Raw genomic sequence first — 110,243 nt, forward strand, 5'->3', positions numbered from 1 at the left:
GACCCCCCGCGTGCCAGCGCGGCGGGGTGTTCCCTGAACGCCGGCACGAGCCAGTCGTCGTCCCCGAGCGCGCCCGCGCTGCCGACCTGGGCGGCCTCCTGACCGATCGCCGGCGCGAACGTCCCGAGTTCGCCGCGCCGCTGGAGGGCGATGGCCCGCTCGTCGAGCCGTCGGGAGAGCTTCATCGTCCGGTACCACTCCCGGAGGCGCTCCTCGTCGAGGTCGGGTTCGAGGGACTCGTCTACGGCTCCGTCCTGATCGAGGACCTGGAGGCGCTCGATGGAGAACTCGGCGATCCGCGAGCGTGGCATAGACCCCCTACGACAGCTATCGACTTAGTGGCCCCACGCGGTCGTGCCGGCTTCGAAGACGACGGGCGGAGGCAACAGCGGGCAGCGACGACCCAACTGTTCAGATTTAAAATCAATAGGAAGACATAATTACCCCTCCGTTGTTATCGGTGATTACCAAATGCCAGCGAAACAATCGGCGCGTTTCCTCGCACACTCCGACGCGCGACCGGAGTTGCCGTGGCTTCTCCGGGATGAACCGCGCCGCGTCTGCGAACTGACCGAGCACGTGGATCTTGGGGTGCTGGTCCGTCGAGGATAGCAGTCTCGGTGGCTGCTGACGCCGTTTCCCGGGCCAACTCCCGACCGTTGGCTTTGGGTCGATAAGGATCAATATTTCAACCAGTAGCCGTAGTCGTTAGCATACCTACTCACTGATCACAATGTGGACTGCCCTGGCAACACACGAACTCCGTCGCTTTCGGTACGCTCGAGGAACGTGGCTGTACGTCGGCCTTTGTGCGGCGTACACCGTCGTCTGGCTCCTCGAACCGCGGAGCGAGCCCGAAGCGATCGCCGCGATCGGATCGAGCGTCGCGGTCGGGAGCCTCCAGGCGTCCCTCGGCGTCCTCGCGATGCTCGGCGGGCTCGTCGTGGGCTTCAGAGCCGTCGTCGGGGACCGCGAGTCCGGAACGATGACGCTCGTCGCCGGCATGCCCCACACGCGCCGGGACGTCGTCGTCGGCAAACTCGCCGGTCGAACGGCCGTCGTCGGGGCTGGAATCGCGGTCGCCGTCGGCTGTGCGATCCTGGGCGAACTCCTGCTCTACGGCTCGGTTTCGGTCGTACAGCTCGCCGCCGTCGCCGCGGTGACCGGCTGGTACGCGCTCTGCTGGGTCGCGATCGGGGTCGCCATCTCGACGCTCGCCCGGAGTAGCACCGAAGCGCTCGCCGGCGCGATCGGGACCGCGCTGCTCGCGTTGCAGTGGGGGTCGGTCACCTGGATCGCCTACGAGCGGCTCGGGTCGGCCGGGTCGATTTCGGAGACGTACCTCTTCGTTCGCCGGCTCGCACCGCGGGAAGCGTACCACGTCGTCACAAACTGGATCCTGGGAGTCGGAAACGGCGACGACGTCTTCCTGCCGATGCTCACCCAGCGGGAGACCGACGTGGACGTCATCGGCGTCTTCGTCGTCGACGCGAGCGGGTCGGCTCCGGCGTACCTCTCGGAGTGGCTCTCGCTGCTCGTCCTCGGACTGTGGACGATCGTCCCGCTCGCAGTCACGATACTGCGCGTGCGAACGACCGATCTCGTCTGATACCATGACACGACCCGATATCACGACGCGCCCCCGAACCCGGTCGACCGAGCGTCCGATCGTCGTCGACGGACTCGAGAAGCGCTACGGCGAGACGGTGGCCGTCTCGGCGCTCGACCTCGAGGTCCGCGAGAACGAGATCTACGGCCTGCTCGGCCCGAACGGCGCGGGGAAGTCGACCCTGTTGAACGTGCTCGCCGGATCGGTCCGGCCGGACGCGGGCGAGGCTCGACTGTTCGGTGCCGATCCGATCGCGGACACCGCCGACGTGCACCGACGCGTCGGGACCCTCCCCGACCGGTACGGCGTCTACGAGACGCTCTCGGCTGTCGATCACGTTCGCTACGCGCTCGAGGCCAGAGGTGCCGACGGGGAGCCGCTCGCTCTCCTCGAACGCGTCGGGCTCGGTTCGGTCGGGTCGAAGCCCGCAGGCTCCTTCTCGAAAGGGATGCAACAGCGACTCGTCCTCGCGATCGCCCTCGCCGGTTCACCCGACGTGCTCTTGCTAGACGAACCCTTCAGCGGACTCGATCCCGTCGGCGTTCGACGCGTCTTCGACGTCGTTCACGAGCGACGCCGCGAGGGGGCGACCGTCCTCCTCTCGAGTCACGACGTGGCGCGCGTCAAGCGGTTGTGCGATCGAATCGGCATCGTCGTCGGGGGACGGGTTCGGGTGGAAGGCACGCCGATGCAGGTGCTAGAACGGTGTCCTATCGACGCCGTCCTCGAGATCTGCCTCGAAGCACCCGTAACGAACGCGACCGTCAGCTCCCTCTCGCGGATCGACGGCGTCGACGTCACCGGTTCCGATCGTCGCCTCTCGGTCCAGGTTCGATCGGCTGGCGCCCGGGAGGCAGTCGAGAGGCGGCTGGCGTCGCTCGACGTCGGCGTCGACTCCGTCGTCGCGTCGGAGCCGACGCTGGAGGACGCCTTCGTCCAGTACGTCGCCGGTACGACTGCGACCGAGACCCGTTCGACTGGTGGTGGATAGCGGCGTGACGGGCCGGACGCCCTCGACCCGCGACGCGAACTCGGCCGAGCGAAAATCGAGCGCGGGCCGTTACTTCGCGCGGCCCTGACCGCCGTTGTTCGACGGGCGGACCTTCTCGGCGCCCTTGCCGCGGGTGTGCAGGCCGCGGTTGGACGTGCCCGCGTTGGTGAGCCCGCGGAAGGCGCGGTTCTCGTGGGCGTCGTCGCAGATCCAGTTGAGGTCGTCGTCGTTTTCGATCGCGGGGTGGTTCGGATCGACGAGGATCACTTCGAACCACTTCTGGCTGCCGTCCTCGCCCACCCAGTAGCTGTTCAGCACCCGCAGGTTGGGGTACTTCCGCGAGACGCGCTCCTCGCCGATGCGCTGGATGTTCTTGCGGCGGCCGATCCGGTTGACGCCCTGGCGCTTGGTGCGCCGGCCAGCCGTGAAGCGCTGCTTCCGGGCGGTCCCCTTGCGGACGGAGACGCGCGTGACCACGATGCCCTGTTTGGCCTTGTAGCCGAGTTCGCGCGCCTTGTCGAGGCGGGTCGGGCGCTCGATGCGCTCGATGGCGCCTTGCTTGCGCCACTCCTGTTTGCGTTGCCACTGCAGTTCCCCGAGCTTCCCGTCGTCGGGGTCCTTCCAGGCCTCCTTGATGTGAGAGTAGAAGCTTCGTGCCATGGTTTCACCTGCGGGCGTTTCCTGGTTCAGTCCGCCTCGTCCGAGGCGTTCCACATCCCGACCTGCGGCGCGAGGCCGTGCAGGTGCCCGCCGTCGCCCGCGGACCAGCGAGTCTGTCGACACGTATCCGACTCCGAACTATAAGGGCTTCGAACCCGCCCGCATCCTAGCGATATCGCGGCGGTCTGCCGGAGAGGCCCCCGTCGTCGGCCCCGTCGAGCAGCCAGAGCAGCGTGGCGACCGGGAGGCCGAACAGCACCACGACGAACGTCGTCGTCGCGACCCACTCGTGGCGGCGGGCGGCCAGCGCGACCGTCGCGAGGACGGCCGCGCCCGCGAGCGCGAGCCGGTTCGCGACGATCGCCCGGACGAAATCGACCGCGTCCGACGCCGAGACCGACCGCTCGGCCCCGATGACGGGGAGCGCGAACGCGAGCAGCGCCGCCAGCGCGAGCGCCACCGGGGCGACCGCCTGCCAGCGCTCGCTCGGCGGCGCGACGGTCCCGAGCCCGTACATCGCGCCCGCGGCGACGCCGACGCCGACGAGGCCGGCGACGACGCTCCCGGTCGCGTGCACGAGTTCGACCTCCCGGGTGTCGACCGTCGCCCCCACCCGATCGCGCAGCGACCGCACCGTTTCGCCGAGGTCGACGACGAGGAGCGACGCGGCGACGCCGCCGAAGACGGCGACCGGCTCGGCGCCGCGTTCGGCGCCCGCGAGGGCGGTCGCGAAGAGGGCCACACAGCCGATCCGGAGGAAGCGTCGTCGCCACCGCCACCCGCCGCCGTCGGGAGCGACCACCCACCTGGAGAACTGGCCGAGGGCGACCGCGGCCGCGAGGACGCCGACGACGGCCCACGGGGCGTAACGCGGCGCGACCGGGCCGGCGACGGCGGCGCCGACGGTCGCGCCGGCGGCGACGACCGCGCCGCCGGCGGCGAACGCGACGGTCCGGAGCGGGCAGGGGTCCAGCCACGCGAGCGCCACGGGGCCGACGAAACGGCCGAGAGCGGCGACGCCGGCGGCGAGCGCGCCGCCGCCGACGACGCCGTGGACGAGCCCGCTCGTCAGCGCGAACGCGACGGCCGTCCCCGGCGGCCCCACCGCGGCGAGCGCGGCGTCGAATGCGGCGCCTGTCGCCGGCGACAGCACCGCGAGCGCGACGACGGCGAGGAGGTAGTAGGCCGCGGTCGGCAGGCCGACCGCCCGCTCGTACAGCGTCCGGAGCCGCGGCGGCGTCGCCCGCTCGGGGAGGAGCGGTTCGAGGGCCGGCGCGGCGACCGCGGCCAGGAGGACGGCGACGCCGGCGAGCAACAGCGCCGAGACGAAGCCGGCGAACGGCGTCACGGTCGCGGCGACGAGTCCCGTCCGGGCGGCGGCGAGGACGGCGCCCGCGTGGCCCGCGAGGACGACCGAGACGGCGACGGCGACGACCGCGGCGGCGACGGCCGAGTCGTCGACCGTCCGGACGACCGACTGGCGGTGGTCGTCGACGCCGTCGCCGGCGTCCGGAACCTGCGAGTAGGTCGTCGCGGCGGTTCCGACCGCCGCCAGCCCGGCGACGACGGCGTCGGCGGGGCTCGTGGCCGCCGTCGCGGCGACGACGCCGGCCGCGAGGACGGCCCCGGCGACGAGTCCGACGCTCCCGAGCGCCCGTCGCGACAGCCGCTTCGAGGCCGCGAACGCGACGCTCGCACCCGCGGCGACGCCCGCGAGCACCGCCCCGGCCGTCGGAACCGCCGCGCCGGCCCGCCAGCCGAGCGCCGCGAACGCGGCCGCCGCGAGCGCGACGACGGCGGGCCCGAGGTCAGTCCCGCGGTCGTCGGCCTCGCGGTCCCCGCCGGCGCCGGTCACCGCGACCACCTCCGGGTCCCGCGGTCGACGGCGGCGTGGAGCGGTTCGTCCGGCGCCCACTCGACGACGCGGACGCCGCGGTCCCGCAGGCTGCTGATCCGCCGGGCCCGGTCGAGCCGTTCGACCGTCCCGCCGGCACCGTCGTCGTCGGCGACCGCCGGCGAGACGACCGTCACCTCGTGGCCGTACGCGCGGAACCGGCGGGCGGAGTCGGCGGGGTCGTCGTCGAGCAGCGGCGTGACGAAGACGAGCTGTTTCTCGTCGGCGAGGTGGCGACAGAAGCGGTCGACGCTCCGGTGGGCGTCCGCCAGCCACCCCTCGCGGCCGAACGAGCCACACCACTCGCCCGCGAGCAGCCGTTCGACGCGGGCCGTCTGGTCGCGGCCGCTGCGCGGGAGGAGGTAGTCCCCCCGGCCGCCGTAGAGGGCGACCCCGACCCGGTTGTTCTCGTCCAGCAGGGCCGTCGCGAGCCGCTCGGCGGCGTGGCGCGTCAGTTCGCGGGCGTCGAGTTCGCCCGGCCGGCGGACGACGGCGGTCGCCTCGCGGCGGTCGACGACGACGGCGACGGCCGCCGCGCGCTCCTCGCGGAACTCGATCGTCGTCAGTTCGCCCGTCCGGGCCAGCCGGTTCCAGTCGACGCGGCTCATCGGGTCCGACGGCTGGAACGCCCGGATCGAGTGGAACTCGATCCCCTCGCCGCCGGCGTCGGTCTCGACCCGGCCGGCGTGCTGGATCGTCTCGCCGGCGAGGGGGAGCCGTTCGACGAGGTCGTCACACTCGACGCGGTCGGCGAGCGGGAACCGTTCCGTCTCCCGCTCGCTCCCGCTGACGTTCCGGACGACGGCCGTCGCGTCGCCGAAGTCGTACTCGCCGCGGCGGGCGCGGACGGCGTACTCGACGGTCACCGACTCGCCGGGCGCGAGCGACGCCGCGGCCCGGGGGGTCCCCTCGACCGCGAGGTCCGCCGGGGGCGCGTCGGCGACGCGCACGTCCGGGACCGGGACGTCGCCGTCGTTCGTGACCGTCAGCCGGACGTCGACGCGCTCGCCCGGTGCCGGCCCGGTCGGGTCGACCGCGCGCTCGGCCGAGAGGGCCGTCGGCGGCGGCCCCGTCGCGTGGCCGTAGGCGGCGTACGTCAGGCCGACCACCGACGAGAGGAATATCGCGGCGTTCTCGACGAGGACGCCGACGCCGACCGCGACGAGCGCGACGGCCAGCCCGACCCGCCAGCGGTCCATCGCCGTCATCGCCCGCCCTCCGCGTCGTTCGCGAGCGCGTCTATCTCGGCGATCGCCGCCTCGAACTGGCGGCGGTCGCGGGCCCCGTGGACCCAGTCCTCGACCCTGATCCGCAGTGGCACCTCGACGTCCTCGGCGAGGCAGGCCGCCGCCCGCGGGTCGTCCGTCCACGTCCCGTCCCGGACGCTGGCCGCGGCCTCCTCGGTGCTCAGGTCGTCCCGGTCCGCGAGGACGTCGATGGCCGTCTCGCGAACCCGCCTGCGGGCGAGCAGGCTCCGGCGGACCCGGCGGCGCAGCGACGCCCCGTCGAGGCCGGGTCGCTCGACGAGGTAGTCGATCGTCGCGCCGACGCGTCTCGACTCGGCCGGGGGACCGTCCGACGGTACGGGGAGGCGGTCGTCGGCCGCGCCGCCGGCCGTCCGGAGCGTCGCCGCCCCGACCGCGACGGCCAGCAGGCCGGTCCCGACGACCAGCGAGTCCCGTCCGAGCGCGGCGAGTGCCGCCGGGAGCGCGCCGAACGCGGCCGCGAGCGCGACGGCCAGCGCGGCCCCGCCGACGGCGACGAGGAGCGGGCGCTTCACGCCCGCTCACCCCCGGCTCCGTCGTCCCCGTCGCGGCTCGCCGCGCGCTCGATGCGCTCGTAGGCGTCGCGGGCGCGCCGCGTCCGGTCCGGCGTCGGCGGGTAGTCGCCGTACCGGACCTCGCGGAACGCCTCGGTGAGCCGCGAGACGGCGTCGGCGGGCAGTCCCCGCTCGACGGCGGCGCGGGCGTACTCGCCGGGCGTACGCGAGCGACGGCGACGCACGGGGACGAGCGAGCGCAACTCTTCCCACATCTCCTCGATCGTCTCCGGTTCGGGCTCGGGTTCGGGGTCCGGATCGGCGGCCGGCCCCGACGCCCTCGCGTCCCGCGACGGCCGCGACCGGCGCCGGCGCCGCGAGCGGATGCCCGCGAACAGCGACGACAGGCCCGTCGACAGCGAGAGGCCGCGTCCGAGCCCGCCGACAGCGAACGCGAGCCCGGAGGGGACGGCGGCGAGCGCCGCGACGACCCCGCCGCCGACGTCGCGGCTCAGGGCGCCCAGACCGGCCCCGACGCCGCGGGCGACGCGCGAGAGGCCGTCGACGGCCGCGGGCAGCGCCCGGGAGGCGCCGATGGTCGCCAGCATGGTCGCCTGCGGGATGCGCCGGAGCCGCAGTCGGAGCCGGGGGAGGCGCCCGTCCGGGAGGTCCGCGAGGTCCTCGTCCGAGACGCCGGGGTCGCGGGTCGGGTCGGCGAACCGCCACAGGGTCGAGACGACGGCGCCGACCGCGACGAGGAGGGTCCCGAGGACGAGGATCGACCCGACCGCGGGCGAGTCGCTCGCGGTGCTCTCGGGTCCGTCGGCGGGGTCGTCGCTGGCGTTCTCGTCGCCGTCGTCGGCTCGCGCGTCGTCGTCTCCGTCGCTGACGTTCTCGTCGTCTTGCGTATCGTCCCCGTCGGCGGCGCTCTCGTCGTCCCCTTCGTCGGCGCTTCCCTCGTCGTCCGCGTCGGGGAGGTCGCCCCCGCTCGTCCCGCCGGGGCCCGTCGCGCCGTCGACGTAGTACCCCTCGTCGACGGCCTCCCGGTCGGGGTAGTCGCCGTAGCCGGCCGCGGGGAAGAAGGCGGCGCCGACGACGACCGCGAGGATGCACGAGGCGATCAGGGCGGCGTTTCGGCGGTCGTGTGGCACACGGTGTGCACGTCCGTCGGGGATCAAATCTGTTACTGTTCGGTCACTACCCGACCCGCCGGCCCCGGCCGGTCCGGGACGAAACTGTTTTCGTCCGACACGTTCCAGCGGGCGTACGGATGGCCGACGACCTGTCCCGCCGGATGGCCGCGACGCTCGCCCTGGTCCTCGCGATCGACGCCGCGCTCGCGCTCCTCGCGGCCGCGCTGCTCGACCCGTGGCTGGGGTCGCTCCTCGCGGCCGCCGGCGTCGCCTCGTCGCTCGCCCGCCACGTCGCCCTCTCGGTCGCGGTCCTCGCGGTCCTCGTGGCGGCCCAGTTGCGGTACGCGCGGCGGGAACTGCTCGCCGAGGCCGACGCCGCGCCGACCACCGCGGAGGCCCACCCCGACCTCCACGCCCGCGTCACCCGCCTCGCCGCGCTGGCCGACGCGCCCGTCCCGGCGGTGGCCGTCGCCGACGCGGACGTCCCGAACAGCTTCGCCGTCGGCGGCCTGCGCTCGGGCACCGTCGTCGTCAGCCGGGGGCTGCTCGACCGCCTCGATCCGGCGGAACTCGACGCCGTCCTCGCCCACGAACTCGCCCACCTCACGAACCGGGACGCGCTCGTGATGACGCTCGCGTCGTTTCTCCCCGCGCTGGTCTCGGACGAGTACGCCCTCCTCGAAGACGACCTGCCGGACGGGGCGCGACCGCTCGTCCTCGGCGGCCTGTTCGTCGCCGGCTACGTCCTCGCGTCGTCGTTCGTCGAGGCGCCGCTGCTCAGCGCGACGGCCGTCGTCCAGTACCTCGTCGCCGCCGGTGTCACCGTCCTCGTCGGCGGCGTCGCCCTCGGCCTGCTGGCGACGCCGGTGGTCTACCTCGCCCGCTCGCTCTCGCGCCAGCGCGAGTTCGTCGCCGACCGGGGCAGCGCCCGGTTGACCGGCGACCCCGCCGCGCTGGCGAGCGCCCTGTCGACGCTCGACGACGCCGTCTCGCCGCCGACGGCCGACGCTCGCGGCCGGTACGAGTACGCCGGCCTCGACGGGATGTGCCTGCTGCCCCACGGGTTCGACGAGGGCGGCGACGCCGACGACGCCTTCCGCGTCGAGACGCGAGCCCACCCGCCGACCGCCGAGCGGATCGATCGGCTGCGCGAACTGGCCGCCGAAATCGCGACGGGCGGGTGAGTCGGCCGCCGGCCGATTCGCGACGGCTCTCTCGAACGTTCATCACGGAGTGATTGTCACGGAAAATTTCATTAATTCGCGGTCCGCGGGCCTGCACATGGTGGACGAACCCGAACGATCCGCCGACGAACCGACGTCGATCGGCCGCCGACGACTGCTCTCAGCGACCGCCGGCGGACTCGCGGCCGGGGCGCTGGGCCTCCCCGCCGGGACGGTCGCGGCGGAGACGGGGGAGACGGTGACCATCCTCCACGACACCCACCTCCACGGCCGCTTCGGCGACCCCGACGACGCGGGCGCGATGGACCTCGCCCGGTACCACGCGCTCGTGGCCCAGCGGCGGGCGGCCCGCGAGGACGCCCTGTTCCTCGGGATCGGCGACGACATCGCCCCCTCGATCATGGGGCTTGCCTACCAGGGCGAGCACATGATCGAGGCGCTGAACGACGTGCGACCGGACGTCGTCGGCGTCGGCAACCACGAGTTCGACTTCGGGATCGACGTCGCGACCGACCGGTTCGCCGAGAGCGAGTTCCCGTGGGTCGTCGCCAACCTGCTCACGCCCGAGGGCGACCCGATCCCCGGCACCCAGCGGTGGACCACCCGCGAGGTCGGCGACCTCACCGTCGGAATCTTCGGCTGTGGCGTGGGCAACTTCCACTCGATCACGGACTACCCCGACGACTACCGCGTCCTCGACCCCGTCGAGGCCAGCGCGGAGGCGACCGCCGCGCTGGAAGCCGAGGGTGCGGACGTCGTCGTCCTCGCCTCGCACGCCAACCACCGCACCCACTACGAGATCGCCGAGGCCGTCGACGGACTGGACGCCATCGTCGGCTCGCACTCCGAGGTCGTCTTCGACGAACCCGAGGTCCACCACGGGACGATCATCAGCGAGTTCGGCGACGAGTTCGACCACCTCGGCGAACTCACGCTCGACGCCGACGGGACCCTCGTCCGGTGGGAGCGCCACGACCCCGACCCGCGCGCGATCGACCCGGACGCGGGGATGGCCGACATCGTGAGCCGGTGGCGAGACTCCCTCGTCGCGGACTACGGCCGCGAGTACTTCCGGAGCGAGGTCGAACTCGACGCCCGCTTCGACACGAACTACGCCCGCGAGAGCCGACTGGGCAACCTGATCTGTGACCTGCTGGTCGAGTACGCCGAGGCGGAAGCGGGCGTCGGCGAGGTCGACGTCGCGCTCACGAACGCCGGCGGCATCCGCTCGAACTCGGTCTACGGGCCGGGCGGTATCACCGGCCTCGAGTGGCTCGACGTGTTCCCGTTCCCCAACACCATCGTCACGCTGGCGATCGACGGCGCGACCCTCGAAACGCTGCTGGAGAGTCAGGTGGCCGCGCTGCCGTGGTCGGCGTTCGGCGCCCAGCAGTCGGTACAGGTCGCCGGCGTCCAGTACGAGTGGTCGGGCCACTTCGGCGACCCCGCCGTCGACACCGTCTTCGTCGGGGGCGACCCCCTCGACCGCGAGGCGACGTACACCTTCGTCACGAACGACTACGTCGCCGGCTGGGACCTGTTCGAGGACGCCGCGGTGCTCCACGAGTCCGACGAGTTCGTGGGCTTTATCACGCTCGACATGCTCGAAGGCCGGACCGTCGCGCCCGAAATCGAGGGCCGAATCCTGCGCGTCGACGCCGACGCCGGCGCCCCGACCGAGGTCGTCCGCCGCCGCGGGGAGACGCGCCTGCGGTACGACGCGCCCGGAGCGATCGACGCGCTCGCCGAGGACACCGTCTACGGCCTCACCCGGGCGGGCGAGCGCCTCGACCCCGAGCGCGTGACCCTCGACGGCGACGCTCTCCGGGTCGTCTTCCGGACCGGCGACCTCCAGTCGTTCCTGCGGGGCGACCCCGACCGCGACCTGCGGGTCTTCGGCGCGTTCGACCCCGACGAGTCGTACTACGGCTACGAGGACGGCGACGGCAACCTCCTCGACCTGCCGGTCGCCGCGGCGTGGGACCGCTTCGTGGCGAAGGCGAGCGTCCCCGGCGACGCCGTCCGCGGCGGGTAGCGGCCGGCCGCCCGACGGGATCGGCCACGAGACTGAAAGTATATACGTTCCCGCCGACACGTCGCGGTATGAACGCCCTCCGCCAGCCCCGCCGTCGCGTACTCGGCGCGGGCGCCGCGGCCGTCGCCGCCCTCCTCGCCGGCTGTTCGGACGTCTCGACCCGCGACCCGCCCGAGGACGAGGGGCGGGGGCCGCCCGACGACGCGATCACCGATCCGGCGATCGAGACCCTCCGCGCGGACGGCGACGAGCCCATCGTCCGCCCGCCAGACGAGGAGGCCCCGCGGAGTCCGTTCTTTCTCACCGACGCGGAGTCCGCCGCGGCCGTCGAGTTCGACCGCGAACCCGCGGGGACCGACGACGCCCGCGCGTTCCTCGAAGAAGCCGACTACGACGACGAGACGGTCGTCGTCTACCAGGGTCCCGTCGACGAGTGCTTCGAGCGCCGCGTCGACTATCTGGTGGCGACGGAGGACGACTTCGACCTCGAGTTCTGTTGGGTGATGCGCCCGGCGACCGTCGCGTGCGAGGCCGGCCGCCAAGAGACGCAGTCGACGTTCGTTCGGGTGCCGTACCCCTACGACCAGCCGCCGACCACGGCGTCCGTCGGCGAGGGCTCGTCCTGTCGGAGCGCCGTCCCCGACGAGGACGCGGAGGGGCGCGAATGAGCCGCTTCGAACGCCGCTCGCTGCTCGTGTCGCTGGGAACGGGCCTCGCGACGGCCGTCGCCGGTTGTAGCGAGATCATCGGCTCGGACGACTCGCGCCCCAGCTTCGATCCCGACGAGTTGGCGGCGATCGTCGCGACCGACGCCCCCGACGTCGAGCGGCCCGCGCCCGTCCAGCCGAGCGAGGCGGCCGTCGAAGCTTCCCTCGACCGCCTCGACGACCTGATAGCGTCCGTCCCGGACCCTCTAACGGCCGAGCACGTCCCGAACGAAGCCGCCCGACGCGAGATCGCACGCACCCGCGAGCGCGCGGCCGACAGACGCGACGACCTCGACGACGCGCCCGACCGCTTCCGCGCCGCCCGCGGGACGGCCTCGGCCCGGCGGTACGCCGGCGAGGCCGCCGGCGCCTACCGCGCGGTGGAAGGCGCGTTGAGCCGCGAGGACGTCGAGCGCGAGCGCGAGGAAATCGGGTCCCGCGTCGAGGAGCGAGCCGCGTCGATCGAGTACGTCGGCGAGGACCGACAGCGGACGCTCCTGTTGACCCACCACTTCGAGAGCGACCTCGCCGCCGCGGGGCGGTGGCTCTCGAACCGGCCGCGGGAGGAGACGGCGCCCGAACTCGAAGTCGGGGAAGTCGTCGGCGGCGTCGAGCACGCCGACGCGACGGTCGCGCTCGTCGACGACCTCGCGGCGCGACACGCGGCCCGAGTCGACGACGGGCGATCGTTCGCCCCGGCCTTCGACGCCGCGTTCGCCCGGTCGCTGGAGGCGATCGAGGACGCCGACGTCCCCGACTGGGAGGCCGATCCGTCGACCCACGTCGACGCCGACATCGCGGACACGCCGGCGGCGCGTCTCGTCGTCGAGGGCAAGGCGTCGATCCACCGTACGAGGAACCGGGCGACGGACGCCGCGGCGGACGACTGGACGGCGACCGCCCTGCGGGCCGCCTGCGAGTTCGAGCGCGACCTGCGCGCCTTCGAGGCGGTCCGCGCGGCGGTCGAGGACGGCGCTCACCGACGCATCGAGGCGGTCGACGACGTCCGGGAGGTCAGGAAGACCGCGCTCGACCGGGCGGCCGACGCACCGTTCGACCCCGGCGCGCCGTCGCTCGGCGGCGACCTGCTCGCGGACGCGTACGATCGAATCGAACGCGAGGACGGGGGGATCGAGCGCGAGATCGAACACGGATACGGCTTGAACGTACAGAGTGTGTACGTCGAGTACGCCTGGATCGCCGCGCGGGTCGAGGCGTTACCCGACGCGGTGGCCGTCCTCGAGGAGCGACTGGAGTGAGCCACACGGTCGGCCCGGCCCCGCGACCCGAGATGTAGATATCGTTACAGTCGTTGCCCTCCCAGCCACGGACGGACGCTCATGCGCGAGTTCACCGAGGACCAACGCGAGCAGGTTCGCACCCTCCTGGGCCGCAACGAGAGACGGATCGAACGGAAGAAAGAGCTCCAGCGGGAGGGTCAGGTGGCAGACGAGAAGATTTCGACGTTCTACTCCGGTCTCGCACGAAAATACCGGACGGTCGGTATCCTCTCGATCCCCGAGGGGCGTGTCTCCGACGCCCGGCGCAACTTCTCGGCAGCGGCGGCGGCGTACCTGCGGAGTGCGCGAGAAAGCAGCGTCGACGTCTTCGCCTCGTTGTCGCTCGCACGCGGCATCTACGCTGCGGCGCTGGCCGGCGACGACGCGACGTTGCGGGCGTGTGCCGAGCGCGTTCGCGAGTTACACCGCGAGTACGATCCGGACGCGACCGACCCGCACGCCGATCGGTTCTACTTCGCCGGGTGTCTTGCGGGTGCGGTCGTCGACGAGGTGACGGACGACGAACTCGCGACCCTCGAGGAAGTCAACGAGCGCAAGCCGGAGACCGAGGCGCTCTACGGCCGGGCGATCATCGACTTCACGACGGGCGTTCGTGACGACGATCGGGACCTGATCGAGACGGCCGTTCGAACGATGCTCGAGTATCACGAGCGGCGATGCGACGACGTCGTCGACCTGATTATGGCGCCGGAAGCGACGGCGCTACTGCTCGTCGCTCGCAGCGGGGGCTACGACGTCGACGTCACCGCCGAGTTCCTCCCGGCGGAGTTGATCGATCCGCCGGAATGACGTCCGACGGGTGCTAAACCGGGACCTCGACGCGACGTCCGGCGCCGGCGTCGTGGAGCGACTGCAACACAACTCCGAGAGACACTGCCGCGGGTCGTCCCGGCCCCCTCGACGTCGACGGACCACGGGATTTCGTATACCGAAATGCGGTTTACTAGTGCGACGCGCGACCGACGACACAGGACGAAATCGGGCTCGACGACGGCCAAAAGCGTCGAAAACGACCGCTCGGGCCGCGAGGTCAGTCCGCGTGCGCCTCGACCGACTCGAACGTCCCCGCCTCGATCGACGCCGCGACCGCGTCGGCGTCGAGGTCGTCGGGCACCGCGCGGGGGTACTTCCGCCGGAAGTAGCCAAGCAGGTTCCGCACGTCGCGCCGGAGGAACTCCGCGGCGTTGGCGTGGTCGGTCGGGACCGCCTGGGGCCAGTCGAAGATCGTCACGCCCTCCTCGGCGACGAAGACGTTGTACTCGCTCATGTCCGCGTGGACGTACCCCGCCTCGCGGGCGCGAGCGATCTCGCCCAACAGCAGTTCGAGGACCCCGACCACCTGCTCGTCTTCGAGTTTCGCCCGCGAGAGTTCGACGCCGGGCATCTTCTCCATGACGATGGCGTGGCGGTTCTGGTCGATCGGCCGCGGGACGGAGACGTCGGGGTAGAGCGCCTCGAGGGTCTCGTACTCGCGCTCGGCGGCCTTCCGGGCGGTGTACATCCACGAGACGTGGCGGTTCTCGGAGGTGTAGTCGCGCTCGCGGTTGACCTCGCGGAAGTTGGTGTACCCCTCGCGGTGGTACTTCAACGCGAGGGGCTTGTAGGATTTCACCTCGTAGACGTCGCTCTCCTTGCCGACGCCCAGCGGCGAGCCGAACCCGGAAATCGTGTCGCGCTCGACGAGCGCCCGCAGCGCCAGGACGTCGTACCCCTCGAACTGGAGAGTATACCCCTCGTACTGGATCGTCTTCTTCTCGACCAGCCCCCGCTTGAGACAGCGTTCGAGCCGGTAGTCGACCTCCTCTTCGGTGAGCCCGGAGAACTTCGGGAGCTTCTCGCGTTGGACCCACTCGGAGAAGCGCATCCCCTGTTCGACCCCCGAGAGGAGGTAGAAGTCCTCTGGCTCGAGTTCCGGCAGGAGGCCGGCGACGTTCCGCACCATAGCACGGAGTAACCGGCGGGTGCGTAAAAACGTCGTGACCCGCGAGAAGCCGCGAACGGCGCTCGGAAATCGGGTCCAGTGGGCTCAGCTCTCGAAGATTTCCGCGAGTTGCTCCCGCATGAACTCCCGTCGGTACTGCCGGCGTTCTTCCTCCGAGAGGTAGTTCTTCAGGACGACCGAGGAGTCGGAACTGCCCTGTTCGGCGGCGATCACGTCCAGGTTCTCACGGAGGTTCTTGATCGCCTGGTTGTAGGTGGTATACCAGAACCGCCGGCCCATTTTCGAGGTCGGCACCTCGCCCCGGACGTGGACGTCGGCCTTCTCGGCGAGACGCTGGAACCGGGCCTGGACCGTCTCGCCCGTAATGTGGCCGCTCGAGGAGCGACTCGACGGGAACAGGTACCCCGACCACCCGGGGTCGTCGTCCCCGAGCCGATCGATCCGCTCGCCTAGATCCGGTACGCCGTAGATCAGCGCGACCGTCCCCGGTCCGTTCTTTCGCTCGTCGCCGAAGGCGATGTGTGGATCGTCGCCTTCGAGAACGAGTTGCGAGGTGTGCAACGCCGCGACCTCGTTGCGCCGCAGGCCCCACGCACAGAGCGCGAGGACGACCAGTTCCTCGCTTTGAGATTCCGCGGCGTCGTAGAGCCGACTCACCTGTCGGCCGGTGAGTGCGGCGTTGTCCGGCTCTTCGCGGGACCAGTTGTACTCCTCGTCGATGTGTTCGACGGGGTTGAACGCGGCCTTGGCGCGCCGTCCGAGGTGCTCGTAGAACTGGCTGACGTCGCTCAAGTACCGGAGTTTCGAGGCGTCGGTCCCCAGTTCGTAGTTGAGTTCGTCGAACACCACCAGGGAACGTCGAATCTCGTCGCTCTCGTCGGCGGCGTCGGCCACGCGGTCGACGAGGTCGGCCTGCCCGTGAACCTCTCGGTAGATCCGAGCGTAGGTCGCGAGTCGCGACTGCTTGGTCCGGACCGTCGACGTGGCGAGTTGTCGTCGGCGCTCGAGGGTCTCCAGGTACGACTCGAGTTCGTCGACGGTGGTTTCGTCGTCGATCCCCCACTGGTAGGCCCCCGACGAATCGGATTCCTCGTAGCCGACCGTCGCCAGGAAGTCGGTCAACGTCATCTCGTGGTGTTCCCGCAGGGCGTAGGCGATCCCGGAGTAGCCCGCGTCGGCGACCTGCTGGTAGGACGGCCGTTCCTCGAGGTCGACGCCGGCACGTTCGAGCGCGGGTTCGATCTCGTCGCTCCAGAACGACTGGAGTTCCTCGAGGGACATCCGCGACCAGCGGACCTGCGTCTCGCCGCTGCTCATCGGTCCCCCTTGCCGTCGCTCTCGACGTGCCCGTTCGTCGGTCGTCGCTGGTCGGACGTTCGATCACCGTTCGCCCGCTCGCTCGCTCGCCCGGACTCGATCCTGTCGGCTACGAAGAACGTTCGCCCCGGGAACGGAGCCCCGTCTTCATCGGTTCGACCCCGGGGGTCGCGTCCGCATTCGCCGGTTCCCGATGCAGGTCTTCCGACCCCGACTGACTCGATGATCGTCATCTCCTCTCTTCACGTTCCCGTGACAGTCACGTAAAACTACTGCTTAATCGGTTGTCGTGTAGTGGACAAACGACTTTAGCAACTGTGACGGCGGCCCCACGATAAATTTTGCCGCCGAAATAACAGAAACATATTGTTTCTATAACGGGGCGGAATATACGCACCGGCGGGCGCGAAACGGTGGAGTCGTGGACGGAATTCCACCGCGACCTCGCCCGTCCTGCGCCGGTCGAGTGCGAGCGGTGGTCGAGGACAGGGACGGCGGCGTTCCGAGGGGGGACCGATCACGGCTGTCACCAAACTACTGATTCGAGGCGTGGGTAGTACTCAGGCGGCGTACGGGGGACCGGACCAGCGCTCTCGTCGTCGCGCGTTCGGTCGTCCCCCAACCACCTCGGGAAGTATCGCTCTCCGTTCGCCGACGGCGTGCCACCGAACGGATCGAACCCCCCTCGAAACGAGGGATCGATCAGTTTCGAGTCCCGTAGCACTCGGTGCGTCCGTCGCCGTGGGGCCACTCGCCGTGACCTCCCGTGTGTCGACGTCTCCGCGAGGACCTCGGGAGAACGTCGTCACGTCGTCCGGGACGCGACCTCGGAACGGACTTCTCGCACTCTACTTCCGGATTTCGGCTGTTTCGGGCGGTCGATCTGCAGAACCCGTTCGTGGACTCGTGCCAGCAAATAAACCGAATAACGCTATATCTTTTCGAGGTGGTACGGACACGAGTTCGGAGGGCGGAGACCGACGAACCCGCGTGCTATTTCACCCTGTCAGGGGAGCTAGCGCCACTTCTGGCCACTCTACGAAGAAACGGCCTCGTTGAAGCCTCTGCGGTCGATACAGACTGCGTGCTGCATAGAGAGGGTGAGTGCAGCAGTTCGCACAGGACAGATAGCCGTCTACCTGACGTGCTTCTCCATAGTGATCTCGTCGTAATCGCGGTATTCGAGCGGGTAGTGCCCGGTCGTTTCGTAGCCGCGGTCGCGATAGAACCCGGGGAGATGGGGGTGATCCTCAGGCGTAGTCAACCATACGATCGCGTAGCCGGCGTCCCGTGCCCACTCCTCAGCGAAGTCCATTAATTCGCTCCCGATGCCCTGGCTTTTCCACTCCTCGTGAACGCCGAGTCGGCTGAGTTTGACCGTGTCCGAATCGGTCGCTTGGAGGCGCACTCCGCCGACGATCTCTCCTCTAACAGTGGCGACGAGCACGTGAGCGGTTCGAATCCATTCGGCAACCGTCCCCGCCGTGACGGATTCCGCTTTGGCCGGAAATCCGAGGCGGCGGTTTTCTCGATACGCGTTCCGGTAAACCGCGGCGAGTCGTTCAGCATCCTCGACAGACGCCTGTCGGATGCTCGGCTTCGACATGCATTCAATACTACCAATGTCGGTATTCAACGCTGTGATTGTGTGGATCCTGTGTGCTACTCTCCGGGACAGACAACGCTGGGTTCGGCGGGGGCAGCGTGCAATATACGCGCCCTCTATTCTTCGACCGGGGTCGCCGCTGTGGTGCGATCGCGTCTCGGAGAAACCATCGAAAAGGCAACTCGATCGCGCTCCCGATCGATGGAGGGGTCCGTCCCGAGCCCCATCGGAATCGATTTGCACGTTGCTCGCGTGCACCGTACTATGACCGACCTCGCCGACCGGAAGTGGCGGTTGATCCGGGACGACCCCCGCGAGGGGCCCCTCCAGATGGCCCTCGAGGAGGTGGCCGCGCGGACGGCGCTCGAAGACGACCTCCGGACGGTCCGGGTCTACTCGTGGGAGCCGAGCACGCTGTCGCTGGGCTACCGACAGGACGCCGAGACGGTCGACTGGGCGTACTGCGAGCGGGAGGGAATCGACGTCACCCGCCGCCAGACCGGCGGCGGCGGAATCTACCACGACCGGTACGCGGACATCTCCTACACGATCGTCGCCCCGACGGCCGAGGTCCCGGGCGACCTGATGGACTGTTACGACCTGTTCTGCGAACCGGTGCTCGGGGGGCTGGGGCGGATGGGCGTCGACGCCGACTTCGCGGCCGCCGAACGGGACGCGATCTACCAGCCCGCCTGTTACCTGCGCGACATCAATCCGGCCCACGACGTGGTCGCGCCGGCGAGCGCCGGCGCGGACGCGCGGAAGGTCAGCGGCAACGCCCAGTACCGCCGGCGCGACGTCGTCATCCAGCACGGTTCGATCAGCTACGACCTCGAACCCGAGCGCCACGTCGGCGTCTTCGAGACCGACGTCTCGGCCGAGACGTTCGCCGACCGGGTGACGAGCGTCCGCGAGCAGGCCGGCATCGACCGCGCGGCGGCGGTCGACGCGCTCGCCGACGTGTTAGGCGAGTGGTGCGACGCCGACGAGGGCGACTGGCGGCCCGAGGAGGTCGCGGCCGCCCGCGAACTGGCCGAGCGCAAGTTCGGCAACGAGGCGTGGATCCGCGAGCGGGAGGTCCCCGCGGCCGCCGGCGACTGAACCGTCGTTTGCGAAACCCGGCCGCGGCGGTCGTCTCCGTTATACCTATCACGAACCGGTACTGACGGGGTTCCATGACCATGCACGTCGGCGCGCACGTGTCGATCTCCGGGTCGCGGGTCTCCTCGGACGAGGAGACGCCGCCGTACGACGACGTCCGCAACGCCGTCCACCGGCAGGTCGCCTTCGGCGGCAACTGCGGACAGATCTTCACCACCTCGCCGCAGGTCTGGGCCCAGCCCGAAATCGACGACGAGGCCGCCGCGGGCTTTCGCGAGGCGACCGCGGAGAAACTCGACGGCCCGTGGGTGATCCACTCGGCGTACCTCGTCAACCTCTGTACGCCCAAGGAGGACCTCCGCCGGAAGTCCCGTGAGAGCCTGCAGGCGGAACTCGACGCCGCCGAGAAGCTCGGCGTGCCGTACGTCAACGTCCACCTCGGCGCCCACACGGGCGCCGGCGTCGAGGGTGGTCTCGACAACGCCGCCGAAGTCATCGACTCGCTCGCGATCCCCGACGGCGTCCAGTTGCTCGTCGAGTCCGACGCGGGCAGCGGCACCAAACTCGGCGGCGAGTTCGAACACCTCGCGGGGATCATCGACCGCACCGAGACCGACGTCGGCATCTGCATCGACACGGCTCACACCCTCGTGGCGGGCAACGACCTCACCACTCCCGGGGCGGTCGACGAGACGATCGGCCGGTTCGACGACGTCGTCGGCCTCGAACACCTCGAGTACATCCACCTCAACGACTCGAAACACGACGTCGGCACCCACAAGGACGAACACGCCCACATCGGCGAGGGCTACATCGGCGAGGACGGGATGCGCGCGATCGTCAACCACCCCGACCTGCGCGACCTGCCGTTCGCGCTCGAAACGCCCACCGAGGACGGCCGCGGCTTCGAGTGGAATATCGAGAAGACGAGGGAACTGCGGGACGCGTAGCCTCGCGGGACGGAACGGCGAAACCGGAAGCTGCGGGACACCGCGTCCCGCGGTCGCGACCGAGGAGAAACGACCCGCGAGCCACGCGACCCGTCGGGTATCGGCACCGCGAACGACGAACGCGGATCGCCGGACGCCCCTAATCCGCTTCGGCGGGAACGCCGCCGCGGCGCACCCCCATCGAGGCGTCGTCGGCGTCGAAGAACGCCTCGAAGACCTTCCGCTGGCCGGCCCGGAGGTGCTGGAGGAACGTCGACTGGCAGACGCCCATGCGGTCGGCGAGTTCCTCGCCGCTCGTCTCGCGGGGCCACTCGTAGAAGCCGCTGAAGTGGGCCATCTCGACGGCTTCGAGTTGGCGGTCGGTGAACCGATCCTCGACGGTCGCCCGGAAGCGCCCGCGGGTCTCCGGCGCCCGGTCGCGCTCGCGCCGGCCGACGAGGTCCGCGCCCGGGTGGTTGGCGGAGACGGCCTCGACGACGCTGCGGACGTCGGTCGTCTCCGGGAGTTCGGCGCTCAGCCGGCTCTCGGCGCCGTCGGCCGACAGCGACCGGACGACGGCGCCGTACTCCGCCAGAGTGGTGACGATCGACGGCTCCCGGACGTCGAACCGGAACAGCGCGCCGTCGTCGGACTCACAGACGAGGCGCGCGGCGTCGATGACGTCGGCGCCGGCCGCGTACTCCAGCACGGCGTCGGCGTCGACCCCCTCGACGTCGACGAACTCGACGGGCGTCCCGTCGTCGCTGGCGGAGACGCGCTTCAGGTCGAGCGAGCAGTCGAGCGCCGCCGCGAGCGCCGGCAGCGGGTCGTCCTCGGGGGTCAGCCGGAAGGTCAGCGCCGTGACGCGGTCGGTCACCAGCGAGCGCTTGCTCTCGGCGGCGTTGATCGCGTAGGCGATGGTCTCGCCGAGTTCGTCGAGCACCTCGACGTCCAGCGCGTCGGTGGCGTCGGCGTCGTTCGCGTGGAGGACGAGCGCGCCGTAGTGGGCGTCCCGGTACGACAGCGGGATGGCGACCGTCGCGGCGGCGTCGGCGTGGACGTAACACGTACAGTCGCCGTCGCCGGCGCAGCTCCCGTCGGGGCGTGCGATCTGGGTCGCGTCGGTTTCGAGCGCGAGGTCGACGACGGTCTCCCGGCCGGCGTCGTTGACGGTCGCGACGATTTCGTCCATCGCCGCGTCGTCGATGCCGGTGTGGGCTCTCGCCCGGACGGTGTCGTTGACCGCGTTCCGGGTGGCGAGCCACGCCGACTCGTAGGGGGAGGCGGCGGCGAACCGCTCGCAGGCCGCGGCCTCGACCTCCTCGCGCGAGTCGGCCCGGACGAGTTCGCGGTTGACGTCGCGGACGACCTCGTTCGTCGTGTTGAGCAGGTCGAGCCGCGCGTGCTGCTCGCGGATGCGCAGTTCCCGCTCCTTGCGCTCGGTGACGTCGGTGTCGACGGCGACGAACTGCTCGACGGCGCCGTCCTCGTCGGTGATCGGCGCGATGGTCATGTCGACCCAGCAGAGGTCGCCGTCCTTCCGCCGGTTGACGATCTCGCCGTCCCAGATCTCGCCGTCGGTGATCGTCTCCCAGAGCTCCGCGTAGAACGCCTCGTCGTGCTCGCCGGACTTCCAGAGACGCGGCGTCTCCCCGACGACCTCCACCGGCTCGTACCCCGTGACGTCCGCCGTCGCCGGGTTGGCGTACTCGATCCGGCCGTCCGGGTCGGTGAGGAAGATCGCGTGCCCGGCGTGTTCGACGGCCTTGCGGAAACTGCGCAGCCGGTCGTTGGCGGCGGCCAACTCGTCTTTGATCCGGTTTTCCTCCTCGACGTACTGCGCGAGGTAGTGGACCGTCGCGACGGCGAGGACGCTCACGACGAAACCGGGGAGTTCGTCGAAGTTGGTGCCGACGCTCGTCCGGGCCGTCCAGAGCTGTCGCGACGCCATCAGCCCGAGCATCACGGTCAGGAAGGCAAACCGGCGGTCCCGGCTGTAGTACAGCAACAGGACCGAGTACACGATGCCGACGAGCCGAAGCAGGATGGAGGCCCCGAGGATGCTCACCAGCCCCACCCCCCGCGTGGACCCGGCCGCGGGGACCGTACCCGGGACCCGAGCGCGTTCATACCCGTATCTTGGCACGTTCGGGACATATACTCCCGCGCCGGTTCCAACATTTCAGGAATTCCCCCCTCGCTCCGCCCGCGCGGCCGGCGCTCGACGGCGAATTCGGCCCGCCCCAACAGTATCGGTACCGGCTAGAAGGGGGGTCCGCGCCGGTCGCGGCCACACCCAAGAGTATCGGAAGAACGCTCAGCCCCCTGTAGCCCCTTTGTTTACTCGTATGGCACAGAGACAGACGCGATCGTCCCGGCGGTCGGCCGGTGGTTCGTCGTGAGCCGCTCGGACGAGCCGCTGCCGACCGTGCCGGAGCCGTCCGACGGGGGATCGACCGACGCCGCGATGGACGTCGAAGCGACGGACCCGCGGGAGGAACTCGCGAAGACGACCTACTCGACCGACCTCGGCCTCGCGATGGCCGAGGACGCGCGCCGCGTGGGTCGCGGCGAACTCTCGAGCGACGCGTACTGGGAGAAGTACGACCGCGACGCGACCGCGGAGTTCGGCGAGGCCTACCGCGAGACGCCGAACCCCGCGGTCGACTACGACGACGGAACGATCGACGACGAGACGGCCGAGTCGCTCGCCTGTTCGGTGGGGCCGATGGCGAGCGTCGCCGCGGCCCTCGGCGACGCCGACGAGGCCGCCGACGGCGAGGGCGACGGCGAGACGACGTGGGGCATGGTCATCGACCTGCAGAAGTGCGTCGGCTGTGAGTCCTGTACGGTCGCGTGCAAGGCCGAGAACCGGACGCCGCCGGGCGTCTCGTACAACGTCGTTCTGGAACGGGAGACGGGGACGTACCCGAACGTCACCCGGACGAACGTCCCCCGGCCGTGCATGCAGTGTGAGAATCCGCCCTGCGTGCAGGTGTGTCCGGTCAGCGCGACCTACAAGATGGACAACGGCGTCGTGAACATCGACTACGACCGCTGTATCGGCTGCCGGTACTGCATGGTCGCGTGCCCGTACGACGCGCGCTACTTCGACTTCGGGGAGAACTACGACGACGAGGTCGAGGGCAGCGGCGAGATCACGAGCCCCGAGTACGGGGTCGACCGGGGGCCACGCGAGGACGGCGAGTCCCCGATCGGGAACGTCCGCAAGTGTACCTTCTGTCACCACCGCCTCGAACGCGGCGAGGAGCCGGCCTGCGTCGAGACCTGCGTCGGCGACGCCCGCTACATGGGGAACCTCGACGACCCCGACAGCGAGGTGTCCGAACTCGCCTCGTCCTCGCGTGCGACCCAGCTAAAAGAGAAGGAGGGCACCGACCCGAACGTCTACTACCTCAAGTGACCATGGCAACCGAAACACGCACACGGACGGTCGGGCTGGCGGGGAATCGACTCCGGATCGGCTGGTACGCGCTGCTGGTCGTGGCGCTCGCGATCGGCGCGTACGGCGGCTACCTGCGGCTCACCGAGGGACTCGCCGCGACCAACCTCACGAGCACGGTGCCGTGGGGCGCGTGGGTCGCCTTCTACATCTACTTCGTCGGCCTCTCGGCGGGGGCGTTCCTCGTGAGCACGCTCTCGAACGTCTTCGACGTCGAGGGGATGCACGAGATCGAACGCGAGGCGCTGTTCGTCGCCATCGTCTCGATGGTGGTCGCGCTGACGTTCGTCCTCGTCGACCTCGGCCGGATGGACCGGCTCTGGCACCCGTTCGCGTGGCGCCAGCCGCTGTCGGTCCTCTCGTGGGAGGTCCACGCCTACGTCCTCTACGTGGCGGTCCTGATGGGCGAACTGTACTTCTCGATGCGCCGCGACCTCGTCGCGACGAGCGAGGACGACGACGGCATTCGGGGACGGCTCGCCGGCCTGCTCACGCTCGGCCGGACGGACACGAGCGCCGACGCGCTCGAAACCGACCGGACGTGGCTGAAACGGCTCGGCATCGTCGGCATCCCGCTGGCGATCGTCTTCGTCCACGGCGGCACCGGCAACCTGTTCGCCGTCGCCGCCGCGCGCAGCTACTGGTTCAGCGCGCTGTTCCCGGTGATCTTCATCACCTCGGCGGTCGTCAGCGGCATGGCGCTCGTCGCCCTGCTGTACGTCCTCCGGGGCGCGCTCGGGGGGCGGTCGATCGATACGCCCCTGCTCGAACGGATGGCCGCGCTGCTGGCGGGCTTTATCCTCGTCGACGCGTCGCTGAAGGTCCTCGAGGCGTTCGTCGGACTCTACAGCCTCCACCCCGGCCACGTGGAGTCGTGGCTGACGATCATGACCGGCGAGATGTGGTGGTCGTTCTGGATCGTGATGGTCGGGATGGGATGGATTCTCCCGCTCGTACTGTTGTCCCGGCGCGACTGGCGCCGCCGGCCGGGGGTCGTCGCCGCCGCGGGGGCGAGCGTCGTCCTCGGCGTGATCGGCACGCGCTTCAACATCGTCGTGCCGGCCCAGATCGAACCCGCGCTGTACGGCCTCCCGACGGGCTACTACGTCCCGTCGACGCCGGAGTGGCTGCTCTCGCTCGGCGTCGTCGCGCTCGGCGTGCTCGTCTACACGGTCGGCGCGGAACTGCTGCCCCTCGTCCCGCGGGGTGAGACACATGACTGACTCGAACACGATGGATACGGACACGAACGCGGACACGACTGACGGCGGAATCGAACGCCGCGACTTCGTCAAGGCGGTCGGCGGCCTCGGCGCGCTCTCGATCGGCGGCGGCCTCGCGAGCGCGGGCGCGCCGGTCGACCTCGACGAGGCCTTCGGCGACGACCCACACGGCGTCGGCACCGACTACGGCGACTACGAGGCATCGGACGTCCTCTACACGACCTGCGGGCAGTGTAACACGTTCTGCCCGATCAAGGTTCGGCTGGCCGACGAGAGCGGCACCGGCGAGTACAGTTCGCTCGTACGCAAACTCGCGGGCAACCCGTACTCGTTTCTCAACACCCAGCCGTTCTCCCAGGTGCCGTACGCCAGCGACCCCGAAGCCGTCGCCACCGGCGATCTGGAGGGCACCGGCGACGTGGACACGTCGCGGTGGTCGCTGTCGGGCGGCCGGATGTGCCTGAAAGGGCAGGCCGGCATCCAGACGGCCTTCGACAGCTACCGGGTGCGCAAGCCCATGAAGCGCGTCGGCCCGCGCGGGAGCGGCGAGTGGAAGACCATCTCCTGGGAGCAGGCGATCGAGGAGATCGTCGAGGGCGACGACGAACTCGGCCACCCCGGCATCCGCGACCTGTGGGCCTACGCCCCCGAAGACGAGGTCATGGCCGACTGGGAGGCCGTCCAGAACGGCGACCTGTCCAGATCCGAGTTCGACGCGAAGTACGAGGACGTCCTCATCGACACCGACTACCCCGAACTGGGTCCGGAGGCAAACCGGATCGTCGACGTCGGCGGGTTCCGCCGCAACTTCATCCGGGCGCGGCTCTGGTCGCAGGGGCTCGGCTCGATCAACAGCATGCACCACGCCGGGACCTGTGGCTTCTCCAGCGTGCTCGGCAACGTCCGCTCGTACGACGCCACCAAGAAGCGCCAGTACCCCGACGTCGAGAACTGCGAGTACCTCCTCGTGTGGGGGACCAACCCGATGGTCGCGAACAAGGGGCCGACGTGGCTCGCCCCGAAGCTGACGAACGCGATCGAGGACGGGATGCGGATGGACGTCGTCGACCCGCGGCTGTCGAAGACCGCCGAGAAGGCCGACAAGTGGGTGCCGGTCGATCCCGGCGCCGACGCCGCGCTCGCGATGGGCATGGCCCGGTGGATCGTCGAGCACAACCGCCACGACCTGGAGTACCTCCGGAACCCCTCGGAGGCGGCCGCCGGCGACGACGACGAGCCGACGTGGACCGACGCAACCCACCTCGTCCTGGTCGACGAGGAGGCCGGTCCGAAGGCCCGCGCCGCGGACCTCGGCCTCGCGGAGGGCGAAGACGGCGACGAGTTCGCCGTGATCGACGCGGCCACGGGCGAGCCCGCCCTCGCCAGCGAGACCGACGAGGCCGTCCTCGACGTCGACACGACGGTCGACGGGAGCCGGGTCAAGAGCGCGTGGGCGCTGTACAGAGAGCGGGTGTTCGAGTACAGCCTCGAGGAGTACGCCGACATGGCCGGCGTCGAGGTCGACCACGTCGTCGACCTCGCCGACGAGTTCACCAGCCACGGCAAGCGGGCGGCGATCATGCAGTACCGCGGCCCGTCGAAGCACTCGAACGGCTTCTACAACACCCGCGCGATCGCCACCCTCCAGCACCTGATCGGCAACTACGACTGGAAGGGCGGCCAGATCACCCCCTACGCCGGCTTCGCGACGATGAGCGGGCGCTACGAACTGGGCGCCGTCCCCGACGGCTACCAGCCGTGGGGGCTGCCGCTGGTCCGGGCGGGCACCAACTACGAGGACACCCCGCTGTTCGAGCGCGACGACGGGTACCCCGCCAAGCGGCCGTGGTTCCCCGTCGCGCCGCCGTACGCGGTCCAGGAGATCTACGCCAGCGCGCAAGACGAGTACCCCTACTCGATCGGCGCGCTGTTCATCCGGCCGTACTCGGAGAACCACGTCATGGCGGCTTCGGGCGGCGACAAGATCCCGGAGGCGCTGACCGACGAGGACGCAATCGAGCTGCTGGTCGCCTCCGACACCGTCATCGGGGAGACGAGCAAGTACGCCGACTACCTCCTGCCCGAGCCGACGTACCTCGAACGCTGGGAGAACTTCGGCACCTACCCGAACAAGCGGCTGGCCGACGAGAAGGTCAGCCAGCCGACGGTGAAGGTGGTGCCCGACGCCAGGCCGTTCGAGGACGTGCTGATCGACATGTGGAAGCGCATGGACCTGCCCGGCGTCGGCGAGGACGCCATCGTGGACGCGGAGGGGGAGACCTGGCCGCTGCACGCCGCCGAGGACTTCTACCTCAAGCTGGTGGCGAACATCGCCTACGACCGCGATCCGGTGCCCGACGCCGACGACGAGGAACTGGCGGTGTTCCGGCAGGCCCACGAGAAGGGGCTGGGCGAGCACTTCGACCTCGATCGCTGGAGGTCCGCCGTCGGAGACGAGGAGTGGCCGAAGGTGGTCACCGTGCTCAACCGCGGCGGGCGCTTCGAGGAGCCGGTCGCGGACTACGAGGAGGCGTTCGCCGAGCACGGCCACGACTACGACTACGCCGAGCGGTACGGTGAGCGCTCGAACGCCTACGACGGCGAGCACATGCGGTACAAGCTGGGTTCGCGGGTCGACTTCTACAGCGAGGTCGTTCCCAAGGGGAAACACTCCTACACGGGCGAGCGGTTCGATCCGCTGCCGAAGGTCGACGACGTGCGCCACTACGACGACTCCGTGCAGGTGCCCGTCGTCTCCGACGAGGAGCCCGAGCGGCCGCTCCAGCTCATAAACTGGAAGCCGCGCACTCAGGGGATGACCCGGACGCACAACAGCCCGTGGCTGCGCGAGACCCGCCCCCAGAACCCGCTGTGGATCAACCCGGCGGACGCCGAACCGCGGGGCATCGAGAACGGCGACGCGATAGCGATCGACGCCGGCCGCCGCACCGTCGAGGCGACCGCGATGGTGACCCAGGGCATCCGCCCGGGCGTCGTCGGCACCATGTGGGGCTGGGGTCGTGCCGGTGACGGCGCGACGACCGAGACGATCGACGGGTCGACCCGCGAGCCGGCGGACCGCGACGGCCACACCCCGTACGAGTTCGACACGCCGATGCGCGAGAAGGCCGGCTACGCGAAGGGACGCGACGCCGGGTTCGCCGTCAACCACCTCCAGCCGCTCGACGCGGCGCTGGGCGACATCGGCATGAGCGACCTCGTGGGCGGCAGCAACGCCCAGTACGACGCCTACGTCGAGGTCGAACCGGTGAGCGAGCGATGAGCGCGACCGGGCGGAACTCGGCGGAACCCGCGGACGGCGACGTCGCCCGCGCCCGCTCGGACCTGTACGGACTGCTCGCGGCCGCGTTCGACGGCGATATCGACGTGCTCGCGGCCGCGCTACGGGACGGTTCGCTCGTCGACGTCGCGGCGGCGCTGCCGGTCGACCTCGACGCGAGCGCGCTCGACTGCGAGGACGTCGACGAGGAGGCCCTGTCGATCGCCTACGACAACCGCTTCGTCGTCCCGGGGTCGCGGTACGTCCCGCCGTTCGCGTCCGCCCACCGCGGGGCGCCGTCGGCGTCGTTCGAGTCCGACTCCCGGTTCCGCGACGGGAACGAGGCCGGCGAGTTGCTCGGCGACCCCGCCGCGAGGATGTCCGCCCTGTACGAGCGGGCGGGCTTTCGCCCGGAGCACGGCGACTTCCCCGACCACGTCGCCGCCCAGTTCGAGTTCCTCGCGGCGACCGCGGCCGAGGAGGCGCGACGGGCCGCACGCGGCGACGAGGAGGGCGCCGCGACCCTCCGGGACCTCCAGCGCGAGACGCTGTCACAGCTCGGCTGGCTCGACGCGTTCCACGAGGCCGTCGAAGACGTCGACGACGAGGGCGTCTTCGCCGCGCTGGTCGCCCTCGCGCGCACCGCGGCGGCCTGGCACGCCCGCGACGTCGGGGCGTCCACGCGGTAGCCGTCGGCGACCGAACCGACCCGTTTTTACGCGGGATGGCCGTAGACCGGCCCGTGCGCCGGTTCTCCGCCGACTACCTGACGCGAACCCGCGAGGGGATGTGGGCCGACTCCCGCGAGGCGCTGGCCCCGCTCGCGCTCGACTCCCGCGAGCGGGTGCTCGACGTCGGCTGCGGGACGGGCGAGTTGAGCCGCGTGCTCGCCGCGGAGTCGCCGGGCGAGGTCGTCGGCTGCGACGCCGACCCGGCCCTGCTCGCCAGCGCCCGCGAGGCCGTCCCGGTCGTCGCGGGCGACGCGACGCGCCTGCCGTTCGCCGACGACGCGTTCGACCTCGTCGTCTGTCAGGCGCTGCTGATCAACCTGCCCGACCCGGCCGCCGCGGTCCGGGAGTTCGCCCGCGTCTCCGCGGACCTCGTCGCGGCGATCGAACCGGACAACGGCGCCGTCCGGGTCGATTCGACCGTCGCCCGCGAGGCCGCCCTCGAACGGCGGGCGCGGCGGGCCTACCTCGACGGCGTCGAGACGGACGTCACCCTCGGCGCCGACGCCCGCGAGGCGTTCGCCGCGGCGGGCGTCGACCTCGTCGGGACGCGACGGTACGACCACGACCGGACGGTCGAACCGCCGTACGACGAGCGCGCGCTGGCGGCCGCCCGCCGGAAGGCGACGGGCGCGGGGCTTGCCGACGACCGCGAGACGATGCTCCGGGGCGAGTTGACCGAGGATGGGTACGACGACCTCCGGAGTGCCTGGCGCGAGATGGGCCGGGCGGTGATCGACCAGATGGGCGACCGCGAGTACCGCCGCCGGGAGGTGGTGCCGTTCTACGTGACGGCCGGGCGCGTTCCGGAGTGAACTCAGACCACGTCCCCGCGGACCGTCGTGCCCTCCCGGCCGTCGCGCCAGGCGCGGAACTCCTCGGCGGCGGTCTCGGCCTCGTCGGCGTCCATCCCGAGCATCTCGAGGGCCGCCGGCAGCGTCGGCAGGGCGAACGCGCCCTCGCGGAGCTTTCGGAACGCCTCGTCGCTGCGGGTGCCGTCGACCCAGAGACAGACGCCCCGGGGGTCGAGCAGTCGGGTGTAGTCCTCGCGCAGTCGCGCGCCGCGCAGGCGCTGGCCGACGTTGTCCTCGAAGGAGGCGTTGCAGACCTCGAGGTGGACCGGCTCGTCCCCTTCGAGGAGGTGGGCGGCCAGACACCGCTCGGGGGCGGCGTGGCCGTTCGCGTTCGCGCGCAGGTACTCGGGGTGTTCGTCGGCCCAGTCGGCCCGGACGGACTTGCCGACGCCTTTCACGCCGTGGGAGTCGACGAACTCCGCCTCGCGGTCGGGCGCGTCGCGCAACAGCACGTCCTTGGTGAGGTAGACGTCGAGGCGCTCGACGGGGTCGAGTCCGAGGGCGACGTCGCCGTAGGTCCACACCTCGCGGACGGGGACGGGAAGCTGCTCTGCCGCGACCGTCTCGACGATCGCTTCGAGCCGGTCGACGGCCGCCTCGCGGTCGAATCCGCTCATCGCCGTCGTTTGGGCCGGCGGGCGGAAAACGGTTTCTCGTCGGCTGGCCCGGCGCGCTCGCGTAGGCGGCGTATACGTGGGCGTACGTGGGCATCGGTCGGTCTTCGGGTCCCGTTCGACCGCTTCTTCCTCGGGTCCGTCCTCCTCTGTTCCCTCTCGCCGTTTACGCTCGTGGACGGCACCGTCACGGTCGACGCGGACGGTTCGCCGCGCTCGCCGGGCGCCTCTCGGAGCGCGTTTACGGCGGCTTCCCGGTCGTAACCGTGCTCGGCCCGGCGAGCCACGGGGTCGCCGAACTCGTCCCCGCGACGCGAGTCGGTGACGCCGTGTACCGGCCGCCCCCCGCGGTTGACATTCTCCGGAATCGGGAACTACCTGCTGCGGATATACTCTCGGCCGACGTAGAGACTGCGTGAACACCGTACTCAAGATCGTCGGGAGTCTGTTCGTCGGCGTCCTCGGCTTCGTCGTGGCCGCGGTCGCCGTGACCGAAGCGCTCGCCCCGCACGTCTGGCCGTCCGCGATGGTGGGACTCCCCGTCGGCCTCGTGATCGGGGTCGCCCTGATCCCGCTTACGTACCTGGGGCTCACCTACCGGGCGGAGCGCGCCGCCGGCGGGCCCACCGAGCGGACGGCGCGTCGCTTCCGGGCGACGGCGGCGGCGTTCGTCGGGTTCGTCGTCGGCGGCGGACTCGCGACGGCCGTCCTCGCGACGCAGGCGGTCGGTCTCGCCACGGCGATGCTCTTCGGCGGTTTCCCCGTCGGAGTCGTCGCGGCGGCGGTGGCCGCGTACCTCGTCTCCCGTCGCCGGCCGAGCGACGGATCGTCCGGCTCACCCCCGGCCAACGCGTCGTGACTCCGCTTTCTCGTCCTCGTTCTTCCGGCGCCGATTCCCGTCACGAAGCGAGAGCCCACAGCCGAATCCAGCGGCCGCTTCGCGGGGAACGACGATCGGTCGATCGAAACCGCCGACAGTTATCACGGCCGCGCGCCCACCGTCAGCCATGACGACGGCCGTCGACGGTCGGAAGGTGGGGCTGTTTCTCGCTCTCGCGTTCGGCATCTCGTGGACGAGCGCGGTCGGACTGTATCTCTCCGGGACGGCCCTCGCGTCGATTCGGGGGACCGTCCTCGTCGTCCTCGCGTTCATGTGGGCGCCGGCGATCGCCGCGATCGTCGTCCAGCGGGGGTACGGGGACGGGGGGTCCGTCCGCGCCGGGTGCGGCCTCGCGCGCGGCCGCCTCCGGTGGGTCGCCCTCGCGTGGGTGGCCCCCGTGGGACTGCTCGCGGCGACGATCGGCGTCGGCCTCGCCGTCCCCGGCGTCTCGCTGACGACCGATTACGCGGGGTTCCTCGTCGACCTCGGCCTCCCGCCCGAGCAGATCGAGGAGTCGATGGCCCTCCTCGACTCGCTGCCGGTTCCGCCGGTCGTCCTCTTCGTCGCGCAAGGGCTCGTGGCGGGGCTGACGATCAACGCGCTTGCGGCCCTCGGGGAGGAACTCGGCTGGCGGGGGCTGTTGCTGACGGAACTCGCTCCCCTCGGATTCTGGCGGCTCTCGGGGCTTACGGGCCTCGTCTGGGGCATCTGGCACGCGCCGATCATCCTCCAGGGGCACAACTTCCCCGAGGCGCCTGTCGCCGGCGTCGTCGCCATGACCGTCTGGACCGTCGCCGCCTCGCCCGTCTTCACCTACCTGACCGTCCGCGCCCGGTCGGTCCTCGCGGCGACGTTCTTCCACGGGACGTTCAACGCCGTCGGCTGGTTCTCGCTGCTCTACCTCGCCGGCGCCGGCAGCCTCCTGGTCGCGCCCGTCGGCGCCGCCGGCGTCGGCGCCGCGGTCCTCGCGACCGCCGTCTGCGTCGCCCACGACAGGTACGTCGCCGCCGACCCGATCACGACCGGCGAACCGCTCTCGCCGTGGGCGCGGGACTGATCGGGGCGCGACCCGACGCGGGGCCTCTCGGCGGCCGGGAACCGCACTCGTCGTTTATCCTGACTCACGACCTACAGTGAGCGATGACGACGATTTCAGTAGCATCTCGACCGATCGCGACCGCCATCCCGACCGCCGCCGGCGCCCCGCGGAGGCGTCCGTGACCCCAACCGCGGGCTCGCTCCCGCGTCCGTACGTGCTCGCTTCCCTCGCGACGCTCGTCCTCGCGACGATCGCGACGACCGTCGGCCTGTTCGTCCCCGGGTTCTACCGCGACGCGCCGGTGCTCCTGCCGCAGGTCTACGGTCAGGACCTGCTGACGCTGGTCGTCGCGCTCCCGGTCTTCGCCGTCGCGCTGTATTACGCCGCCCGCGGGTCGCTTCGGGGGTACGTCGTCTGGCTCGGCGTCGACGGCTACCTGCTGTACACCTACGCCTCCTACGCGTTCATGACGGCGTTCAACGAGCTGTACCTGGTCTACACGACGCTGCTGTGGCTCACGCTGGCCGCGTTCGTCGGCGGGATGGTCGGGCTCGACGCCGCCGAGGTGAAACGGGCCGCCGGCAGGCTGTCCGTCCGGCCGTACGTCGTCTTCCAGGCGGCGCTCGCTGTCCTCGTCACGTTCCTCTGGCTGTCGGAGGTCGTCCCGGCGATCGTCGCCGGGACGGTGCCGCCGAGCGTCGCCGCGGCGGACCTCCCGACGTCGGTCATCTTCTCGCTCGACCTCGGGATCGTCGTCCCGGCGTTCCTGCTCTCGGCGTACTGGCTTCGAAAGCGCCGGGCGTGGGGCTACGCGTTTACGGCCGTCCTCCTCGTGAAGGCGGCGACCCTCAGCCTCGCCGTGCTGGCGATGGCCGCGTTCCAACTGCGCGACGGGCAGATCGTCCCCGTCCCGGCTCTCGCCATCTTCGGCTTCCTGTCGCTGTCGAGCCTCGCGTTGCTGGCCCGCCTCCTGCGCTCGATGGGGTCGGCAGACGGACTGCGACGGTCCGCGGCCGACGACGTCCCGGTCGCCGCGGATCGCCGGCCGAGGCGGGGCGCGTGACGTCCGGCCCCGTTCGGGATCGAGACGGAACGGCGCAGGTTAACGGTGCCGCGGTCCTACGTCCGCCGATGAACGTTCACGAAACCGTCGACGTAGCGACGGTCGAACTCGGTAGCCTGCTCCTCCGGGACGCGAAACTCTTCGCGCGAAGCGCCGAGTCGCCGCCGCTCGTCGAAGTCGCCGCCGACGCCACCGCCGCCGGGGTCGGCCGCGTCGACCGCGCCGGCCGTCACGACGTGACCGTCGAGACTCCGGTCGGGGAGTTCGAGGCCGCCTACATGCCGTGGGAGTGGCGCGGCCCGGAGTACCCGACGCTCGTCTACCACCACGGGAGCGGCGAGCGGCCGTTCGACGTCGGGCGGTTCAGTTCGAACTCCTTCCGGCGGCTGTTCGTCGGGCACGAGGCGGCGGTGCCGGCGAACCTCGTCGCCGTCCGGGCGCCGTTTCACGACCGGTCGAGCCGGGCGTACGCCCGGGCGATGGGTGACCTCGAAAACTTCGTCGGGATGGTCGCCGCCTCGGCGGCGCTCGTCGAGGCCGTCGCGGCCGACGCCCGGGAGCGAACCGACGCCCCCGTCGTGGCGTCGGGGATCAGCCTCGGCGGCTGGGCCGTGAACCTCCACCGCGTCTGCTTCGACTCGGTCGACCGGTACGTACCGATCTTCGCCGGCGCCGCGCTCGGCGACCTGTTCGTCTCGTCGATCTACCGGAAGATGGCCGCCGAACGGGTCCGGGAACGGCCGGAACGGCTGCGGGAAGTGCTCGACTTCGCGGAACCGTTCCGGGCCGTCGACGCGGCCGACTGCGAGCCGCTGCTGGCCCGTTACGACCGCATCATCGAGTTCGACCGCCAGCGGCCGAGCTACGCGGGGCTGGCGCTGTCGGTCCTCGAGAAGGGCCACGTGACGGGGTCGCTCGCGTCGGGGGCGCTGCGCGAGCACGTCGTCGACGCGCTTCCGGCGCCCGACGTCGACCCGGCGACCCGGTGACTGTCGACGGGGAGACGGAGCGCCGTCGACGACGATCAGTACGGCGGCAGCGGGCGCTCCTCCCCCCGACGGAGGTTCGCCGGCCCCCACCAGAGCAGGACGACGAGGACGAGCACGGTCGTGACCGCCGTCTGGTAGCGGTCCGCCGCCGGCGAGAGTTCGAGGAGCTGGCCGGTGGCGTTGCCGAGGAAGTGAAACAGGATCGCCGCGAGGACGCTCCGGTTCGTGTTGTTGAACAGCCACGTGTAGAGGACCGCGCCGACGAGGACGTTGAAGGCGAACCACGCCGGGTCCGGCGCGAAGTCCCAGCTGCTGTAGTAGCCGACCATCAGGAACAGCGGCGCGTGCCAGGCCGCCCACGCGACGCCGAGGATCAGGCTCGCGGTCAGCGCGCTCCACCGTCGCTGGAGCCGATCGAGCCAGTAGCCCCGCCAGCCGATCTCCTCGTGGAACGGGCCGAGCAGGAAGATCGCAAGCAGCGTCCCGAGGAGCGCGACCGGCTCGCCGAGCAGTTCCAGCAGGGGCGCCGCGCTCAGCGGCCGGCTCGCGCCGTCGACGACGACCGCGACGCCGGCGCCGGCCAGCGCGAGCGCCGGCCAGAGCGCCAGCATCACCGCGGCCCAGCGGCCCGGGATCAACCGCACGTCGACGAGTCGCCGTTTCAGGTCCGCGAGACCGGCCCGGCCGCCGACCCGCCAGGCCATGACCACGCCGCCGATCGTGACGCCGAGACCGCCGACCAGCAGGAAGACGATTCCCGGAAACCGGAAGACGTGCCAGCCGGCGGCGATCGGGACGCTCCACCAGAGCCACGTCCAGCCGTGGGAGAACAGGAGGTACCCCCAGACGTCGAATCCCCGGCGGTTCTCGAGCGCAGTTCCCACGCCCGTCTCGCTCCCGCGTCCGGCCGCCGACCGCGAGGCGTCGCTCCGTTCCGTCATGCTAGATGCATTCTCCTCCTCGTATATCGAGATATCGGCCCGCGAGGGGATCCGCGGCGGCCGCTCCGGGGCTGACCGTCACTCCGCGTGGCGGGAATCACCGACGAGGCTATGTCCGGCCGTCGCCCCGGAGAGGGCGTGAGCCGACTCGCCGTCCGTGAACGGGCCGTCCGCCGTCCGATCGTCGCGTTCTTCGTCCTGGCCTACGCCATCTCGTGGCTCGGGTTCCTCCCGTCCGTGCTGGGAGTCGACGGGGGTCTCGGGGGGATGAACCTGCTTGTCGCCCAGTTCGGCCCCGCGCTCGCCGCGCTGATCGTTCTGCGGTACACCGGCGGCTCCGTCCGGGAGTGGGCCGGCCGCGTCGTCCGCTGGCGCGTCCCGCTGCGGTGGTGGGCCGCGACGCTCGCGATCCCGGTCGCCGTCTTCGGCGCGACGGGCGTCGGCTTCGCGCTGCTGGGCTACGAACCCGACCTCTCGCGGCTGCCCGACCCCCTGACGACGTTCCTCCCTACCCTCGTCGGCCTCTCGCTGCTCGCCGGTCTCGGCGAGGAACCCGGGTGGCGCGGCTTCGCCCTGCCCGGCCTGCAGGAGCGACACGGCCCCCTCGGCGCGACGCTCCTGCTGGGGACCGTCTGGGCGTTCTGGCACCTCCCGGTGTTCTTCGTCGATCCCCGGTCCGCCCACGGGATCACCGACCCGGTCGTCCTCTTCGGACTCGTGTCGCTGACGGCGCTGGGGATCGTCCTCTACTCGTTCTACTACACCTGGATCTACAACCGGACCGGGAGCGTCCTCGTGATGATGCTGCTCCACGGCGGGTTCAACGCCGGCACGGTCCACCTGATCCCGTTCGCCGACGAGATCGTCTTCGGCCCGACGTACGCGACGCTCCTGACGGTGCAGGTGACCGTCCTCCTCGTCGGCGCGCTCGCCCTCGTGGCCCTCACCGGGGGACGGCTCGGGTACGACGGCGACCGGCGGGTGGCGGCGCCCGCGGCTCCGACGCGATCCGCCCCCCGGAGAGGTGAGCCGGGCCGATGACGCCGCTCTCGCGCCGGGAGGTCCTCGCCGGCCTCGCGGTCGGCGCCGCCGTCGCCTCGGCTCCCGCGGTCGTCGGCGGTACGAGCGACCCGCTCGCCCGGACCGACGACGCCGAGCGGCCGCTCGCCGACCCGGCCGCGTTCGAGGCGTTCCTCGACGACCTCGTCCGGGCGCAACTGGATGCACACGGGATTCCGGGGGCGACGGTGGCCGTCGTCGACGGCGAGTCGACGTTCACGAAGGGGTACGGCGTCGCCGACGTCGAGGCGGGAGCGCCCGTCAGCGCGGACAGGACGCTCTTTCGCGTCGGCTCCGTCTCGAAGCTGTTCGCGTGGACAGCCGTGATGCAGGGCGTCGAACGCGGGGCGCTCGACCTCGACGCGGACGTAAACCGGTACCTCGACGGGCTCGCGATTCCCGAGACGTACGACGACCCGATCACGCTGGAGCACCTCGCGACGCACGCGGCCGGCTTCGAGGACCGAGTTCGGGGCACCTACGTCACCGACGCCGACGCCGTGCGGCCGCTGGCGCAAACCCTGGCCGCGGAGCGGCCCGAACGCGTCCGCCCGCCGGGGCAGTTCACCGCGTACTCGAACTTCGGCGCCGCGCTCGCGGCCCACGTTGCGGCGACGGCGGGTGGGACGTCGTTCGAGCGGCTCGTGGCCGACGAGATATTCGATCCGCTCGCGATGGACCGGAGCACGTTCGCCCAGCCGGTTCCGGCGGCGCTCCGGGACGACCTCGCGACCGGCTACGCGGTCGAAGACGGCGAGTTCCGGGCGGGGGAGTTCGAGTACGTCGGCCTGCCGCCGACGGGCGCGATGAGCGCCACCGCGACCGACGTGGCGTCGTTCCTCCGGGCGCACCTCCGGGGCGGCGCGGTCGACGGGAACCGGATCCTCGACCCGGGGACGATCACCGAGATGCACCGCCGGCGGTTCGCGAACGACGAGCGGCTCAACGGGATGGCCTTCGGCTTCTACGAGTTGAGCCGCCGCGGCGTCCGCGTGATCGGTCACGAGGGGGACACGCCGCTGTTTCACAGCCTCCTCTGTCTCCTGCCCGACCGCGACGCCGGCGTCTTCGTCTCGTACAACGCTCCGGGCGGCGTGGCCGCCCGCGAGGAGTTCCTCGACGCGTTCGTCGACCGGTACTTCGCCGCGGGGGAGCCGCCCGTCTCGGCTCCCGACGGGAGGCCGACGCGCGCGGCCGACGTCGAGGGGACCTACCGGGCGCTCCGGGTCCCGTACACCACCGCCGAGAAGTTCGTCGGCGTCGCGGAGACGGTGTCGGTCTCGGTCGACGACCGCGGACGGCTGGTGACGACGAGCGGCGGCGAGACGCGGCGGTGGGTCGAGGCGGAACCGCTCCTCTTCGCGGAGGTCGGCGGAACCGACCGCCTCGCGTTTCGCGACGGCGGCGGGGAGATCACCCACCTGTTCCTCGGGAGCCGTCCGGCCTCGGCGTACGAACGGCTCTCGGTGTTGGAGCAGCCCCGGGTCCACGCGGTGCTCCTCGCGCTCTCGCTGCTGGTCTTCGCGACCGCCCTCGTCGGCTGGCCGGCCGAGGTGGCGTGGCGGCGGTACCGCGGCGCGACGCGCCCCCGGCCCGACGCCCTCCCTCGACTGCCGCTGCTGGTGGGCGGGACGGCCGCGACGTGTTTCCTCCTGTTCGCCGTCGGCTTCGCCGCCGCCCTCGTGCTCGATCCGTTCGGCTTCCTGTACGGGGACCGGTTCGGGTTGCGACTCCTCTCGCTGCTGGCGGCGGTCGGGGCCGTCGCGACCGTCCTCGCGCTGGTCGTCGCCGGCCGCGCCGTCCGCGACCGGGCGTGGAGCCGCCGACTGCGAGCCCACTACGCGCTGGTCGCGGTCGCCGGGGTCGTCTTCGCGGCCCTCCTCTGGTACTGGAACTTCCTCCCGTACCACACGTAAACGCGCACCTCGATGGCTCTCGGTCCCGATTTCCGGGAATAACGGCGAACGGTTATGTCGTCGTCTCGCGTATCGGTATCATGATCACTACCCACGAGAGCCGTCCGGCGGCCGCGCGGTCGCCGCCGCTCGCGCTCCGGGCGTACGTCCTCGGCGCGGTCGCACTCGGACTGAGCGCGCTCTACGGCGGTCTCGCGTTGATGCTCCGCCGCGCGAGCGACCCGCTCGGGATGCCCCTTGAGTGGCTCGACCGGACGCCGTTTCGCGATTACTTCGTGCCCGGACTCACCCTGTTTACCGTCTTCGGCGTCGGGTCGGCCGCGGTCCTGTTCGGAATCGCCCGCCGGCGGCCGTGGGCGTGGCCCGCCGCCGTCGGCCTCGGTCTCGCACAGGTGTGCTGGATCGCCGTCGAGGTGACGCTCCTCCGGCTGTTCCAGCCGCTGCACCTGGCCTACGGCGGCCTCGGCGCGGCGCTGGTCGCGCTCGCGACGCGTCCGTCCGTCCGGGAGTTCCTGACCGACGACGGCGAGGGGGCGGGTCGCCGTGCTTAGGCTCCTCTTCGGGGTCTTCCTCGTCCTCCACGGCGTCGTCCACGTCTGGTACGTGGTGCTGAGTCAGGGGTGGATCGAAGTCGAGGAGGGGATGGGCTGGAACGGCCACTCCTGGCTCCTCTCGTCGCTTCTCCCGGAGGGGACGATCCTGTCGCTGGCCAGCGTCCTCTACGTCGTCGTCACGCTGGGGTTCGTCCTCGGCGGTCTCGGCTACGTCCTCCGGCAGGGCTGGTGGGGGCCGGCCGTCGCCGGGGCCGCGCTCCTCTCGACTGTCGTCCTCGTCGCGATGTGGGACGGCAGGTTCGACCTGCTGGTGGAGAAGGGCGTAGTCGGCGTGCTCATCAACGCCGTCCTGCTTGCGTCCGTCCTCTCGCTCGAGTAGGGGCACGCCCGGCGGGCACGTTTTTGTCGTCTCGCGGTGAACGTACGCGCATGAGACACCGGGTATTCAACCCCGACGGCGACGCGGAACTCGTCTTCGTGATGGGCTGGGGCAACCGCTGGACCCACGAGAATATCGGCTGGCTGATCGGTCAGCTCACCGACGCCGGCTACCGCGTCCACGCGTTCGAGATCCCGACGAACGTCGACGACTTCAAAGCCGACTGGCTGGAGCCGATCGCCGAGTACGTCGTCGACCTCGATGGCTACCAGTTGCTCGCCCACAGCGCCGGCGCGCTGATCGCGCCGGCGCTAGACGGCGCCGAGAACCACGTCTACCTCAGCCCGTGGTGGGGCTACAGCGAGCGCCTGCCGCGGCCCCTCCTCGACCTCGTCGCGGAAATTCCGACGGCGTTCCCGTTCGTCCCGACCGGCGGGATGGACCGGGCGGACCTCGGCGAACTGGCGACCGACCACCAGCTGGCGACGGGGCCGAAGTGGGTCTCGCCGGCGTTCGTCCGCGAGACGCGCCACGCCCAGCAGGAACTGCTCGCCATCGACCACGACGCGGTCGTCTTCTGCTCGCTGCGCGACCCCGTGGTCAGCCTGCGACCGATCGGCGAGCGCGTCCCGCCCGAGCACGTCGTGCTGTACGACGGCGGCCACGAACTGTTCTCCTCGGCGGTCCGCGAGGAGTACGTCGACCCCCTGCTCGCGGCCCTCGAAGAGGGCGCCGCCGCCGTCGAGGACCGGCCGACGGTCACCGTCTGACGGCCGCCGGCCGGAGCGAAACCGGTTTCCCCGCGAGGGCGTTACCCCGAATCGATGGAGTGCAACCGGTGTGACGCGGAGGCGGTGATGCACGCCGCCTACTCGGGGGCGCACCTCTGTGAGACTCACTTCCGTGAGTCCGTCGAGAAGCGGGTCCGGCGCCGGGTCCGCCGGGACGACCTCGTCCCCCGGGAGGCGAGCCCCGAGAACCCCCGGACGTGGGTGATCGGCCTCTCGGGCGGCAAGGACAGCGTCGTCCTCACGAAGATCCTCCACGAGACGTTCGCCGAGGACCCCCGCATCGAACTCGTCGGCCTGACGATCCACGAGGGGATCGCGGGCTACCGCGACGAGAGCCTCGACGCCTGCGTCGACCTCACCGCGGACCTCGGGATCCGCCACGAGGTCGTCAGCTACGAGGAGGAGTTCGGCGTCCGGATGGACGAGGTCGTCGAGGACGACCCCGAGAACATGGCCGCCTGCGCCTACTGCGGGGTCTTCCGCCGGGACGTCCTCTCGCGGTACGCCGAGGAACTCGACGCCGACCTCCTGCTGACGGGCCACAATCTGGACGACGAGGCCCAGACTGCCCTGATGAACGTCCTCGAGGGCGACGTCTCACAGATCGCCAAGCACTTCGACGCCAGCCTCGGGCCGCTCTCCGAGCGCGAGGAGCAAGCCGAGTTCGTCCCGCGGGCGAAACCCCTCCGGGACGTCCCCGAGAAGGAGGTCGCCCTCTACGCCCACCTGCGGGAGTTGCCGGCGCACATCGCCGAGTGTCCCCACTCCAGCGAGGCCTACCGCGGCGAGATCCAGCAGTTGCTGTACGGCCTCGAGGAGAACCACCCCGGCACGCGCCACTCGATCCTCTCGGGGTACGAGGAACTCGCGAGCATCGTCGCCGAGCGCTACCGCGACGACGGCGACGGCGCCGACCTCCGGGAGTGCGTCGAGTGTGGATCGACGACGACGCGCGAGCGCTGCCGAAAGTGCTCGCTGCTGGAGGCGCTGGCCTAGGGCGTACTCCGCTGTCGTCCGTTTACGGCGTTTCAGGCCCCACCTCGTGACGGTCGGTGCGGCGTACGACGCGAAGAGAACGGGACCGACGAGGCGACCGAGCGGGTCGGGTTGGGGGAGACGGGTGCCGGTCGCTTCGTCGCGAATCGCCGCGACGCCGAGCGCTTACCGGATGACGTCCACGCCGTTGTTCTTCTCGAGGCGGTTGCGGCCGCCGTCGCTCTGGGCGCCGACGCTCTCGACGTTCTGGCTGGCGTCGAATTCGCCCTCCGAGACGCCCTCGATGCTGGCGCGGGACCTGTCGGCCTGCTTCTGGGTCGTCGGGCCGAGCACCTGCGCGCTCTGGACGCCGGTCATGATCGCCATGACGCGGACCTTCCCCTTGTAGTTCTCCTGGATGCGTGCGCCCCAGATGACGTTCGCCGAGGCGTCGAGGCGTTCGGTGATGTTGTCCGCGATGCCCTCGGCCTCCTTCAGCGTGAGGTCGGGGCCGCCCGTGATGTGGACGAGGCCGCCCGACGCACCGCGGTAGTCGACGTCGAGCAGCGGGTGGTTCATCGCGTCGTGTACCACCTCCTCGGTCTTGTTCTTGTCCTGGGTTTCGCCGACGAGCATCACCGCGACGCCACCCTGATTCATGATCGTGGACATGTCGGCGTAGTCCAGATTGATCAGCGAGGGCTGGGTGATCGTCTCGGAGATGCCCTTGACGGTCTCGGCGATGATCTGGTCCATCACCGAGAACGCCTTGCCGATCGGGAGGTTCGGGACGTAGTCGAGCAGGCGGTTGTTGTCGAGGACGATGATCGAGTCGGCCTGTTCGCGAAGCTTCTCCAGACCCTCCTCGGCTTTCACCGTCCGCGCGCGCTCGACGTTGAACGGCGTCGAGACCATGCCGACGACGATGGCACCCTGCTCTTTGGCGATCTTCGCGGCGATGGGGGCGGCACCGGTGCCGGTGCCACCGCCCATCCCCGCGGTCACGAACACGAGGTCCGCATCCCCGAGGACTTCCTTGATCGTGCTCTGGGCCATCTCGGTCGCGCGTTCGCCCATCGACGGATCACCGCCCGCACCCAGTCCGTTCGTGAGCGACTTGCCGACGAGGATCTTCGTGTCGGCCTCGATCATCTTGAGGTGCTGTTTGTCCGTGTTGATCGCGACCGTGTCGGCGCCTTCGACGCCGATGTTGTACAGCCGGTTGATGGTGTTGTTGCCCGCGCCGCCACAGCCGATGATGACGATCCGCGGGTCGCCGAACTCGTCGTCGTCGAACGACGCGTCCATCTCGCGGGACTCCTCCTCGGCGTTGTCGAGGGCGTCCTGAACGATGTCCTGCATGGTTACACCTTCGCCCAGCTGCGCTTGCCGGTGCTGGCGCTCTCGCGGCGGCCGTCCTGCTGTTCGTTGATCATCTCGCGGACGGCCGACCGGATCGCCTCGCTCCGGTTCGGGAACTCGCCCGTCTCGACCAGCTGTTCGACCTCCTCGATCTGCTGTTTCGGAATCCGCAGTGTCACACGCTCCATGGTTGTATTCCCCGTGGGGTAAGACGGCGCGCGCCCCTGTCAGACACGCGGTGTCTTACACTCGTTATCGCCCGATGTCGGGCAGTTTTCCGGTGTAACCCGGCCGTGTAAGACAACCGTCTTACGCGACTGTAGCCAACTTTGTCACGAGTAATAAAACTTCCGGCGAGAACGACGTTCTCTGTCTTACGACGGTTCCGGCCGGTTCGAGTCGAGAACGTCCGCTGCGGGCGTCCTGCGGCCACAGCCTGGGCAGAACGACCAGTCAGAGCGGATCTCGTCGCCGCACTCGCAGAAGAGCCGCCGCGAGGCCTTCTCGCCGCAGTTCGGGCAGTATACGTGGTCGTCGTCGACGCGTTCGCCGCACTGTTTACACTGTCGTCCTCCCTCGTTCGGCGCTCTCGCGGTCGATTCCGGGGCGGAACGGCCCGCCGTCCGCTCGGCGCGGTCGGCGCGTGTCTTACGCTGGCGGTCGTCGACGCCGTCGAGGGCGACGGTCACGTTGACCTCCCCCCGGTCCCCGCGGCGCTCGGCGAGTCGCGACTCCAGCAGCGCGTCGACGCGCTCGCGGAGCAACTCGTCGATGCTCTCCACGAGCGCGTCGGTCGACGACTCGGCGGCCCCGGACTCGGCGGCCGTCTCACGCGCGCCTCGGCGGCGCGCGCTGGCGCCGTCGGACACGTCGAGGTACGCGCGCAGCGCCTCGCGCATGACCTCGCTCTTCGAGGCGTCGAAGGCCTCGAGTTCGTCCACGAGGTCGTCGTCCGCGCGAAACGTGATCTTTCCCATGACGGATACCGTGTCTTTCACACCCAACCATATCAATCATTCTCCCGCGTCCGACAGTCGTCACACGCGAACCGTCGAACGGAATAATAACCCTTATGTCTCCCTCGTCTGCTACGTAGGAGTGACCGCCCTTAGCTCAGACTGGTAGAGCAGCCGACTGTAGATCGGCTTGCCCCCCGTTCAAATCGGGGAGGGCGGACTCCGCGACCAACCCCGTGAGCGGAAAGCAGGTCCTGCCGAGCCGGTTCGAACGCGGAAGTCACACGCCCACGCAGCCGAGCGACCGCCCCGGGCCGCTGTCCCCACGTGGCATCCGAATAGGGGCCGCTATCGCTCACGTCCGGGCCGTGGGACGTAGAACGGCGTCCGCTCCCGGTACTCCCGATAGGCCCCGCCGAAGCGGTCTTCGAGCTCCCGTTCCTCGACGCGCTTGATATACGCTACCTGAGAAGCCGTGAAGAGGCCGGTCAGACACACCGCCGAGGGCGAACCGGCCCGGAGGCTCACGCCCAGGTAGTAGAGGGTCGTCCCGAACGACATCGGGTTCCGCGAGTAGCGGTACGGCCCGTCAGCGACTAGCTCCTGTGTCGGTATCCTGGGGACCGGCGTCCCCTCGCCGCGGACGAACTGGACCGCGATGGACCACGTCGCGAACGTCAACCCGAGGGCGGCGACCGGCGAGCCGAGGGCTCCGACCGGCCCGCGGTCGAATCGGGGGAGTCCGAGCGCCTCGTCGGCGCGTCGCCCGCCGGTAACGAGAGCCACGGGGACGGCGAGCGCGAAGAAGAGCGTCTGGGGAACCAGCGCGAAGAGCCGAACCGCCGCCGTGTACTCCTGGTCGGCCCACCGGTCGAACGGCTCCATGTGGGCGGCTACGTCGGCCCCGGTAATAGCTCCTGCAGGGTGACGGCGGCCGGCCGCGCCCGACAACGACGGCTCCGTCCGCGACGAGCAGTTCACAGGGGAACGTACCGACGGCGGCGGTAGAGGTAGTACGCGATGGCGGGAACCGACACCGCGTAGAGGAACGGAAGGTCCGCCCCGGCGGCGACGTAAACGACCCCGACGCCGCCCGCCAGAAACCGACTCGGCGCGTCCCGCTCGTGTCGGGCGATCGCCCGGGCGTCGAGGTACAGCGACGCGGCGACGGCCGCCGACAGAACGACCGCGGACCACGAACCGAGTACGATCAGCGCGAAGGCGACGATGCCGACGAGGACGCCCCCCTCCGATCCCGTGGTCGAGGTGAAATCGACCGAGGCGAACGTCGTCAGGCCGGCGCTGGCGACGAGTTGCAAAAGCGGCGGGAGAGGAAAGAGGGCGACGCCGTACCGCCAGCGGGGATCGGACGATTCTGGCACGGCCCGACGTTCACAACCGGTAGTGATAAGCGTTCGTTACCACGTCGCCGGCTGGCGTGTCCCGCCGACACGAGACGACGTTTCGGGCGGCCGGTCTTCCGAGCGACGGCCACGCCCTCCCGACGCGTACTTACGTACTGTCGTATCGCATTCGGAAACTACTTCGTCTCGAACGATATATGATCTGTCGTATGCCGTTGAAATTACCGCCGGGGAAAGTGATTGATCCGGAACAGCGGGTCGGAATTACGCCGGACGGGGACCGCTTTCACGCCATGCGAACGGCCGACGTCTCGTACTGTGGCATCCCGCACGAGGCGGATCGGGGGAGTCGCCGCGGCCGCGAGCGGGTGATCCACGACGTGGTCCCCCTGATCCGCCTGTTCGGGAGCCACCGGTGGGACTGCGAGCGCTGTCGGGAACGGGACGGCTTTCGGATCGTCGACGCGGACGCGGTCGACTACGATCGGATCTTCGACGAGTACGACCTCTGACCGGGGAGCGACTCGTCCCGCCGGTCGTCACGGCCCGCCGGAGCGCGTAGGCGAGACAGACGAGGCCGGTGAACTGGATCGCGTGGGCCGCGGTCCAGAAGCGTCCTGCTGGGGGAGCGAGAGCACGTCGCCGGGGGACTCCCCCGGCGGTCCGTATCTTCTCACGTCCGACGCGACGGACCCGCGTACGAAGCATCGTGAATACGGTCTGGGGAGCCGACAGGTCGACGAAACAGGTATCTCCCGTCGTCAGTCCACGACGACGTCCGCGCCCTTCTCGACCGCCCGCGCCTGCCGCTCCACCGCTTCGAGGTCCACCGCGACCTCTTCGTCGATCTCGCCGACGATCTCGGCGATGTCGTCGAGGCCGATCAGTTCGCGGGTCTCGGCGTCGAACGACCGGCTCTCCAGACGCGCACCGTCCTCCTTGACGTCGCTGCCGGTGAGGTGCTTGCCGTAGCGGCCGACCAGCGACGACAGTTCCTGCGGGAGGACGAACGTCGTCGACTCGCTCCGGCCGATCTCCGCGAGCGCGTCCAGTCCCCTGTCGATGACCGCGCGCTCGCCCATCGACTCGGCCGACCGCGCCCGGAGGACCGTCGAGATGGCGTCACCCTGCGCTTCGAGGATCTGGCTCTGCTTCTCGCCTTGCGCGCGGATGATGTTCGACTGCTTGTCACCCTGGGCCTTCTCGACGGCGCTGCGGCGTTCGCCCTGCGCTTCGAGGATCATCGCGCGGCGCCGGCGTTCGGCGGAGGTCTGTTGCTCCATCGCCCCCTTGACGTCCCGCGAGGGCGTGACCTCGCGGACCTCGACGGCCTCGATGCGAATCCCCCACTCGTCGGTGGGTTCGTCGAGTTCCTCGCGGATGCGCACGTTGATCCGGTCGCGCCTGCTGAGCGTGTCGTCGAGTTCCATGTCGCCGAGCACCGCCCGCAGCGTCGTCTGCGCGAGGTTCGAGACCGCGCGCCGGTAGTCGTCGACTTCGAGGAACGCCCGTTTGGCGTCCATGATCCGGATGTAGACGACGGCGTCGGCCGTGACCGGCGAGTTGTCGCGCGTGATCGCCTCCTGGCTCGGGACGTCGAGCGTCTGCGTCCGGACGTCGAACCGGTGGACCCGGGAGACGAACGGCGGCACGACGTTCAGCCCGGGCTGGAGGAGCGTGCGGTACTCGCCGAAGACGGTGAGCGCGCCCCGGTCGTAGGCGTCGACGAACGTCACCGACTGCCAGAGGACGACGACGGCGACGACGAGCACGAGCGCCCCGACCGCGAGGGTCGCGTCGGCGACCTGCAGTGGCTGCGTGAAAATCTCACTCATGCGTACGCTCGGGGCCCCGCCCGAATAACGTGTTCGGTGCCGGTGGTCGCGATTCGCGGCGAAAGAAACCCGTCGGTCGCTCCGCCGCTCCCGGGCGCGCTAGTCGCTCACCGCGGCCAGCGTGTCGAGGTAGCCGCCTTTCCCGTAGTACTCGTCCGGGTACTCGTCGGGTACCTCGGCAACGCGCGTGAGCGCGTTGGCCACCTGATTCGCGTTGTAGCCGGGGTTCGCGCTCGCGACGAGCGCGGCGGCCCCCGCGACCTGCGGCGCGGCCATCGACGTACCGGCCAGGCACGCGTACCCGTACTCGGCGCCACGAACGTTCGACGGCTCGAAAACATGGGTCGATGGTCGCAGCGGTCGTCAGCGGTACGGTGCGGTCGACGCGCCGTACAGCGGCGTGTCGAAGTAGGTCTCGACGTCGTACTCGCCGAGATCGGGGTCCTCGGCGAGCGCGTCGAACGATTCGAGGAAGCTGACGCGGGTCAGTTCCAGCATCCGGCCGAACGCCTTCTGGCCGAGGTGGTCGGTCTGGTAGGCCACCTCGTAGAGCATCCCCGCGACGGGGTCGCCGCCGTTTGCGACGTTCGGACACAGCCCGTCGAGGTACGACCCCCACAGGGGGTAGTAGCCGTAGCGGGTGACGCTGTCGAAGACGCTGTTCCCGCGCTCCCCGAGCGCGTCGATCACCAGCGAGTTCAGCTTGATCGAGCGGTCGCTGGTCTCGGCGTCGATGAACGGGTTGACCGCCTCCGAGACGGGTTCGTGACCGGCCGGGAAGAACGGCGAGCGGTCGAGGTACGCCTCGCCGTACTGGGCCATCACGCTCAGCAGAGTCTGTTTCGGCGGCTGGTTGCCGTCGCCGGAGCCCGGGTAGAGGTTGCCGCCCTTGTGGTGGTGGGTGATCGCGTAGTCGGGGTCGGCCTCGACGAACGACTCCGTGACGGCCCGTACCTCCGGCGTCAGCCGGAGGCCGCTCGAGTAGAGCGTGTGGCCCTCGTAGGGCATGTCGAGGTAGTCGTCGGTCCACCACGCCTCCTCGTCGTCGGTCCGCGGGTCGAACTCCGCGGACGGCCGGACGTTGAAGTCCCGGTTCATGTCGTAGCCGCCGTCGTAGTGGTAGTACGGGCGGTACCGGGACTCGCCGTCCCACGGCTGGGTGTTCTGTCGGCGGGCGACCCACTCCTCGTCGCCGTCGCCGTCGAAGTCGTAGCGGTACATCGCGCCGTCGGGGTTGACCCGCGGCACGATGGTAAACGAGAGGTTGTCGAGGATGCGGTCGACCTGCCGCGAGTTGCTCTGTGCGAGTTTCTTGATCACTTCGAGGGCCACTTCGGTGCCGATCGGTTCGTCGCCGTGGATCTGCGTGATCAGGTGGATCTTCGTGTCGCCGCCGCCGACCTCGACCTCCCAGATGGGGTCGTTACGGCCGGCGGAGCGGCCGATCTCGCGCAGGTCGATCCGCCCGCTCCGGTCTTCGATCTTCGCGAGTTCCGTCGCGAGTTCCTCGTTGGTGTGGAAGGCGTTCAGGTTGATCGATCGCTCGTTGCCGAGTCGCGGGCCGCCCGGGCGATACCGCTGGTCGTCGTCGTATCTCGCGCTGGCCGTACCGGTCGCGGCCAGCCCGAGCGTCGTCACACCGGCAGCTTTCACGAACGTTCTTCGTCTCATGAGTTCTCTCCCCCGGGGGCGAAGCGGCGTTGGGACTCGTCGTCGTCCGGTCCGTACCGCTCCGTCCCACGAGTAACACACTCTTTCGTCACAGAAAAAGCGTTCTCCTGAATAGTTTGGTTACCTAAGTAAGTCGCTCGTGGCCGACTGTCCGGAGTACCTGAAGACATACGAAGTGTCCGTCGGGCGACTATCGACCGAACGTCCGATGACCGAGCGACCCGACCCCGCGCCCCTCTGTGAGTACGACCCCGATCCGGAGACGCCGGTCAGCGTCGCCGTCCTCGAAGCCGTCGCCGCCGCGAGGGGGCTTGACTCCACGGAACTCCTGCCGACGTACGGCTACACCCTCTTCGACCGCGTCGATCCGGGCGCGCTCGACTCGCTCGTCGCCGACCGCGACGCCGTCGACTTCGCGGTCGAGTTCGAACTCTACGGCTCGCGCGTCCGGATCGAGGGGGCAAACCGGATCCTCGTCTACGAGGCCGACTGAGCGCACCTCTGGAGCCGCGGCTCGTCGTCTCGGTCGTCGGGAGAACTCGCCGTTTCGCCCGTCGCGTATCAGTCGATGTGGCCTTCGCGCCGGAGCTGGTCCGCGTCCTGACCGGTGTAGCGCCACTCGATGGTGGCCTTCTCGTCCTGCCAGTCCCACGGCTCGGCGAGGACGACGTCGTCCTCGTTGATCCAGGTGCGGTACTTCATGCGGCCGGGGATGCGGCCGAGTCGGGTCTTGCCGTCCTGGCAGTGCAGTCGAACGTGGTTGCCACCGAGGTGCTCGGTGACGACGGCGAACAGCTCGTTGTCGTTGGGCATTCGGAGATTCCGGCGCCCGGTTTCTTCGCTCACACCCCCACTACGACGGGCACACGGTTAAGTGGTCGGAGAGACACGCTAACTCATCACACGGCACGGCCCGCGAGCGATCCGGTAGGCTCTCGCGGCGACAGCGCCAGGAGGGATGGTACACCCGTGCGGTAGCGCCGGCAGGTGGTGGTGGTGGTCTCTCACTACCGCAGGGTAGCGGGAGTACGACACGAATCCCCCTAAGGGCCACCGGCAGAGGCAAAGCGTACGCGAGCGGGTTCGAAGTCGAAGGTTCCCGCCGACCGACGGCCCCCGTCGACCGGGGAAGACGCGTCGGCGGGGCGAGGCGTCGCCCTCTCGACAGCGGGGAACGGTGGATGGCACGGAACTGTCGCGGACGCGCCGTCGAGGCGTCGATTCGGGGCCGTAAAAATGCTGTATATGTGTGCGATAGAGGGCTATAGAGCGCTCTGGCCCGCCGGACACGCGGTAGCCGGCCGGCCGCTTTTGTGCGGGGTCGGCGTACCGCGGCGCATGAGCGAGGAACCAGACCCCGAGCGAGTACAGCGCGGCGCGCGGGAGCGCCAGTCGGCCCGGGCGGACCACTCCGAGTCGATCCTCGAGGCGGTCGGCCGGCACCTCGGCGAGATCGAGTACCCCGTCACGGGCGAGGAGCTGTCGGCGCAGTACTCGATCGACGAGATGGACCTGCCGAACGAGACGGAGTCGCTGGGCGACGTCTTCGACCGCCTGACGAACGAGGAGTTCGCCTCCGAGGCGGAGGCCCGCGAGCGCATCTACGGCGAACTCACCGGGGAGGCCGGCGGCCCGAGCGAGGCGAACCCCGAGCGCGCCGTCCAGGACCTCGACGAGGAGGCCCAGAGCGGGCCGACCGAGAGCGGCGCCGAGGACCGCTGAACCCCCGCGTGGGGCCCCGGAACCCGATAGCAGAACGGCTTTACGTCGCGGCGCACTTCCCACGCGTATGGATTACGAGTCGAGTCTCGACCGGGCGATGGAGAACGTCCCGGACATCGGTGGCGACGAACAGCGACTGCAGATCCCCGACGCCGAGGCCCAGAAGGACGGCGCGTTCACCCGCTTTACGAACCTCGGGGAGATCGCGGACGTCCTCTCGCGGGAGGACGAGCACCTCCACCGGTTCGTCCAGCGCGAACTGGGGACCAGCGGCAAACTCGCGGACGGCCGCGGACGGTACAACGGCTCGTTCTCCGGGCAGGACTTCGACGCGGCGATCGACGCCTACGTCGACGAGTACGTCCTCTGTTCGGAGTGTGGCCTGCCGGACACCCGTCTCGTCCGCGAGGACCGCACGCCGATGCTGCGCTGTGACGCCTGTGGCGCGTTCCGGCCCGTCACGAAGCGCTCCTCGGGCGGCCAGCAGCAACAGCAGCGCGAGGCCGTCGAGGAGGGCGAGACCTACACCGTCGAGATCACCGGCACCGGCCGCAAGGGCGACGGCGTCGCCGAGAAAGGCGAGTACACGATCTTCGTCCCGGGCGCCAGCGAGGGCGACGTCGTCGAGGTCTACATCAAGAACATCTCCGGCAACCTCGCGTTCGCGCGACTGGCCTGAACGCTCTCTCCTTCGATTTCTCGCGGCGCGAGCGACGGCCGGTCGATTTCGCGCCAACCTCAACGTCTTTCATGACGGTTGGCGTACGCCCGCTCATGGAACGGCCGCTGCTGGTGACCGACTTCCTGGACCGCGCGCGGACCCACTACGGGGACTGTGAAGCCATCGTCGCGACGACGGGCGAGCGCTACACCTACGAGGAGTTCGGCGAACGCGTCGACCGACTCTCGCGGGCCCTGCGCGAGCGGGGGATCGAGAAGGGCGACCGCGTCGCCGTCCTCGACCCGAACACCCACTACCACCTCGAGGCCGCCTACGCGGCGATGCAACTCGGGGCGATCCACACGCCGCTGAACTACCGGCTGACGCCCGACGACTTCGCGTACATCCTCGAAGACGCGGGCGTCTCCGCCGTCGTCGCCGACTACGAGTACGGCGAGAAGATCGACGCGATCCGCGACTCGGTGCCGACGGAGACCTTCCTCGCGAACGACCCCGAGGCGCTGGACGGCGAGTGGGAGGGCGTCGACGCGGCCATCGAGGCCGCCGACCCGCTCACGAAAGCGGAGCGCCCCGAACTCGCGGAGGACGAGACGATCACGATCAACTACACCTCGGGGACGACCGGCGACCCGAAGGGGGTCTGTCGGACCCACCGGACGGAGACGATCCACGCCTACCTCGTGTCGATCCACCAGGAACTGCGCGACGACGACGTCTACCTGTGGACGCTGCCGATGTTCCACGTCAACGGCTGGGGACACATCTACGCGGTCACGGGGATGGGCGCGAAACACGTCTGCACCCGCGGGATCGACGCCGACGGGATCTTCGAGGCGATCCGCGAGGAGGACGTCTCGTACTTCTGTGCGGCGCCGACGGTGCTCAACATGCTCGGCGACTACTACGACGAGCACGCCCCCGAGACGACCGGGGCGCGGCCGGTCCGGGTCGCCACCGCGGGGGCGGCCCCGCCGGAGGCGACCATCCGCCTCGTCGAGGACGAGTTCGGCTGGTACCTCAAGCACGTCTACGGCGCGACCGAGACGGGGCCGCTGATCACCACCTCGGACGCGCGCCGCCACCTCGATGCCGCCGACGACGAAGGGACCCGGTTCGCGATCAAGAAGCGCCAGGGTCTGGGCTACCTCGGCACCGAGGTCAGGGTCGTCGACGAGGACGGCGAGGACGTCCCGGCCGACGACGAGACCCTCGGCGAGGTGGTCGTCCGCGGCAACCAGGTGATGGACCGCTACTGGAACCAGCCCGAAGCCACCGAGGAGGCCTTCTCCGACCGGATCGAGGGCTACTACCACACGGGCGACCTCGCGACGGTCGACGAGCGCGGGATGATCTCGATCCAGGACCGCAAGAAGGACATCATCGTCTCCGGCGGCGAGAACATCTCCAGCATCGAACTCGAGGACGCCCTGTTCGAGCACCCCGAGGTGGCCGACGTCGCGGTGATCCCGGCGCCCAGCGATGAGTGGGGCGAGACCCCGCAGGCGTTCGTCGTCCCCGCCAGCGGCGACCCCGACGACCCCGGCGTCACGAGCGACGAACTGACCGCGTTCACCCGCGAGCACCTCGCGGGCTACAAGGCGGTTCGCCGGATCGAGTTCGTCGCGGAACTGCCGACGACCGCGACCGGGAAGGTCCAGAAGTACGAACTCCGCGAGAAGGTCTGGTCCGACGAGGAGCGGATGATCGGCGAGGGATAGTCGGCGCGACCGCGGCCTGAACCCTTTTGTCCCCGTCCGGCGAGGGTCGGGTATGGCGACGCGACTGCCCGACGGCGAGTTCGAGGCCCGCCTCGAACGCGTCCGCGACCGGATCGCCGAGACCGACGCCGACGCGGGCGTCTGGTTCGGCGCGACGAGTATCGAGTACCTGACCGGCTTCGACCACATCCGGACCGAGCGGCCGGTCGCGCTCGCGGTCACCGACGAGCGGGTCGAACTGACGGTGCCGCGTCTCGAAGTCGAGCGCGCGAGCGAGATCCCGCGGATCGACGCGTTCCACCACTACGCCGACTATCCCGGCGGCGACCCGATGGCAACCGTCGCCGAGATGCTCGACGGCCTCGGCGCCGACGCCGTCGCGGCCGACGCCGAGAGTGCGCCGGGGACGATGGGCTACCAGGGGCCGCCGCTCTCCGTGTTCGTCGACGTCGAGACGCAGGCCTGGGTGCGCCGGATGCGCTGGGAGAAGTCCGACGCGGAGGTGGACCTGATCCGCGAGTCCGCCCGCTGGGCCAACCTCGGCCACCGCTACCTCGCCGACTACACCGCGGTCGGCGCCCACCCCGCGACCGCGAGCCAGCGCGCTTCGACGGACGCCTCGCGGGCGATGCTCGACGCGCTCGGCGACCGGTACGCCACCCGCACCCGGGGGACGGGCCCGGTCACGGCGGGGTACATCACCGGCGAGCAGACCAGACTGCCACACGGTCACACGGCCAACCGCCGCCTCGAAGCGGGCGACGTGCTGATCACGGGCGCGACGGCGAACGTCGACGGCTACCACTCCGAACTCGAACGGACGATGTTCCTCGGGGAACCGACCGACGAGCAGGTCCACTACTTCGAACTCGTGCTCGAAGCGCAGACCATCGCCATCGACGCGCTCGGCCCGGGCGTTCCGATCGCCGCCGTCGACGAGGCGGTGTGGTCGTACTTCGAGGAGCAGGGCGTGACCGACCTCGCCCAGCACCACGTCGGCCACAACATCGGGATGGAGGGCCACGAACCGCCGTACATCGACCGCGGCTGGGGCGACCACTGCGAGTCCGACCACACGAACTACGACGCCGACGACGCCGCGATGCGCCCGGGCCACGTCTACACGATCGAACCCGGCATCTACACCGACGCGTACGGCTACCGCCACTCGGATACGGTCGCGATCACCGAGGACGGCACCGAGCGGCTCACCTACTTCCCGCGGGACCTCGACGGGAACGTGATCCCGGTCGAGTAGTCAGCGGTCGGTCGCCGGTTCGCGCTCCCGCGGCCGTTCCCGCTCTCGCCGCCCGCCAGCCCGCTCCGGCACCCCGTCTTCCGTCTCCAGCAGGCGCTCGAGACCGCGCTCGAACTCCGCCTCGCCGATCTCGCCCCGGGCGTAGCGCTCGCGCAGGGTCTCCAGCGGGTCCGCGGTCCGCTTCCCGTCGCCGTCCTCGATGCCGAGCATCTCCTCGGTCACGACCCCGGCGAGGGGCAACAGCCCGATCCAGCAGAACGCGAGGGCGAAGGCCGCGGCGCCCGCGGCCGCGGCGGGCCCGAACGTGAGCCAGACGACGGCGCCGACCAGCATCGCGAGCGGGAGCGCCCCGACGGCGATGAGCGCGAGAACCGTCGATCGAAACCGACGACGACCGTTCCTATCCATGCGCCGAGATGTTCGACGAACCGAAAAAGCGTTACGGGGGACGGCGCCCGCGCGACCGCGGGAGTAAAGTAAACTTGTGCTAGTCACACGAACGTGGCAGTATCGTTCGACCTCTTCGGCACGCTCGTCGACGTCGACCGGCCGGTAGAGCCCGCGGCGGCGGTCGCCGACGAACTCGCGGCCCGCGGCGTCGCGGTCCCGGACGGCTGGGCGGACCTGTACGCGTCCGCCCACGTCGACGCCCCCGCGGGCGCCGAGGTGCCGCTCCCCGCACACGTCGGCCGGGCGCTCGCGAGCGCCGGCGTCGACTACGAGGCCAACGCCGTCAGGCGCGCGGTCGTCGCGGCGTTCGACCCCGACGTCGGGACCCGGGACGGCGCGCCCGCGGCGGTCGCCGCCGCCCGCGAGCGCGGCCCCGTCGCCGTCTGTTCGAACTGCAGCGTTCCGGAACTCGTCTCGCGGACGCTGATCCGCTCGGCCCTCGACCGCGACGCGTTCGACGCCGTCGTCACGAGCGTCGCCTGCGGCTGGCGCAAGCCCGCGCCCGAGATATTCGAGACGACGGCGGACCGACTCGGCGTCGACCCCGCCGACCTCGTCCACGTCGGCGACGACCCGGAGACCGACGGCGGGGTCGAGGCGGTCGGCGGGACCGCGGTGCTCCTCGACGAGACGCCGCTGGCCGACGTGCCCGCCGCACTCGAGGTGATCTCGGCGTGAGACGGACCCCTTCCGGGCCGGGACGGAGGGCCCCGTGACGGCGACGACGCTCGCGGTCCTCGGGCTGGCGTTCAGCCTCGACCTCCTGCTCGGGGAACCGCCGAACGCCCTCCACCCGGTCGCGTGGTTCGGACGGCTCGTCGCCGCCGTCGACCGCGAGCGGCCCGCCGGCGGGCGGCGACGGCGGCTGGCCGGCGTCGCGGTCGCCGCGGTCCTCCCGCTGGTCGCCGCGGCGGTCGCCGGTGGATTCGTCCTCGCGGCCGGCCTCGTCGGCCCGCTGGCCGGCTCGGCCGCCGCCGCGCTCGTGCTCTTTTCGACGACCAGCCTGCGGCTGCTGCTCGACCTGACGGGCGAGGTGGTCGACGCGAGCGACGCGGACCCGGCGTCGGCCCGCGAGGCGGTCCGCGGGCTCGTCGGCCGCGACGCCGCGACGCTCTCGCCCGCCGAGATCCGGAGCGCGGCGGTCGAGAGCGCGGCCGAGAACCTCGCCGACGGGCTGGCCTCGACGCTGCTCCCGTTCGCCGTCCTCGCGCCGCTCTCGCTACCGCTCGCGGCGGCCGCGGCCGCGTGGGTGAAGGCGGTCAACACCCTCGACTCGATGCTCGGCTACCCCGACGAGCCACTCGGGACCGCGAGCGCGCGGCTGGACGACCTCGCGATGTGGCTCCCCGCCCGGCTCTCGGCGGGTGCGATCGCGCTCGCGGCGCTCGACCCGGCCGCGGCCCGGCGGGCCCGCCGGTGGGCGCGCGTCCCCGCCTCCCCGAACTCGGGGTGGCCGATGGCGACGCTGGCCTGCGCGCTCGACGTCCGCCTCGAGAAGGCCGGCGCGTACGTCCTCCACCCGGAGGCCGCGCTCCCGACCGCGGCCGACGGCGAGCGCGCCGTCGCGGTCGTCGGCCGGGCGGCCGTCCTCTCGGTGGCGCTCGCGGCCGCCCTCTCGCTGGCCGCGCCGGCGCTCGCGCGACTCGCGGGGGTGAGTCCGTGATCGTGCTCTCGCCGGCCGCGCTGCGCGGGGCGTTCGCCTTCCTGACGCGACTGCCCGCCGGCGGCCGCGACGCCGAGGCCGACTGGGCGGCGTTCCGGGCGACGCCGGCGACGTTCCCCGTCGTCGGCTGGGTCGTCGGCGCCCTCGCCGCGCTCCCGCTGGTCGCCGCGGGGACGCTCCCGGCGCCGACGGTCGCACTCGGCTACCTGCTCGCGGTCTACCTCCTCACCGGGATCCACCACCTCGACGGCGTCGCCGACTGCGGCGACGCGCTGGTCGTCCACGGCGGCGCCGACCGTCGACTGGCGATGTTGAAGGATACGACGACCGGCGTCGGCGCGCTGCTCGCCGTCTCCGTCGTCGTCGCCGGCGTCGCCCTCGGCGGCCTCGGCCTCGCGGGGCTCCCCGTCGCGGCCGCGGTCGGAATCGCGGTCGCCGCGGAGGTCGGCGCCAAGGTCGGCATGGCCGCGCTGGCCTGCCTCGGGCGCGCGGCCCGCGAGGGCCTCGGCTCGCGGCTGACCGCCGCGGCCGACCCCGCCGCGGTCGTCGCGCCCGTCGCGCTCGGCCTGCCGGCCGCCGCCCTCGGGTGGCCCCACCCCGCCCCGGCCGTCGCAGCCGGCGGCGCCCTCGCGGGCGCGGCCCTCCCGTGGGCGTGGGCGCGTCGGCGCCTCGGCGGCGTGACGGGCGACGTCTTCGGGGCGGCCAACGAGGTCGGTCGCGTCGTCGGCCTCCACGCGGGGGTGATCGCGTGGACGCTCTGGTGATGTGCGGCGGCCGCGGCACCCGCCTCGAAAGCGCCCGCGAGAAACCCCTGCACCCCGTCGCCGGCGTCCCGATGGTCGACCGCGTCCGCCGGGCGCTGGCGGCGAGTGCGGTCGAGACCGTCCGCGCGGTCGTCTCGCCGAACGCCCCCGAGACGCGCGCGCACCTCGAAGCCGCCGGCGTCCGGACGGTCGAGACGCCCGGCGAGGGGTACGTGACCGACCTCGGCGTCGCGCTCGACGCGCCCGGCGTCGAGACGCCCGCGCTGACCGTCGCGGCGGACCTGCCGCTGCTCGACGGCCCCGCGGTCGACGCGGTCCTCGCGCGCCACCGCGGCGACGCCTCGCTCGCCGCCTGCGTCCCGACGGCGCTGAAACGCCGGCTGGGCGCCGGCGGCGAGACGACGCTCGACGACGCCCCCCACCTCGCGCCGACCGGGGTCAACGTGGTCGGCGGTTCCGATCGACGAATGACACACACGAGCTACGACCCACGACTCGCGATCAACGTGAACCGACTCGAAGACGCCCGCGTCGCGGCGGCGCTGCTCGAACGCGACGGCCCGGAGACGAGGGGGGAGGACCCGTGCGAGTGATCCTCGCCGCGGGGACGACCGAGACCGCGCTGATCGACGGCATCAGCGCCGCCGGCGCCGCGCCGGCGCTGACGGGCCACACCCCCGCGGCCGACGCCGAGATCCTCGTCTACGGCGAGCCGACGGCGGCGCCCGTGACGCCCGTCAGCCCGACCGGCTGTCCGACGCCCGCGGCGATCACGCGCGCGGTCCGCGAGGTCGTCGGCTTCGACGCGACGGTCCTCGACGCCGGCCTCTCGGAGCCGACCGCGGCGCCGACGGTCGACCTCGACGCCGCGCCCGGCCGCGACGTCCGCGAACCGGCGGCCGTCCCCGGCGCGGCGACGATATTCGAGCGTGCCCGCGCGTTCGGCGCCGGACTCCCGGACGACGAGGTGCTGGTCGGCGAGACGATTCCCGGCGGGACGACGACCGCGCTCGGCGTCCTCGCGGCGCTCGGGGAGCCGACCGGCGTCTCCTCCTCGCTCCCGGAGAACCCCCTCGAACGCAAGCGACGGATCGTCGCGGAGGGACTGGCCGCGAGCGGCGTCGACCGCGGCGACTGCGCCGACGAGCCGTTCGAAGCGGTTCGGCTGATGGGCGACCCCGTCCAGACCGCGGTCGCCGGCGTCGCCGCCGGCGCGCTCGCGGCCGGGACCGACGTGACCCTCGCCGGCGGCACCCAACTGGTCGCCGTCGCGGCCCTCCTCCGTCGCGCCGGCGTCGACGCGCCGCTGCGGCTGGCGACCACCTCGTTCGTCGCCGCCGACCGGGGCCGCGACCTCGAAGCCGCCTGCGAGCGCCTCGACTGCGACCTCGTCGTCACCGACCCGGATTTCGACGCGTCCGACCACGTCGCGATGGCCCGCTACCGCGCGGGCGAGGCGAAGGAGGGCGTCGCCATGGGCGGGGCGCTCTCGCTCGTCCCGGCGTGGGCGATGCCGACGGTCCGGACACGGATCGAGACGGTCTGCGAGCGACTGGGGGTCGCGGAGGCGGTCGCGGACGCCGCGGGAGGTGAGCCCCGTGGACCCTGACGCGATCCGCGAGTCCGGGCGCGTCCCCCACGGCGGCGACCCGGACCCGTCGGTCCTCGACTTCTCGGCCAACGTCAACCCCCGGACGCCCGACGGCGTCGCCGAGGCGTACGCCGACGCGCTCGACGCGGCCCGCCGGTACCCCGACGACGGCTACCCCGCGTTCCGCGCGGCCGCGGCCGAGTACGTCGGCTGCGACCCCGAGGCCGTCGTCCCGACCCCCGGCGGCCTCGCCGCGATCCGACTCGTCTGCGAGGTGCGCCTCGGGCCGGGCGACGAGGCGCTCGTCCCCTACCCGAGTTTCGGCGAGTACGCCCGCGAGGTGCGCCTGCAGGGCGCCCGGCCGCGGTTCGTCCGCCGCGACGACCTGTTCGAGGTGGGCGAGGCGGTCCTCGACCGCTGTGCGCTCGCGGTCGTCTGCACGCCGAACAACCCGACCGGCGAGGCGGCCGACCCGGACGCGCTCGCGGCGTTCGCCGACCGCTGCGCGGCGGCCGGGACGACTCTGCTCGTCGACGAGGCGTTCCTCGGCTTCACGGACGTGCCGTCGCTCGCCGCCGCCGAGCGGGAGAACGTCGTCGTCGCGCGCTCGCTCACCAAACTCTTCGGCCTGCCGGGGATCCGGGCGGGGTTCGCCGTCGCCCGCGGCGGGACGCGCGACGCCCTCCGGACCGCCCGGCGGACGTGGAACCTCGGGACGCCGGCGGCGCGAGTCGGCGCGCACTGCATGCGCGACGAGGCGTTCGTCCGCGAGACGCGCGAACGGGTGGCGAGCGAGCGCGAGCGGCTGTTCGCGGCCTTCGAGGCCGATCCGCGGTTCTCCCCGTCCCCCTCGGACGCCCCGTTCCTGCTGTGTGACGTCGCGGGCGCCGTCGACGACGTGCTCGACGCGGCGCGCGAGCGCGGCGTCGCGCTCAGGGACGCGCGGACGTTCCGCGGCCTCGACTCGCACGTCCGCGTGGCGGTGAGAGCGCGCGAGGCGAACGACCGGCTGCTGGAGGTGCTGTGCCGTGACTGAGCCGTTCCCGGCGACGCGCGTCGACGGCGTCCTCCGGGTGTGCCGGCCCGACGCGGAGTGGCTGCACACGGGCTGGAACGGCGGCCGCCGCGTCGCCGACGTCGCCTACAACGTCTCCGTCCCGGAGGGGTGGGCCTGCGACGACGTCGAGTCCTACGTCGCCGACCGTCTCGACCGGGCGGGATTCGACGGCGACGGCCCCGTCCTGCTCACGGGCGTCGACCTCGAACACGCCCGCGGCGCCCGCTGCGGGCCCGTGACCGCGTACGCGACCGCGGGCGTCTCGAACCCGGCGGCGCTGCCGATAGAGCCCGCGGGCGGCGCGTTGCCCGACGGGCGACTCGAACGAGGGGACGATGCGGCCGGTACCGTGAACCTCGTCGTCTGCACGACGCGGGCGCTCGGGGACGGCGCGCTGGCGAACCTGGTCGCCGTCGCCGCGGAGGCGAAGGCGGCGACGCTGCTCGCCGAGACGGGTTTCCCGGGGACGACCACGGACGCGGTCGTCGCGGGCCACGACCCCGCGGGCGCGCCCGCCGAGTTCTCCGGAAGCGCGACGCCGGTCGGCGCCGCCGCGCGGGCCTGCGTCCGCGAGGCGCTCCGGGCGGCCCTGCGCTCGCGCTACGCGGGGACCGACGCGACGCTCCCCGACTCGGTCGCGGCGGCGGCCTCCGGCGTCTCGACGGACGTCCGCGCCGACGTGTTCCGGCCCGAAGCGGCGCGACCGGACCCGGAACCCTAAACCGACGCGCGTCCAAGGCCCGCCGATGGCAGGCGACCCGTCGGCGATCCGCTCGCTCGCGGTCTCGGCCGAGGACGTCGTCGACGCCTTCGTCTACGGGCGCGAGAACCCCGGCGAGGCGGTCCTGCGCGTCACGCCGCCGTTCCACGGCCGGATGCGCGCGCGCCTGCACGCCTACCGCGTCGACGACGCCCCCGAGACGGGGTCGATCCACCTCGATCCCGCGAGGCTGCTCGACGACGACGTCGTCGACGACTACCCGACGGTCGAGGCGGCGCGGTCGCGGGTCGGCGACGATGGCGACGATGACGCCGACCGCGCGGGCGGCGACCCCCCGCCTGAGCGGGTGCGCGAGGCCCACGCCGCGGCCCTCGAACGCTGGCGCGAGCGGGCGCTGGATTCGATCGTCGACGCGGTCGCGATCGAGACCGACGCGGGACCGCACCTCGTCGACGTCAAGCGCCTCGGGTGAACGCGGCCCCGACGCCTCGCCGCACTTTCACTTTCACCGTACACGGGTCGGTTTGACGTACCGTCGCGTCGACCGACGGGTATGCACATCGGAGCGGATCGGGCAGAAACGGAACCGCGGGCGTCCGGACGCGGAGTCGCGACGACGGATCGACGTCACCGACTTGGACGCCCGCGGCGTTCGGGAGTTCGTCCGCAACGGCGTCGAGACCGACCGCGTCTCGCTCGAACACCGCGGCGGACACCTTCCTCGTCGTCGAGGCCTAGAGCTTCGAGACGTCGCGTGCGTCCTCGGCGGCCTGCTTTACCGACTCGACGCTCGCGCTCGCCGACGTCGCCGTCACGGCCGCGTTGAGCGCCCCTTCGAGCACCGGCGCGTCCGCCATGACGACCTCGCCGTCGACCTCGGCCATCTCGATCGCCAGTTCCGCGTTCATCACCGCGCTGCCGAGGTCGACCACGACGACCACGCCGTCGCCGTCGCTCCCGGCGGCCTCGATCGCCTCGCGGATGGGGTCGGGGGTCGTCCCGACGCGGCCGTCCTCGGTGCCGCCGACGGCGTTGACGCTCCCCTCGCCGCCCATCTCGTCGGCGATTTCGGCGATCCCCTCGGCCGCCTTCCGGCTGTGGGAGACGACGACGATGCCGACCATCAGGCGCCTCCGGCGCCGTCGCCGCCCTCGGCGGCCTCGGCGGCCTCCTCGAGTTCCTCGGGTTCGACGTCGGCTTCGGCGTCGGTCTCGAGTTCGGTCTCGCCGTCGAGGTAGTTCGCCGCGACGTCGAGTAGTTCCTCCATGATGTACAGCGTGCTCGTCGCGCCGGGGTCCTGGTGGCCGACCGACCGCCAGCCGAGGTAGGAGGCTCGCCCCTTCTTCGCGCGGATCGGCGTCGTGAACGCGACGCCGCGCTCGGCGGCGTCGACGGCCTTCGCGAGCGCCTCGAGCGGTTCGAGGTCGTCGGTCTCGATCGACTTCTTGTAGGTGTGGACGGCCGGGGTGAGCGCGTCGAGCATCGTCTTGTCGCCGACCGAGGCCTTCCCGCGGTTCTCGACGGTCTCGATGTACGTCTCCGCGAACGCGACCGTCGCCTCGGGGGTGATCCCGTCGTCGAGTTCCTGGCTCGCCTTCATGATCGACCCGCCGTACAGCGGGCCGGAGGCCCCGCCGACCTCCGAGACGAGCGTCACGCCGACGGTCTTGACGAGGTCGGCGGGGTCGTCGTCGGCGTCCGCGACGCGCTCGGCGGCGGCGCCGAAGCCCCGGTCCATGTTCGCGCCGTGGTCGGCGTCGCCGATCGCCGAGTCGAGTTCGGTCAGGTACTCCTTCTCCTCGTCGAGTCGCGCCGCGACGGCCTCGACCGCTTCGACGACCGCCTCGCGCTGGGTGTCGAGATCCATCGCCCCGTGATCACTCCTCGTCCGCGACGGTCAGCGCGGGCGTGTCGACCGAGTACGCGAGCAGTTCCTTCAGTTCGTCGTCGACTTCGAGCACCGTGATCGAACAGCCCATCATGTCCAGCGAGGTCATGTAGTCGCCGACCCAGACGTCCCAGGTGTCGAGGCCGTGCTCGTCGAGTAGCTGCTGGACGCGGCGGTTGACGACGTACAACTCCATCAGCGGCGTCCCGCCCATCCCGTTGACCATCGTGACGACCTCCGCGCCCTCGTCGAGGTCGAGGTCGTCGAGGACGGCCTCGGTGAGGTGCTCGGCGACCTCGTCGGCGCTCATCACCTCGGTGCGCTCGGTGCCCGGTTCGCCGTGGATGCCGATGCCGAGTTCGATCTCGTCGTCGCCGAGTTCGAACGTCGGTTCGCCCTTCTCGGGGGTCACACAGGAGGTCAGCGCCATTCCCATCGTGCCCACGTTCTCGTTTGCCTTCTCGGCGACGCGCTTTACCTCCGACAGGTCGCCGCCCTGGTGGGCCATCGCGCCGGCGATCTTGTGGACGAAGATGGTGCCGGCGACGCCGCGACGACCGGAGGTGTACAGCGAGTCCTCGACCGCGACGTCGTCGTTGGTGACGACGTAGTCGACCTCGGTGTCGGCCTCCATCTCGGCCATCTCCATGGCCGTCTCGAAGTTCATCACGTCCCCCTCGTAGTTCTTGACGACGCAGAAGACCCCCTCGCCGCCGTCGCAGGCCTGGATCATCTCGCTCAACTGGTCGGCCGTCGGCGAGGTGAACACCTGGCCGGCCGCCGCCCCGTCGAGCATTCCGTCGCCGATGTAGCCCGCGTGGGTCGGTTCGTGGCCGCTGCCGCCGCCGGAGACGATGCCGACCTTGCCGTCGACCGGCGCGTCGGCGCGTACGACCACTTCCGTCCCGTCCAGGCGCCGCAGTTCCGGGTGTGCCGCGACCATACCGTCGAGCATTTCGTCTACGACCGCCTCGGGTTCGTTGATCAGTTTCTTCATTGCACTTCCCACCTGTTACGTGTCCCCATGAGACGATAAGTGTGCCTGCGACTGCAACCGCGTCCGGGCGCCCCCCGGTGGGCCGCGGGTCCGGTTCGCCGGCCGTCCCCGGCGTCTCGGCAATAGCATTCTCACGAGTCGCGGACTATCTCGCCCGGCTACCGGTCGGTCGACCTGACCGTTCGGATGTCAGGACCGCCACCGGCGCACGCGCTCGGTGTCGGCGACCTGGACGCGGTCGGGGTCTGCCTTCCGGAGCCACCGGACGAACTTCGCCATCTCCTCGTGCTCGCGGAGTCGCTCGACGGTGTGGTAGTACTGCTTGAGGTCGTGGTGGGTGAAGACGGCGTGGACCTGATCGTGACACGGCTGACAGAGGTCCACGGTCGGACTCCCCGTCCGGTTCTTGGGGATCAGGTGGTGGCGCGTCGTGGCCGCGACCGCCCGTTCGCAGAGTTCGCACTCGGGCATTCGACGCCTCGACTAGGGGCGGCGGTCGCTTGAGGGTGTCGCGACGGCGGCTCGCTCACCTCGCCTCGCTCGCGGGTCGCTTCCGTTCCCCGCTCGCGTTTCCGAGGGCGTCGCCTTCGCTCCGCTCAGTCGCCGCCCTCGCCTCGCTCTATCGGCGCCCGGATCAAGTTCCCCCACTCGGTCCACGATCCGTCGTAGTTGTGGACGTCCTCGTAGCCCAGCAGTTCGTGCAGCGCGAACCACGCGATGGCCGACCGCTCGCCCACCCGGCAGTAGGTGACGACCGACTCGTCGCCGTCGATGCCCTCCTCGGCGTACATCCGTTCGAGTTCGTCGGGTTCCTTGAACCGGCCGTCGTCGCGCAGGTTGGTCTTCACCGGGACGTTCGACGCGCCGGGGATGTGGCCGCCGCGCTGGGCGGTCTCCTGTAGGCCCTCCGGGGCGAGAATCTCGCCGGTGAACTCCTCGGGCGAGCGCACGTCGACCATCGGGACGCCGGCCTCGCGGGCCTTGTCCACGTCGTCTTTGTACGCGCGGATGCTCTCGAACGGCCCTCTGGCCTCGTACTCGACGGCGTCGAACTCCGGTACCGCCTCGGTCAGCGGGTAGTCGTTGTTCACCCAGTAATCCTTCCCGCCGTCCAAGACGCGGGCGTCGTCGTGGCCGTAGTACGTGAACTCCCAGTAGGCGAACAGCGCGAACCAGTTGGGAATCCAGCCGTTCCCGTAGAAGACGACCGTCGAGTCCGCACTGATCCCGTGGTTCCCGACGACCTCCTCGAAGTCCGCCTTCTTCAGGACGTCCCGCTGTTGCTGGTCCGAGAGGTCCTCGTCCCACTGGAGGCCGATCGCGCCCGGAACGTGGCCGTCGTCGTACCGCGACGGGAAGTCGCCCTCCTCGGGGGACTCGGGGCTGTTCACCTCCACGATACGGTAGTCGGGGTCGTCCGCCTGAAACTCGTCCAGGTGGTCTTCGACCCAGTCCGCCGAAACCAGGACGTCGTTGTCGGAGTCAGCCATGCGAGGCGACCTCCAACGAGCAGCGACAAAAGCCTAACAGCGCGGGTCCGACGCGTCCCGGTGGAAAGGCACAAGCGTCCACGGGCCCTCGACGCGAGCGTGAGCGCCGACGTCCCGGACGGCGACGAGGAGTCGAGCGACCCCCGCCGCGTCGAGGTTCGCCCCGGTCGCGAGGTCGTCGTCGAGTTCGACCCCGACCTCACCTTCGAGTGCGTCGACGACTGCACGTGGTGCTGTCACCACGGCGTCCTCCTGTACGACCGCGACCTGCTCGAACTCGCCGAGCGGGCGAACCTCGTCGAGACGACGACCGACTTCCGCGGCGAGAAGTTCGTCGCCCGCGAAAAGAAGGATCGCGAGGAACACGTCGCCGACGACGGCCACGCCTGCGCGTTCCTGCGCGAGGACGGCCTCTGTTCGTTGCACCTCGACCACGACTGGAAGCCGACGCGGTGTTCGGTGTTCCCGCTCGGCGTCTGGCTGGAGGACGGGGACCTCCACGTCGACGTCCGCGACTCCGCCCACGAGCACTGCGAGGGGCTGAACGTGAGCGAGCGGCGCGTGATCGACGACCTGGCGGCGTTCCTGCCCGACCTGCTGTGGGACCTCGAGAACCCCGACAGCGACCGGGAACTCTGACGGCCGCGGCCGCGCCTACTCATCGCCGTCGCCACCCCATCGGCGTACTGCACGGGGCAGCGCGCCGGCGACCTACGGACTTCTCCACGGCGACCCGTCACCGGGTCGCCTGCCGCCACTCCCGCAACCCGATCACGTCTCCGTCGAGGGACTTCGGGTCGGCCGTCGCCGCCCAGACGAACATCGGCGCCACGTCGGCGGGGTCGCGCCCCTGCCCGCCGGTCAGTTCCGTCGCCACGATTCCGGGATCGAGACAGCGGACGACGTGGTCCGTGTCGGCGGCGAACCCCCGGACGACGGCCTCGGCGCCCGCCTTCGAGATGGCGTAGGAGCCGTAGCCCGGCTTCCCCTCGCGGGCGACCGTCCCCGAGGGGACGAGCACGCGCGCCCCGTCGGTCAGGTGCGGCAGCGCCTCGCGGACCGTCGCGAACACCCCGCGGGCGTTCGTCCGCCAGTGGTCGTCGAAGGCGGCGTACGACTCCCCGTCCGTCGGCGTGTGACCGCTCTCGCCGTGGTAGACGCCCGCGGCCGCGACGACGACGTCGATCCCGGCCGCGTCGCCGGCCCGCGAGGCGGTCTCCATCAGCCGCTCGACGTCGAACTCGTCGCGCACGTCCGCGCGCAGGCCCGCGGCGTCCGCGTTCCCGTTCGCGTCTCGAAGCGCCTCGACGGTCTCCTCGACCTCGGCCCCGTCGCGGGCGGCGACCACCACGGTCGCGCCCTCGGCGGCGAAGGCCTCGGCGACCGCCCGTCCGATCCCGCGCGTCCCGCCGGTCACGACGACTGTCGTCTCGTCCATACCCGTCGTACGGGCGCGGCGTACAGGAATCCACCGGCGGCCTTACCTCGTAAGGACACACGTTTATCACCCGACCGAAACGTATGGTGGGGCATGGAATCGCTTGACGGTGCGTCGGTCGTCGTGATCGGCGCCGGCATCGGCGGCCTCTCGACGGCCTGCTACCTCGCCGACGCCGGCGCCGACGTGCGCGTCATCGAGAAGAACGAACAGCTCGGCGGCCGGGCCAGCCGCCTGGAGCGCGACGGCTTCCGGTTCGACATGGGCCCGTCGTGGTACCTGATGCCGGACGTCTTCGAGCGTTTCTTCGGTCACTTCGACCGCACGCCGTCGGACTACTACGAACTCGCCCGCCTCGATCCCCACTACCGGATCTTCTTCAAAGACGGCGACCGGGTCGACGTGACCGCCGACCTCGAACGGACCAAGCGGATCTTCGAGACGTACGAGGACGGCGCCGGCGAGGCCCTCGAACGCTACCTCGAGAAGTCCCGCGAGAACTACGAGGTCGGGATGAAACACTTCGTCTACGAGGACCGCTCGCGGCTGCGGGACTTCCTCGACCTCGACGTGGCCCGGCAGGCCCGGGGGCTCTCGCTTCTGGGCTCGATGCAGGGTCACGTCGAGGACTACTTCGACCACCCGAAGCTCCAGCAGATCATGCAGTACACGCTGGTATTTCTGGGCGGCTCGCCGCGGAACACGCCGGCGCTGTACAACCTGATGAGCCACGTCGACTTCAACCTCGGCGTCTGGTACCCCGAGGGCGGACTCGGCGCGGTGATCGACGGCATCGCGGAGATGGGGTCGGAACTCGGCGTCGAGTACGAGACGAACCGGCCGGCGACGGCGATCAAGGGCCGCGAGGGCGCGTTCCTCGTCGAGACGCCCGACGGCGACCTCCGGGCGGACCTCGTGGTGAGCAACGCCGACTACGCCCACACCGAGCAGGACCTGCTGACCCCCGAACGCCGCGGCTACGACGCCGACTACTGGGAGTCCCGGACGTACGCTCCCTCGGCGTTCCTGCTCTACCTCGGCGTCGAGGGCGACGTCCCCGAACTCGCCCACCACACGCTCGTGCTGCCGACCGGCTGGGACCGCCACTTCGAGCAGATATTCGACGAGCCGGCCTGGCCCGACGACCCCGCCTACTACCTGTGTGTCCCCTCGGAGACCGACGACGACGTCGCCCCCGAGGGCCACAGCAACCTGTTCGTGCTCGTCCCCATCGCGCCGGGGCTGGAGGACACCCCCGAGCGCCGCGAGGAGTATCGAGACCGGATCCTCGACGACATCGCCAGACACACCGGCGAGGACCTGCGCGACCGGATCGTCCTCGAGGAGACGTTCTGCGTCGCGGACTTCGCCGACCGCTACAACAGCTTCCGGGGGACCGCCCTCGGGATGGCCCACACCCTCCGCCAGACGGCGCTGTTTCGCCCGCCTCACCGCTCGAAGGAGGTCGACGGCCTCTACTTCGCCGGCTCGTACACCACGCCCGGTATCGGCGTCCCGATGTGTCTCATCAGCGGTCAACTGACCGCTGAGAAGGTGTTCGAGGATCACGGGTGATCGCGTGCGGGTGCGAACGCGAACGCGAGTACGAGAGCGAGCGCAGGCGCGAGACGTTAACGGGCTGCGCGTCGTACCGCGGGTGAACGCGTGCTGACGGACGCATGAACGGGGAACGGATCCACACGAGCGACCGTTCGGTCGCCGACGACCTCGCGTACCTGCTGACGCTCTCGCGGCCGCGGTTCTGGCTCTACCTCGCCGGGCCGGCGCTCGTCGGCGTCGCCTACGCCGCCGACTCGACGGCCGACCTCGTCGCTCCCGCCGCGGTCGCGCTGTTCGCGTACTTCCTCGTCCCGGCGAACGTCTTCCTCTACGGGATCAACGACGTCTACGACCGCGATATCGACGCCGCGAACCCGAAGAAGGAGGGCCGCGAGGCGCGCTACGAGGGCCAGCGGTTCGTCCCCGCCGCGGTCGCCCTCTGTGCCGCCGTACCGCTCGCGTTGCTGCCGGTCGTCCCCGCGCCCGCGTGGCCGTGGCTCGCGGCCTTCCTCGTCCTCGGGGCGGCCTACAGCGCGCCGCCGGCCCGGTTCAAGACGACGCCGCTTCTCGACTCGGTCTCGAACGGCCTCTACGTGACGCCGGGGGCCGCCGCCTACGCGGCCGTCGCCGGGAGCCAGCCCCCCGCACTCGCCGTCCTCGGCGGCTGGCTCTGGGCGATGGGGATGCACACCTTCTCCGCGGTCCCCGACATCGAACCCGACCGCGCCGCGGGAATCCGGACCACCGCGACGGTCCTCGGGAAGCGGCGCACCTACGCCTACTGTGGCGCCTGCTGGCTCGCCGCCGCCGGCGCGTTCGCCGCCCTCGACTACCGGCTGGGGGCGCTCTTGCTCGTCTACCCCGCGCTCGTCGCCGGCGTCGCGACCGCGAGCGTCGCGGTCGACCGCGCCTACTGGTGGTTCCCCGCGATCAACACGGCCGTCGGCACCCTGCTGACGATGGGCGGCCTCTGGAGGCTGGTCTATGGATAGCACGACCGCGACGACCCGGGCGGGCGACTCGCGTCGCGAGGCGCTACAGCGGCGTCTCGACGCGCTGATCCGCGAGAATCGGTTCACCATCGCGGTCGTCTTCCCGCTCGTCGGCGCGGTGACGCTCGTCGCGAGCGCCGAGGGGTTGTTGCCGCCGGCGCTGTCGTTCGACCCGCTGCTGATCCTGTTCGGGACGCTCGTGATGCGCTCGCCGCTCGTCGTCGGTCTCCTGCCGCGGATCGGCCGGCGGGCGCTCGCCTGTCTCGGCCTGCTGGTCGCCTACGCCTACGCGGTCGAGTTCGTCGGCGTGCGAACGGGCTGGCCGTACGGCCACTTCGAGTACGGCGTCGACCTCGGGCCGATGGTCGCGGGCGAGGTACCCCTCGGGCTGCCGGTCTTTTTCGTCCCGCTGGTACTGAACGCCTACCTGCTCACGCTGCTGACGCTGCGCGGGCGGGCGGCGTCGACGCCCCTCCGGCTGGGGGTCGCGCTCGCGGCCGTCCTCGCGGTCGACCTCGTGCTCGACCCCGGCGCGGTCGCGCTCGGCTTCTGGGCGTACGAGCCGCCGGGGCCGTACTACGGCGTCCCGGCGTCGAACTACGCCGGCTGGCTCCTCTCGGGGGCGGTCGCGGTCGTCCTCGTCGACCTCGCGTTCGATCGCGCGGCGCTGCTCGACCGCGTCCGCGACTGCGAGTTCGTCCTCGACGACCTCGTGAGCTTCGTCCTGCTGTGGGGCGGTGTCAACGCGCTGTACGGCAACCCGATCCCCGTCGCCCTCGCCGTCGGCTTCGGGGCCGCGCTGGCGCGGACCGACCGCTACGACGTGCAGTTCCTCCGGACGGGGCTGCCCGCGGCGCTCGACCGGTGAGCGCCCGTCAGCGCGTCGGCACGCCCTCGCCGTGGCCTGCCCCCCTCGGGCCGGCTTCGAGCGTGGGGACGGCGGAGACGCGCCGGAAGACCGCCTCGGGGTCGCGGTTCCAGCGCCAGTGCCAGCGCGTCTTGAGCAGACACCAGAGCTTGCGCGTCGACGAGAGCTGGGGGGTCTCCGAGAGGACGTCGTACCCTCGCGCGCGGATGAGCCGGTGGTGTTCGGCGTACAGCACGGCCGCCAGCAGGACGGGGAGCTGGCAGTCCTCCGGCAGGTAGCGGATGCCGGCGACGCCCTCGCGGTAGAGCGCCTCGGTTCGCTGGAGTTCCTCGGCCATCGCCGCCGCGAACGACTCGGACATCTTCAGGTTCTCGACCTGCTCGTCGGGGACGCCGTGGGCGCGCAGCGTCTCCCGGGGGAGGTAGATGCGGTCGCGCTCGCGGACGTCCTCGCGGACGTCCCGCAGGAAGTTCGTCATCTGGAACGCCTCGCCGAGCGCGACGGCGTGTGGGAGGGCGGTCTCGGGGTCCTCGGGCTCCATGATCGCGGTCATCATCACGCCGACGGCCGCCGCCGACCCGCGCATGTACGCCTCGAGTTCCTCGTAGCTGTCGTACCGGCTCGTGTGGATGTCCGTCTTCATCGCGTCGACGAACTCGTGGACCTCCTCGTCGGCGATGTCGTAGCGCTCGCGGAGGGTCGCGAACGCGTCGAGGACCGGGTCGTCCGGGTCGGCCTCGCCGAGCGCCTGCGCGCGCAGCGCTTCGAGGCGCGCAGCCTGCTCGTCGGGGGGGACGCCGGCGGCGTCGTCGACGACTTCGTCGGCGATCCGGAAGAACGCGTAGAGGACGTGCGTCGCGTTCCGGACGCGCTTCGGTAGAAAGCGCGTCGCGAGGTAGAACGTCTTCCCCGTTCGTCGCTGAATCTCCTTGCCTGCTTGGATATGTTCCTGGTGCATTCTCACTCTCGTCGGCTCGCTGACAGCGACTCGATTATCCGTTCGACTGACGAATATAAAAGGGCTATCCCTCACCAGGCTGGCTTCGCTCGAAGAGTTCGTCCAGCAGTTTTCGCTGGGCGGCCCGCAGGTGCTGGTGGAACGTCGACCGCGAGATGCCCATCGACTCGGCGAGTTCCTCGCCGGAGACGCCGCGGGGCCAGTCGAAGTAGTCGGTGTAGTAGGCCTTCTCGAGGGCCATCCGCTGGCGGTCGGTCAGCGTCGATTCGAGGCGGGCGGCGACGTCGCTCGGGGTCCGCGGCGGCCGCTCGCGCTCGTGGTAGCTGAGCAGTTCGACGACATCGTACCGCCGTTCGAGCAGGTCGTACAGCGAGCGGGCGGCCTGCCCGTTCGAGAGGTCGACGTCGAGGGTGGTGACGCCGTCGGCGACGTCGAAGCGCCTGATGACCGCCCCGTGTTCGACCAGCGCGTCGAGCAGGGGGTCCTCGACGGCGAGTTCCAGCGTCACCTCGCCGTCACGCTCCGAGAGCACCGACGCCGCCTCGACGCCGTCGACGGCCGCGGCGGCCTCGCGGGCCGCCGTCTCGTCCCCGCGGTCGACGCGGACGAACAGCAGCGGCGGGCCGCCGTCGCCGTGGGTGAGACCGCCGTAGGAGACCGGCGTCCCGAGCGCCGCCGACAGCGTCGAGAGGACGACCGAGGGGTCTTCGATGGCCACTTCGACCTCGACGACGGTGTCGGCGGTCAGCAGGCGGCGAGCGTCGATGGCGTTGATCGCGGTCGCGATGGTCCCCGCGAGCGACTCGAGGACGGCCAACTCGCGCGTCTCGAAGGCGTCGGGTTCGTCGGCGAAGACGACCAGCACGCCGTAGGTGACGTCGCCGTAGGCGACCGGGAGCGCCGCAATCGACCGAAACGCGTCGCCGGCGCCCGACGGCCACCACCGGTCGGCCTCCGGGAACGTCGTCACCTCCTGAACGACCGCGGTCTCCCCGGTGTCGAGGGCCCGGACCGCCGGGTGACTCCCGTCGGCTTCGAGGACGAGCGTCCCGTCTTCGAGCGGGACGTCGCCGTCGGCCGCCCACTCGCGGGGGGCCAGCCGGCGGCCCGCGACGTCGACCCGGCCCATCCACGCGAGGACGTACGGGTCCGACGCGACGAGGCGCTCGCAGACGCCCCGTTCGAGTTCCGTCCGCGACCGCGCGTCGACGGCGACGTCGGTCACTTCGCGGACGACGCCGTCGATCCGTTCGAGGACGTGTTCGAGGGTGCGTCGCTCCCGGCGGAGGCGGTCGGCGGTCTCCTCGACGTCGAGTTCGGCGAGTTTGCGGCCGGTGATGTCGAGGTGGGTGACCGAGACGTACGGCTCGTCGTCGACGGGGAACCGCTTCGCGCGCATCAGGAACCATCGCTTCTCCGTCGGCGAGTGACACGGGTACTCCATCGAGAACTCCTCGCGGTCGCCGTCGAGTACCGATTCGAGCCCGTCGACGGCCCGGCGGGCGTGCTCGTCGTCGGACGCCGCCGCGGCCGCGACGTAGTTCATCCCCACGTCGTCCTCCTCGGCCGTGCGTCCCTCGCTCGTCCCGAACTCCCGCCATGCCCGGTTGGTGAGCCGAATGTCGCCGTCTTCGTCGAGGACGGCGACGGTGAGTGGCAGGGTGTCGAGCGTCGCCGCGGCGAGGGAGTCCCGTCGAACCATCTCATCGTTCGATTAGTGGGCCGACGTATTAACGGCCGTGGGGGTGTCACCCGAGGGGTCGCGACGGCCGCGCCGACGAGATAGATACTTGTCACCGCGCGAGAAACCGAACGGACGAGCCGTGTCACGAGCCCCACTCCTCGTCGCCCTGCTCGTCGTCCTCGCCGGCTGTGGCGCCCTCCCGGGAGGCGACGCGCAGGCGGACCGCGAACCGTACGGCGTCGACGAACCCGTCGATCCCCCGTCCGGCCCGCCGGGGTTCTCCGCGGACGGGCTCGAAGACCCGGCGGCGCTGTGGGCCGCCCACGAGGAGACGCTCGCGGACCGGTCGTACGCGGTCCGCGGCGAACGGGAACTGACCTACGAGAACGGCACGGTCTACCGCGCGGTCGAGTACGCCACGCTACTGGACCGCGGCGACGACCGGGGGTACACCCGCGAGGCGTGGCGGGGTACGGACGTCGACGACGGCGACGCCGTCGAGACCGAACGCTGGACCGACGACCGCGGCGTCGTCGTCCGCGAGCGCTTCGCGAACGGCTCGGTCGAGTACCGCGAGGGGACGGGGTTCGCGCTGGCCAGCAACGAGCGTCGCCTCCGGGCCATCCTCTCCGTCGTCGAGGACCCCGACGTGATGGTCGCCGAGGACGGCACGTACGTCATCGAGGCGTCGGAGGCGTCGGCGGCCAGTATCGTCGCGGACGAACCGTTCCACGCCGAGATTCGCGTCCACGAGGCCGGCGTCGTCGAGTACGCCGAACTCGAAGGGACGGTCGACTACGACGGCGAGCGCCTGCGGATCTCCGAACGGGTGGGGATCGACGCCGTCGACGGGACGACCGTCGTGGCTCCCGACTGGGTCGACGAGGCGCGGGCGGCGCCGGCCGAGGGGAGCGCGGACGAAGACGAGGGCGAGGGCGAACCGCGGGGCGACTGACCGCCGGTCAGTCCAGCAACTCGTCGGCGAGCAGCGGCAGGAAGGCGCCGATGTCGGTGACCATCCCGATGGCGTGGGCGCTGCCGCGGTCGAGCAACTGGGTGACGGTGGCCGGGTTGATGTCGACGCAGACTGTCTTCGTGGTCGAGGGGAGGCAGTTGCCGACCGCGACCGAGTGCAACAGCGTCGAGAGCATCAACACGAGGTCGGCCTCGTGGGCCTGCTCGCGGATGGCGTCCTGGGCTTCGATCGCGTCGGTGATCGTGTCGGGCAGGGGGCCGTCGTCGCGGATCGACCCCGCCAGCACGTAGTCGACGTCGTTCTCGACGCACTCGTACATGACGCCGCTCTCGACGCGACCGTCCGCGACGGCCGCCTCGATGCCGCCGGCGCGAACGATCTCGCTGATCGTGTAGATGTGGTGTTTGTGGCCCTTCCGGGGGTGTTCGAGCGTCTCGGTGTCCACCCCAAGCGAGGTGCCGTAGAGGTCACGCTCTACGTCGTGGACGGCGAAGCCGTTGCCGGCGGAGAGCGCGTCGACGTAGCCCGCGCGCACGAGGTCTGCGAGCGCCTCCCGGCCGCCGGAGTGGACGATCGCCGGCCCGCAGACGGCGAGTACGTTCCCGCCGCGCTCGCGGACCTCGCGCATCTCGTCGGCGATTTCGGCGATCAGCGACGCCGACGGCCGCTCGCTCGAAACGCCCCCCTGCATGAAGCCGAAGGCGCCGCCTTTCCCCCGGGGGCGCTCCGGGGGCTGGACCCGGATGCCGGTGTCGCCGACCACGACGAGGTCGCCCTCCTCGACGGCGTTGAGCACCCGCGTCCGCACTCGCGTCTCGCCGCCGTCCTCCTCGACGACGAGCGCGCAGTCCATCTCGACGTCCTCGACGGGGAGCCACTCGCCGTCGACGCGCACGTCGGTCGGGTGGTTGGTCGTCGAGTAGAAGTCGACGGGGACGACCCGGTCGTCGGGCGCCGGTTCGAGCGTCGCGTCCTCGGGGCCGGCGACGGTCGCGCCGTTCTGGTTCAGTTCGTGGAGGATCTCGCGGAGGGTGTCCTCGTCGTCCGCGGAGACCGTCATCCGGCAGTACGACTCCTCGTGGGTGTGGCGGCCGACCTCGAACGCCTCGACGTCGAACTCGCCGCCGAGGTCCATGACGGCGCCGAAACACCGCGCCATCGTCCCCGAATCGATGATGTGCCCCTCGAGTTCGACCGTGCGTCGTGCAGTCATCGAGGGACGTTGGCGGCGGGCTACCGTCAATCTGTGCGTCGGCGCAGCCGTCGCCGGAGTTCCGTCACTCGAAGAGGTCGCCGTGGCGGGCCGCGAGGTTCGTGTACTCGCCGGAGGAGTACTCCTCGAAGGTTTCCTCGGGGTCGACGGTCGTCTCCGAGAGGGGGACGACGGACGCGGGAACGCCTCTGGCGAACGACTCCGGCGGAATCTCGAAGCCGTCGGGGACGACGGTCCCCGAGGCGACGATGCACCGCTCGCCGACGCTGACCCCGGAGTTGAGCGTGGCGTTGAAGCCGATCAGGGCGCCGTCGTCGACGACCGCGTCGTTGAGGACGGCGCCGTGGCCGCACATGACGCGCTCGCCGACGCTGGACGCGTGCAGCGTCGCGTTGTCGCCGACGTGAGCGCCGCGGCCGATCCGGACGGGCGCGACGTCCCCGCGGAGGACGACCCCCGGCCAGACGCTGGCGTCGGCCTCGACGGTCACGTCGCCGACGAGCGTCGCCTCGCGGCTGACGCGGGCGTCCTCGTCGATCGACGGGCGCGAACCTTCGAACTCGTAGCGTCTTCGGTCGGTCACGCGCGTCCCGACCACGACCAGCGCCAAAGGTTTTGCTCGCTCGTCGACGACGTTCACAGCCGCTTACGCGCGGGAACGTCGCGACTAACGAAGGGTCTCGGGAGCCGACTGGGGATATGATCCGCGACCGCGAACTGGTCGAGAAGTGGCACACGCAGGTTCTCGAACCCGCGCGCGCGGAGGTCGAGCAGTTCCTCGCGCGGTTTCCCGACCGGCGGACCCTGTCGATCCCCTTCGAGCGCTGTGGCACGGACTACCGGTTCACGCGGCCGCTGTTGCGCGAACCCGACCGGACCCTCGGGGCCGGCCGGCGCGCGCTCGGCGAGTTCGTCGACGCGGAGTACGACGCCGACGTCGAGGACGACGACCGGATCTACCTGCGGATCTCGGACCTGCCCGAGAGCGCCCGCTGCGCGCTCGGCGAGGTCGGCGCCGACCACCTCAACCGGCTGCTCGTCGTCGAGGGGACGGTCGCGGCGACGGCCGAGAGCGCCCCGCGGCTCGTCACCGCGGCGTTCCAGTGCGAACGCTGCGGCGAGGTCGAGACGGTCGTCCAGCGCACCCGCCGGCTCCGCCGGCCGGGGGGCTGTTCGTCCTGCTCGCGGGGACGGCTCGCGCTGTCCCCGCGGCGATCCGAGTACGTCGACGCCCGCGAGGTCCGCCTGCGCGACGGCGAGCGAACGCTCCCGGTCCACCTCGAACACGACCTCGTCGACGCGGTCGGCGTCGGGGACGAGGTCGACCTCGTCGCGATTCCCCGGGCGCGGGCCGACGACGAGACGACGGCCGTCGACCTCGAACTCGAAGGGATCAGCGTCGCGCGCGCGACGTCCGCGTGAGCCGTGAGCCCGCGAACGACGCTCACAGGGGCTGACAGGCCGCGCAAGGCTTTTGTAGCCGTTCGTGGACTCCCCCCGTGATCACTCGTGTACGAACGAACTCCCTCCCCGAAGACGGTCGAACTCTGGCTGCGGTCGTTCGCGCCCGCCGCGGCGGGCCCGAACCACGAGCGAGCGCTCGCGCACCTCGAGCGACTGGAGTCCCGTCCGGAGGTCACGCGGGTCGACGTCGGGGTCTGGGGGGCGGAGGTCGAGTGGACGCCGCGGACCGAGCGCATCTCCCAGTTGCGGACCATCCGGTCGCGTCTGGAGGCGTTCGACGCGTGGGCCGACCGGACCGACAGGAGCCTCGAACCGTTCTTCCGGGAGCGCCACGTCGAGTCGACGATCACGGGCGAGTCCTACGACGTCCGCCGGCTACCGACGCTGGCGGTCGCCGAGTACCGCGGCGGGGAACTGGTCCACGTCGCCCCCTCGCGCGACGGGGAGGCGGTGGTCGACGCGCTCGACCGCCTCGACGCGCTCGCGCGGGGCGAGGCCGACGACCCCGTCCTCGCGTACGGCCACGAACCCGGCGGCCGGGACGACTCCGATCCGGACGCCGGCGAGCGACTCGAACCCGCCTCGCCGCGCTAGAGCCGTGAAAACGCATATGATGATTCGTGACTAATACGAACCCATGAGCGGAGAATCCGCAACCGTCGGACGGTCACGGTGTCTGAACTGCGGCTTCGAAGCGCCGAGTGGCGACGACGCGTGGCTCCGCCTCGACGTGCCGGGGCTCGGCCGGATGACCCAGTGCCCGGAGTGTAACAGCACGAACATCATCACGGGCCGTTAATGTGGCCGACGGCGGGGTCGCAGACAGACACTTACGCGTCCCCGCCGTACGCCGGTCCATGAGTCAGGAACCCGAAAATCTCCCCGACAGCGACAGCGAGTGGCGCGACCGACTCTCCGAGGAGGAGTACCGAATCCTCCGCGAGGCGGGAACCGAACCGCCGTTCAGCGGCGAGTACGTCGAGCACGACGAGGACGGCGTCTACCGGTGTGTCGGCTGTGGGACGGTCCTGTTCGACTCGGAGACGAAGTACGAGTCCCACTGTGGCTGGCCGAGTTTCTACGACGTCGACGACGACCGGATCGAGACCCGCCTCGACACGAGCCACGGGATGCGCCGGACCGAGGTGCTGTGTGCCAACTGCGGCGGCCACCTCGGCCACGTCTTCGAGGACGGCCCCCAGCCGACCGGCGAGCGCTACTGTATCAACTCCGTCGCGCTGGAGTTCGACGACGAGTAACCCGCCGCGAGTGCAGGCCCCACCCTTCGTCGCCGAAAGCGGCGCAGGCCGGTCCATGGCAGGGGAGTCGCCGTCGGCCGGAAACCGCGTGCGGGATGGCCGTTCGAATCGTCCGGAGCGATCGGGCCGTCCGATCGGCGGCCCGCGAACCGCTCGTCGACGCCCTCGCGCTCGGCGTTCGCGTCTCCGTCGTCACCGCCGAGTCCGATCAGTCCGCGTCGATGGGCCGGTCCCGCAGCGCCGTCTGGATCGCCCGGGCCCGCGTCTCGCCGATGCCCTCCACGGCCGTGAGTTCCGCGCGGTTCGCGGCGACGAGTTCGGCCACGGTGGGGAACGCCTCGTAGAGCGCGTCGGCGAGTTCCGGGCCGATCCCCTCGATGCAGGCGTACATCCGCTTGGCCGTCGGCTCGTACCGCGCCGGCACCGAACTCACCGGGGGCGGCCGCGTCGAGGGGTCCTCGGCGTGCTTTCGGCCGAGACGGATCGCGTAGTCGACGAGTCGCCGCCGGTCGGTACAGGGGACGACCGGCGTCCCCTGTCGGGCGGTGATCGACGCCATCGAGCCGTAGATGGCCGCGGGCGAGATGCCCGTCCGCATCGACTCGACCGACCGGAAGTCCGCTTCGAGCAGGACGTAGGCGTGGTCGTAGCCGGCGGCCATCCGCTCGGCCTGCTCCCGGAGGTCCGGCCCGGAGCGTCCCATCACCCCGTTGACGTAGTCGCGCAGGGTCTTGCGCTCGAAGCCCACCGAGTCGATGGCGAGGTCGCCCGCCGACAGGCGCTCGACGCCCACCTCGATCACGTCCGGGTGAGAGCGGACGGCCTCGCGGACGGCGGCGGGTTCGCGGTCGTCGACGGTGACGGCGACGCGCATGCCCGCGGTAGGGGTTCGAGCGAGGAACGCGTGTCGCTTTCGACCGCCGCGGTCCCGTGGAACCGTCGGTCGACCGTCCGGTCTGCCCTCACGACCGTCAGCGATTTCACGAATGCCGATTATGCGACTCCGCGTCATACGGTAGCGTATGACAGAGAGTGCCGACCATCCGGGAGCGGCGGCGCGTTCGAGGCTACCCGCGGCCGCGGTCGACGGGCTTTGCGACCGACTCCGCGGCGAGGTGATCCTGCCCGTCGACGCCGCGTACGACGAGCGCAGACGAGTCTGGAACGGGACGATCGACCGCTACCCGGCGCTGATCGCCGCGTGTCGGGGGACCGCCGACGTCGTCGACGCGGTGGCGTTCGCCCGCGAGCACGACCTGCCGCTGTCGGTCCGGGGCGGCGGGCACAACGTCTCGGGGAGCGCGGTTTTCGACGGCGGACTGGTCGTCGACCTCTCGGCGATGCGCGGCGTCCGCGTCGATCCCCGGGCGCGGACGGCCCGCGTCGAGGGCGGCGCGGAACTGGGCGACGTCGACCGGGAGACCCAACTGTTCGGCCTCGCGACCCCGCTCGGGGTCGTCTCGGAGACCGGCGTCGCGGGGCTGACGCTCAACGGCGGCGTCGGCCACCTCCGTCGAGCGCACGGGCTGGCGTGTGACGCCCTCCGATCGGTCGACGTCGTCACCGCCGACGGCGCGGTCGTCACCGCGAGCGCCGAGGAGCACGCGGATCTCTTCTGGGCGGTCCGCGGAGGCGGCGGTAACTTCGGCGCCGTCACCTCCTTCGAGTACGACCTCCACCCGGTCGGCCCGGAGGTGTACGGGCTGTTCGCGTGGTTCCCCGGGGCGGTCGCGACGGACGCCCTCCGGCGGTTCCGCGAGTACGCGGCGACCGCCTCGACCGAGGCGAGCGTCCTCGCGTTCACGGCGACGGTGCCCGACCTCGAGGAGTTCCCGGCCGACGCGCGCGGCGAGTCGGCGATCGTCTTCCTCGGTTGCCACCTCGGCGACCCGGAGACCGCCGAGGCGGAGTTCGAGCCCTTCCGGACGGTCGCGGCGCCGATCGCCGACGCCAGCGGGCCGACGCCGTACGTCGACCTCCAGTCGCTGCTCGACGAGGACTACCCCGACGGACTGCGCTACTACTGGAAGTCCGTCTACGTGGACGACCTCACCGACGACCTGATCGAGGCGGTCGTCCGCCTCGGGGCGGAGTCGCCCTCGGACCTCTCGACGGTCGACATCTGGCACCTCGGGGGCGCCGTCGCCGACGTCCCCGCGGACGCGACCGCGTTCGCCCACCGCGACCGGCCGTACATGCTCACGCTCGAGGCGAACTGGGAGGCACCCGCGGACGACGACGCGAACGTCGCCTGGGCCCGCGAGGGCGTCGCCGAGGTGCGCGACCTGCCGGGCGTCTCCGGCGGCTACGGCAACTTCCCGGGGTTCGACGAGGACCCCGCGAAGGCGATCTTCGGCGAGAACTACGAGCGCCTGCGCGCGGTGAAACGCGAGTACGACCCGACGAACCTGTTCCGGCCCAACGGGAACGTCCCGCCCGCGGCGGAGTGAGGCGCTCGGTCGCGGCCCCCGGCGATATACGTCGCTCGCGACCGTAGCGGGACGCGATGCTCGTCCTCGGCGACGCCCACGCGAGCGACCCCGACGGCCGAGCGGCGCTGCTCGACGCCTACCGCGAAACCGACCCCGACGCGGCGTTGCAGGTCGGCGACCTCCAGCACTACGACCTGCCGGCGCCGACGTGGTTCGTCGCCGGGAACAACGAGGACCTCGACGTGATCGAGGCGATGCGCCGCGGGGAGCGCCCGCCGGGCGTCGAGAACGCCCACCTGCTCGCGAGCACCGCGGCCGAGGTCGCGGGCCTGCGCGTCGCCGGCCTGTCGGGCAACTACGCGCCGACGAAGTACGAGACGCCCCGCGCGGACCTCGCGGGCGGCCGCCGCCGGCACTTCGTCCGCGAGGACGTCGAGCGCGCGGCCGCCCTCGACGACGTCGACGTCCTCCTGACCCACGAGGCGCCGACGGGCCTGCTGTGGTACGGCTACGACCCCGGTTGCGAGCACGTAAACGGCCTCCTCGCCGCCCTCGACCCCGACCTCTGTCTGGTGGGCCACCACCACCGCCACCGCGAGGGCGAGGTCGGGGGCGTCCGGGTCGTCAGCCTCGCGCCGGTCCGCGAGCGCTCCTACGAACTCGACCCGGCGACGCTGACGCTGGCGGCGCGCGGGCGGTGACCGGTCAGGAGGTCGACCGGTCGCGGTCGAGGTACGCCATCGCCTCCTCGTCGCTGACCTGTCCGAACGTCCGGTAGTACTGACCGACCGCCCGGAAGTCCGCGGGTTCGAGCAGCGCGACCACCTCGTCGGCCTCGGACTCGAGGTCGGCGAGCGAGTCCGGCGAGCCGACGGGGACCGCGAGGGTCACCCGCTCGGCGTCCGCGTCGCGGACCTGCCGCAGACAGGCGATGGCGGTCGCGCCCGTGGCGACGCCGTCGTCGACGACGACGACGCGCTTCCCGGAGAACTCCGGCAGTCCCTCGGTCTCTCGGTATCGGTCGGCCTTCCGGCGGGCGTTCCCGGCCTCCTCGGCCCGCACTTCTTCGAGGTACTCCTCGGTGACGCCCAGCCGTCGGACGAGGGCGTCGTTGTACCAGACGGCGCCGTCGCTCGCGACCGCGCCCAGCGCGAGTTCGGGGTTGCCGGGCGCGCCCAGTTTCCGCGCGACGACCACGTCGAGGTCGGCGTCGAGCGCGTCCGCGACCGGCCGGGCGACGGGCAGTGCCCCCCGCGGGATGCCGAGGACGACGTCGGCGTCGAGGCCGCGTCGGTCGAGTTCCGCGGCGAGCCGTTCGCCGGCGTCGGTTCGGTCGTCGAACATGGGAATCCCTCGGTCGTGGCTACGGCGAGGAGACGTTTGGTCGTTACCCCGCGGGGCCGACGGCCGGCAGTGGCGGGCCGAAGGGCTACCCGTGGCCGTCGCGACCCGCACTCATGGAACGACTCCAGCGGACGCTCTCGGGCACCGAGGAGACGACGGGCGCGGACAACGGCGGCGTCGGCGTCGTCGGCGGGAGCGTCGACTACCCGAACCAGCCGGCGCTCGTCTGCCGGGCCGCGCTGCGGACCGGGTCGGACGACGCGCGGGCGCTCGTCTCCGAGACGATCCACCCGATCGTCGCGGGCCACGAGCCGAACGCGCTGGTCAGCGGCTACGCCGGCGAGCGGTTCACCGCCGCGAACGTCGACCGCGCCCGCGAGGTGGCCGCGGCGGTCGACGCGCTCGTGATCGGCCCCGGCCTCGCCGACGCCGACCCCGCCGCGGTCCGCGAGGTCGTCGCCGCCGTCGACGTGCCGACGGTCGTCGACGCGCTCGCGATCGACCCCGTCCTCGACGGCGAGGTCGACCTCTCCTCGGCCGTGCTCACCCCGAGCGGCGCCGAGGACGACCCGATCGTCGACGCCTACGGCTCGCTCGAAGCGTTCTCGACGGAGACGGGCGCGGCCGTCGCGCTCACGGGCGACGTCGACGTGATCGTCGCCGGCGGCGAGCGGGTGCGCAACGAGACCGGCACGTCGGCGCTCAGCGTCGCGGGCACCGGCGACACGCTGACGGGTATCGTCGCCTCGCTGCTCGGTCAGGGGATGGATCGACTGGAGGCGGCGGAACTCGGCGCGTGGATCCTCGGGAAGGCGGGCGAACTGGCGACGGCCGACCGCGGCCCGGGCGTCGTCGCGACCGACGTCGTCGACCGGCTTCCGGACGCGATCCGCTGACGGGGTGGAGAGACGGGGAAACCGTTACCCGCGCGTCCGTCGTGGGTGCAAACGACATGGCTCCCTCGGACGACTCGGCCGCGGCGGCCGCCGATCCGGTCTCCCACCCGGCGTTCGCCGCGCTCTACGACCGCTGTATGCCCGACCGGTTCCTGGTCGCGCCCCACCGGGAGTACCTCGCGGCCGACCTCTCCGGGCGCGTCCTCGACCTCGGGGCGGGCGACGGCGCGACGTTCCCCTACGTCGCCGAGGCCAGCGACGCGGCCACGATCGAGTACCACGCCGTCGAACCCGACCCGAACATGCGCCGGCGCGCCGCGGAGACGGCCCGGGAGACGGACCTCGACGTCCACCTGCGCGACGCCCGCGGGGAGTCGCTGCCGTACGCCGACGACGCCTTCGACGCCGTGCTCTCGGGGCTGGTCTTCTGTACGATCGCCGACCCCGACGCGGCCCTCGACGAGGTCGCCCGCGTGCTGCAACCCGACGGCGAGTTTCGCTTCCTCGAACACGTCCGCGCCGACGGCTGGCGCGCGTCCGGTCAGGAACTGCTGAACCCGGTCTGGAAGCGCGCCGCGGGTGGCTGTAACCTGACCCGCGAGACGGTCGCGCGCTTCGTCGGCCACGACGCGTTCGCCGTCGAGGAGGTCGAGCGCGTGGCCCTCGGGATCTTCCCCGCGTCGCCGATGCACCGAGGTCGCCTCCGGCGGACCCGCGACGCCGTCGGATCGCGGTGAGCCGTCGGCCCGGAGGTGTTTTACCCCTCCGCGGCCGTCCCTTCGAGCATGACCGAGGACCGCCTGCGGATGACCCCCGGACCGACCGAGGTGCCGGCGCCGGTGCGCGAACGGACGGCCGACCCCGCGCCGAACCCGGACGTCGAACCGGAGTTCGTCGAGTTCTACCGCGACCTGACGGCCAAACTCGAAGCGATCTACGGCGACGACGACGTCGCCGTCCTCGGCGGCGAGGGCATCCTCGGCCTCGAAGCGGCCGTCGCCTCGCTCGTCGACGAGGGCGACCGCGTGCTCTGTCTCGCCAACGGCCTCTACGGCGAGGGGTTCGCCGACTTCGTCGAACTCTACGGCGGCGAGGCGGTCGTCTGTGACGCCGACTGGACCGGCCCGCTCGACCGCGAGGCGGTCGCGGCCGAACTCGACGACGGCGAGTTCGACGTCGCCACGATGGTCCACTGTGAGACCCCCACCGGGACGCTGAACGACCTCGACCCGATCCTCGACCTGCTCGACGAGCACGACGTACTCGCCGTCGTCGACGCCGTCTCCTCGCTCGGCGGGACGCCCGTCCCGACGGAGAAGATGGACGTCTGCCTCGGCGCCAGCCAGAAGTGCTTCAGCGCGCCGCCGGGGCTGACCGTCCTCTCGGTGAGCGACCGGGCGTGGGAGCGAGTCGAGTCGTTCGAGACCCGGTCGTTCTACGCGGACCTCGAACCGTGGCGGGCCGCCGCCGACGAGGGCTGGTTCCCGTACACCCACCTCGCGTCGAACCTGCAGGGGCTGGACGCGGCGGTCGACCTGCTGCTGGAGGAGGGCCTCGATTCGGTCTTCGCGCGCCACGAGGCCGCGGCCGAGCGGTGTCGCGAGCGCGCCCGCGACCTCGGCCTGTCGCTGTACCCCGAGCGCGAGGAACTGGCCTCGCCGACCGTGACGGCGCTGCACGTCGAGGGCCGGGCGGTCGAGTTACAGGAGCGGGTCCGCGACGAGCACGGAATCGTCCTCGCGACGGGGCTTGGCGACCTCACGGACGACGTCCTCCGGGTCGGTCACATGGGACACAACGCCCGGATCGAGCGGGTCGAGCGGACGATGGACGCGCTCGAAGCCGTTCTCGGATAACGCCGGGGCTGGTTGGCCACGTCGACGCGTACCACGGCGCCGGCGGAGGGAAAGCCGTTTAGCCGGCCCGGTCTCCACGACGGGTAATGAGCAGGAGTTACCGGATCGGACTCGTCGGCAAACCCTCCGTCGGCAAGTCCTCGTTTTTCAACGCCGCGACGATGAACGACGTGCCCGAGGGGGCCTATCCGTTCACGACCATCGACCCCAGCGTCGGCGAGGCCTACGTCCGCGTCGACTGTGCCGCCCCCGAGTTCGACGAGCAGTGTACCCCCAGCGTCGGCTTCTGCGACGGCGGGACGCGGTTCGTCCCCGTCAAACTCGTCGACGTCGCGGGGCTGATTCCCGGCGCCCACGAGGGGAAGGGACTGGGCAACCAGTTCCTCACGGACTTGAACGAGACCGACGTCCTCGTCCACGTCGTCGACTTCTCCGGGACGACGGACGCGGAGGGCGAACCCACCGAGGGCCACGACCCTCGCGAGGACGTCGCCTTCCTCGAAACCGAACTCGACCAGTGGTACCTCGACGTTCTGGAGAAGGGGATCGAACGGTACGCGTCGGGGTACACCACCGAGGACGACGCCATCGAGGCGGAACTGGCCGAGCAGATGAGCGCGTTCAAGACGACCGAGGACGAGATCAAGCGGCTGATCCGTCGGGTCGGGATCGGCTTCGACCCCGAGGAGTGGGACGACGAGGACAAACTCGCGCTCGCCCGCGAGATCCGCACGGCGACCAAGCCGGTGGTGATCGCGGCGAACAAGATGGACACGCCCGAGGCGCAGGCGAACTACGAGGCGATCACGAACGATCCCGACTACGACCACCTGACGATCGTTCCCTGCAGCGCCCACGCCGAGCAGGCGCTGAAGTCAGCGGACAAGGCGGGCGTCGTCGACTACCGGCCCGGCGACGCCGACTTCGAGATCACCGGCGACGTCTCGAACGAGCAGGAGGCGGGCCTCGAACGGATTCGCGACTTCCTCGTCGACTACGGCGCGACGGGCGTTCAGGCGGCGCTCGAAACCGCGCTGTTCGACGTACTGGGCGTGACGCCGGTGTTCCCGGGCGGCGCGAACGGTCTCGGCAACGAGCGCGGCGAGGTGCTGCCCGACTGTTACCTGCTGCCGCCGGCGTCGACGGCCGAGGAGTTCGCCTACAGCCTCCACTCGGACATCGGCGACGGCTTCCTCCACGCGATCGACTGCCGCTCGAACCGCCAACTGGGCAAGGGGTACGAGGTCAAGCCCCGGGACGTGATCGAGGTCGTCACGACGAACTGAGGGAGCGGAGACTGGGGCTTTAGGTTCCGGGCGACGTACCGTCGGTATGCTCTCGCCTCCGTCGCGGGCCCGCCTGACCGACGTCTTCCTGCGGGACCTCCGCCGGTTCGTCCTCTCGGTCCGCGGGCGGTTCTTCACGAGGCCGAAGCCGGCCGAACCCGCCGTCCTCGTCCCGCGGTCGGCCGACGAGGTCGAACGGCTGCTCGGCGAGCGCCACTTCGAACCCAACTGGGACCTGTCGTTCGCGTACTTCGGGGAGGTGTGTAACCTCCGGCGCGTCGAGTACGTCGCCGACCACCCGACCGGCTACGAGTGGTGGCAGGTCCACGTCCGGGGCTACCACCACCCCGAGGGGATCGAACTGACCGCGCACTTCGAGACCGACCCGAGCGAGTCCCCCGACGCCCACGTCGACCGGGTCGGCATCGACGTCGAGCGCGGCCTCGCGGCGCTCGAACGGACCCTCGACGCCGCGGACGTCGGGTACCGGCGACTCTCGCCGGCCGAGGTCGCGACGCTCGACTGACGGCGGGTCGCCGGAATCGATCGGACCCAACAGGTACTCACCGCTGGAGGTCTTCGAACAGCCTGATGGACGCGGCCCGCTCGACGTACCGACCGACGAAACCCGAACTCGCGGTGTTCGTCTCGGGCGTCGCCAGCATGGGACTCGAGATTCTCGCCGGCCGGATCGTCGCGCCGCAGTTCGGCAGCAGCATCTACACGTGGGGCAGCATCATCACGGTCTTCCTCGCCGCCTTGAGCCTCGGCTACTGGCAGGGCGGCAAGCGGGCGTCGAGGGCGACGGTCCGTCGGCTGACGTGGCTCCTGCTCGCGACGGCCGCCTACGTCGCCGTCGTCGTCTACGCCGGCGACCTCCTCGTCCGCGTCTCGGCGACGCTGCCGCTGCCGCCGCGGTACGCCTCGCTGCCGGCCGTGATCGCGCTGTTCGGCCCGCCGACGTACCTGCTGGGCTTTATCAGCCCGTACGCGGCCGAACTCTCGACGAAGGAGGGGATCGGCGAGGCCTCCGGCCACGTCTACGCCCTCGGGACGATCGGCAGCATCGTCGGCGCGGGCGCCACGACCTACTTCCTGATCCCCGCGCTCGACATCGACGGCATCGGCCTGCTGTTCGGCCTCCTGCTCGTCGGGACGGCCGTCGCGACGGCGCTCCCCTCGCCGGACCGCGAACCGGCGGTCGCGAGCGTCCTCGTCGCGCTGTTGCTCGTCGGCGCCGTCTTCGGCGGGTCGGTCGGCTTCGACCCCCGCGGCGACGTCGTCTACCAGACCCAGACGCCCTACCAGGAACTCGAGGTGATCGACGACGGCGACGTCCGCACGCTGTACCTCGACGGCTCGCGCCACAGCGCCACGGACCTCGACGACCCCGACCGGCACGTCTTCGCGTACACCCGCTACTTCCACCTCGCGATGCTGATGCACGAGAACCCCGAGGAGGTCGACCGGGTCCTCTTTATCGGCGGCGGGGGCTACACCGGCCCGCAGGACTTCGAGCGGCGCTACGACGTGACCGTCGACGTCGTCGAGATCGACCCCGAGGTGACCGAGACGGCGGAGACGTACTTCGGCCTCGACCGCGCGGACGACGACCTGCGGGTCCACACCGCCGACGGCCGGCGGTTCCTCGCGGAGAGCGACGAGACCTACGACGTCATCGTCCTCGACGCCTACAAGCAGGATCAGGTGCCGTTTCACCTGACGACCGCGGAGTTCATGGAACTCACCGAGAGCCGCCTGAGCGAGGACGGCGTGTTGCTGGCGAACGTCATCTCCGCGCCCAGCGGCCCCGCCTCGGAGTTCTACCGCGCCCAGTACGCCACCGCGGCGGCGGCGTACCCGCAGGTGTACGCCTTCCGGACCTCGGAGTCGAGTTCGATCCAGAACGTCGAACTCGTCGCGACGAAAGACGAGACGCGCCTCTCAGAGACCGACCTCGCCGAGCGGAACGCGAACGGCCACCTCCCGACCGACATCGACCTCGCCGACGAGGTCGACGGCTACCTCGCCGAACCGGAGACCGACGACGTCCCCGTCCTCCGGGACGACAGGGCGCCCGTCGACAGCCTCCTCGACCCGATGATGGGCCAGCGGTACGTCATCGAGGAGACCCACGACGGGGGCGACGCGTCCGATTCCGATCCAGAACCGGACCCGGCGATCGCACCCCCGGCGCCGCTCGCCGTCGACGCCGCGCCCGCGAGGACGGCGGCCGCCGGGGCCGTCGCCCCCTGACGACGGCGAGCGGGGTCAGAAGACGCTGTCCGCGGTCGCCGCGCCGACGACGCTGAAGATCGAGCCGACGCTGACCGCCTTGAACGTGGTCAGCGCCGACTCGGTGATCGTCGCGTCGAGGAACGTGTCGGGGGCGCCGAACAGCAGCGCGAGCAGGGTGACCGAGCCGAAGGCGGCGCCCATCAGCGAGAGGAACCGGATCGGGACGCCGACGACCTCCCGTTCGTCGTCCGGGTCGCGGCCCGTATCGGCCTTGTACAGCGCCGCGTAGCCGATCGCGAAGACGACGACGACCGTGAGCAGGGCCTGCAGGACGTTCATGTTGTCCGCGAGCTGCCAGACCTCCTCGGTGACGACGAACGGGCCGGCCAGCAGGAAGCCGCCGACGAGTTGCTGGGCCGAATCGGCGGGCCGGAACCGTCGGTTCCGTCGGAATTTCATGCGCGTCGGTGCGCCCGGAGCGGCAAAACGCTGCTGGTTGTCAGGCGCCGGTCGGCGCGTCGGGCAGGTCGTGGCGCTCGGTCTCGATCCCGAGTTCCTCGAGGGCGGCTTCGAGGTGGTCCTCCGTCGCGTAGTCGGCGCCGTCCGCCTCGCGGAGGCGCTGGGCGGTCGCGAGCACCTCGCCGCGGCGGTCGTCGGGGACGGAGAACTTGTCGGTCGCGAGTTCGATCGTGAGGCCGTTGTGGTCGCGGGTGTACAGCGAGTGGAAGATGCCGCGGTCGAACTCGTTGTAGCCGATCCCGGCCTCCTCGAGGGCCTCGCGGACCTCGACGAACCGCTCGGGGTCGACGCTGAACGCGAGGTGGTGGACCGATCCGACCTGGTGGCGAAGCGGCGCGGGGTCCGACTCCCGGTCGCGGACGAAGAACGTGAGGATCCGGCCGTCGCCGGTGTCGAAGAAGAGGTGCGTCGAGGTCGGGTCGTCGAGGTTCGGCTGGCGGAGCACGAGGGGCATCCCGAGCAGGTCCCGATAGAACTCGATCGTGTCCGCCTCGTTGCTCCCGATCAGGGTGACGTGGTCGGTGCCCGAGAGGTGGATCGGACTCTCCGGCGGTTCGGCGGTGATCTCCGGCGCGTCGGTCATGGCCCCACTAGCGGAGCCGGACACATACGTCTCACCCACGGGGCAATCCGCTCGGACGCGGCCGACGTCGCGGGGAACCTATTAGCCGCCCGATACCGTCACCCGAGACGTGACCGACGCGACCCTGACCCTCCGGCGGGCCGACGCGGACCTCTCGTACGTCGAGAGCCTGCTGGACGCGAACGACCTGCCCTCGCGGGACGTACGGGAGAACCCCGACTGCTTCTACGTCGCGTCCGACGGCGACGACCGGGTCGGCGTCGGCGGGATCGAACGCTACGGCGCCGACGGCCTCCTCCGGTCGGTCGTCGTCGAGCGATCGGCGCGCGGGAACGGCTTCGGGACGGCGCTCTGCGAGGCGCTGGAGGCCGAGGCCCGCGCCGACGGCGTCGAGCGACTCTACCTGCTCACGACGACCGCGGCCGGGTTCTTCGCCGCCCGCGGCTACGCTGAGGTCGAGCGGGCCGACGCGCCGCCCGCGATTCGGCGGACGACCGAGTTCGACGAGTTGTGTCCCGCGACCGCCGCCTGCATGCGGAAGTCGCTGTGACGGCGACGCGCCGACGGGCGCCGCTTATAAAACACACACCGGGACAGGCGAAGGCGTATCCGCGCCCCGTCTCGACGTGCGAACGATCCCTCCGTGCAACTCGATTCTCCCTCCGAGCGATCGACTCGAAGCGAGGCGGTGCCGAACGCCCTCGACGCGCGCGTGCTCGCCGTCGTCGTCGGGGCGGCCGCCCTCGCGGCGTCGCTGAACGTCCCCTACGGCGGTCAACTCGCGGCCGTCGCCGCCTTCGTCGTCCTCGCCGCCGCGGGCGTCGTCGGCCACCTCGTCGGCGAGCGCAGACTGCGACGGCTCACCGGCGACCTCGTCGAGCGGTGGGCCGACGCGGGCGGCCGGATCGAGGACGTGACCCGCTCGTCGGCGGGCCTGCGGACCGAGTGGACCGTCCGCACGCCCGAGGGGCCGGTCACCGTCGGCGGACTGGCGCTGGCGCCGATCTCGCGGCTCTCGGTCGAGTGGCGGGGGACGGGCGACGCGTTCCCGGCCGCCGAGGTCGAGGCCGACCTCGACCGGTTCGCCGAGCAGTGGCACGCCGAAATCTTCGACCTGCAATAGGGCCTCACCGCGACTCCGTCCGGCCGGCGATCGCCCGCCGGTCGAACCGCTTCAGGGCGTCGACGTAGCCCTCCGGCCGGTGGAGGTTACAGATGTGGCCGGCGTCCGCGAGCACCTCCACGCGGGCGGTTCGCGCCGCGGCGGCGTGGTCCTGCTCGCCCCGGCGCATGACGAGGTCCGTCTCTCCGTTGAGCACGAGCGACGGCCCCGGGTAGGCGGCGAACGCGGCCCGGAAGTCCCGGCCCGCGAGGTGGGGGCCCGCGACGCCGAACTGCCGCGGGTAAAAGCCCGACTCGACGATCTCGCGTTCGACCTCGGGGTCGAGGTCGCGCGAGCGGACCCAGCGCTCGGCGAAGTCGCGGACGCGCCCCTCGATTCCGTCGCTGCGGGTCGCCAGCCGCGCGAGGGCGCCGGTCGCTCGCGTGAGGAGGTTCATCCCGCCGACGGGGTTGGCGCTGCTGCCCGAGATCACCAGCCCGTCGACGTCCTCGGGGTTGCGGCGGGCGTACTCCGTCGCGAGGTAGCCCCCGAGCGAGAGGCCGACGAGCAGCGTCCCGCCGTCGGTCGCGCCGGTCTCGGTCGCGATCACCCCCTCGAGGAGTTCCAACGCGGGTTCGAAGGCGAACGTCTCGTCCGCCCGGTCGCCGTGGCCGGGCAAATCCGGCGCGACGACCCGGTACTCCTCGGCGAGCGCCCGCCGCTGGGGCGCCCACATCGCTCGCGTCATCGCCGCGCCGTGGACGAACACGACCGGCTGGCCGTCGCGGGGGCCGACGACGTCGACCCCCCGTCGCTCCGGTGTGCTTCCGCTCATCTCGTCCGACGTACGGTTCTCCGGCCCGTAAACCCCATGCCGGCGACGGCCGCTTACCGAGTGCGCTCGTACACCCGCGCCTCGTAGGGCCGCAGGGTCACCGCGCCGTCGTCCCCGTCCGTGCCGTCGTCGGGGTAGTTGCCGATCAGGAGGGCGGCGTCGGCGAGGCCCGGCACCTCGACGGTCGGCTCGCCGTCGAAGAAGTTACAGGCGACGACTAGCTGCTCGTCGTCGAGCGTCCGGCGGTAGGCGAACACCTCGGGGTGGTCCGGCAGGAGGTGCTCGTACTCGCCGTAGACGAAGACGTCCCGGTCGCCGCGGAGTTCGATCAGGTCGCGGTAGTAGTGCCAGACCGAGTCGGGGTCGGCGCGGGCGGCCTCGACGTTGATCTCGTCGTAGCCGTCGTTGACCCCGATCCACGGCTCGCCGTCGGTGAAGCCGGCGTGCTCGTCGGCGGACCACTGCATCGGCGTCCGGGCGTTGTCCCGCGAGCACTCCTCGACGATCGGGCGGACCTCCTCGTAGGCGTCGGACGCGTCCGACGCGAGCGCCTCCGCGACGAAGTTCTCGGCCCAGACGTCGCGGATCTCGTCTGGGTCCTCGAACGTCGCGTTCGTCATGCCGATCTCCTGTCCCTGGTAGACGAACGGCGTCCCCTGCAGGGTAAAGAGGACGGTCGCCAGCATCTTCGCGGACTCCTCGCGGTGGCGGCCGTCGTCGCCGAACCGCGAGACGGCCCGGGGCTGGTCGTGGTTGCTCCAGTACAGGCAGTTCCAGGCCTCGCCGGCGAGTTCGGTCTGCCAGCGCGAGAGGATCGCCTTCAACTCGACCAGATCGAGGTCGACCGGGTCGTACTTGCCGTCGCCGCGGTCGACGCTCACGTGCTCGAAGTGGATGGCCATGTTGAGCGCCCGGTCGTCGCCGACGTACTCGGTGGCCGTCTCGGCGGCCATGCCGACCGTCTCGCCGACGGTCACCGCGTCGTACGCCGAGAGCACCGCCTCGTTCATCTCGGCGAGGTACTCGCCCAGTCGAGGGCCGTTCACGAACCGGTCGGCGCCGACCGGCCACACGTCCGGGTCGCCGTCGGGCAACCCCTCGGGTTTGGAGACGAGGTTGATGACGTCCATCCGGAAGCCGTCGATGCCCTTCTCCAGCCACCACGTCATCATCTCGTAGACGTCCTCGCGGACGGCCTCGGTCCGCCAGTTCAGGTCTGGCTGGCTCTCGTCGTAGAGGTGCAGGACGTACTGCCCGCGCTCCTCGTCGTACCGCCACGCGGGGCCGCCGAAGAACGATTCCCAGTTGTTCGGCGGTTCCTCGCCGCCGTTCCGGCCGTCGCGCCAGTAGTAGTAGTCGGCGTAGGCCTCGTCGCCCTGTCGCGAGTGGACGAACCAGTCGTGTTCCTCGGAGGTGTGGTTGACCACGAGGTCCATGATCAGCCGCATGTCCCGGTCGTGGAGTTCGGCCAGCAGCGTCTCCCAGTCGTCCATCGTGCCGAACGCCGGGTGGATCGACCGGTAGTCGGCGATGTCGTAGCCGTTGTCGGCCATCGGCGACTCGTAGACGGGGTTGAGCCAGACGACGTCGATACCCAGGTCGTCGAGGTAGTCGACCTTCTCGACGATTCCCGGGAGGTCGCCGACGCCGTCGCCGTCGCTGTCGTTGAAGCTCCGCGGGTAGACCTGGTAGACGACCGCCTCCTTCCACCATGCGCGTTCGGTCATGCGACCCGTTCGTTGGGGGCGGGGATACTCGTTCTCATCGGCCGACCGTCACTCCGGGAGGTCGGCCGTCGCGCCCTCGCGGACGACGACCTCGGTGACGCGCGAGCCGTCGACCGCGGCGACTTCGAGGGCGTGGTCGCCGACGGTGACGCGGTCGCCGGCTTCGGGGACGCGACCCAGCCGTTCGAGCACCAGTCCGCCGATCGTCTCGACGTCGTCGCTCTCGAACGCGGTCCCGAGCGTCTCGTTGACCGCCGCGAGCGGGAGGCCCCCCTCGACGGCGTGGGCGCCGTCGGCGACCGTCTCGATCGGCGTCCGGCCGTCGTCGGGGTCGAACTGGTCGCGGATGTCGCCGACGATCACCTCGACGAGGTCCTCGACGGTGACGACCCCCTCGAACGAGCCCCACTCGTCGATCACGGCGGCGACCTGCCGGCTCTCGTCTTGCAACTGCGCGAGGAGGTCGTCGACGCGCGTCGTCTCCGGGACGACGGTGATCTCGCGGGCGAGGTCGTCCGCCGTGGTCGACGGGTCGGCCGAGTCGAGCGCCAGCAGGACGTCCTTGACGTCGACGAGGCCGACCACCTCCTCGTCCTCGCCGACGACGGGGTAGCGGGTGTGGCCCTCCTCGGCGACGACGGCCCGGAGTTCCGACAGCGTGGCGTCGGCGGGCACGCTCACCACGTCGGGCCGGGGGATCATCACCGCGCGGGCGGTCGTGTCGTCGAGTTCGAAGACGCGCTCGATCATCTCCACCTCTTCGGCGTCGACCTCGCCTTGCCGGCCCGACCGCGAGAGGACCATCCGGATCTCCTCCTCGCTGAGGGTCTCCTCGGTCTCGGAGGCCGGCGAGACGCCGATCAGCCGGGTGAAGTAGTTGGCCGTGCCGTTGAAGACGACGATGCCGGGGACGAACAGGTAGTAGAAGCCCTTCATCGGCGCGGCGACCAGCAGCGAGATGCGTTCGGCCTCCTGGATGGCGATCGTCTTCGGCGCCAGTTCGCCGAAGACGACGTGCAGAAAGGTGATGGTGCCGAAGCCGATCCCGAACGCCGCGAGGTGGATCGCGCTCTCCGGGAGGACGGGCCCGAGCGCCGCTTCGATCAGCGCCGCGACCGCGGGCTCGCCGATCCAGCCAAGGCCCAGCGAGGAGATCGTGATGCCGAGTTGGGTGACCGCGAGGTAGTCGTCGAGGTTGTCGACGGCCTCCTGCAGGACGGTCGCGCCCGGCCGTCCCTCCTCGACGAGCGTCTCGACGGTCGTCGACCGGATCCGGACGAACGCGAACTCGGCGGCCACGAAGAAGCCGTTGAGGAACACGAGGAAGAACGCGACCAGTAGCCGGGCCGCGGAGAACGCGACGTCTACCATACTCCCCTCCGTCTCTCGAGGGCCGGGCCGGTGTGACACCCCTCGCTTGGACGCGTCGGGGTCCCGACGGAGCCGGACCGCTCGAAGGAACCGTCGATCATACCGGCCATAGTCATCGCCATCACAAAACGATGGCGTCGTGGTCGCCGGGGGTCGGCGCTACGTCGCCTCGGCGTCGCGGGGGACCACGTCCTCGCCGCCGCAGTTCGGACACCGGTCCCGGGGTGCGTACAGCAGTTCGCCGCAGTCGCGACAGACGTGGCTCGCCTCGTCTTCGGCTACGTCCTCGACCTTCCGCTTGAACCGCTCGACCCGCTCGCCCAGATCGCGAAACAGGCTCATCGATCGCCCACCGCCGTGAAGGGCCGTGCCATGTACCGACGTGGCGGGCGAGGCGGATAAACGCTGGGTTCGGTCAGCCGCTCCACTCGCCGGCGAGGTCGCCGGCGACGTTCTCCCGCCAGACGCCGAAACTCGACTCGCAGTCGGCGCTCTCGGCGAGGTGGTCGACGAAGCCGGCGCCGGGATCCGCGAGGTCGCCCCCGCAGAAGGGGCAGGTCCCGGGGTCGCTCCAGTTCGTGGTCGTGTTCACTGCCATACCCGGACGTTCGCCGGCATCGCATATAATGTTAATCGGTTAATATATAATATTCTTAGTATGTGGTTATATCCCGATAATATACTTTGTATCCGTCGCGACGGCGCCGGCGTTCGGCCTCGGGGCCGTGGTCGAGGCCCTCGTCCACGTCGATCCCGTCGGCGCCCGGAAGGGGCCGGGTACGGCTATTTCCGGCCCCGTCACGATCGTTGCGGCGAGTCGATGTCCGAGCGGCGAGCGGCCGAGCGACCGTCGAAGCGGATTCGGAGAGTCGTCGCGGCGCCGCTCGCGCCGTTGCGGTTCGCGTTCCGGACCCGCCGGGATCGGATCGCGGTCGCCGTCCTCCTCGTCGCCGGCGCGTACGTCTACTACGTCGACCTCGGCGGGTTCACCCTCCAGTCGTACGACGAGGCGATCTACGCGAACCTCGCCCGGGGGCTGATCCGGGGCGGGCCGTGGATCGTCCCGCGGGTCGACTGGGCGGCCGACGGCGCCGTCGTCTCGGAGATGCCGTTCCTCCAGAAGCCCCCGGGCGCGTTCTGGCTCGAGGCGCTCTCGATGCTCGCGTTCGGGGCCACCGAGTTCGGCGCGCGCTTCCCGTCGGCGACGTTCGCGGTCGCCACGGGCGTCCTCGCGTACGTCTTCGGGCGCGACGTCTTCGACCGGCGGGCGGGGTTCGTCGCGGGGCTGGTCTGGCTGACGACGCCGCAGGTCTTCGCGGGGATGAACGGCGGGCGCAACGGCGGCACCGACACCGCGCTCGTCTTCTTCGGGACGCTGTTCGTCTACCTCGTCTGGAAGGGCGTCGCGGAGGACCGCCGGTTCCTCGCCTACGCGGGACTCCCGGCGGCGGGCGCGCTCCTCGTCAAGGGGCCGGCGGCCGGCACCTACCCGCTCGCGCTCGTCCCGCTCGTCGCCGCCGACCTGGCCGGCCGGCGACGGCTGCTCTCGCGGGCGGCGGCCGTCGGCGCCGCGACGACCGTCGCGCTCGCGCTCCCGTGGGCGCTGCTCGCCTGGGGTCGCTACGGCGACCTGTTCGTCGAGGAGTACCTGATCAAGCACGTCCTCGACCGGGCGGGAGGCTCGTTCGGCCCCGCCCGGGAGGCGACGTTCGGCTTCATGGCGTACCCCTACTTCCGGCGGCTCCCCTCGTACTTCGACCCGTGGATCTACTTCCTGCTGCCGGCGGTCGTCGCGACCGCCGTCGTCGCGGTTCGCTCGCGGGGCGCCGACCGGCGCCCCGGACGCGACCCCCTCCGGGACGCGCTCTTTCTCGCGTGGTGGTTCGGTGCCGTCCTCGGCTTCTACGCGGTCACCGGCAACCAGGCCTGGTACGTCCTCCCGATCTACGTCCCGGCGGGGCTGCTGATCGGCCGTCTGGTCTCGCTGGCCGCGAGCGCCCGGGGGGCCGACCGGGCGCTCGCGCGGGCCGGCCTGCTCGCCGGCGGCGCGCTCGCGCTGACCGTCACGTACCGCCTCGACGTCCGCCCCCTCGTCGAGTACCGCCTGCAGGCCTCGGTTCCGGGCGGGATCGCGTTCGCGCTCGCGCTCGGCGCCGCGGTCGCCGTCCTCGTCGCGGAGCCGCGACTCGACGCCGCGCTCCGCCGGCGACTCCCCTCGCCGGACGCCTCGCGGGTCCGTACGGCCGCGTTCGTGCTGCTCTCCCTGCTGGTGGTCGCGACGGTCGCTACCCCCGTCTCGATGGGCGGGAGCGACCTGCAGCGCCAGCAGGAGGCCGTCGGCGCGCTGATCGACGAGCAGGCGCCCCCGGACGCCACCGTCTACGTCGTCCCCGAGAGCACGCGCGCCGGCGGCTTTCACGCCCTCGCGTTCTACGCCGACCGGCCGATCGAACCGGCGACGCCGGAGCGACTCGCCTCCGGAGGCGAGGGCGAGGCCGCGTACCTGTTCGCCCGCGCGGGAGACATCTCCGGCCTCGATCGAGAGGTCCGCGTCGTCGGCACCGTCCGGGCGGACGGCGAGACGTACGTCCTCCTCGAACTCGCGCCGGTCGCGTCGTCGGAACGCGTCGCGGCCCGTCATCCCCCGAAGAACGAAGCCCGGGGTACGTCGGGGACCGGGTGATCGACGGAGACTGACACGGCGAGCGGCCCTCCGGGCTGGCCTCGCGGGAGCGACGGCGTCCGCGGCCGTCGCGGGGAGCCGAGGCGAACGCACCGACTTCGAGACGATACGGGTCCCGCGGGACCGGCCGACGGTTCAGGACGCCGTCGACGCGGCGAGCGAGGGAGACCTCGTGCTCGTCGACGAGGGGAGCTACGAGGAGGCCGTCGAGGTCTCGACGCCGGGGCTCACCGTCCGCGGCGTGAGGGAGAGCCGTCACTCGTCCTCGCGGCCGCCGAGGAGCCACCGACTGAGGCCCGTGAACGTGCCGCTGCAGGCGTCACAGCTGCCGCAGTCGAGGACCGAGCAGTTCAGCGGGCTCCCACAGCGGGGGCACCGCGCGTGGTCGAACCGATCGATTTCGTAGTCGCAGGTTGGACACTTCATAGGAAACTCACCACCGTCGCGAGGATCGCCCCGACGAGGAACGCCACGATCCACGAGCCGACCCACATGAGCACGCCGCTGGCGAGGCTGCGCTCCTTGACGATCATCGCCATCGAGAGCACGCAGGGGACGAACAGCGTGATGACGACGAGGCCGACGAACGTCTCCGCCGGGGCGAGCGCGAGGTCGGTCATCCCGGCGGCGGCGAAGTCACGCCGGACCAGCCCGAGGACGAGCACCTGCCCGAACTCGGCGGGGAGGCCGATCAGGTCGGTCAGCGGACGCAGGCTCCGGACGACGGCGGCCAGATAGCCCGCGTACTCCGCGACCGAGATGAGGACGGCCGTGACCGCAAACAGCGGGATCGCCTCCGCGAGGAACCCCTTCGTGCGCGTCGCCGTCTTCCGGAGCACGTCGCCCGCGCGGGGGCGTCGCAGCCGCGGCAACTCGGTCACGAGCCCCTGGCTCTCGCCGGGCAGGGTGCGGTCGAGGAACGCGCCGGCGACGCCGAACACGAGCAGGATCACCCCGACGTAGGCGAACCACCAGCCGAGTCCGAGGGCGCCCAGCAGGCCGAGGATGATCCCGAGCTGTGCCGAACACGGGATGGCGAGGCCGAGCAGGGCCGTCGAGATGAGCCGCTCGCGACGCGAGCCGGCGATCCGGGTCGAGATGACGGCCATCGTCACGCAGCCGAGGCCGACGATCATCGGGATGACCGCCCGGCCGTTGAGGCCGATCCGCGACAGCCCCCGGTCGGTGAGCACCGCGATCCGGGGCAACAGCCCGGAGTCCTCGAGGGCCCCGATCACGAGGTAGAAGGCGACGACGAGGGGGAGCAACACCCCCAGGAGGTACTGGACGGTCACCGTGAGCAACCCGAGGTTGTCGTTGACGAGGACGAACCGGAGCGGCTCGGCCGCCCCGCCCGCCGGCAGGAGTGCGTCGACGACGTCGACGACCCACGGGACGTAGTACGCCTCGAAGACCGCGAGTTCGAGGAAGTCGACGAGCCGCTGGGCGACGAGGTCGCCGACGAGCAGGTAGATCAGGCCGACGCCGACGAGTGCCAGCGGGGTCCCCGTCCGCGGGTCGAGCAGCAGGTCGTCGACCGCGTCCGCGAGGGCGCGACCGTCGCCGGTCGACGACCGCACGGCCTCGACGGTCGCGTCGACCCGCCGGCGCCGGTGTTCGTAGACCTCGTCGCGCAGCGACGGCAACTCGACCGTCGACGTGCCGCCGTCGACGCGCACGTCCGCGTCCGTCACGCGGTCGAGCGTCGGCCGGTCCTCCTCCGCGAGCAACACCCGCTCGGCGCGCGTGGCGTCGACGTCGGGGAGGCGGTCGAACCACTGCTGCACCGGCGTCTCCTCGGGAGCGGTCGCCTCCGCGACGGCTTCCCGGAGGTCGTCGACGCCCTCGCCGTCGACCGCGACGGTCGGCACGACGGGAACGCCGAGTTCGGCCGACAGCGCGTCGACGTCGATCTCGTCGCCGTTGCGCCGCGCCTCGTCTATCACGTTGAGCGCGACGACGGTCGGAACGCCCATATCGAGCAGCTGGTAGGTGAGAAAGAGGTCGCGGTCGAGCTGGGTCGCGTCGACGACGTTGATCACCGCGTCGGCGTCGAGGACGACCTGCCGTGCCACCCGCTCCTCCTCGGAGAACGACGAGATGCCGTACGTGCCCGGCGCGTCGACGAGGTGTCCGCCGTCGAACGTCCCGGCGGTGGCCTCGACGGTCGTCCCCGGGTAGTTCGAGACGTCGACCTCGCGGTCGGCGAGCGCGTTGAACAGCGCGCTCTTGCCGACGTTCGGCGCCCCGACGAGCGCGACGGTCCGCGTCGCGTCCGCTCCGGGCGCCCCCCGTTCCCGTTCGTCACCGCCGTGGTGGTCGTGCATCTCAGTCCGCGTCGGACGAGACGGTGATCCGGTCGGCGACGGACGCCCCCAGCGCCACCGTCGTCCCGTTTCGCTCGACGATCACCGGGCCGTTCGAGATGCGGCTCCGACAGGTGACCGGCCCGTCTAGCAATCCGATCCGCAGCAGGTGCGCCCGGACATCGTCGTCGGGCACCGTCCGGATGCGAACCCGCTGGCCGGCGTTCACTCCCGACAGCCGCCGTGCCGACGTCGTCACGCCCATCTTTAGGTGTCCCTAAAGTCGGAGGAGACTTGTACCGTCTCACCCGTTCCCGTCGGCTGGCCACCGTCGGAACGTTTATTGTTCACGACCGGACGGCCGCCGATCCGTCGCCTTCTCACCCGGTGGGAAACGTGTGAGTACCTATCACCCGGTGCTCGTAAGCTCGCGTATGCGCCTCGAGCGTTCGGGCGCCGAAGTCGGTTCGGACGACCACCCGATGGAAGAGCGTCCCCTCCGGGTGGTCCTCGAGGTCGACCGCGGCGGGCCGTGTTTCATGGACGACCTCGACGGCCACGTTATCGACGTCGACGTCAGGTTCGACGACGACCGGTGTAACTGCGACGTCACGATCAGGGAACGCGGCGCGGACGGCGAGCGGGTCTGTACGCGGTTCTCCTCCAGCGACATCTGCGATCACTGTCCCGGCGTCGTCTTCTCCGAGTACGGCTGCATCCCCCGTTACCTCAAAGTCGACGCCGGCTCGTTCGTGATGGAGACGTACGTCGAGGACACGGAGACGGTCGCGTCGCTCGTGGCGGACATCCGCGCGGTCTGTCGGCGGGCCACCGTTCGGAGCATCGTCTCGACGGCCGACGTCGAGTTCGACGAGATCAGCTACGTCGACGTCTCGAAGCTGACGGCGAAACAGCGGGAGGCCGTCCACTGGGCCAAGCGGGCCGGCTACTACGACCCCGACTCCGACGTCTCGCTCCGGGAACTCGCCGGGAAAGTAGGCGTCTCCCCGTCGGCGCTCTCCCAGCGGCTCCAGCGGGCCGAGGCGAACGCGATGCGCCAGCTCTCCTGTGAGTGTCGCTGCTGGCGGGACGGCGACTGACCCGCCGGAGGCCGGAGAGGCGACGAGTCGTCGCCGGCCATCTCGAACGGTTATAAAACCTTAACCGGTCCCGAGTTCGGCCTATGCCGGCGACCGACGTGGTTCGACGTGTGGGCCACGTATGACCCTCGACGACCAGAACCCGCTCGAGCGCCTCGAAGCGCTCGACACCGAACCGGAACCGGGCGAGTACGATCAGGATCTCGGTCGTCGGATCGGACGGGACGCCGTCCGCGTCTGGCGGGGCGAGCTCTCCGAGGCGGAGTTCTATCGCCGGTACGACGAGGCGCTTCGCGCGACGTTCGGCGACGAGTACCGCCCGCCCGAGGTGATCGCCGATGAGTGACTCCTGGCGGGACGACGCCGGACTCACCCGCCGAACCCTCCTGAAGACGACGGGCGTCGTCGCGGGAGCGGCCGGCCTCGGCGGCTGCCTCTCGGGACGCTCCCCGGCCGACGCCGCGACCGGCGCGGCGTTCAAGGGCGAGACCGCCTTCGGCAACTGCTGGATCTGCTATCACAACTGCGGCCAGCAGGTGCGGGTCAGAGACGACACGGTCGTCGACGTCACCGGCGTCGACGGCCACCCGCGCGGGAGCGCGGGGGCGGGGCGAAACGGCACGGTCTGTCCGAAGGGGCAGACGCAGGTCGACAAGACCCACGACCCGGAGCGGATCAAGCGGCCGTACGTCCGCGAGGACGGCGAGCTCCGGGCGGCCACGTGGGACGAGGCGTTCGAGTACGCCGCCCAGCGGCTGCAGGCGTTCGACGAGGAGCACGGCGCGGAGACGTTCCTCGACGCGACGAGCTGGGCGGAGACGCCGATCACCACCCAGCTGTGGCGCAACCTCTACGGGACGCCCGAGCGGATCAGCCGCGGCGTCCACGTCTGTGCCGGCCCCACGTTCGTCGCGGGCGGGATGATGGGCGTGGGCTCGAACAGCCGGGTGCCCGACTACCAGAACGCCGAGTACCTCATCATGTGGGGGCGTAACGTGTTCGAGTCCTTCGCCGGCCAGTTCGAGGCGAAAGGCGTCCTCGAGGCGCTCGAGAACAACGGCGCGACGCTGGTGACGATCGACCCCCAGCACACCGAGACCGCCCAGAAGTCGGACGTGTGGCTGCCGATCGAGCCCCGGACCGACGGCGCGCTCGCGCTAGCGATGGCCAACGTCATCGTCGAGGAGGGGCTGTACGACGAGACGTTCGTCGAGGAGCGGACCTACGGCTTCGACGCCTACCGCGAGGCGGTCGAGGACAAGACGCCGGAGTGGGCCGCCGAGATCACGGGGCTCGACCCCGGCGACATCCGCGAGGTCGCCGTCGGCTTCGCGGAGGCGGCTCCCAGCGCCGGCATCAGCGTCTGGACGGGGACCGCACAGGTCGGCAACGGCTGGAAGGCCGCCCAGAACATCATCGCGCTGAACGGGCTGGTCGGCAACGTCGACCGGCCCGGCGGGCTCCGCATGTGGCAGGGGACGCCGCTCGCGGACCCGTTCGAGGTCCGCGGGGTCGACCTGCCGAACAACGCCGCGGGGAAGACCCCCGCGCTCCAGCGATACGACGAGTACGCCGACTACCCGGTCCGACACCTCGTGGGGATCGCGCACAACCTCGTCCCGGAGATGGTCGAGAACGGCCACATCAACGGCATCTACTGCCACCACGACATGCCGCTGAAAGACGGCAACGCGGAGGCGTGGCTGGCGGCCATCGAGGAGATGGACCTCGTGATCGCCGTCGACGTCTACTGGAACGGCGTCAGCCGGAACGCGGACGTCGTGCTCCCGGAGGCGACCCAGCTAGAGAAAGACACCCTCGGCACCGGCAGCTGGAGCGCCTACAACGACCGGCAGTGGGTCACGGGGTCGAAAGCCGCCGTCGACCCGCAGTTCGACACGAAACCCGACTTCGACATCGTCGTCGGCATCGCCGAGGCGATGGGCTGGGGCGAGTACTTCCCGTGGGACTCCCACGAGGAGTTCATCGACGACCAGCTCTCGGTCCACGACCTCACCCTCGCGGAGGTGAGCGGCGGCGACCGGAACTACGAGCTCCTCGGGGAGTACGGCTACGAGCAGTGGACCGACGACGAGGGCTGGGTGTTCCGGTTCGACCTCGACGAGGTGCCGGCGTTCGCGCAGGCGGCCGAGGAGGCCGGGATGGACACCGCCCCCGAGTGGGTCCCACCCGGCACGTACGGGGACGAGACCGACGAGGAGTACCCGCTCGAGTTCTACGACACCCGGGCGGTGTTTTTCTCCCACGGCAGCACGCAGGCCCGGCCGCGCTCGCGCGAGGCGTACGCGAGGCGCCACGACCTCGCGGACCGGGACTACCGCGGCAACTACCTCGTCATCAACCCGAGAGACGCGGCCGAGCGGGGCATCGAAACCGGGGACATGGTCGCCGTCGAGTCGGCGACCGGACGCGGCGAACTGATGGCCTACGTCTCCGAACGGACCCGACCCGGGTTCGTGACGACGGAGTACGGCTTCGGCGAGGGGTCGACCCAGCCCGACGAGGAGGGACTGAACAGCATGCGACTCCACGACACCCAGATGGACCCGATCACCGGACAGCCCGACAGGCACCTCGCCGTGGACGTCTCGCCGACGGGGGGTGAGTGACGATGGGCGAGCAGTGGATGTTCTACTTCGATCCGAACCGCTGTCTCGGCTGTCAGGCCTGCTCGGTGGCGTGCAAGGTCCGCCACGGCCGGGACCCCGACGCGGACGAGTGGCGGACGGTCCACCACCTCCGGCGCGGCGAGTACCCCGACTTCGAGGACGTGCCGATCTCGATGTCGTGCATGCACTGTCACGACGCCCCCTGCGAGAAGGTGTGTCCGCCCAACGCCATCGAGAAGCGCGAGGAGGACGGCATCGTCACCGTCGACCGGGACCGCTGTATCGGCTGTCACTACTGCGGGTGGGCGTGTCCGTACGGCGCGCCGACGTACGGCGACGACGGCCTGATGTCGAAGTGCAACCTCTGTCTCGGCGAGGGGCCCGGCGGCGGCGCCGGCCAGCCCGAGCGGAAGACCCCCGAGGAGGGCGGCTCCACCCCGGCCTGCGTCGACAACTGCGTCGGCGAGGCGCTGAAGGCCGGCCCCCAGAGCGAGGTGATGGCGGAGGCCTCCCGGGCGGCCGCCGAGCGCTTCGAGAACGGCGTCTACGACGGCCGGGTGATCGTCGAACCGGTGCGGGAGGACGACGAGGCCGACGCGCTCGCCGACGGCGACGGGTGGCTCGACGGGTGATCGCCATGAGCGTCACACTCCAGCCGCTGTTCGTCGAGTACCACTGGCTCCCGGCCGACTACTGGGACCTCTCGATCGCGGTCTACCTCTTCCTCGCGGTCGTCGCCGGGGGCGGCTACCTCGCCGGCGCGTCCGCGTCCCTCTGGCGGACGGTCGCGAGCGACGCGTCGGCCGCGGCCGACCGCCGGCGGGCGGAGATCGCCCGCTGGGGGTTCCTCGTCGCGGTCGTCGGCGCCGCGGGCGCGGGGCTGGCGGTGCTCTCGCACCTCGCGGCGATCTCCCGCGCGCTCCTGTTCCCGATCTACCTCACGAACGCCGGCTCGTGGATCACGATCGGGACCTGGATCCTCGTGGCCCTCTCGGCGGTCGCCGTGCTCTCGCTGGTCCTGGAACTGTTCGGCGAGGAGGCCGCCACCGCCGAGGGCGCGGGCCTGTTCCCGCGGGCCGTCGCGGCGGCGATCGGGCTGTGTGACCCGCTGGACCGGCTGGTCGACCGCCTCGATCCGTCGCCCGCGACGACCGCCGCGGTGTCCCTGCTCGGGAGCCTCCTCGCGGTCGGGACCCTCTACACCGGGTTCGAGCTGGCGGTCGTCGAGACGGTGCCGCTGTGGAACCGGCCGACGTTGCTGCCGCCGGCGTTCCTCGCGAGCGGGGTCGCCGCGGGGACGGGGCTGGCGCTCGCGCTGGCGTTGCTGTTCGAACGTCGACTCGACCGGGTGGCGGGCGCGTACGCCGTCGCCGTCGCCACCCTCTCGGGGGCCAGCCTCGGGATCGTCTGGGGCGGCTGGACCGACCTCGCGGCGAGCGACGCGCCCGCCGCCGAGGCGTCCCACGCCGCGCTCGCCGGGGGGACGCTCGAACCGGCCGTCTGGCTCGTCGTCGCCGGGTTCGTCGTCCCGCTGGTCGTCGGTCTGGCGGTCGGGCTCGGCGCGCTGTCCGAGCGGCTCTCGCCGGGGTTCGAACGGGTCGGCGGCCCCGCGCTGATCGGCTCGGTCGCGCTGCTGTTCGCGGGCGGGCTCGCTCTCAGGGTGGTGCTGTTGCTGGCGGCCGCACAGGACCCCGTGGTGGTGGTGCTCCCGTGACGTCCGAGGCGTCGCCCGGAACCCGGACGCCGGCGGCGACCGCGGACCGTCTCGAACGGCTCGCGGAACTGTACGCGCTGCTGTCGCGGGTCTTCGCGTTCCCCGACGACGACGTCGTCGAGGCGCTCGACGACGGGCGCTACGAGGCCGCCCTCCGCGACCGCGCCGAGGCACTCGGCGTCGAGGTCGAGTCGCCCCCGCGGGCGGGGTCTCCCGGGGAGCTCCGGGAGGAGTACCTGCGCAGCTTCGAGGCGTACGAGGGCGCGTTCGCGCCGCCCGTCGAGTCGGTCTACGAGCCCTGGTGGGACGGCACCGAGCGCGAATTGCTGTCCGGCCCCACCGCGGTCGACATGCGGCGCCGGTACGAGGCGATCGACGCGGACCTCCCGTCCGGGTACCCGCCCGATCACGTCGCGTTGCTGCTGGAGTACGGGAGCCTCCTGCTCGAGGCGGGCGAACGCGAGGCGTACGAGCGGTTCCACGAGGCGCACTTCGACTGGATCCCGTCGTTTCGCCGCCGGGTCGAGCGCACGTCGGAGTCGGCGTTCTACCGGTGGGCGGTCGCGTCGCTCGACCGCGTCACCGGAGCGGCCGACGGCGCGGTGTGCGGTCGCGAGTAGCCGGTCGGCGGCCGGTTCCGCCGCCGGAAGGCGGGGCCGCGCGACGTCCGTTCGATCCGCGACCGCCGTTCGGCGTTTTCCTTCGATGCGTTCACGCCGCGTCGTCCGAACGCACCGTGAAACGCGTTCGGCGCATACCGTGATGTTCGTGGCCCTCGCGAGGGCCGCGTTTCCGGGGCTCGCCTACCGCGTCGACGACGTCTCCTCGCGTCTCGGCGACGCCGACACCTCACGGGGTGTCACCGCCACCCGACCGCCCTCATAACTGGGTTAATAATTCCGTCGAAGGGTGATGGGGACCGTCACCCAACGTCCGAACGGGAACATGACGGAGCACGAGATACTCTTCGAGCCGACGACGATCGGGGAGATGGACGTCCGAAACCGGCTGGTGATGCCGCCGATGGGCACCAACTACGCCGACGAGAACGGCGCCGTAACCGAGCGGATGCTCGATTACTACGCGGAGCGCGCTCGCGGCGGCGTCGGGATGGTCGTCGTCGAGGTCGCGGCGGTCGAGTACCCGGCCGGCAAGGCAATCACCAGACAGCTGCGGATCGACGACGACAAGTACGTCGCCGGGCTCTCCCGGCTGGCCGACCGCATCGGCGCCCACGGCGCCCGGAGCGTCGTCCAGATCCACCACGCGGGCCGGCAGACGACGACGGGGACGACCGAGGGGGTCCGGCCGGTCGCGCCGTCCGCGGTTCCCGACGGGTTCCTGGGGACCGAGCCGCGACCGCTGGAGGCGGCCGAGGTCGAAGCGATGACCGAGCGGTTCGTCGACGCCGCCGAGCGGGCGCAGGCCGCCGGATTCGACGGCGTGGAGCTCCACGCCGCACACGGCTACCTCGTCGGGCAGTTCATCTCGAGCCGCACTAACCGCCGCGACGACAGGTACGGCGGCGACCTCGAGGGTCGCATGACGTTCCCGCTCGACATCGTGGACGGGATCAGAGAGCGGGTCGGCGACGGGTTCACGGTCGGCGTCCGGCTCAGCGCCGACGAGTTCGTCGAGGGGGGCAACGACCTCGCGGACGCGAAGCGGGCCGCGAGCACGTTCGAGGAGTCGGGGGTCGACTACGTGAGCGTCACCTCGGGCATCTACGAGTCGATGCCGAAGCTCCTCGAACCGATGCGCTTCGAGGAGGGGTGGCGGACGTACCTCGCCGACGAGATCGGCGACGTCGTCGACGTGCCGACGATCGCCGTCGGCTCCATCCGGCAGCCGTCGACGGCCGCCGCGACCCTCGAGGCGGGCCACGCGGACCTCGTCGCCGTCGGCCGCGGGCTGATCGCGGACCCCCACTTCCCGCGGAAGGCGAAGGCGGGACGGGTCGCCGACATCAACCGGTGTATCGGCTGTAACCTCGGCTGTCTCGGCGAGGGGATCTTCGCCGACCGGACGATGGGCTGTACCGTCAACCCGACGGTGGGCCGCGAACGCGAGTTCGCGACCCTCGAGAAGGCGCCCGAGACGAAGCGGGTGCTCGTCGCCGGCGGCGGCCCGGCGGGCGCCGAGGCCGCCGCGTGGGCCGCCGTCCGCGGCCACGACGTGACGCTGTACGAGGAACGCGAGGCGATCGGCGGCCAACTCGAACTCGCGGCGGCGCCGCCGGGACGGGGGAAAATCGAGTGGTTCCGGGAGCACCTGGAACGCGAACTCGACCGACACGAGGTCGACGTTCGCCTCGGCGAACGCCTCGACCGTGAGACCGTCGAGCGGGCTGACCCGGACGCCGTCGTCGTCGCGACGGGTGCCCGCCCGGGCGTCCCGGACGTCGACGGCGCGGCGGACGAGGACGTCCTGCAGGTCTGGGACGTCCTGACCGGCGCGGTCCCCGACGACGCCGACTCGGTCGCGATCGTCGGCGCCGGGCAGGCGGGCATCGAGACCGCGGAGTTCCTGGCGGATCGTGGCATCGAGGTGACGCTCCTCGAGATGCGCGACGAGATCGCCCCCGAGATGGAGGCGATCACCCGGTTCGACGTGCTCGAACGGTACGGGGAGCGAGACGACATCTCGTGGCACACCGGCGTCCGGGTGACGGCGATCGAGGACGGGACCGTCGTCGCGGCGGCCGAGGACGGGACGGAACGGCGGTTCGAGGCCGACGCGGTCGCGCTGGCGACCGGCAGCGAGCCGAACGACGGCCTCGTCGAAGCGCTCGCGGACGTCGACGCGGACGTCTACGTCGTCGGCGACGCGCGCGAGCCCGGGAACATCCTGCACGCGGTCGAGGAGGGCTGCGAGACCGGGCTCTCGATCGGCGCCCGCTACCCGACTACCAGTCCGACGCGGTAGTCGTTCGACGCTCGCGTCGGTCGTGCGGTGATTCTTCCGCTCTGGTGTTAGGTTAGAAACGTGGCCTCGGCACTCATAGGGCTCGTCACCGCCGGGTGCCGAGTCCGGCTCGGAGCGGGTGCGTCGTCATCGGCCGGCCGAGGGTACGAACGCCACCGAAAAGACGGTTCGGGTCGCCGTCCCGGAGGGTGAGGCTTAAGCGGCGTCGGCGACGACGACCCGACCGATGCCCGCGCGCCCCCTCGAATGCGATACCGACCCGGTCGTCAGCTTCGTCGTTCCGGCGCGAAACGAGGCGGCGTACCTCCGGGGAACGCTCTCGAGCCTCGCCGCGCTCGACACGGCCTACGGGTACGAGGCCGTCGTCGTCGACGGGAACTCCACGGACGCGACCCCGGAGATCGCCCGCGAGTACGGCGCGCGGGTGGTCGCCGGCGACGGGGACGGGGTCGCCAGCGCGCGCAACCGCGGCGCCGAGCGCGCCGCCGGCGAGTGGCTGGCGTTCGTCGACGCCGACACCGCGGTGCGGGCGAACTACCTCACCGCGATGCTGGGGTTCGTCGAGGCCGAGGGGATGGAGGCGGCCTCCTCGTACTGCCGGATCACCGGCCCCCGCCGCGGGAAGCTGGTGGAGGCGACGATCAACCACGTCTTCTCGCGGCTCCGGCGACCCGTCCTGCCGGGGTTCAACTTCTTCGTCCGCCGCGGGACGTTCGAGGCGGCCGGGGGCTTCCCGGACGTGCCAAACGAGGACACCGCGCTGAGCCGCGAACTCGCCCGCGAGGTGCCGACGGGCTACTGCCGGCGGGTGCTCGTCGAGAGCTCCGGCCGGCGGATCGCCGCGAGGGGGCTGACGGGGACGCTGTGGTACTACGCCCGGCTGGACCGGGAGCGGATCGCCGCGGACTACTGAGTGCCAGACCGCGGGGCTTCTTGTCCGTCGCCACGAGAGCCGACGTATGAACCTGCCAGCCGTCGGACTCGGGACGATGGGGATCGAGGAGCCGGCCCCGATCGAGACCGCCCTCGAACTGGGCTACCGGCACCTCGACACCGCCCAGATCTACGGCAACGAAGCCGTCGTCGGCGAAGCGATCGCCCGGAGCGACGTCCCCCGCGAGGCGCTGACCGTGGCGACGAAGGTGTGGGCCGACAGCCTCGCGCCCGCGGACGTCCGCCGGACGACCGCGGAGAGCCTCGACCGGCTGGGGCTGGCGTCCGTCGACCTGCTGTACGTCCACCGGCCGATCGAGACGTACGACCCCGAGACCACCCTGCCCGCCTTCGACGCCCTGCGCGAGGCGGGGACGGTCCGCGGCGTCGGCCTGAGCAACTTCACCCTCGCGGACCTCGGGACCGCCCGCGAGGTCCTCGACGCGCCGATCGCCGCCCATCAGGTCGAGTTCCACCCGCTGTTCCAGCCCGACGCGCTCCTCGATCACGCCCGCGAGCGCGGCTACCCGCTCGTCGCCTACTCGCCGCTCGCCGGCGGCCGCGTCCGCGACGTCGAGGAAGTCGTCGCCGTCGCCGAGAAACACGACGCCACGCCCGAGGCGGTTTCGATCGCGTGGCTGTGCGGGAAGGAGAACGTGGTGCCGATCCCGAAAGCGAGCAGCCGAGCGCACCTCGAAGCGAACCTCGCCGCCCGGGACCTGGACCTCGACGACGAGGACGTGCGGGCGATCGACGGGATCGAGCGCACCGAGGAGCTGTTCCCCGAGTGAGCGCCGAGGTGCGATAGAGGCGGCCCGGAAACTTTGTCGCTACGCGTCGTGGAGTCCTCGTGACCGAGATCCCCGACGAGGCCGAACGGCTGTTAGAGAGCGAGCCGCTGATGGCCCACCTGGCGACCAGCGTCGACGACCGCCCGCACGTCGCGCCGGTCTGGTACCACTACGACGACGGGACGGTCGAGATCGTGACCACCGGCCGGAAACTCGGAAACGTCCGCGAGAACCCGCGGGTCGCGCTCTCGGTCCAGAAGGACGAGGACGGCGACCCGCGGTGGGCCGCGACGATGCTCGGCCGCGCCCGCGTCGTCGACGACGAGACCGAGAGCCGGGCGGCGAGACGCCGGATCAACGAGAAGTACGGCGCCGACCCGGACGCCTACCCGGAGAACGCGCTCGTCCGGATCGACCTCGGCTCCGTCGCGTACTGGACGTACTGACGGCGGTCACTCCTCCGTCTCCGGCCGCGGCTCGCGGAGCCCGGGCAGCGGTTCGAGGTCGCGCAGGCGGCGCATCCGCGCGCGGAGGTCCGGGGGCGCGCCCGGCGGGCCGTCCGCGTCGGCCGACTCGCCCGCCAGTTCGTCGAGCGACTTCGGATACGGCCGGAGGTCCTTGTGGATCGCGATACCGGCGCGGGCGCCGTCGCCGATCGCGATCGTCGTCTGGTTCTGGCCGTGGGTGACGTCGCCGACGGCGTAGGCACCCTCGACGCTCGTCTCGCGGCGCTCGTCGACGGCGACGGCGCCGTCGCCGTCGAGGTCGCAGCCGAGGTCGGCCGCCAGATCGGAGGCGTACTCGGTGCCGTACATCGCGAAGCCGCCGCGGTAGTCGCGGTCGGCGCCGTCGGCGAACGAGAGGCCGCCGAGTCGGGGCTCGTCCTCTTCCGCCTCGCCGTCGGCGTAGACGGAGACGACCTCCGCGTCGACGCGCTCGATCGGGTGCGCCTCCACGAGGGCGCCGGTCTCCTCGTCCCACTCGGGGTCGCGGCCGTCCAGCAGGAGGTCGACGTCGTCGGTGAAGTTGCACATCGTCATCGCCACGTGGGCCGCGTGCTCGTCGTGGCCGAGGACGAAGACGGGCGCGTCGCCGAGCGCGTAGGCGTCGCAGTGCAGACAGTAGTGCAGCCCCCGGCCGGTGAACCGGCGCAGGCCCGACACCTCGGGGGGCAGGTCCCTGAAGCCGGTCGCGAAGACGACGCGCTCGGCCGCGAGCGTCCCGCGGGAAGCCTCGACGCGGAACCGGTACCCGTCCGCGCTCCCTTCCTCGCCGTCGACCCGTTCCACCCGCTCGACGGCGTCCGGGTAGAAGTCGCCGCCGTAGGTTTCGAGCTGGCGGACGCCGTGTTCGGACAGTTCGCTGCCCGAGACCGCCTCGGAGACGCCGAGCAGGTTGTGGACGTGGCTGACCGCCGCGTGGCGGCCGCCTTCCTTCTCGACCACCGCGGTCCGGTGGCCGAGTCTGGTCGTGTACAGCGCCGTCGTCAGGCCGGCGGGGCCGCCGCCGATCACGACGACGTCGTATCGAGGCTCGCTCATACGTCGTCGCTCGGGCGCCGGTCAGTTGAGCGTGCCCCGCGCGTGTGCACCGGGCCCGCCTACTCGCCCCCCTCGCTCCCCTCGACGCGCTCGCGCGCCGCCGCCACCACGAGCGGGAGCGTGATCGTCGCGTCGGCGTAGACCGAGACGTTCCGGGCGTCTTTCTCGAGTTTCCCCCACGAGCGCGCCTCGTCGAGCGTCGCGCCCGAGAGGCCGCCGGTCCGCGGCGGGTCCATCGTCAACTGGACGGCGTAGTCGTACGCCCGCGGCGTGACGAGCATCGTCTGGAGGGTGAAGTTCTTCGGGACGCCCCCGCCGACGACGAACGCGCCGGCCTCGTCGGCCTCGAAGGCGAGGTCGGTCAGCGCGGTCATATCCGCGAGCGCGTCGAGGGTGAACGCGGTGGTCTGGGAGTACATCCACGCCTGCAGCCCCAGCACGGAGTCCTGCACGGCGGGACAGTAGATCGGCACGTCCGACTCGTAGGCCGCGGCGGCGATGCCGGGGTCCTCGGCGACGTCCTCGCGTTCGTTCACCTCGGCGTTCGCCCGGCCGAGTTCCTCGGTGAGTCGCCGGATCGAGACCGCGCCCTCGCGGTTCGCTCCGCTCGGCTCTTCCGAGGCGCGTTGCGCCTCGCGCTCCTCGCACTCGGCTTCGAGGACGGGGAACACCTCCTCGCGGAGGTGTCCCTCGAACGCGGCGAAGTGCTCCTGCGGGAGGTAGACGTTGTAGATGCGGTCGACGCCCTCCTCGCGCAGGGTCTCGTCGTGTTCGCGTTCGGTCTTGCCCTCGGCGTGGACCTCGCCGTGGTGGTGCTTGCCGCCGATGGCCTCGATCGAGTCGTGGGTGAGGTTCGCCCCCGTCGTCACGAGCGCGTCGACGTAGCCGTCCCGGATCAGGTCCGAGACGATCTT

114 protein-coding genes and 1 tRNA gene (2 of these 115 only partly in view) are annotated in these 110,243 nt (G+C 71.1%); 69 read left to right on the forward strand and 46 right to left on the reverse strand.

Annotated elements, in window-relative coordinates; genetic code table 11:
• Positions 1-311, reverse strand: partial view of a pyruvate dehydrogenase (acetyl-transferring) E1 component subunit alpha gene (pdhA, locus tag NKG98_RS19065; RefSeq protein ID WP_343230434.1) — the 5' end (the start) only. It extends 1,828 nt beyond the left edge of the window; the window shows 311 of its 2,139 coding nt (coding positions 1-311); its start codon is at positions 309-311; its stop codon lies beyond the left edge, outside the window.
• Positions 312-733: 422 nt separating this feature from the next.
• Between pdhA and NKG98_RS07840 the strand changes: the two genes are divergently transcribed.
• Both NKG98_RS07840 and NKG98_RS07845 read left to right on the forward strand, forming a co-directional pair.
• Positions 734-1,609, forward strand: a complete 876-nt coding sequence (locus NKG98_RS07840; RefSeq protein WP_254769103.1) for an ABC transporter permease subunit — start codon at positions 734-736, stop codon at positions 1,607-1,609.
• A 4-nt stretch (positions 1,610-1,613) separates the two neighbouring features.
• Complete coding sequence (locus NKG98_RS07845) at positions 1,614-2,600, forward strand: ABC transporter ATP-binding protein (protein ID WP_254769104.1); 987 nt, start codon at positions 1,614-1,616, stop codon at positions 2,598-2,600.
• 69 nt (positions 2,601-2,669) lie between these two features.
• Here NKG98_RS07845 and NKG98_RS07850 read toward each other — a convergent pair whose 3' ends face one another.
• The 5 genes from NKG98_RS07850 to NKG98_RS07870 all read right to left on the reverse strand — a co-directional run bounded on the left by NKG98_RS07850 (position 2,670) and on the right by NKG98_RS07870 (position 8,064).
• Positions 2,670-3,260, reverse strand: a complete 591-nt coding sequence (locus NKG98_RS07850) for a 50S ribosomal protein L15e (protein WP_254769105.1) — start codon at positions 3,258-3,260, stop codon at positions 2,670-2,672.
• A gap of 166 nt (positions 3,261-3,426) precedes the next feature.
• A complete protein-coding gene (locus NKG98_RS07855) occupies positions 3,427-5,115 on the reverse strand; it encodes a DUF7519 family protein (protein ID WP_254769106.1) in 1,689 nt (562 codons plus the stop codon).
• Complete coding sequence (locus tag NKG98_RS07860; protein ID WP_254769107.1) at positions 5,112-6,362, reverse strand: DUF58 domain-containing protein; 1,251 nt, start codon at positions 6,360-6,362, stop codon at positions 5,112-5,114. Before NKG98_RS07860 ends, NKG98_RS07855 begins: the two co-directional genes overlap by 4 nt.
• Entirely contained in the window at positions 6,359-6,934 is a 576-nt protein-coding gene (locus NKG98_RS07865; protein ID WP_254769108.1) for a DUF7269 family protein, read from the reverse strand. Before NKG98_RS07865 ends, NKG98_RS07860 begins: the two co-directional genes overlap by 4 nt.
• Entirely contained in the window at positions 6,931-8,064 is a 1,134-nt protein-coding gene (locus NKG98_RS07870) for a DUF4129 domain-containing protein (RefSeq protein ID WP_254769109.1), read from the reverse strand. The genes NKG98_RS07865 and NKG98_RS07870 overlap by 4 nt, the downstream gene beginning before the upstream one ends.
• Before the next feature lie 119 nt (positions 8,065-8,183).
• Between NKG98_RS07870 and NKG98_RS07875 the strand changes: the two genes are divergently transcribed.
• The 5 genes from NKG98_RS07875 to NKG98_RS07895 all read left to right on the forward strand — a co-directional run bounded on the left by NKG98_RS07875 (position 8,184) and on the right by NKG98_RS07895 (position 14,062).
• Positions 8,184-9,230 (forward strand): M48 family metalloprotease, encoded by a 1,047-nt coding sequence (locus NKG98_RS07875; protein WP_254769110.1) that lies wholly within the window; start codon positions 8,184-8,186, stop codon positions 9,228-9,230.
• A 97-nt stretch (positions 9,231-9,327) separates the two neighbouring features.
• Positions 9,328-11,265, forward strand: coding sequence for a bifunctional metallophosphatase/5'-nucleotidase (locus NKG98_RS07880; RefSeq protein ID WP_254769111.1), 1,938 nt, complete (start codon positions 9,328-9,330; stop codon positions 11,263-11,265).
• Between the two features lie 68 nt (positions 11,266-11,333).
• Positions 11,334-11,933: a hypothetical protein gene (locus NKG98_RS07885; protein WP_254769112.1), complete on the forward strand. Its 600-nt coding sequence runs from the start codon at positions 11,334-11,336 to the stop codon at positions 11,931-11,933.
• Positions 11,930-13,231: a hypothetical protein gene (locus NKG98_RS07890; protein ID WP_254769113.1), complete on the forward strand. Its 1,302-nt coding sequence runs from the start codon at positions 11,930-11,932 to the stop codon at positions 13,229-13,231. The genes NKG98_RS07885 and NKG98_RS07890 overlap by 4 nt, the downstream gene beginning before the upstream one ends.
• A gap of 81 nt (positions 13,232-13,312) precedes the next feature.
• On the forward strand, positions 13,313-14,062 hold the full coding sequence (locus NKG98_RS07895) for an immunity 49 family protein (RefSeq protein WP_254769114.1): 750 nt from the start codon (positions 13,313-13,315) through the stop codon (positions 14,060-14,062).
• A 241-nt stretch (positions 14,063-14,303) separates the two neighbouring features.
• Here the strand turns inward: NKG98_RS07895 and NKG98_RS07900 are convergent, their stop codons facing one another.
• The 3 genes from NKG98_RS07900 to NKG98_RS07910 all read right to left on the reverse strand — a co-directional run bounded on the left by NKG98_RS07900 (position 14,304) and on the right by NKG98_RS07910 (position 18,138).
• Complete coding sequence (locus NKG98_RS07900; RefSeq protein WP_254769115.1) at positions 14,304-15,215, reverse strand: serine/threonine-protein kinase RIO2; 912 nt, start codon at positions 15,213-15,215, stop codon at positions 14,304-14,306.
• 84 nt (positions 15,216-15,299) lie between these two features.
• The gene (locus tag NKG98_RS07905) at positions 15,300-16,532 is read right to left on the reverse strand and encodes a tyrosine-type recombinase/integrase (protein ID WP_254769116.1); all 1,233 of its coding nucleotides are present in this window, start codon (positions 16,530-16,532) and stop codon (positions 15,300-15,302) included.
• A gap of 1,135 nt (positions 16,533-17,667) precedes the next feature.
• Positions 17,668-18,138: a GNAT family N-acetyltransferase gene (locus tag NKG98_RS07910; protein WP_254769117.1), complete on the reverse strand. Its 471-nt coding sequence runs from the start codon at positions 18,136-18,138 to the stop codon at positions 17,668-17,670.
• A 264-nt stretch (positions 18,139-18,402) separates the two neighbouring features.
• On the opposite strand from NKG98_RS07910, the gene NKG98_RS07915 reads away from it, so the two are divergent.
• A complete protein-coding gene (locus NKG98_RS07915; protein WP_254769118.1) occupies positions 18,403-19,239 on the forward strand; it encodes a lipoate--protein ligase family protein in 837 nt (278 codons plus the stop codon).
• Positions 19,240-19,319: 80 nt separating this feature from the next.
• Positions 19,320-20,189: a deoxyribonuclease IV gene (locus NKG98_RS07920; RefSeq protein ID WP_254769443.1), complete on the forward strand. Its 870-nt coding sequence runs from the start codon at positions 19,320-19,322 to the stop codon at positions 20,187-20,189.
• 139 nt (positions 20,190-20,328) lie between these two features.
• Here the strand turns inward: NKG98_RS07920 and NKG98_RS07925 are convergent, their stop codons facing one another.
• Entirely contained in the window at positions 20,329-22,236 is a 1,908-nt protein-coding gene (locus NKG98_RS07925) for a bacterio-opsin activator domain-containing protein (protein ID WP_254769119.1), read from the reverse strand.
• Positions 22,237-22,566: 330 nt separating this feature from the next.
• On the opposite strand from NKG98_RS07925, the gene NKG98_RS07930 reads away from it, so the two are divergent.
• The 5 genes from NKG98_RS07930 to NKG98_RS07950 are packed head-to-tail and all read left to right on the forward strand — an operon-like array spanning position 22,567 to position 29,677.
• Complete coding sequence (locus NKG98_RS07930; protein WP_254769120.1) at positions 22,567-23,592, forward strand: 4Fe-4S dicluster domain-containing protein; 1,026 nt, start codon at positions 22,567-22,569, stop codon at positions 23,590-23,592.
• A gap of 2 nt (positions 23,593-23,594) precedes the next feature.
• Entirely contained in the window at positions 23,595-24,854 is a 1,260-nt protein-coding gene (gene nrfD / locus NKG98_RS07935) for an NrfD/PsrC family molybdoenzyme membrane anchor subunit (protein ID WP_254769121.1), read from the forward strand.
• Positions 24,847-28,137 (forward strand): molybdopterin-dependent oxidoreductase, encoded by a 3,291-nt coding sequence (locus tag NKG98_RS07940; protein WP_254769122.1) that lies wholly within the window; start codon positions 24,847-24,849, stop codon positions 28,135-28,137. The genes nrfD (NKG98_RS07935) and NKG98_RS07940 overlap by 8 nt, the downstream gene beginning before the upstream one ends.
• Positions 28,134-28,823, forward strand: coding sequence for a TorD/DmsD family molecular chaperone (locus NKG98_RS07945; protein ID WP_254769123.1), 690 nt, complete (start codon positions 28,134-28,136; stop codon positions 28,821-28,823). Before NKG98_RS07940 ends, NKG98_RS07945 begins: the two co-directional genes overlap by 4 nt.
• Positions 28,824-28,876: 53 nt before the next feature.
• Positions 28,877-29,677, forward strand: coding sequence for a class I SAM-dependent methyltransferase (locus tag NKG98_RS07950; RefSeq protein WP_254769124.1), 801 nt, complete (start codon positions 28,877-28,879; stop codon positions 29,675-29,677).
• 2 nt (positions 29,678-29,679) lie between these two features.
• Here NKG98_RS07950 and NKG98_RS07955 read toward each other — a convergent pair whose 3' ends face one another.
• Positions 29,680-30,333, reverse strand: a complete 654-nt coding sequence (locus NKG98_RS07955; RefSeq protein ID WP_254769125.1) for a DUF7095 family protein — start codon at positions 30,331-30,333, stop codon at positions 29,680-29,682.
• 412 nt (positions 30,334-30,745) lie between these two features.
• Between NKG98_RS07955 and NKG98_RS07960 the strand changes: the two genes are divergently transcribed.
• From NKG98_RS07960 to NKG98_RS07975, 4 genes are all read left to right on the forward strand, one after another.
• A complete protein-coding gene (locus NKG98_RS07960) occupies positions 30,746-31,189 on the forward strand; it encodes a DUF8147 domain-containing protein (protein ID WP_254769126.1) in 444 nt (147 codons plus the stop codon).
• Positions 31,190-31,337: 148 nt separating this feature from the next.
• Positions 31,338-32,267: a CPBP family intramembrane glutamic endopeptidase gene (locus NKG98_RS07965; protein ID WP_254769127.1), complete on the forward strand. Its 930-nt coding sequence runs from the start codon at positions 31,338-31,340 to the stop codon at positions 32,265-32,267.
• Between the two features lie 160 nt (positions 32,268-32,427).
• Positions 32,428-33,312, forward strand: coding sequence for a hypothetical protein (locus tag NKG98_RS07970; RefSeq protein WP_254769444.1), 885 nt, complete (start codon positions 32,428-32,430; stop codon positions 33,310-33,312).
• Between the two features lie 68 nt (positions 33,313-33,380).
• Entirely contained in the window at positions 33,381-34,301 is a 921-nt protein-coding gene (locus NKG98_RS07975) for a hypothetical protein (protein WP_254769128.1), read from the forward strand.
• Positions 34,302-34,336: 35 nt separating this feature from the next.
• Here NKG98_RS07975 and NKG98_RS07980 read toward each other — a convergent pair whose 3' ends face one another.
• A complete protein-coding gene (locus NKG98_RS07980) occupies positions 34,337-35,242 on the reverse strand; it encodes a CPBP family intramembrane glutamic endopeptidase (RefSeq protein ID WP_254769129.1) in 906 nt (301 codons plus the stop codon).
• 138 nt (positions 35,243-35,380) lie between these two features.
• Between NKG98_RS07980 and NKG98_RS07985 the strand changes: the two genes are divergently transcribed.
• The 6 genes from NKG98_RS07985 (at position 35,381) to ncsA (ending at position 40,937) form a co-directional block, all read left to right on the forward strand.
• Complete coding sequence (locus tag NKG98_RS07985; RefSeq protein ID WP_254769130.1) at positions 35,381-36,283, forward strand: CPBP family intramembrane glutamic endopeptidase; 903 nt, start codon at positions 35,381-35,383, stop codon at positions 36,281-36,283.
• On the forward strand, positions 36,280-38,217 hold the full coding sequence (locus tag NKG98_RS07990) for a serine hydrolase domain-containing protein (RefSeq protein ID WP_254769131.1): 1,938 nt from the start codon (positions 36,280-36,282) through the stop codon (positions 38,215-38,217). Before NKG98_RS07985 ends, NKG98_RS07990 begins: the two co-directional genes overlap by 4 nt.
• Before the next feature lie 80 nt (positions 38,218-38,297).
• Positions 38,298-38,768 (forward strand): hypothetical protein, encoded by a 471-nt coding sequence (locus NKG98_RS07995; protein ID WP_254769132.1) that lies wholly within the window; start codon positions 38,298-38,300, stop codon positions 38,766-38,768.
• Positions 38,761-39,150 (forward strand): hypothetical protein, encoded by a 390-nt coding sequence (locus tag NKG98_RS08000; protein ID WP_254769133.1) that lies wholly within the window; start codon positions 38,761-38,763, stop codon positions 39,148-39,150. The genes NKG98_RS07995 and NKG98_RS08000 overlap by 8 nt, the downstream gene beginning before the upstream one ends.
• 50 nt (positions 39,151-39,200) lie before the next feature.
• Entirely contained in the window at positions 39,201-39,920 is a 720-nt protein-coding gene (locus NKG98_RS08005) for an alpha/beta fold hydrolase domain-containing protein (RefSeq protein ID WP_254769134.1), read from the forward strand.
• Between the two features lie 54 nt (positions 39,921-39,974).
• Positions 39,975-40,937, forward strand: coding sequence for a tRNA 2-thiolation protein NcsA (gene ncsA / locus NKG98_RS08010; RefSeq protein ID WP_254769135.1), 963 nt, complete (start codon positions 39,975-39,977; stop codon positions 40,935-40,937).
• A gap of 165 nt (positions 40,938-41,102) precedes the next feature.
• On the opposite strand, the gene ftsZ is transcribed toward ncsA, so the two are convergent.
• From ftsZ to NKG98_RS08025, 3 genes are all read right to left on the reverse strand, one after another.
• Complete coding sequence (gene ftsZ / locus NKG98_RS08015; protein ID WP_254769136.1) at positions 41,103-42,278, reverse strand: cell division protein FtsZ; 1,176 nt, start codon at positions 42,276-42,278, stop codon at positions 41,103-41,105.
• A gap of 2 nt (positions 42,279-42,280) precedes the next feature.
• Complete coding sequence (locus tag NKG98_RS08020) at positions 42,281-42,466, reverse strand: ribbon-helix-helix domain-containing protein (protein WP_254769137.1); 186 nt, start codon at positions 42,464-42,466, stop codon at positions 42,281-42,283.
• Between the two features lie 186 nt (positions 42,467-42,652).
• Positions 42,653-43,255, reverse strand: a complete 603-nt coding sequence (locus tag NKG98_RS08025) for a double zinc ribbon domain-containing protein (protein WP_254769138.1) — start codon at positions 43,253-43,255, stop codon at positions 42,653-42,655.
• A gap of 125 nt (positions 43,256-43,380) precedes the next feature.
• Here NKG98_RS08025 and NKG98_RS08030 point away from each other — a divergent pair.
• Positions 43,381-43,454: transfer RNA gene (locus NKG98_RS08030), tRNA-Tyr, on the forward strand.
• 128 nt (positions 43,455-43,582) lie between these two features.
• Here NKG98_RS08030 and NKG98_RS08035 read toward each other — a convergent pair.
• Both NKG98_RS08035 and NKG98_RS08040 read right to left on the reverse strand, forming a co-directional pair.
• Positions 43,583-44,119 carry a methyltransferase family protein gene (locus NKG98_RS08035; protein WP_254769139.1) on the reverse strand — a complete coding sequence of 179 codons (537 nt, stop codon included), beginning with the start codon at positions 44,117-44,119 and terminating at the stop codon, positions 43,583-43,585.
• Between the two features lie 92 nt (positions 44,120-44,211).
• Entirely contained in the window at positions 44,212-44,616 is a 405-nt protein-coding gene (locus tag NKG98_RS08040; RefSeq protein WP_254769140.1) for a hypothetical protein, read from the reverse strand.
• Between the two features lie 275 nt (positions 44,617-44,891).
• On the opposite strand from NKG98_RS08040, the gene NKG98_RS08045 reads away from it, so the two are divergent.
• A complete protein-coding gene (locus tag NKG98_RS08045; RefSeq protein ID WP_254769141.1) occupies positions 44,892-45,110 on the forward strand; it encodes a hypothetical protein in 219 nt (72 codons plus the stop codon).
• Positions 45,111-45,359: 249 nt separating this feature from the next.
• On the opposite strand, the gene NKG98_RS08050 is transcribed toward NKG98_RS08045, so the two are convergent.
• The 3 genes from NKG98_RS08050 to NKG98_RS08060 form a co-directional block, all read right to left on the reverse strand.
• A complete protein-coding gene (locus NKG98_RS08050) occupies positions 45,360-46,433 on the reverse strand; it encodes an SPFH domain-containing protein (protein ID WP_254769142.1) in 1,074 nt (357 codons plus the stop codon).
• A 99-nt stretch (positions 46,434-46,532) separates the two neighbouring features.
• Entirely contained in the window at positions 46,533-46,790 is a 258-nt protein-coding gene (locus NKG98_RS08055) for a S8 family serine peptidase (RefSeq protein ID WP_343230444.1), read from the reverse strand.
• Positions 46,791-46,796: 6 nt separating this feature from the next.
• Positions 46,797-48,104 (reverse strand): M14 family zinc carboxypeptidase, encoded by a 1,308-nt coding sequence (locus tag NKG98_RS08060; protein ID WP_254769143.1) that lies wholly within the window; start codon positions 48,102-48,104, stop codon positions 46,797-46,799.
• Between the two features lie 208 nt (positions 48,105-48,312).
• Between NKG98_RS08060 and NKG98_RS08065 the strand changes: the two genes are divergently transcribed.
• On the forward strand, positions 48,313-48,597 hold the full coding sequence (locus NKG98_RS08065; protein ID WP_254769144.1) for a HalOD1 output domain-containing protein: 285 nt from the start codon (positions 48,313-48,315) through the stop codon (positions 48,595-48,597).
• Between the two features lie 68 nt (positions 48,598-48,665).
• Here the strand turns inward: NKG98_RS08065 and NKG98_RS08070 are convergent, their stop codons facing one another.
• Complete coding sequence (locus NKG98_RS08070; protein ID WP_256558480.1) at positions 48,666-48,950, reverse strand: translation initiation factor eIF-1A; 285 nt, start codon at positions 48,948-48,950, stop codon at positions 48,666-48,668.
• A 492-nt stretch (positions 48,951-49,442) separates the two neighbouring features.
• On the opposite strand from NKG98_RS08070, the gene NKG98_RS08075 reads away from it, so the two are divergent.
• The 4 genes from NKG98_RS08075 to NKG98_RS08090 all read left to right on the forward strand — a co-directional run bounded on the left by NKG98_RS08075 (position 49,443) and on the right by NKG98_RS08090 (position 53,484).
• Positions 49,443-49,826: a DUF5789 family protein gene (locus NKG98_RS08075; protein WP_254769145.1), complete on the forward strand. Its 384-nt coding sequence runs from the start codon at positions 49,443-49,445 to the stop codon at positions 49,824-49,826.
• A gap of 67 nt (positions 49,827-49,893) precedes the next feature.
• On the forward strand, positions 49,894-50,505 hold the full coding sequence (locus NKG98_RS08080; protein WP_254769146.1) for a translation initiation factor IF-2 subunit beta: 612 nt from the start codon (positions 49,894-49,896) through the stop codon (positions 50,503-50,505).
• Positions 50,506-50,600: 95 nt separating this feature from the next.
• Positions 50,601-52,226, forward strand: coding sequence for a long-chain-fatty-acid--CoA ligase (locus tag NKG98_RS08085; RefSeq protein ID WP_254769147.1), 1,626 nt, complete (start codon positions 50,601-50,603; stop codon positions 52,224-52,226).
• Between the two features lie 52 nt (positions 52,227-52,278).
• The gene (locus NKG98_RS08090; protein WP_254769148.1) at positions 52,279-53,484 is read left to right on the forward strand and encodes a M24 family metallopeptidase; all 1,206 of its coding nucleotides are present in this window, start codon (positions 52,279-52,281) and stop codon (positions 53,482-53,484) included.
• Here the strand turns inward: NKG98_RS08090 and NKG98_RS08095 are convergent, their stop codons facing one another.
• Positions 53,485-53,892, reverse strand: coding sequence for an SHOCT domain-containing protein (locus tag NKG98_RS08095; RefSeq protein ID WP_254769149.1), 408 nt, complete (start codon positions 53,890-53,892; stop codon positions 53,485-53,487). It abuts the gene before it with no gap.
• A 93-nt stretch (positions 53,893-53,985) separates the two neighbouring features.
• Here NKG98_RS08095 and NKG98_RS08100 point away from each other — a divergent pair, with 93 nt between their 5' ends.
• From NKG98_RS08100 to NKG98_RS08135, 8 genes are read left to right on the forward strand one after another with little or no spacing between them, the layout of a single operon-like run.
• The gene (locus NKG98_RS08100) at positions 53,986-54,612 is read left to right on the forward strand and encodes an HAD family hydrolase (protein WP_254769150.1); all 627 of its coding nucleotides are present in this window, start codon (positions 53,986-53,988) and stop codon (positions 54,610-54,612) included.
• Positions 54,613-54,646: 34 nt separating this feature from the next.
• Positions 54,647-55,597, forward strand: coding sequence for an adenosylcobinamide-phosphate synthase CbiB (cbiB, locus tag NKG98_RS08105; protein ID WP_254769151.1), 951 nt, complete (start codon positions 54,647-54,649; stop codon positions 55,595-55,597).
• Positions 55,594-56,361, forward strand: a complete 768-nt coding sequence (cobS, locus tag NKG98_RS08110; RefSeq protein WP_425504400.1) for an adenosylcobinamide-GDP ribazoletransferase — start codon at positions 55,594-55,596, stop codon at positions 56,359-56,361. The genes cbiB and cobS overlap by 4 nt, the downstream gene beginning before the upstream one ends.
• The gene (locus NKG98_RS08115) at positions 56,361-56,954 is read left to right on the forward strand and encodes an NTP transferase domain-containing protein (RefSeq protein WP_254769447.1); all 594 of its coding nucleotides are present in this window, start codon (positions 56,361-56,363) and stop codon (positions 56,952-56,954) included. The genes cobS and NKG98_RS08115 overlap by 1 nt, the downstream gene beginning before the upstream one ends.
• On the forward strand, positions 56,945-57,970 hold the full coding sequence (gene cobT / locus NKG98_RS08120; protein ID WP_254769152.1) for a nicotinate mononucleotide-dependent phosphoribosyltransferase CobT: 1,026 nt from the start codon (positions 56,945-56,947) through the stop codon (positions 57,968-57,970). The genes NKG98_RS08115 and cobT overlap by 10 nt, the downstream gene beginning before the upstream one ends.
• Positions 57,960-58,988, forward strand: coding sequence for a threonine-phosphate decarboxylase CobD (cobD, locus tag NKG98_RS08125; RefSeq protein ID WP_254769153.1), 1,029 nt, complete (start codon positions 57,960-57,962; stop codon positions 58,986-58,988). Before cobT ends, cobD begins: the two co-directional genes overlap by 11 nt.
• On the forward strand, positions 58,981-59,730 hold the full coding sequence (locus tag NKG98_RS08130; RefSeq protein WP_254769154.1) for an adenosylcobinamide amidohydrolase: 750 nt from the start codon (positions 58,981-58,983) through the stop codon (positions 59,728-59,730). The genes cobD and NKG98_RS08130 overlap by 8 nt, the downstream gene beginning before the upstream one ends.
• Before the next feature lie 25 nt (positions 59,731-59,755).
• The gene (locus tag NKG98_RS08135) at positions 59,756-60,202 is read left to right on the forward strand and encodes a DUF8009 family protein (protein WP_254769155.1); all 447 of its coding nucleotides are present in this window, start codon (positions 59,756-59,758) and stop codon (positions 60,200-60,202) included.
• 262 nt (positions 60,203-60,464) lie between these two features.
• Here the strand turns inward: NKG98_RS08135 and dhaM are convergent, their stop codons facing one another.
• From dhaM to NKG98_RS08160, 5 genes are all read right to left on the reverse strand, one after another.
• Positions 60,465-60,854, reverse strand: coding sequence for a dihydroxyacetone kinase phosphoryl donor subunit DhaM (dhaM, locus tag NKG98_RS08140; RefSeq protein WP_254769156.1), 390 nt, complete (start codon positions 60,852-60,854; stop codon positions 60,465-60,467).
• Positions 60,854-61,597: a dihydroxyacetone kinase subunit DhaL gene (dhaL, locus tag NKG98_RS08145; protein ID WP_254769157.1), complete on the reverse strand. Its 744-nt coding sequence runs from the start codon at positions 61,595-61,597 to the stop codon at positions 60,854-60,856. Before dhaL ends, dhaM begins: the two co-directional genes overlap by 1 nt.
• 10 nt (positions 61,598-61,607) lie before the next feature.
• Positions 61,608-62,615 (reverse strand): dihydroxyacetone kinase subunit DhaK, encoded by a 1,008-nt coding sequence (gene dhaK, locus NKG98_RS08150; RefSeq protein WP_254769158.1) that lies wholly within the window; start codon positions 62,613-62,615, stop codon positions 61,608-61,610.
• Between the two features lie 189 nt (positions 62,616-62,804).
• Positions 62,805-63,086 (reverse strand): hypothetical protein, encoded by a 282-nt coding sequence (locus NKG98_RS08155; protein ID WP_254769159.1) that lies wholly within the window; start codon positions 63,084-63,086, stop codon positions 62,805-62,807.
• 125 nt (positions 63,087-63,211) lie between these two features.
• Positions 63,212-64,105, reverse strand: a complete 894-nt coding sequence (locus NKG98_RS08160; RefSeq protein WP_254769160.1) for a sulfurtransferase — start codon at positions 64,103-64,105, stop codon at positions 63,212-63,214.
• A gap of 99 nt (positions 64,106-64,204) precedes the next feature.
• On the opposite strand from NKG98_RS08160, the gene NKG98_RS08165 reads away from it, so the two are divergent.
• Positions 64,205-64,744, forward strand: coding sequence for a YkgJ family cysteine cluster protein (locus tag NKG98_RS08165; RefSeq protein WP_254769161.1), 540 nt, complete (start codon positions 64,205-64,207; stop codon positions 64,742-64,744).
• Between the two features lie 97 nt (positions 64,745-64,841).
• Here NKG98_RS08165 and NKG98_RS08170 read toward each other — a convergent pair whose 3' ends face one another.
• Positions 64,842-65,543 carry an SDR family NAD(P)-dependent oxidoreductase gene (locus NKG98_RS08170; RefSeq protein ID WP_254769162.1) on the reverse strand — a complete coding sequence of 234 codons (702 nt, stop codon included), beginning with the start codon at positions 65,541-65,543 and terminating at the stop codon, positions 64,842-64,844.
• A 93-nt stretch (positions 65,544-65,636) separates the two neighbouring features.
• Between NKG98_RS08170 and NKG98_RS08175 the strand changes: the two genes are divergently transcribed.
• The 3 genes from NKG98_RS08175 to cruF all read left to right on the forward strand — a co-directional run bounded on the left by NKG98_RS08175 (position 65,637) and on the right by cruF (position 68,963).
• On the forward strand, positions 65,637-67,118 hold the full coding sequence (locus tag NKG98_RS08175; protein WP_254769163.1) for a phytoene desaturase family protein: 1,482 nt from the start codon (positions 65,637-65,639) through the stop codon (positions 67,116-67,118).
• Positions 67,119-67,222: 104 nt separating this feature from the next.
• The gene (locus tag NKG98_RS08180; protein ID WP_254769164.1) at positions 67,223-68,095 is read left to right on the forward strand and encodes a prenyltransferase; all 873 of its coding nucleotides are present in this window, start codon (positions 67,223-67,225) and stop codon (positions 68,093-68,095) included.
• Complete coding sequence (gene cruF, locus NKG98_RS08185) at positions 68,088-68,963, forward strand: bisanhydrobacterioruberin hydratase (RefSeq protein ID WP_254769165.1); 876 nt, start codon at positions 68,088-68,090, stop codon at positions 68,961-68,963. Before NKG98_RS08180 ends, cruF begins: the two co-directional genes overlap by 8 nt.
• Positions 68,964-68,970: 7 nt before the next feature.
• Here cruF and NKG98_RS08190 read toward each other — a convergent pair whose 3' ends face one another.
• Together NKG98_RS08190 and NKG98_RS08195 are read right to left on the reverse strand one after the other, a co-directional pair.
• On the reverse strand, positions 68,971-69,921 hold the full coding sequence (locus NKG98_RS08190; protein ID WP_254769166.1) for a phytoene/squalene synthase family protein: 951 nt from the start codon (positions 69,919-69,921) through the stop codon (positions 68,971-68,973).
• 64 nt (positions 69,922-69,985) lie between these two features.
• Entirely contained in the window at positions 69,986-71,623 is a 1,638-nt protein-coding gene (locus NKG98_RS08195) for a bacterio-opsin activator domain-containing protein (RefSeq protein ID WP_254769167.1), read from the reverse strand.
• Positions 71,624-71,744: 121 nt separating this feature from the next.
• On the opposite strand from NKG98_RS08195, the gene NKG98_RS08200 reads away from it, so the two are divergent.
• Positions 71,745-72,560, forward strand: a complete 816-nt coding sequence (locus NKG98_RS08200) for a hypothetical protein (RefSeq protein ID WP_254769168.1) — start codon at positions 71,745-71,747, stop codon at positions 72,558-72,560.
• Positions 72,561-72,567: 7 nt separating this feature from the next.
• Here the strand turns inward: NKG98_RS08200 and NKG98_RS08205 are convergent, their stop codons facing one another.
• Together NKG98_RS08205 and NKG98_RS08210 are read right to left on the reverse strand one after the other, a co-directional pair.
• The gene (locus NKG98_RS08205; RefSeq protein WP_254769169.1) at positions 72,568-73,794 is read right to left on the reverse strand and encodes an ornithine cyclodeaminase, nickel-pincer nucleotide-dependent; all 1,227 of its coding nucleotides are present in this window, start codon (positions 73,792-73,794) and stop codon (positions 72,568-72,570) included.
• 64 nt (positions 73,795-73,858) lie between these two features.
• Entirely contained in the window at positions 73,859-74,377 is a 519-nt protein-coding gene (locus tag NKG98_RS08210) for a gamma carbonic anhydrase family protein (RefSeq protein WP_254769170.1), read from the reverse strand.
• 116 nt (positions 74,378-74,493) lie between these two features.
• Between NKG98_RS08210 and NKG98_RS08215 the strand changes: the two genes are divergently transcribed.
• The 4 genes from NKG98_RS08215 to msrB all read left to right on the forward strand — a co-directional run bounded on the left by NKG98_RS08215 (position 74,494) and on the right by msrB (position 76,517).
• A complete protein-coding gene (locus NKG98_RS08215; RefSeq protein ID WP_254769171.1) occupies positions 74,494-75,216 on the forward strand; it encodes a minichromosome maintenance protein MCM in 723 nt (240 codons plus the stop codon).
• 87 nt (positions 75,217-75,303) lie between these two features.
• A complete protein-coding gene (locus NKG98_RS08220) occupies positions 75,304-75,852 on the forward strand; it encodes an HTH domain-containing protein (protein WP_254769172.1) in 549 nt (182 codons plus the stop codon).
• Positions 75,853-75,895: 43 nt separating this feature from the next.
• Positions 75,896-76,057 (forward strand): zinc ribbon-containing protein, encoded by a 162-nt coding sequence (locus NKG98_RS08225; RefSeq protein WP_254769173.1) that lies wholly within the window; start codon positions 75,896-75,898, stop codon positions 76,055-76,057.
• Between the two features lie 58 nt (positions 76,058-76,115).
• Complete coding sequence (gene msrB / locus NKG98_RS08230; protein ID WP_254769174.1) at positions 76,116-76,517, forward strand: peptide-methionine (R)-S-oxide reductase MsrB; 402 nt, start codon at positions 76,116-76,118, stop codon at positions 76,515-76,517.
• Positions 76,518-76,725: 208 nt separating this feature from the next.
• On the opposite strand, the gene NKG98_RS08235 is transcribed toward msrB, so the two are convergent.
• Positions 76,726-77,391, reverse strand: coding sequence for a helix-hairpin-helix domain-containing protein (locus tag NKG98_RS08235; protein ID WP_254769175.1), 666 nt, complete (start codon positions 77,389-77,391; stop codon positions 76,726-76,728).
• A gap of 148 nt (positions 77,392-77,539) precedes the next feature.
• Between NKG98_RS08235 and NKG98_RS08240 the strand changes: the two genes are divergently transcribed.
• Complete coding sequence (locus NKG98_RS08240; RefSeq protein ID WP_254769176.1) at positions 77,540-78,967, forward strand: FAD-binding oxidoreductase; 1,428 nt, start codon at positions 77,540-77,542, stop codon at positions 78,965-78,967.
• Positions 78,968-79,023: 56 nt separating this feature from the next.
• On the forward strand, positions 79,024-79,650 hold the full coding sequence (locus NKG98_RS08245) for a metallophosphoesterase family protein (RefSeq protein WP_254769177.1): 627 nt from the start codon (positions 79,024-79,026) through the stop codon (positions 79,648-79,650).
• Positions 79,651-79,654: 4 nt separating this feature from the next.
• On the opposite strand, the gene NKG98_RS08250 is transcribed toward NKG98_RS08245, so the two are convergent.
• On the reverse strand, positions 79,655-80,293 hold the full coding sequence (locus NKG98_RS08250) for a phosphoribosyltransferase (RefSeq protein WP_254769178.1): 639 nt from the start codon (positions 80,291-80,293) through the stop codon (positions 79,655-79,657).
• Between the two features lie 113 nt (positions 80,294-80,406).
• On the opposite strand from NKG98_RS08250, the gene NKG98_RS08255 reads away from it, so the two are divergent.
• The 6 genes from NKG98_RS08255 to NKG98_RS08280 all read left to right on the forward strand — a co-directional run bounded on the left by NKG98_RS08255 (position 80,407) and on the right by NKG98_RS08280 (position 86,587).
• A complete protein-coding gene (locus NKG98_RS08255; RefSeq protein WP_254769179.1) occupies positions 80,407-81,189 on the forward strand; it encodes an NAD(P)H-hydrate dehydratase in 783 nt (260 codons plus the stop codon).
• A gap of 56 nt (positions 81,190-81,245) precedes the next feature.
• On the forward strand, positions 81,246-81,926 hold the full coding sequence (locus NKG98_RS08260) for a class I SAM-dependent methyltransferase (RefSeq protein WP_254769180.1): 681 nt from the start codon (positions 81,246-81,248) through the stop codon (positions 81,924-81,926).
• Positions 81,927-81,974: 48 nt separating this feature from the next.
• Entirely contained in the window at positions 81,975-83,045 is a 1,071-nt protein-coding gene (locus NKG98_RS08265) for a pyridoxal-phosphate-dependent aminotransferase family protein (protein WP_254769181.1), read from the forward strand.
• An 86-nt stretch (positions 83,046-83,131) separates the two neighbouring features.
• Positions 83,132-84,331 (forward strand): redox-regulated ATPase YchF, encoded by a 1,200-nt coding sequence (locus NKG98_RS08270; protein ID WP_254769182.1) that lies wholly within the window; start codon positions 83,132-83,134, stop codon positions 84,329-84,331.
• Positions 84,332-84,377: 46 nt separating this feature from the next.
• On the forward strand, positions 84,378-84,857 hold the full coding sequence (locus NKG98_RS08275; protein ID WP_254769183.1) for a RidA family protein: 480 nt from the start codon (positions 84,378-84,380) through the stop codon (positions 84,855-84,857).
• Positions 84,858-84,922: 65 nt separating this feature from the next.
• Positions 84,923-86,587 (forward strand): spermidine synthase, encoded by a 1,665-nt coding sequence (locus NKG98_RS08280; RefSeq protein WP_254769184.1) that lies wholly within the window; start codon positions 84,923-84,925, stop codon positions 86,585-86,587.
• A 15-nt stretch (positions 86,588-86,602) separates the two neighbouring features.
• Here NKG98_RS08280 and NKG98_RS08285 read toward each other — a convergent pair whose 3' ends face one another.
• Both NKG98_RS08285 and NKG98_RS08290 read right to left on the reverse strand, forming a co-directional pair.
• Positions 86,603-87,028, reverse strand: a complete 426-nt coding sequence (locus NKG98_RS08285; protein ID WP_254769185.1) for a DUF2391 domain-containing protein — start codon at positions 87,026-87,028, stop codon at positions 86,603-86,605.
• A 40-nt stretch (positions 87,029-87,068) separates the two neighbouring features.
• A complete protein-coding gene (locus NKG98_RS08290; RefSeq protein ID WP_254769186.1) occupies positions 87,069-87,671 on the reverse strand; it encodes a VOC family protein in 603 nt (200 codons plus the stop codon).
• A 109-nt stretch (positions 87,672-87,780) separates the two neighbouring features.
• Between NKG98_RS08290 and arsN2 the strand changes: the two genes are divergently transcribed.
• On the forward strand, positions 87,781-88,221 hold the full coding sequence (gene arsN2, locus NKG98_RS08295; RefSeq protein ID WP_254769187.1) for an arsenic resistance N-acetyltransferase ArsN2: 441 nt from the start codon (positions 87,781-87,783) through the stop codon (positions 88,219-88,221).
• Positions 88,222-88,314: 93 nt separating this feature from the next.
• On the forward strand, positions 88,315-88,794 hold the full coding sequence (locus tag NKG98_RS08300; RefSeq protein WP_254769188.1) for a hypothetical protein: 480 nt from the start codon (positions 88,315-88,317) through the stop codon (positions 88,792-88,794).
• 4 nt (positions 88,795-88,798) lie between these two features.
• Here the strand turns inward: NKG98_RS08300 and NKG98_RS08305 are convergent, their stop codons facing one another.
• The 5 genes from NKG98_RS08305 to NKG98_RS08325 all read right to left on the reverse strand — a co-directional run bounded on the left by NKG98_RS08305 (position 88,799) and on the right by NKG98_RS08325 (position 93,304).
• Positions 88,799-89,608: an alpha/beta fold hydrolase gene (locus NKG98_RS08305; RefSeq protein ID WP_254769189.1), complete on the reverse strand. Its 810-nt coding sequence runs from the start codon at positions 89,606-89,608 to the stop codon at positions 88,799-88,801.
• A 53-nt stretch (positions 89,609-89,661) separates the two neighbouring features.
• The gene (locus NKG98_RS08310) at positions 89,662-91,335 is read right to left on the reverse strand and encodes a glycoside hydrolase family 13 protein (RefSeq protein ID WP_254769190.1); all 1,674 of its coding nucleotides are present in this window, start codon (positions 91,333-91,335) and stop codon (positions 89,662-89,664) included.
• Positions 91,336-91,383: 48 nt separating this feature from the next.
• Positions 91,384-92,706, reverse strand: a complete 1,323-nt coding sequence (locus NKG98_RS08315) for a hemolysin family protein (RefSeq protein ID WP_254769191.1) — start codon at positions 92,704-92,706, stop codon at positions 91,384-91,386.
• Between the two features lie 159 nt (positions 92,707-92,865).
• Positions 92,866-93,048: a zinc ribbon domain-containing protein gene (locus NKG98_RS08320; protein WP_254769192.1), complete on the reverse strand. Its 183-nt coding sequence runs from the start codon at positions 93,046-93,048 to the stop codon at positions 92,866-92,868.
• 73 nt (positions 93,049-93,121) lie between these two features.
• Complete coding sequence (locus NKG98_RS08325; protein WP_254769193.1) at positions 93,122-93,304, reverse strand: DUF7501 family protein; 183 nt, start codon at positions 93,302-93,304, stop codon at positions 93,122-93,124.
• A gap of 222 nt (positions 93,305-93,526) precedes the next feature.
• Here NKG98_RS08325 and NKG98_RS08330 point away from each other — a divergent pair, with 222 nt between their 5' ends.
• Positions 93,527-95,389 (forward strand): ArnT family glycosyltransferase, encoded by a 1,863-nt coding sequence (locus NKG98_RS08330; protein WP_254769194.1) that lies wholly within the window; start codon positions 93,527-93,529, stop codon positions 95,387-95,389.
• Positions 95,390-95,644: 255 nt separating this feature from the next.
• Here the strand turns inward: NKG98_RS08330 and NKG98_RS08335 are convergent, their stop codons facing one another.
• The 3 genes from NKG98_RS08335 to NKG98_RS08345 are packed head-to-tail and all read right to left on the reverse strand — an operon-like array spanning position 95,645 to position 97,960.
• The gene (locus NKG98_RS08335) at positions 95,645-95,815 is read right to left on the reverse strand and encodes a hypothetical protein (RefSeq protein WP_254769195.1); all 171 of its coding nucleotides are present in this window, start codon (positions 95,813-95,815) and stop codon (positions 95,645-95,647) included.
• Positions 95,812-97,716: a ferrous iron transport protein B gene (feoB, locus tag NKG98_RS08340; RefSeq protein WP_254769196.1), complete on the reverse strand. Its 1,905-nt coding sequence runs from the start codon at positions 97,714-97,716 to the stop codon at positions 95,812-95,814. Before feoB ends, NKG98_RS08335 begins: the two co-directional genes overlap by 4 nt.
• A 1-nt stretch (position 97,717) precedes the next feature.
• On the reverse strand, positions 97,718-97,960 hold the full coding sequence (locus NKG98_RS08345) for a FeoA family protein (protein WP_254769197.1): 243 nt from the start codon (positions 97,958-97,960) through the stop codon (positions 97,718-97,720).
• 169 nt (positions 97,961-98,129) lie between these two features.
• Here NKG98_RS08345 and NKG98_RS08350 point away from each other — a divergent pair, with 169 nt between their 5' ends.
• From NKG98_RS08350 to NKG98_RS08395, 10 genes are all read left to right on the forward strand, one after another.
• Complete coding sequence (locus NKG98_RS08350) at positions 98,130-98,795, forward strand: helix-turn-helix domain-containing protein (RefSeq protein WP_254769198.1); 666 nt, start codon at positions 98,130-98,132, stop codon at positions 98,793-98,795.
• 121 nt (positions 98,796-98,916) lie between these two features.
• Positions 98,917-99,141, forward strand: a complete 225-nt coding sequence (locus tag NKG98_RS08355) for a 4Fe-4S ferredoxin N-terminal domain-containing protein (RefSeq protein WP_254769199.1) — start codon at positions 98,917-98,919, stop codon at positions 99,139-99,141.
• Positions 99,134-101,425 carry a molybdopterin-containing oxidoreductase family protein gene (locus NKG98_RS08360; RefSeq protein ID WP_254769200.1) on the forward strand — a complete coding sequence of 764 codons (2,292 nt, stop codon included), beginning with the start codon at positions 99,134-99,136 and terminating at the stop codon, positions 101,423-101,425. Before NKG98_RS08355 ends, NKG98_RS08360 begins: the two co-directional genes overlap by 8 nt.
• A 2-nt stretch (positions 101,426-101,427) precedes the next feature.
• Positions 101,428-102,057 carry a 4Fe-4S dicluster domain-containing protein gene (locus NKG98_RS08365; protein ID WP_254769201.1) on the forward strand — a complete coding sequence of 210 codons (630 nt, stop codon included), beginning with the start codon at positions 101,428-101,430 and terminating at the stop codon, positions 102,055-102,057.
• 5 nt (positions 102,058-102,062) lie between these two features.
• A complete protein-coding gene (nrfD, locus tag NKG98_RS08370) occupies positions 102,063-103,139 on the forward strand; it encodes an NrfD/PsrC family molybdoenzyme membrane anchor subunit (protein ID WP_254769202.1) in 1,077 nt (358 codons plus the stop codon).
• Positions 103,136-103,759 (forward strand): TorD/DmsD family molecular chaperone, encoded by a 624-nt coding sequence (locus tag NKG98_RS08375; protein WP_254769203.1) that lies wholly within the window; start codon positions 103,136-103,138, stop codon positions 103,757-103,759. The genes nrfD (NKG98_RS08370) and NKG98_RS08375 overlap by 4 nt, the downstream gene beginning before the upstream one ends.
• Positions 103,760-104,084: 325 nt before the next feature.
• The gene (locus NKG98_RS08380) at positions 104,085-106,064 is read left to right on the forward strand and encodes an oxidoreductase (protein ID WP_254769204.1); all 1,980 of its coding nucleotides are present in this window, start codon (positions 104,085-104,087) and stop codon (positions 106,062-106,064) included.
• 226 nt (positions 106,065-106,290) lie between these two features.
• Positions 106,291-106,977, forward strand: coding sequence for a glycosyltransferase (locus NKG98_RS08385; protein ID WP_254769205.1), 687 nt, complete (start codon positions 106,291-106,293; stop codon positions 106,975-106,977).
• A 46-nt stretch (positions 106,978-107,023) separates the two neighbouring features.
• Complete coding sequence (locus NKG98_RS08390) at positions 107,024-107,788, forward strand: aldo/keto reductase (RefSeq protein ID WP_254769206.1); 765 nt, start codon at positions 107,024-107,026, stop codon at positions 107,786-107,788.
• Positions 107,789-107,847: 59 nt separating this feature from the next.
• A complete protein-coding gene (locus NKG98_RS08395; protein WP_256558481.1) occupies positions 107,848-108,234 on the forward strand; it encodes a pyridoxamine 5'-phosphate oxidase family protein in 387 nt (128 codons plus the stop codon).
• Positions 108,235-108,240: 6 nt separating this feature from the next.
• Here NKG98_RS08395 and NKG98_RS08400 read toward each other — a convergent pair whose 3' ends face one another.
• Both NKG98_RS08400 and NKG98_RS08405 read right to left on the reverse strand, forming a co-directional pair.
• Positions 108,241-109,329: an NAD(P)/FAD-dependent oxidoreductase gene (locus NKG98_RS08400; RefSeq protein ID WP_254769207.1), complete on the reverse strand. Its 1,089-nt coding sequence runs from the start codon at positions 109,327-109,329 to the stop codon at positions 108,241-108,243.
• A gap of 59 nt (positions 109,330-109,388) precedes the next feature.
• On the reverse strand, positions 109,389-110,243 hold the 3' portion of the coding sequence (locus NKG98_RS08405; RefSeq protein WP_254769208.1) for a deoxyhypusine synthase. The gene runs 231 nt beyond the window's last position; only the last 855 of its 1,086 coding nucleotides appear in the window; its start codon lies beyond the right edge, outside the window — the gene reads right to left on this strand; it ends in the stop codon at positions 109,389-109,391.

Origin of the sequence: Salinilacihabitans rarus, from assembly GCF_024296665.1 — an archaeon.
GTDB lineage: Archaea > Halobacteriota > Halobacteria > Halobacteriales > Natrialbaceae > Salinilacihabitans > Salinilacihabitans rarus.

Bases quoted from the DNA above. Each gene is read 5' to 3' on its own strand.
- NKG98_RS07840 (WP_254769103.1), top strand. From the start codon at position 734: ATGTGGACTGCCCTGGCAACACACGAACTCCGTCGCTTTCGGTACGCT.
- NKG98_RS07845 (WP_254769104.1), top strand. From the start codon at position 1,614: ATGACACGACCCGATATCACGACGCGCCCCCGAACCCGGTCGACCGAG.
- NKG98_RS07850 (WP_254769105.1), bottom strand. From the start codon at position 3,260: ATGGCACGAAGCTTCTACTCTCACATCAAGGAGGCCTGGAAGGACCCC.
- NKG98_RS07860 (WP_254769107.1), bottom strand. From the start codon at position 6,362: ATGACGGCGATGGACCGCTGGCGGGTCGGGCTGGCCGTCGCGCTCGTC.
- NKG98_RS07875 (WP_254769110.1), top strand. From the start codon at position 8,184: ATGGCCGACGACCTGTCCCGCCGGATGGCCGCGACGCTCGCCCTGGTC.
- NKG98_RS07880 (WP_254769111.1), top strand. From the start codon at position 9,328: ATGGTGGACGAACCCGAACGATCCGCCGACGAACCGACGTCGATCGGC.
- NKG98_RS07885 (WP_254769112.1), top strand. From the start codon at position 11,334: ATGAACGCCCTCCGCCAGCCCCGCCGTCGCGTACTCGGCGCGGGCGCC.
- NKG98_RS07890 (WP_254769113.1), top strand. From the start codon at position 11,930: ATGAGCCGCTTCGAACGCCGCTCGCTGCTCGTGTCGCTGGGAACGGGC.
- NKG98_RS07895 (WP_254769114.1), top strand. From the start codon at position 13,313: ATGCGCGAGTTCACCGAGGACCAACGCGAGCAGGTTCGCACCCTCCTG.
- NKG98_RS07900 (WP_254769115.1), bottom strand. From the start codon at position 15,215: ATGGTGCGGAACGTCGCCGGCCTCCTGCCGGAACTCGAGCCAGAGGAC.
- NKG98_RS07905 (WP_254769116.1), bottom strand. From the start codon at position 16,532: ATGAGCAGCGGCGAGACGCAGGTCCGCTGGTCGCGGATGTCCCTCGAG.
- NKG98_RS07910 (WP_254769117.1), bottom strand. From the start codon at position 18,138: ATGTCGAAGCCGAGCATCCGACAGGCGTCTGTCGAGGATGCTGAACGA.
- NKG98_RS07915 (WP_254769118.1), top strand. From the start codon at position 18,403: ATGACCGACCTCGCCGACCGGAAGTGGCGGTTGATCCGGGACGACCCC.
- NKG98_RS07920 (WP_254769443.1), top strand. From the start codon at position 19,320: ATGCACGTCGGCGCGCACGTGTCGATCTCCGGGTCGCGGGTCTCCTCG.
- nrfD (WP_254769121.1), top strand. From the start codon at position 23,595: ATGGCAACCGAAACACGCACACGGACGGTCGGGCTGGCGGGGAATCGA.
- NKG98_RS07940 (WP_254769122.1), top strand. From the start codon at position 24,847: ATGACTGACTCGAACACGATGGATACGGACACGAACGCGGACACGACT.
- NKG98_RS07945 (WP_254769123.1), top strand. From the start codon at position 28,134: ATGAGCGCGACCGGGCGGAACTCGGCGGAACCCGCGGACGGCGACGTC.
- NKG98_RS07955 (WP_254769125.1), bottom strand. From the start codon at position 30,333: ATGAGCGGATTCGACCGCGAGGCGGCCGTCGACCGGCTCGAAGCGATC.
- NKG98_RS07965 (WP_254769127.1), top strand. From the start codon at position 31,338: ATGACGACGGCCGTCGACGGTCGGAAGGTGGGGCTGTTTCTCGCTCTC.
- NKG98_RS07975 (WP_254769128.1), top strand. From the start codon at position 33,381: ATGAACGTTCACGAAACCGTCGACGTAGCGACGGTCGAACTCGGTAGC.
- NKG98_RS07980 (WP_254769129.1), bottom strand. From the start codon at position 35,242: ATGACGGAACGGAGCGACGCCTCGCGGTCGGCGGCCGGACGCGGGAGC.
- NKG98_RS07990 (WP_254769131.1), top strand. From the start codon at position 36,280: ATGACGCCGCTCTCGCGCCGGGAGGTCCTCGCCGGCCTCGCGGTCGGC.
- NKG98_RS07995 (WP_254769132.1), top strand. From the start codon at position 38,298: ATGATCACTACCCACGAGAGCCGTCCGGCGGCCGCGCGGTCGCCGCCG.
- NKG98_RS08005 (WP_254769134.1), top strand. From the start codon at position 39,201: ATGAGACACCGGGTATTCAACCCCGACGGCGACGCGGAACTCGTCTTC.
- ncsA (WP_254769135.1), top strand. From the start codon at position 39,975: ATGGAGTGCAACCGGTGTGACGCGGAGGCGGTGATGCACGCCGCCTAC.
- ftsZ (WP_254769136.1), bottom strand. From the start codon at position 42,278: ATGCAGGACATCGTTCAGGACGCCCTCGACAACGCCGAGGAGGAGTCC.
- NKG98_RS08020 (WP_254769137.1), bottom strand. From the start codon at position 42,466: ATGGAGCGTGTGACACTGCGGATTCCGAAACAGCAGATCGAGGAGGTC.
- NKG98_RS08025 (WP_254769138.1), bottom strand. From the start codon at position 43,255: ATGGGAAAGATCACGTTTCGCGCGGACGACGACCTCGTGGACGAACTC.
- NKG98_RS08035 (WP_254769139.1), bottom strand. From the start codon at position 44,119: ATGGAGCCGTTCGACCGGTGGGCCGACCAGGAGTACACGGCGGCGGTT.
- NKG98_RS08045 (WP_254769141.1), top strand. From the start codon at position 44,892: ATGCGAACGGCCGACGTCTCGTACTGTGGCATCCCGCACGAGGCGGAT.
- NKG98_RS08050 (WP_254769142.1), bottom strand. From the start codon at position 46,433: ATGAGTGAGATTTTCACGCAGCCACTGCAGGTCGCCGACGCGACCCTC.
- NKG98_RS08060 (WP_254769143.1), bottom strand. From the start codon at position 48,104: ATGAGACGAAGAACGTTCGTGAAAGCTGCCGGTGTGACGACGCTCGGG.
- NKG98_RS08065 (WP_254769144.1), top strand. From the start codon at position 48,313: ATGACCGAGCGACCCGACCCCGCGCCCCTCTGTGAGTACGACCCCGAT.
- NKG98_RS08075 (WP_254769145.1), top strand. From the start codon at position 49,443: ATGAGCGAGGAACCAGACCCCGAGCGAGTACAGCGCGGCGCGCGGGAG.
- NKG98_RS08080 (WP_254769146.1), top strand. From the start codon at position 49,894: ATGGATTACGAGTCGAGTCTCGACCGGGCGATGGAGAACGTCCCGGAC.
- NKG98_RS08085 (WP_254769147.1), top strand. From the start codon at position 50,601: ATGGAACGGCCGCTGCTGGTGACCGACTTCCTGGACCGCGCGCGGACC.
- NKG98_RS08090 (WP_254769148.1), top strand. From the start codon at position 52,279: ATGGCGACGCGACTGCCCGACGGCGAGTTCGAGGCCCGCCTCGAACGC.
- NKG98_RS08095 (WP_254769149.1), bottom strand. From the start codon at position 53,892: ATGGATAGGAACGGTCGTCGTCGGTTTCGATCGACGGTTCTCGCGCTC.
- NKG98_RS08115 (WP_254769447.1), top strand. From the start codon at position 56,361: ATGTGCGGCGGCCGCGGCACCCGCCTCGAAAGCGCCCGCGAGAAACCC.
- NKG98_RS08135 (WP_254769155.1), top strand. From the start codon at position 59,756: ATGGCAGGCGACCCGTCGGCGATCCGCTCGCTCGCGGTCTCGGCCGAG.
- dhaM (WP_254769156.1), bottom strand. From the start codon at position 60,854: ATGGTCGGCATCGTCGTCGTCTCCCACAGCCGGAAGGCGGCCGAGGGG.
- dhaL (WP_254769157.1), bottom strand. From the start codon at position 61,597: ATGGATCTCGACACCCAGCGCGAGGCGGTCGTCGAAGCGGTCGAGGCC.
- dhaK (WP_254769158.1), bottom strand. From the start codon at position 62,615: ATGAAGAAACTGATCAACGAACCCGAGGCGGTCGTAGACGAAATGCTC.
- NKG98_RS08155 (WP_254769159.1), bottom strand. From the start codon at position 63,086: ATGCCCGAGTGCGAACTCTGCGAACGGGCGGTCGCGGCCACGACGCGC.
- NKG98_RS08160 (WP_254769160.1), bottom strand. From the start codon at position 64,105: ATGGCTGACTCCGACAACGACGTCCTGGTTTCGGCGGACTGGGTCGAA.
- NKG98_RS08170 (WP_254769162.1), bottom strand. From the start codon at position 65,543: ATGGACGAGACGACAGTCGTCGTGACCGGCGGGACGCGCGGGATCGGA.
- NKG98_RS08175 (WP_254769163.1), top strand. From the start codon at position 65,637: ATGGAATCGCTTGACGGTGCGTCGGTCGTCGTGATCGGCGCCGGCATC.
- NKG98_RS08180 (WP_254769164.1), top strand. From the start codon at position 67,223: ATGAACGGGGAACGGATCCACACGAGCGACCGTTCGGTCGCCGACGAC.
- cruF (WP_254769165.1), top strand. From the start codon at position 68,088: ATGGATAGCACGACCGCGACGACCCGGGCGGGCGACTCGCGTCGCGAG.
- NKG98_RS08190 (WP_254769166.1), bottom strand. From the start codon at position 69,921: ATGCACCAGGAACATATCCAAGCAGGCAAGGAGATTCAGCGACGAACG.
- NKG98_RS08195 (WP_254769167.1), bottom strand. From the start codon at position 71,623: ATGGTTCGACGGGACTCCCTCGCCGCGGCGACGCTCGACACCCTGCCA.
- NKG98_RS08205 (WP_254769169.1), bottom strand. From the start codon at position 73,794: ATGACTGCACGACGCACGGTCGAACTCGAGGGGCACATCATCGATTCG.
- NKG98_RS08215 (WP_254769171.1), top strand. From the start codon at position 74,494: ATGATCCGCGACCGCGAACTGGTCGAGAAGTGGCACACGCAGGTTCTC.
- NKG98_RS08225 (WP_254769173.1), top strand. From the start codon at position 75,896: ATGAGCGGAGAATCCGCAACCGTCGGACGGTCACGGTGTCTGAACTGC.
- msrB (WP_254769174.1), top strand. From the start codon at position 76,116: ATGAGTCAGGAACCCGAAAATCTCCCCGACAGCGACAGCGAGTGGCGC.
- NKG98_RS08235 (WP_254769175.1), bottom strand. From the start codon at position 77,391: ATGCGCGTCGCCGTCACCGTCGACGACCGCGAACCCGCCGCCGTCCGC.
- NKG98_RS08240 (WP_254769176.1), top strand. From the start codon at position 77,540: ATGACAGAGAGTGCCGACCATCCGGGAGCGGCGGCGCGTTCGAGGCTA.
- NKG98_RS08245 (WP_254769177.1), top strand. From the start codon at position 79,024: ATGCTCGTCCTCGGCGACGCCCACGCGAGCGACCCCGACGGCCGAGCG.
- NKG98_RS08250 (WP_254769178.1), bottom strand. From the start codon at position 80,293: ATGTTCGACGACCGAACCGACGCCGGCGAACGGCTCGCCGCGGAACTC.
- NKG98_RS08255 (WP_254769179.1), top strand. From the start codon at position 80,407: ATGGAACGACTCCAGCGGACGCTCTCGGGCACCGAGGAGACGACGGGC.
- NKG98_RS08260 (WP_254769180.1), top strand. From the start codon at position 81,246: ATGGCTCCCTCGGACGACTCGGCCGCGGCGGCCGCCGATCCGGTCTCC.
- NKG98_RS08265 (WP_254769181.1), top strand. From the start codon at position 81,975: ATGACCGAGGACCGCCTGCGGATGACCCCCGGACCGACCGAGGTGCCG.
- NKG98_RS08270 (WP_254769182.1), top strand. From the start codon at position 83,132: ATGAGCAGGAGTTACCGGATCGGACTCGTCGGCAAACCCTCCGTCGGC.
- NKG98_RS08275 (WP_254769183.1), top strand. From the start codon at position 84,378: ATGCTCTCGCCTCCGTCGCGGGCCCGCCTGACCGACGTCTTCCTGCGG.
- NKG98_RS08280 (WP_254769184.1), top strand. From the start codon at position 84,923: ATGGACGCGGCCCGCTCGACGTACCGACCGACGAAACCCGAACTCGCG.
- NKG98_RS08285 (WP_254769185.1), bottom strand. From the start codon at position 87,028: ATGAAATTCCGACGGAACCGACGGTTCCGGCCCGCCGATTCGGCCCAG.
- NKG98_RS08290 (WP_254769186.1), bottom strand. From the start codon at position 87,671: ATGACCGACGCGCCGGAGATCACCGCCGAACCGCCGGAGAGTCCGATC.
- NKG98_RS08305 (WP_254769189.1), bottom strand. From the start codon at position 89,608: ATGAGCGGAAGCACACCGGAGCGACGGGGGGTCGACGTCGTCGGCCCC.
- NKG98_RS08310 (WP_254769190.1), bottom strand. From the start codon at position 91,335: ATGACCGAACGCGCATGGTGGAAGGAGGCGGTCGTCTACCAGGTCTAC.
- NKG98_RS08315 (WP_254769191.1), bottom strand. From the start codon at position 92,706: ATGGTAGACGTCGCGTTCTCCGCGGCCCGGCTACTGGTCGCGTTCTTC.
- NKG98_RS08320 (WP_254769192.1), bottom strand. From the start codon at position 93,048: ATGAGCCTGTTTCGCGATCTGGGCGAGCGGGTCGAGCGGTTCAAGCGG.
- NKG98_RS08325 (WP_254769193.1), bottom strand. From the start codon at position 93,304: ATGGCAGTGAACACGACCACGAACTGGAGCGACCCCGGGACCTGCCCC.
- NKG98_RS08330 (WP_254769194.1), top strand. From the start codon at position 93,527: ATGTCCGAGCGGCGAGCGGCCGAGCGACCGTCGAAGCGGATTCGGAGA.
- NKG98_RS08335 (WP_254769195.1), bottom strand. From the start codon at position 95,815: ATGAAGTGTCCAACCTGCGACTACGAAATCGATCGGTTCGACCACGCG.
- feoB (WP_254769196.1), bottom strand. From the start codon at position 97,716: ATGCACGACCACCACGGCGGTGACGAACGGGAACGGGGGGCGCCCGGA.
- NKG98_RS08345 (WP_254769197.1), bottom strand. From the start codon at position 97,960: ATGGGCGTGACGACGTCGGCACGGCGGCTGTCGGGAGTGAACGCCGGC.
- NKG98_RS08350 (WP_254769198.1), top strand. From the start codon at position 98,130: ATGCGCCTCGAGCGTTCGGGCGCCGAAGTCGGTTCGGACGACCACCCG.
- NKG98_RS08355 (WP_254769199.1), top strand. From the start codon at position 98,917: ATGACCCTCGACGACCAGAACCCGCTCGAGCGCCTCGAAGCGCTCGAC.
- NKG98_RS08360 (WP_254769200.1), top strand. From the start codon at position 99,134: ATGAGTGACTCCTGGCGGGACGACGCCGGACTCACCCGCCGAACCCTC.
- NKG98_RS08365 (WP_254769201.1), top strand. From the start codon at position 101,428: ATGGGCGAGCAGTGGATGTTCTACTTCGATCCGAACCGCTGTCTCGGC.
- nrfD (WP_254769202.1), top strand. From the start codon at position 102,063: ATGAGCGTCACACTCCAGCCGCTGTTCGTCGAGTACCACTGGCTCCCG.
- NKG98_RS08380 (WP_254769204.1), top strand. From the start codon at position 104,085: ATGACGGAGCACGAGATACTCTTCGAGCCGACGACGATCGGGGAGATG.
- NKG98_RS08385 (WP_254769205.1), top strand. From the start codon at position 106,291: ATGCCCGCGCGCCCCCTCGAATGCGATACCGACCCGGTCGTCAGCTTC.
- NKG98_RS08390 (WP_254769206.1), top strand. From the start codon at position 107,024: ATGAACCTGCCAGCCGTCGGACTCGGGACGATGGGGATCGAGGAGCCG.
- NKG98_RS08400 (WP_254769207.1), bottom strand. From the start codon at position 109,329: ATGAGCGAGCCTCGATACGACGTCGTCGTGATCGGCGGCGGCCCCGCC.